The 98,706-nt window shown below is 59.4% G+C and carries 91 protein-coding genes and 4 tRNA genes; 35 read left to right on the top strand and 60 right to left on the bottom strand.

Annotated elements, in window-relative coordinates; genetic code table 11:
• Positions 1-230: 230 nt before the first annotated feature.
• Genes AB5Y83_RS04425 through AB5Y83_RS04400 form a run of 6 tightly spaced genes read right to left on the bottom strand, consistent with a single transcriptional unit; the run spans position 231 to position 5,058 of the window.
• Positions 231-1,409, bottom strand: coding sequence for a hypothetical protein (locus AB5Y83_RS04425; protein WP_368174761.1), 1,179 nt, complete (start codon positions 1,407-1,409; stop codon positions 231-233).
• A gap of 2 nt (positions 1,410-1,411) precedes the next feature.
• Positions 1,412-2,074 carry an energy transducer TonB gene (locus AB5Y83_RS04420; protein WP_204382385.1) on the bottom strand — a complete coding sequence of 221 codons (663 nt, stop codon included), beginning with the start codon at positions 2,072-2,074 and terminating at the stop codon, positions 1,412-1,414.
• Positions 2,071-2,472 carry a biopolymer transporter ExbD gene (locus AB5Y83_RS04415; protein WP_042082290.1) on the bottom strand — a complete coding sequence of 134 codons (402 nt, stop codon included), beginning with the start codon at positions 2,470-2,472 and terminating at the stop codon, positions 2,071-2,073. Before AB5Y83_RS04415 ends, AB5Y83_RS04420 begins: the two co-directional genes overlap by 4 nt.
• Complete coding sequence (locus AB5Y83_RS04410) at positions 2,469-2,999, bottom strand: MotA/TolQ/ExbB proton channel family protein (protein ID WP_005339367.1); 531 nt, start codon at positions 2,997-2,999, stop codon at positions 2,469-2,471. Before AB5Y83_RS04410 ends, AB5Y83_RS04415 begins: the two co-directional genes overlap by 4 nt.
• A complete protein-coding gene (locus AB5Y83_RS04405; protein WP_279488654.1) occupies positions 2,996-4,300 on the bottom strand; it encodes a MotA/TolQ/ExbB proton channel family protein in 1,305 nt (434 codons plus the stop codon). The genes AB5Y83_RS04410 and AB5Y83_RS04405 overlap by 4 nt, the downstream gene beginning before the upstream one ends.
• On the bottom strand, positions 4,297-5,058 hold the full coding sequence (locus AB5Y83_RS04400) for a DUF3450 domain-containing protein (protein ID WP_005357258.1): 762 nt from the start codon (positions 5,056-5,058) through the stop codon (positions 4,297-4,299). The genes AB5Y83_RS04405 and AB5Y83_RS04400 overlap by 4 nt, the downstream gene beginning before the upstream one ends.
• A gap of 210 nt (positions 5,059-5,268) precedes the next feature.
• On the opposite strand from AB5Y83_RS04400, the gene AB5Y83_RS04395 reads away from it, so the two are divergent.
• Positions 5,269-6,045: a LuxR family transcriptional regulator gene (locus AB5Y83_RS04395; protein ID WP_005357256.1), complete on the top strand. Its 777-nt coding sequence runs from the start codon at positions 5,269-5,271 to the stop codon at positions 6,043-6,045.
• Between the two features lie 58 nt (positions 6,046-6,103).
• Here AB5Y83_RS04395 and glmS read toward each other — a convergent pair whose 3' ends face one another.
• Together glmS and AB5Y83_RS04385 are read right to left on the bottom strand one after the other, a co-directional pair.
• Positions 6,104-7,936 (bottom strand): glutamine--fructose-6-phosphate transaminase (isomerizing), encoded by a 1,833-nt coding sequence (gene glmS, locus AB5Y83_RS04390; protein ID WP_279488652.1) that lies wholly within the window; start codon positions 7,934-7,936, stop codon positions 6,104-6,106.
• A gap of 56 nt (positions 7,937-7,992) precedes the next feature.
• Complete coding sequence (locus AB5Y83_RS04385; protein ID WP_005355851.1) at positions 7,993-8,766, bottom strand: DeoR/GlpR family DNA-binding transcription regulator; 774 nt, start codon at positions 8,764-8,766, stop codon at positions 7,993-7,995.
• A 122-nt stretch (positions 8,767-8,888) separates the two neighbouring features.
• Between AB5Y83_RS04385 and blrA the strand changes: the two genes are divergently transcribed.
• From blrA to creD, 5 genes are all read left to right on the top strand, one after another.
• Positions 8,889-9,563 (top strand): beta-lactam response regulator transcription factor BlrA, encoded by a 675-nt coding sequence (gene blrA / locus AB5Y83_RS04380; protein ID WP_069529373.1) that lies wholly within the window; start codon positions 8,889-8,891, stop codon positions 9,561-9,563.
• Entirely contained in the window at positions 9,560-10,981 is a 1,422-nt protein-coding gene (gene blrB, locus AB5Y83_RS04375) for a beta-lactam sensor histidine kinase BlrB (RefSeq protein ID WP_307895856.1), read from the top strand. The genes blrA and blrB overlap by 4 nt, the downstream gene beginning before the upstream one ends.
• Positions 10,982-11,061: 80 nt before the next feature.
• Positions 11,062-11,856, top strand: a complete 795-nt coding sequence (gene blaOXA, locus AB5Y83_RS04370; protein WP_279488650.1) for an OXA-12 family class D beta-lactamase — start codon at positions 11,062-11,064, stop codon at positions 11,854-11,856.
• Positions 11,857-11,939: 83 nt separating this feature from the next.
• On the top strand, positions 11,940-12,419 hold the full coding sequence (locus tag AB5Y83_RS04365) for a DUF1566 domain-containing protein (protein ID WP_279488649.1): 480 nt from the start codon (positions 11,940-11,942) through the stop codon (positions 12,417-12,419).
• A gap of 117 nt (positions 12,420-12,536) precedes the next feature.
• A complete protein-coding gene (gene creD / locus AB5Y83_RS04360; RefSeq protein ID WP_368174760.1) occupies positions 12,537-13,913 on the top strand; it encodes a cell envelope integrity protein CreD in 1,377 nt (458 codons plus the stop codon).
• Between the two features lie 58 nt (positions 13,914-13,971).
• On the opposite strand, the gene glmU is transcribed toward creD, so the two are convergent.
• The 15 genes from glmU to mioC form a co-directional block, all read right to left on the bottom strand.
• Positions 13,972-15,333, bottom strand: coding sequence for a bifunctional UDP-N-acetylglucosamine diphosphorylase/glucosamine-1-phosphate N-acetyltransferase GlmU (gene glmU, locus AB5Y83_RS04355; protein ID WP_368174759.1), 1,362 nt, complete (start codon positions 15,331-15,333; stop codon positions 13,972-13,974).
• Positions 15,334-15,428: 95 nt separating this feature from the next.
• Positions 15,429-15,857, bottom strand: coding sequence for a F0F1 ATP synthase subunit epsilon (locus AB5Y83_RS04350; protein ID WP_005339345.1), 429 nt, complete (start codon positions 15,855-15,857; stop codon positions 15,429-15,431).
• A gap of 18 nt (positions 15,858-15,875) precedes the next feature.
• A complete protein-coding gene (gene atpD / locus AB5Y83_RS04345) occupies positions 15,876-17,264 on the bottom strand; it encodes a F0F1 ATP synthase subunit beta (RefSeq protein WP_005339344.1) in 1,389 nt (462 codons plus the stop codon).
• Positions 17,265-17,297: 33 nt separating this feature from the next.
• Positions 17,298-18,164: a F0F1 ATP synthase subunit gamma gene (gene atpG / locus AB5Y83_RS04340; RefSeq protein ID WP_005339343.1), complete on the bottom strand. Its 867-nt coding sequence runs from the start codon at positions 18,162-18,164 to the stop codon at positions 17,298-17,300.
• A 43-nt stretch (positions 18,165-18,207) separates the two neighbouring features.
• Complete coding sequence (gene atpA / locus AB5Y83_RS04335; RefSeq protein WP_005339342.1) at positions 18,208-19,749, bottom strand: F0F1 ATP synthase subunit alpha; 1,542 nt, start codon at positions 19,747-19,749, stop codon at positions 18,208-18,210.
• A gap of 15 nt (positions 19,750-19,764) precedes the next feature.
• Positions 19,765-20,298 (bottom strand): F0F1 ATP synthase subunit delta, encoded by a 534-nt coding sequence (atpH, locus tag AB5Y83_RS04330; RefSeq protein WP_368174758.1) that lies wholly within the window; start codon positions 20,296-20,298, stop codon positions 19,765-19,767.
• A gap of 13 nt (positions 20,299-20,311) precedes the next feature.
• Entirely contained in the window at positions 20,312-20,782 is a 471-nt protein-coding gene (gene atpF, locus AB5Y83_RS04325) for a F0F1 ATP synthase subunit B (protein WP_005339336.1), read from the bottom strand.
• A gap of 54 nt (positions 20,783-20,836) precedes the next feature.
• Positions 20,837-21,079 (bottom strand): F0F1 ATP synthase subunit C, encoded by a 243-nt coding sequence (gene atpE, locus AB5Y83_RS04320; protein WP_005307205.1) that lies wholly within the window; start codon positions 21,077-21,079, stop codon positions 20,837-20,839.
• Between the two features lie 58 nt (positions 21,080-21,137).
• Complete coding sequence (gene atpB, locus AB5Y83_RS04315; RefSeq protein WP_005339335.1) at positions 21,138-21,920, bottom strand: F0F1 ATP synthase subunit A; 783 nt, start codon at positions 21,918-21,920, stop codon at positions 21,138-21,140.
• A gap of 8 nt (positions 21,921-21,928) precedes the next feature.
• Positions 21,929-22,339 (bottom strand): ATP synthase subunit I, encoded by a 411-nt coding sequence (locus AB5Y83_RS04310; RefSeq protein WP_019445506.1) that lies wholly within the window; start codon positions 22,337-22,339, stop codon positions 21,929-21,931.
• Positions 22,340-22,529: 190 nt separating this feature from the next.
• On the bottom strand, positions 22,530-23,438 hold the full coding sequence (locus tag AB5Y83_RS04305; protein WP_267513758.1) for a ParB/RepB/Spo0J family partition protein: 909 nt from the start codon (positions 23,436-23,438) through the stop codon (positions 22,530-22,532).
• Entirely contained in the window at positions 23,435-24,238 is an 804-nt protein-coding gene (locus AB5Y83_RS04300) for a ParA family protein (RefSeq protein ID WP_005357226.1), read from the bottom strand. Before AB5Y83_RS04300 ends, AB5Y83_RS04305 begins: the two co-directional genes overlap by 4 nt.
• Before the next feature lie 26 nt (positions 24,239-24,264).
• Positions 24,265-24,891, bottom strand: a complete 627-nt coding sequence (gene rsmG / locus AB5Y83_RS04295) for a 16S rRNA (guanine(527)-N(7))-methyltransferase RsmG (protein WP_041202839.1) — start codon at positions 24,889-24,891, stop codon at positions 24,265-24,267.
• A gap of 21 nt (positions 24,892-24,912) precedes the next feature.
• Positions 24,913-26,802 (bottom strand): tRNA uridine-5-carboxymethylaminomethyl(34) synthesis enzyme MnmG, encoded by a 1,890-nt coding sequence (gene mnmG, locus AB5Y83_RS04290; protein ID WP_005357220.1) that lies wholly within the window; start codon positions 26,800-26,802, stop codon positions 24,913-24,915.
• 508 nt (positions 26,803-27,310) lie between these two features.
• Positions 27,311-27,760, bottom strand: coding sequence for an FMN-binding protein MioC (mioC, locus tag AB5Y83_RS04285; protein ID WP_005339325.1), 450 nt, complete (start codon positions 27,758-27,760; stop codon positions 27,311-27,313).
• Between the two features lie 396 nt (positions 27,761-28,156).
• Between mioC and AB5Y83_RS04280 the strand changes: the two genes are divergently transcribed.
• The 5 genes from AB5Y83_RS04280 (at position 28,157) to fhuB (ending at position 35,687) form a co-directional block, all read left to right on the top strand.
• Positions 28,157-30,253: a TonB-dependent siderophore receptor gene (locus AB5Y83_RS04280; protein ID WP_368174757.1), complete on the top strand. Its 2,097-nt coding sequence runs from the start codon at positions 28,157-28,159 to the stop codon at positions 30,251-30,253.
• A gap of 79 nt (positions 30,254-30,332) precedes the next feature.
• The gene (locus tag AB5Y83_RS04275) at positions 30,333-31,979 is read left to right on the top strand and encodes a multidrug ABC transporter permease/ATP-binding protein (RefSeq protein WP_368174756.1); all 1,647 of its coding nucleotides are present in this window, start codon (positions 30,333-30,335) and stop codon (positions 31,977-31,979) included.
• 46 nt (positions 31,980-32,025) lie between these two features.
• Positions 32,026-32,790, top strand: coding sequence for an ATP-binding cassette domain-containing protein (locus AB5Y83_RS04270; protein ID WP_076494161.1), 765 nt, complete (start codon positions 32,026-32,028; stop codon positions 32,788-32,790).
• 33 nt (positions 32,791-32,823) lie between these two features.
• Positions 32,824-33,708, top strand: a complete 885-nt coding sequence (locus AB5Y83_RS04265; protein WP_368174763.1) for an ABC transporter substrate-binding protein — start codon at positions 32,824-32,826, stop codon at positions 33,706-33,708.
• A complete protein-coding gene (fhuB, locus tag AB5Y83_RS04260) occupies positions 33,705-35,687 on the top strand; it encodes a Fe(3+)-hydroxamate ABC transporter permease FhuB (protein ID WP_368174755.1) in 1,983 nt (660 codons plus the stop codon). Before AB5Y83_RS04265 ends, fhuB begins: the two co-directional genes overlap by 4 nt.
• 73 nt (positions 35,688-35,760) lie before the next feature.
• On the opposite strand, the gene mnmE is transcribed toward fhuB, so the two are convergent.
• The 8 genes from mnmE to AB5Y83_RS04220 form a co-directional block, all read right to left on the bottom strand.
• Positions 35,761-37,122, bottom strand: a complete 1,362-nt coding sequence (gene mnmE, locus AB5Y83_RS04255; RefSeq protein ID WP_019445516.1) for a tRNA uridine-5-carboxymethylaminomethyl(34) synthesis GTPase MnmE — start codon at positions 37,120-37,122, stop codon at positions 35,761-35,763.
• A gap of 99 nt (positions 37,123-37,221) precedes the next feature.
• The gene (yidC, locus tag AB5Y83_RS04250; protein WP_088868083.1) at positions 37,222-38,868 is read right to left on the bottom strand and encodes a membrane protein insertase YidC; all 1,647 of its coding nucleotides are present in this window, start codon (positions 38,866-38,868) and stop codon (positions 37,222-37,224) included.
• A gap of 5 nt (positions 38,869-38,873) precedes the next feature.
• Positions 38,874-39,122, bottom strand: a complete 249-nt coding sequence (gene yidD, locus AB5Y83_RS04245) for a membrane protein insertion efficiency factor YidD (RefSeq protein ID WP_075116235.1) — start codon at positions 39,120-39,122, stop codon at positions 38,874-38,876.
• A complete protein-coding gene (gene rnpA / locus AB5Y83_RS04240; RefSeq protein WP_005342318.1) occupies positions 39,089-39,448 on the bottom strand; it encodes a ribonuclease P protein component in 360 nt (119 codons plus the stop codon). Before rnpA ends, yidD begins: the two co-directional genes overlap by 34 nt.
• Positions 39,448-39,582: a 50S ribosomal protein L34 gene (rpmH, locus tag AB5Y83_RS04235; protein WP_005307156.1), complete on the bottom strand. Its 135-nt coding sequence runs from the start codon at positions 39,580-39,582 to the stop codon at positions 39,448-39,450. Before rpmH ends, rnpA begins: the two co-directional genes overlap by 1 nt.
• A gap of 270 nt (positions 39,583-39,852) precedes the next feature.
• The gene (locus AB5Y83_RS04230; RefSeq protein ID WP_005339311.1) at positions 39,853-40,587 is read right to left on the bottom strand and encodes an amino acid ABC transporter ATP-binding protein; all 735 of its coding nucleotides are present in this window, start codon (positions 40,585-40,587) and stop codon (positions 39,853-39,855) included.
• A gap of 12 nt (positions 40,588-40,599) precedes the next feature.
• A complete protein-coding gene (locus AB5Y83_RS04225; protein WP_019445518.1) occupies positions 40,600-41,268 on the bottom strand; it encodes an amino acid ABC transporter permease in 669 nt (222 codons plus the stop codon).
• A complete protein-coding gene (locus AB5Y83_RS04220) occupies positions 41,269-42,027 on the bottom strand; it encodes an amino acid ABC transporter substrate-binding protein (RefSeq protein WP_019445519.1) in 759 nt (252 codons plus the stop codon).
• A gap of 311 nt (positions 42,028-42,338) precedes the next feature.
• On the opposite strand from AB5Y83_RS04220, the gene dnaA reads away from it, so the two are divergent.
• From dnaA to gyrB, 4 genes are all read left to right on the top strand, one after another.
• Entirely contained in the window at positions 42,339-43,709 is a 1,371-nt protein-coding gene (gene dnaA, locus AB5Y83_RS04215) for a chromosomal replication initiator protein DnaA (protein ID WP_005339307.1), read from the top strand.
• Positions 43,710-43,792: 83 nt separating this feature from the next.
• Complete coding sequence (gene dnaN, locus AB5Y83_RS04210) at positions 43,793-44,896, top strand: DNA polymerase III subunit beta (RefSeq protein WP_005339306.1); 1,104 nt, start codon at positions 43,793-43,795, stop codon at positions 44,894-44,896.
• A 2-nt stretch (positions 44,897-44,898) separates the two neighbouring features.
• Positions 44,899-46,002: a DNA replication/repair protein RecF gene (gene recF / locus AB5Y83_RS04205; RefSeq protein ID WP_120415973.1), complete on the top strand. Its 1,104-nt coding sequence runs from the start codon at positions 44,899-44,901 to the stop codon at positions 46,000-46,002.
• Complete coding sequence (gene gyrB / locus AB5Y83_RS04200) at positions 45,999-48,410, top strand: DNA topoisomerase (ATP-hydrolyzing) subunit B (RefSeq protein WP_005357188.1); 2,412 nt, start codon at positions 45,999-46,001, stop codon at positions 48,408-48,410. Before recF ends, gyrB begins: the two co-directional genes overlap by 4 nt.
• Before the next feature lie 100 nt (positions 48,411-48,510).
• Here the strand turns inward: gyrB and AB5Y83_RS04195 are convergent, their stop codons facing one another.
• Positions 48,511-49,473 (bottom strand): helix-turn-helix domain-containing protein, encoded by a 963-nt coding sequence (locus AB5Y83_RS04195; RefSeq protein WP_368174754.1) that lies wholly within the window; start codon positions 49,471-49,473, stop codon positions 48,511-48,513.
• A gap of 95 nt (positions 49,474-49,568) precedes the next feature.
• A complete protein-coding gene (locus AB5Y83_RS04190) occupies positions 49,569-50,339 on the bottom strand; it encodes an MBL fold metallo-hydrolase (protein WP_368174753.1) in 771 nt (256 codons plus the stop codon).
• Between the two features lie 268 nt (positions 50,340-50,607).
• On the opposite strand from AB5Y83_RS04190, the gene AB5Y83_RS04185 reads away from it, so the two are divergent.
• Positions 50,608-51,021, top strand: coding sequence for an Hsp20 family protein (locus tag AB5Y83_RS04185; RefSeq protein WP_368174752.1), 414 nt, complete (start codon positions 50,608-50,610; stop codon positions 51,019-51,021).
• A 92-nt stretch (positions 51,022-51,113) separates the two neighbouring features.
• Complete coding sequence (locus AB5Y83_RS04180; protein WP_368174751.1) at positions 51,114-51,554, top strand: Hsp20 family protein; 441 nt, start codon at positions 51,114-51,116, stop codon at positions 51,552-51,554.
• Positions 51,555-51,626: 72 nt separating this feature from the next.
• Here the strand turns inward: AB5Y83_RS04180 and AB5Y83_RS04175 are convergent, their stop codons facing one another.
• Complete coding sequence (locus tag AB5Y83_RS04175) at positions 51,627-52,877, bottom strand: valine--pyruvate transaminase (RefSeq protein WP_368174750.1); 1,251 nt, start codon at positions 52,875-52,877, stop codon at positions 51,627-51,629.
• 292 nt (positions 52,878-53,169) lie between these two features.
• Between AB5Y83_RS04175 and AB5Y83_RS04170 the strand changes: the two genes are divergently transcribed.
• Positions 53,170-53,403, top strand: a complete 234-nt coding sequence (locus tag AB5Y83_RS04170; RefSeq protein WP_368174749.1) for a hypothetical protein — start codon at positions 53,170-53,172, stop codon at positions 53,401-53,403.
• Here AB5Y83_RS04170 and AB5Y83_RS04165 read toward each other — a convergent pair.
• Positions 53,333-54,157, bottom strand: coding sequence for a helix-turn-helix transcriptional regulator (locus AB5Y83_RS04165; RefSeq protein ID WP_368174748.1), 825 nt, complete (start codon positions 54,155-54,157; stop codon positions 53,333-53,335). The two genes, AB5Y83_RS04170 and AB5Y83_RS04165, sit on opposite strands and share 71 nt — an antisense overlap.
• A 92-nt stretch (positions 54,158-54,249) precedes the next feature.
• Here AB5Y83_RS04165 and AB5Y83_RS04160 point away from each other — a divergent pair, with 92 nt between their 5' ends.
• A complete protein-coding gene (locus AB5Y83_RS04160; protein WP_368174747.1) occupies positions 54,250-55,377 on the top strand; it encodes a multidrug effflux MFS transporter in 1,128 nt (375 codons plus the stop codon).
• A gap of 4 nt (positions 55,378-55,381) precedes the next feature.
• Here the strand turns inward: AB5Y83_RS04160 and AB5Y83_RS04155 are convergent, their stop codons facing one another.
• The 10 genes from AB5Y83_RS04155 to AB5Y83_RS04110 all read right to left on the bottom strand — a co-directional run bounded on the left by AB5Y83_RS04155 (position 55,382) and on the right by AB5Y83_RS04110 (position 72,058).
• Positions 55,382-56,065 (bottom strand): response regulator, encoded by a 684-nt coding sequence (locus tag AB5Y83_RS04155; protein ID WP_042022976.1) that lies wholly within the window; start codon positions 56,063-56,065, stop codon positions 55,382-55,384.
• A 70-nt stretch (positions 56,066-56,135) separates the two neighbouring features.
• On the bottom strand, positions 56,136-58,724 hold the full coding sequence (locus AB5Y83_RS04150) for a DUF4118 domain-containing protein (RefSeq protein ID WP_368174746.1): 2,589 nt from the start codon (positions 58,722-58,724) through the stop codon (positions 56,136-56,138).
• Positions 58,725-58,850: 126 nt separating this feature from the next.
• Positions 58,851-59,378, bottom strand: coding sequence for a potassium-transporting ATPase subunit C (locus AB5Y83_RS04145; protein WP_368174745.1), 528 nt, complete (start codon positions 59,376-59,378; stop codon positions 58,851-58,853).
• A gap of 62 nt (positions 59,379-59,440) precedes the next feature.
• Positions 59,441-61,498 carry a potassium-transporting ATPase subunit KdpB gene (gene kdpB / locus AB5Y83_RS04140; RefSeq protein ID WP_368174744.1) on the bottom strand — a complete coding sequence of 686 codons (2,058 nt, stop codon included), beginning with the start codon at positions 61,496-61,498 and terminating at the stop codon, positions 59,441-59,443.
• A 67-nt stretch (positions 61,499-61,565) separates the two neighbouring features.
• Positions 61,566-63,260, bottom strand: a complete 1,695-nt coding sequence (gene kdpA, locus AB5Y83_RS04135) for a potassium-transporting ATPase subunit KdpA (RefSeq protein ID WP_201938525.1) — start codon at positions 63,258-63,260, stop codon at positions 61,566-61,568.
• Between the two features lie 463 nt (positions 63,261-63,723).
• A complete protein-coding gene (gorA, locus tag AB5Y83_RS04130; protein WP_368174743.1) occupies positions 63,724-65,073 on the bottom strand; it encodes a glutathione-disulfide reductase in 1,350 nt (449 codons plus the stop codon).
• A 76-nt stretch (positions 65,074-65,149) separates the two neighbouring features.
• The gene (locus AB5Y83_RS04125; protein ID WP_139462301.1) at positions 65,150-67,117 is read right to left on the bottom strand and encodes an ATP-binding protein; all 1,968 of its coding nucleotides are present in this window, start codon (positions 67,115-67,117) and stop codon (positions 65,150-65,152) included.
• Positions 67,118-67,235: 118 nt separating this feature from the next.
• Positions 67,236-70,316, bottom strand: a complete 3,081-nt coding sequence (locus tag AB5Y83_RS04120) for a multidrug efflux RND transporter permease subunit (protein ID WP_362785776.1) — start codon at positions 70,314-70,316, stop codon at positions 67,236-67,238.
• A 15-nt stretch (positions 70,317-70,331) separates the two neighbouring features.
• On the bottom strand, positions 70,332-71,465 hold the full coding sequence (locus AB5Y83_RS04115) for an efflux RND transporter periplasmic adaptor subunit (RefSeq protein ID WP_005355753.1): 1,134 nt from the start codon (positions 71,463-71,465) through the stop codon (positions 70,332-70,334).
• A complete protein-coding gene (locus AB5Y83_RS04110; RefSeq protein ID WP_005339267.1) occupies positions 71,462-72,058 on the bottom strand; it encodes a TetR/AcrR family transcriptional regulator in 597 nt (198 codons plus the stop codon). The genes AB5Y83_RS04115 and AB5Y83_RS04110 overlap by 4 nt, the downstream gene beginning before the upstream one ends.
• A 237-nt stretch (positions 72,059-72,295) precedes the next feature.
• Here AB5Y83_RS04110 and AB5Y83_RS04105 point away from each other — a divergent pair.
• From AB5Y83_RS04105 to AB5Y83_RS04085, 5 genes are all read left to right on the top strand, one after another.
• Positions 72,296-72,372, top strand: a tRNA-Arg gene (locus tag AB5Y83_RS04105).
• A gap of 51 nt (positions 72,373-72,423) precedes the next feature.
• A tRNA-His gene (locus tag AB5Y83_RS04100) sits at positions 72,424-72,499 on the top strand.
• 20 nt (positions 72,500-72,519) lie between these two features.
• Positions 72,520-72,605 (top strand) — tRNA-Leu (locus AB5Y83_RS04095).
• A 76-nt stretch (positions 72,606-72,681) separates the two neighbouring features.
• Positions 72,682-72,758, top strand: a tRNA-Pro gene (locus tag AB5Y83_RS04090).
• Between the two features lie 179 nt (positions 72,759-72,937).
• Positions 72,938-73,453, top strand: coding sequence for a ricin-type beta-trefoil lectin domain protein (locus AB5Y83_RS04085; protein WP_139741969.1), 516 nt, complete (start codon positions 72,938-72,940; stop codon positions 73,451-73,453).
• Between the two features lie 35 nt (positions 73,454-73,488).
• Here the strand turns inward: AB5Y83_RS04085 and AB5Y83_RS04080 are convergent, their stop codons facing one another.
• From AB5Y83_RS04080 to AB5Y83_RS04045, 8 genes are all read right to left on the bottom strand, one after another.
• The gene (locus AB5Y83_RS04080; RefSeq protein ID WP_005339262.1) at positions 73,489-74,304 is read right to left on the bottom strand and encodes a Cof-type HAD-IIB family hydrolase; all 816 of its coding nucleotides are present in this window, start codon (positions 74,302-74,304) and stop codon (positions 73,489-73,491) included.
• A gap of 89 nt (positions 74,305-74,393) precedes the next feature.
• Positions 74,394-75,434 (bottom strand): alpha/beta fold hydrolase, encoded by a 1,041-nt coding sequence (locus AB5Y83_RS04075; RefSeq protein WP_021230462.1) that lies wholly within the window; start codon positions 75,432-75,434, stop codon positions 74,394-74,396.
• Positions 75,434-76,093, bottom strand: a complete 660-nt coding sequence (locus tag AB5Y83_RS04070; protein ID WP_127007955.1) for a CatB-related O-acetyltransferase — start codon at positions 76,091-76,093, stop codon at positions 75,434-75,436. The genes AB5Y83_RS04075 and AB5Y83_RS04070 overlap by 1 nt, the downstream gene beginning before the upstream one ends.
• A complete protein-coding gene (trmH, locus tag AB5Y83_RS04065; protein ID WP_021230464.1) occupies positions 76,093-76,824 on the bottom strand; it encodes a tRNA (guanosine(18)-2'-O)-methyltransferase TrmH in 732 nt (243 codons plus the stop codon). The genes AB5Y83_RS04070 and trmH overlap by 1 nt, the downstream gene beginning before the upstream one ends.
• 44 nt (positions 76,825-76,868) lie before the next feature.
• Positions 76,869-78,986 carry a bifunctional GTP diphosphokinase/guanosine-3',5'-bis pyrophosphate 3'-pyrophosphohydrolase gene (spoT, locus tag AB5Y83_RS04060; RefSeq protein ID WP_019446267.1) on the bottom strand — a complete coding sequence of 706 codons (2,118 nt, stop codon included), beginning with the start codon at positions 78,984-78,986 and terminating at the stop codon, positions 76,869-76,871.
• Positions 78,987-79,117: 131 nt separating this feature from the next.
• Entirely contained in the window at positions 79,118-79,393 is a 276-nt protein-coding gene (rpoZ, locus tag AB5Y83_RS04055) for a DNA-directed RNA polymerase subunit omega (protein ID WP_005307060.1), read from the bottom strand.
• 79 nt (positions 79,394-79,472) lie between these two features.
• Positions 79,473-80,099 carry a guanylate kinase gene (gene gmk / locus AB5Y83_RS04050; protein WP_159157896.1) on the bottom strand — a complete coding sequence of 209 codons (627 nt, stop codon included), beginning with the start codon at positions 80,097-80,099 and terminating at the stop codon, positions 79,473-79,475.
• Between the two features lie 303 nt (positions 80,100-80,402).
• A complete protein-coding gene (locus tag AB5Y83_RS04045; protein ID WP_159157895.1) occupies positions 80,403-81,455 on the bottom strand; it encodes a glycosyltransferase family 9 protein in 1,053 nt (350 codons plus the stop codon).
• 222 nt (positions 81,456-81,677) lie between these two features.
• Between AB5Y83_RS04045 and AB5Y83_RS04040 the strand changes: the two genes are divergently transcribed.
• Positions 81,678-82,391 (top strand): 3-deoxy-D-manno-octulosonic acid kinase, encoded by a 714-nt coding sequence (locus tag AB5Y83_RS04040; RefSeq protein ID WP_005339249.1) that lies wholly within the window; start codon positions 81,678-81,680, stop codon positions 82,389-82,391.
• A gap of 70 nt (positions 82,392-82,461) precedes the next feature.
• A complete protein-coding gene (locus AB5Y83_RS04035) occupies positions 82,462-83,325 on the top strand; it encodes a sensor domain-containing diguanylate cyclase (protein ID WP_040069586.1) in 864 nt (287 codons plus the stop codon).
• Between the two features lie 6 nt (positions 83,326-83,331).
• Here the strand turns inward: AB5Y83_RS04035 and AB5Y83_RS04030 are convergent, their stop codons facing one another.
• Complete coding sequence (locus AB5Y83_RS04030; protein ID WP_368174742.1) at positions 83,332-84,186, bottom strand: carboxylate/amino acid/amine transporter; 855 nt, start codon at positions 84,184-84,186, stop codon at positions 83,332-83,334.
• A 39-nt stretch (positions 84,187-84,225) separates the two neighbouring features.
• Between AB5Y83_RS04030 and AB5Y83_RS04025 the strand changes: the two genes are divergently transcribed.
• Positions 84,226-84,687, top strand: coding sequence for a DUF6314 family protein (locus tag AB5Y83_RS04025; protein WP_368174741.1), 462 nt, complete (start codon positions 84,226-84,228; stop codon positions 84,685-84,687).
• Positions 84,688-84,811: 124 nt separating this feature from the next.
• On the opposite strand, the gene AB5Y83_RS04020 is transcribed toward AB5Y83_RS04025, so the two are convergent.
• Positions 84,812-84,973 (bottom strand): hypothetical protein, encoded by a 162-nt coding sequence (locus AB5Y83_RS04020; protein ID WP_005339236.1) that lies wholly within the window; start codon positions 84,971-84,973, stop codon positions 84,812-84,814.
• Positions 84,958-85,857 carry a DMT family transporter gene (locus tag AB5Y83_RS04015; RefSeq protein WP_005357113.1) on the bottom strand — a complete coding sequence of 300 codons (900 nt, stop codon included), beginning with the start codon at positions 85,855-85,857 and terminating at the stop codon, positions 84,958-84,960. Before AB5Y83_RS04015 ends, AB5Y83_RS04020 begins: the two co-directional genes overlap by 16 nt.
• A 91-nt stretch (positions 85,858-85,948) precedes the next feature.
• On the opposite strand from AB5Y83_RS04015, the gene AB5Y83_RS04010 reads away from it, so the two are divergent.
• A complete protein-coding gene (locus AB5Y83_RS04010; RefSeq protein ID WP_005339232.1) occupies positions 85,949-86,908 on the top strand; it encodes a LysR family transcriptional regulator in 960 nt (319 codons plus the stop codon).
• Here the strand turns inward: AB5Y83_RS04010 and trpS are convergent.
• Together trpS and AB5Y83_RS04000 are read right to left on the bottom strand one after the other, a co-directional pair.
• Positions 86,887-87,900 carry a tryptophan--tRNA ligase gene (trpS, locus tag AB5Y83_RS04005; protein ID WP_064334988.1) on the bottom strand — a complete coding sequence of 338 codons (1,014 nt, stop codon included), beginning with the start codon at positions 87,898-87,900 and terminating at the stop codon, positions 86,887-86,889. The two genes, AB5Y83_RS04010 and trpS, sit on opposite strands and share 22 nt — an antisense overlap.
• A gap of 191 nt (positions 87,901-88,091) precedes the next feature.
• The gene (locus AB5Y83_RS04000; RefSeq protein WP_005339229.1) at positions 88,092-88,529 is read right to left on the bottom strand and encodes a universal stress protein; all 438 of its coding nucleotides are present in this window, start codon (positions 88,527-88,529) and stop codon (positions 88,092-88,094) included.
• 401 nt (positions 88,530-88,930) lie between these two features.
• Between AB5Y83_RS04000 and fabV the strand changes: the two genes are divergently transcribed.
• From fabV to AB5Y83_RS03965, 7 genes are all read left to right on the top strand, one after another.
• A complete protein-coding gene (fabV, locus tag AB5Y83_RS03995; RefSeq protein WP_368174740.1) occupies positions 88,931-90,118 on the top strand; it encodes an enoyl-ACP reductase FabV in 1,188 nt (395 codons plus the stop codon).
• Between the two features lie 92 nt (positions 90,119-90,210).
• Positions 90,211-90,735, top strand: coding sequence for a non-heme ferritin (ftnA, locus tag AB5Y83_RS03990; protein WP_005339225.1), 525 nt, complete (start codon positions 90,211-90,213; stop codon positions 90,733-90,735).
• Between the two features lie 149 nt (positions 90,736-90,884).
• Positions 90,885-92,069 (top strand): NAD(P)/FAD-dependent oxidoreductase, encoded by a 1,185-nt coding sequence (locus tag AB5Y83_RS03985; RefSeq protein WP_368174762.1) that lies wholly within the window; start codon positions 90,885-90,887, stop codon positions 92,067-92,069.
• Between the two features lie 81 nt (positions 92,070-92,150).
• On the top strand, positions 92,151-93,824 hold the full coding sequence (locus tag AB5Y83_RS03980) for a sensor histidine kinase (RefSeq protein ID WP_005357096.1): 1,674 nt from the start codon (positions 92,151-92,153) through the stop codon (positions 93,822-93,824).
• Positions 93,825-93,870: 46 nt separating this feature from the next.
• A complete protein-coding gene (locus AB5Y83_RS03975; protein WP_019446256.1) occupies positions 93,871-94,614 on the top strand; it encodes a LytTR family DNA-binding domain-containing protein in 744 nt (247 codons plus the stop codon).
• Between the two features lie 109 nt (positions 94,615-94,723).
• The gene (locus AB5Y83_RS03970; RefSeq protein ID WP_040069602.1) at positions 94,724-95,914 is read left to right on the top strand and encodes an MFS transporter; all 1,191 of its coding nucleotides are present in this window, start codon (positions 94,724-94,726) and stop codon (positions 95,912-95,914) included.
• Positions 95,915-95,972: 58 nt separating this feature from the next.
• Positions 95,973-96,236: an NAD(P)/FAD-dependent oxidoreductase gene (locus tag AB5Y83_RS03965; protein ID WP_193557508.1), complete on the top strand. Its 264-nt coding sequence runs from the start codon at positions 95,973-95,975 to the stop codon at positions 96,234-96,236.
• Between the two features lie 12 nt (positions 96,237-96,248).
• On the opposite strand, the gene AB5Y83_RS03960 is transcribed toward AB5Y83_RS03965, so the two are convergent.
• Together AB5Y83_RS03960 and AB5Y83_RS03955 are read right to left on the bottom strand one after the other, a co-directional pair.
• The gene (locus AB5Y83_RS03960; protein ID WP_021230477.1) at positions 96,249-97,760 is read right to left on the bottom strand and encodes a TolC family protein; all 1,512 of its coding nucleotides are present in this window, start codon (positions 97,758-97,760) and stop codon (positions 96,249-96,251) included.
• 47 nt (positions 97,761-97,807) lie between these two features.
• On the bottom strand, positions 97,808-98,706 hold an 899-nt coding region (locus tag AB5Y83_RS03955; protein ID WP_368174739.1), incomplete at its 5' end, for a putative Ig domain-containing protein.

The following is a 98,706-nucleotide window of genomic DNA, read 5'->3' as shown; positions in this document are numbered from 1 at the left end:
TGAGGAGGCGCATATTACGCTTCTCACTTCGAAAGTCAAGCAATTGTTTTCGCTTTTCTTTCGGCGCCCACTTCGCTAGGAAGCTGGCTCATCAGTTCGGCGTGTTCCGCCGTGCTGGTAGGGGCGCATTATAGGGAGCCACGCCGGGATGACAAGGGCTTTTTGCAAAAATGCGTTCGTTTGCTGAAAAAGCGAACTGAACGCCCCAAAACAACCCCTTGGCATCTCTTTTATGCCGCTTTTTTGCTCAATTCTTCGCGTTGTGCCCAGATATAGTTGACCCAGCTGGTTGCCTTCTGCTGCCAGTTATCCTGTTGCTGCAGCTCACGGGCCAGTTCCAGCGCCTGGGCATACTGCTCCTTATTAAGGTGTGCCTGCACCAGCAACGCTTTGGCGCGATTGCCTTGCTCGCCCTTCACCGACTTGATGGCAGCGAGCTGGGTCATGGCAGCATCAGTCTTGCCCTGTTGCAGCAGCAGTTCGGCGGCGCGCATGGCGGCTTTGGGCTGACCGTGCTGGTTGGCGAGCAGCTGCCAGCTATCGACCGCTTGTGACCACTCCCGGGCACCTTCCCACAATTGGGCAAGCAGTTGGCGGTTTTCAGCACTTTGCTTCATCTGTCCCTTGGCCATGGCCGCTTCCAGCAGACGGGCACCACGATAAGGCAGCCCTTGCCAGGCATAGAGGCGGATCAGCTGATTGCGGGCAGACGCATCACCCATCAGTTTTCTGTCGATAGCTGTTTGCAACAGAGCCAACGCCTGATCGCCGCGTTTGGCGGAGAGGTTGAGCGACACCGCCTGCTGCCACCATTTGCTCTCTTTGGGTTCGTGGCTGATCAACTCGGCCGCCTGATCGGCAGCCACGCCATAACGTTGCTGAGCGGTGAGGGCGGAGAGACGAATAATGGCGGCCTGCTTCTGCCAACCCTTCTTCAACAACTGTTCGCTCTGGCTGGCGGCGTCACCGTACTGCTTGTTGTGGTAATAGAGGCCGGCCAGACGCAGGCGCAGCCCATCGTCTTGCTTGAGTGCCAGTGCCGCCTTGTAGCTGGCGATGGCACCAGACCAGTTAGATTGCTGGGCCTGAATATCGCCGCGCAGTCGCAGCAGCTGGAGCTGTTGCTGCTCGGGCCACTCTTTATAGGCAAGGGCCTGTTCGACATAACGGCTCGCCTGGGCGGTCTGTTGCAGATTGGCCGCCAGCGAGGCTTGCAACTGCGCCAGCCAGGCACGCTCGGCATCGCTATTTGGCTTGAGGCCGGATGCCTTGCTCTGGGCTTGTTGCCACTGACCGGACTGATAGAGCTTCATCACGGGTTCAAGCTGACGGGAGAAGTGAGGGCTGACCTCCATCGCCAGACAGGCTTGGCCGACCAGGGCCAGCAGACAGATCCAGATCCGCAACATAGTTATGACTCCAGTTTGAATTTGAGCGTGATGACTTGCACCAGCTTGTCGGTGGCGCCCGGTCTCGGCTGATAGCGCCACTTGTTGATCGCCTGAATGGCCGCCCGCTCGAACTGACGCTTGGGTTTGGCTTCGACCACTTCCACATCCTGCACGCCACCTTCGGCATTCACGCTAAAGCGCAGGGTGACGAATCCTTCGATCCCTGACTGCTGGGCACGATAGGGGTAGACCGGCTCGATCCGTTGCAGCGGCATCAGCATGTCACCGGCGCCGATACCCGCCCCTTGCTGCTGGCCGTGGTAGTTGCCACTCAATACCGGTGCAGTACTGGTCGCCACACCGGGGGCATAGACCTGCACCGCGCTGAGGCTGGAGACCAGATCCAGACTCGGCTCAACGGCCGCCAAGGGAGCCGCTGCGGGCATCGGCAGCGGTGTCGATGCCAATGCCGCGGGAGGCTCTGGCAGAGGCTCGGGCTCCTGCGGCACCGGACGCTCGCGTACCTGCACCTCGGTCACCTCGTTCTGCATATTGATGACGATGGACTTCTGTTCGCTCGCCACCTTTTCGCCCCGGGGCGGTTCAACCAGCGTGGCCATGAACAGCAGGATACCCAGACTGAGGGCGATCCCCAGCCCCAGGCTCATCAGCTTGTATTTCATTTCGGCGCCACCGCCACGGCGATATTGGCGATACCCGCCGCCTTGGCCTCATCCATCACCCGCACCACCTTGCCGTGGGGCACCCGCTCGTCGGCCTGGATCACCAGACTGGCATCGGGTTGCTCCGCCAGCAGACGGGCAATGGTGGCCTGCACCCGCTCCACATCGACCTGCTTGCGGTCGAGGAAGATCTGACCCTGAGCCCCGATCGCCAGCATGATGCTGGAAGATTTCTGCGCCTTGGCCTGACTAGCCTGAGGTCTGTGTACCTCAAGCCCGGCTTCGCGCACGAAGGAGGTGGTGACAATAAAGAAGATCAGCATGATGAACACGATATCCAGCATGGGGGTCATGTCGATCTGCACTTCGTCACGCTGGCGTTTGGATTGCCGTCTCATTGCATTACCTTCTCTTCTCGCAGGCCGTCCCGGGTCTTGGCAAGCGCACGCTTGGCCTGACTCTCGAGCCGACTGAGTAACAACACGCCGGAGAGCGCCACCACCATGCCTGCCATGGTGGGGATAGTGGCGCGGGAGATCCCGCCCGCCATGCTCTCCGGGTTAAAGCGGTTGGCCGCGGCCAACGCATCGAATACGCCGATCATGCCGGTCACAGTGCCCAGCAACCCCAGCATAGGACAGAGCACCACCAGGGTGCGGATGAAGATCAGATGACGGTTCAGTTCCAGCTCCGCCTGCGCCAGCCAGCGGCTGCGGATCGCCCGGGCGTGCCAGCTGTGGCGCTCGCTGCGGGCCTGCCAGCGGCCGAGCAGCTGTTGCTGCAAGGGGCCAAAACCCAGATTGAGGTAGAGCAGCCGCTCGATCATCAAAATCCACATCAGCACCAGCAGGGCCAGAATGACCCAGAGCACAGGGCCGCCACGGCCCATGAAACTCTGCAGCTGTTGCCAGATGTCGAGCATCATGCTGCTCGCTCCATCCCGCCGTTATTGCTCTCGGCGCGCTCGGCCAGAATGCCGGCTACTTGCTGCTCCAGTACATTGGAAAGCTCGGTGAAGCGTGATTGCAGCAGGCTGTGGGCCAGGATCAGCGGAATGGCCGCAACCAGACCCTGTACCGTGGTGACCAGCGCCATGGAGATGCCGCCCGCCATGATCTTGGGATCGCCGGTGCCAAACTGGGTGATGGCCTGGAAGGTGCCGATCATCCCGGTTACGGTACCGAGCAGACCCAGCATGGGGGCGATGGCCGCGATCACCTTGACCATGCCGATGCCGCGCTCCATGCGAGGAGTCTCCTGCAGGATCGCCTCATCAAGACGCAGCTCGAGGGTCTCCATGCTCAGCTCGGGGTGTTTGTCTGCCACCGTCAGCACCCGGCCGAGGGCGTTGTCGGCGTGATACTCGCCGCTCTTGAGCTGGCAGCGCACCCGACCCAGTTCGCGGGAGAGGCTCCACAGCCGTACCGCAGCGATACCCAAACCGATGGCGGCCAACAGCACGATAATGGCGCCGACCTGACCACCTTGTTGTACCTGCTGCCAGAAGGTGGGCGCCTGTGCCAGCATCGCCAGCAGAGTGCCATGCGAAGGATCCAGCGGCAGCGCTTCCCCTTCCTGACCCTGATAAGCCGCAACGGCAGAGAGCACGCTACCGGGCAGACCCAGTACCGGGCTCAAGCCTTCGGCGGTCGGTTGCAGGAAGCCTTCGCTCCCCAGCAGGGCAAAACTGCCAACCCGGGTCAGCGACTGCTCGCTGGCAGCCCCCTGGGCATTGAGCACCTTGCCGTTGAACTGAGCAATCCGGCCAGATTCACGGATCTCCTGCAGCAGAGTGGCGGGTAGCAGGGCGAGGGCGGCGCGATCCGGCACCTGTTTATCCTGTGCCATGGCTTTCAGCGGGGCGAGACGCTCCGGGTACTGGCCCTCGACGGCGGATTCGCTCAGCAGCTTGACCGCATCGCTGGCGCCCTGACGGGTGACCGCGAATATCTCGTTCATATCGCCGGAGGCTTGCTCCCACTGGGCGTTGAGCTCGACCAGCTGCTTCTCGTTGCTGGCGAACTTGCCGGCCAGCTCCTTGCTCAGGCGCTGGGCCTCGGCCAGTCTGGCGCGAGCAGTGCCGAGCTCCTTGGCAACGGTCGCCAGATCTTGCTGAGCCAGCTGCTCACGAGCCTGTTCCTGCTGCTGCCACTCATCGGCGACCGCGGCGTTGGTACCGCAGGAGAGAGCAATAAGGAGGGGGAACCACTTCATGGTGACTCTCATGATTGGGCCTCCTGACTACGGCTGACAGAGAGGGGGACATTGAGCAACTGGGGAACTTTCTTGTCGGCGGCCACATCCATCGCCTCGGCGATGGGGGAGAGCCACTGGCTATCGAGGGCTTGCCACTGCTTCGCCTCGGCAGACCAGCGCCATGCCTGACTGCGATCGGCCGTCATTGCCAGCAGGGAGACCCGACCCAGCGCCAGCACATCGACCCGACGCGGAGCACCATCCAGCTCCAGCTCGGCGGAATAGCTGTCCATCCGGCTGCCGTACTCGGCTTCAATCTGATAGGCCTGCAGCAGCTGACGGAATTTCTCTGCCTCGCTAACGTCTGCACGGGCTAGGGTCGCTTTCAACTGTTCAACCCGCGCCAGCCGATCTTCCTTGCGCAGCGGGATGTCGTTTTGCACCAGCTGTTCCAGATCTGCCTGCATCTGCAACATCAGCGGGATCAAGCCCTGACGGGTCTCTTGCACCGCTTCCAGCTGCTGGCTCAATTTACCCAGCTCATTTTGCTGATCGGCCACCAGAGATTGCATGTAGCGGTTGTAGGCTTCTAGGTCACGCAGTTGCAGCTGGGCATTTTGCAGCTCCAGTCGTGCGGCAACAGCGGCATCGGCGGCTTTTTCCACCCGCTGCTGGGAGGCTTTCCCGGCAGCTATGCTGTTCTTGAGGGCGGGAGCAACCAGCTCATCCCCGATGGCAGCAAAGTGGACTGACAGTGGCAGCAGGGCCACACCCCATAATTTGTTCATTGAAATACATCTTACTAATGATAACTATTATCATTATCTCAAATACAGGGCGGACTGGCAACGAGAGGATTTTCTTGGCCTTTATGCACAAAAACAGGATAATTTTTAAGCACGCACGGAATAAGTGGCGCCAATAGCCACCGCACAAATATAAATAACGATAAAAAATCTTTTCGATCAGTGTGATAGAGATCGAAAAAGGAGAAAGTAATGCTCAACGATGCGATCTGGGAACATATCGACAAGTTCACCAAGGCAACAAAAACCAGCGATATCCAGCAACTGCTGGAGCGCTTCAGTCATCAAATGGGCTTTGATTACTTTCGGCTGCTGATTATTTTCCCCATCAGCATGCAAAAATCCCACGTGGCACTGTTCAACAACTGTCCGACCACCTGGTTTGACGCCTACAGCGAAAACCAGTATCTGACCCAGGATCCGGTGGTCTATCTGGGGCTGAAACAGACCCAGCCGATCTTCTGGAACAAGCTCGACTGCGATTCGCCCTGGCTGCCCAGCGCCAGCCGCGACGTGATGAACCTGGCCGCTGATTTCGGGGTACGCAATGGCGTCTCCTTTCCGCTGCACACCCCGCAGGGGGAGCACGGCATCCTCTCATTCATCACCAAGGAGAAATCCAACTCCGACCTGATGTTTGAAAATGTCCCGCTGCTGTCGTTCTGCGCCAGCTATATCTTCAACTCCGCGCTGCAACTGATCAAAAGCAGACCGGATATGATGAAATACCTGACCGAACTGTCGGATCGGGAGAAGGAGTGCCTGTTCTGGGCCAGCGAGGGCAAGACCTCCTGGGAGATCGCCACCATCCTCGGCATCAGTGAGCGGACGGTCAACTTCCACCTGACCCAGGTGACCAACAAGACCGACTCGAAGAACCGCAGTCAGGCCATCGCCAAAGGGATCACCAGCGGCATCATAGTGCCCTCCCTCGACGAGGTCACCATCACCAACCTGCGGCTGTCGTAACCCTCAGCCGAAACAAAAAGAGCCGCAATTGCGGCTCTTTTTCATTTCAGAAAGTGACTTACTCAACGGTCACCGATTTTGCCAGGTTGCGCGGCTGGTCCACGTCAGTGCCTTTGATCAGGGCAACGTGGTAGGAGAGCAGCTGCAGCGGCACGGTATAGACGATGGGGGCGATCACCTCTTCCACATGGTTGAGGTTCATGACCCGCATGGTCTCGTCGCTCTTGAAGCCGGTATCGGCATCGGCGAACACGTAGAGGATACCGCCACGGGCGCGCACCTCTTCCACGTTGGACTTGAGCTTCTCCAGCAGATCGTTGTTCGGCGCCACCACAATGATGGGCATTTCGGCATCGATCAGCGCCAGCGGGCCGTGCTTCAGCTCGCCAGCGGCGTAAGCTTCGGCGTGGATATAGGAGATCTCTTTGAGCTTGAGCGCCCCCTCCATGGCGATGGGGTACTGGCTGCCACGGCCGAGGAACAGGCTGTGCTGCTTGTCGGCAAACTCTTCGGCCAGGATTTCGATATCCTTGGCCAGCGCCAGGCTCTCTTTAATACGCAGCGGCAGGGCTTGCAGCGCCTTGACCAGTTCGGCTTCGGCGGCCGCGCTCAGGTGGCCACGGCAGTGACCGACCGAGGCCACCAGCATCAGCAGGCCAGCCAGCTGGGTGGTGAACGCCTTGGTGGAGGCTACGCCGATCTCGGCACCGGCACGGGTCATGAAAGCCAGATCCGATTCACGCACCAGCGAGGAGCCGGGCACGTTGCAGATGGCCAGCGAGCTCATGTAGCCGGATTCCTTGGCCAGACGCAGCGCGGCCAGGGTATCGGCGGTCTCGCCGCTCTGGGAGAGGGTCACCAGCAGGCTGTTGGGGCGCACCACCGATTTGCGATAGCGGAACTCGGAGGCGATCTCCACATCGCAGGAGACGCCAGCGATCTCTTCGAACCAGTAGCGAGCCACCATGCCGGAGTGATAGGAGGTGCCGCAGGCGACGATCTGTACGTGCTCGACCTTGTCAAAGATGACTCGCGCGCCGTTGCCGAACGATTCGACCACCACGTGATCGCTGCCCAGACGCCCTTCCAGGGTGTTGGTGATCGCTTTGGGCTGCTCGTGGATCTCTTTGAGCATGTAATGACGGTATTCGCCCTTGTCACCGGCATCGTGGGAGAGTTCGGACTCCTGCTCTTCACGCACCACGGCGTTACCGTTGATATCGAAGATATGCACATCGCGACGGGTCACTTCGGCCACATCACCCTCTTCCAGGAAGATGAAGCGACGGGTCACCGGCAGCAGCGCCATCTGGTCGGAGGCGATAAAGTTCTCGCCGATACCGCGGCCGATCACCAGCGGTGAACCGGAACGGGCCACCACCACGCGGCTGTCGTCGCGGCTGTCCATCACCACGGTACCGTAGGCACCGCGCAGCTGCTTCACCGCAGTTTGCATGGCGGCCAGCAGGCTGCCGGCGCTCTTCAGCTCGTAATGGACCAGATGGGCAATCACCTCGGTATCGGTGTCGGAGCTGAACACATAACCCAGCGCCTTCAACTCTTCCCGCAGTTCTTCGTGGTTCTCGATGATGCCGTTGTGCACCACCACGATATGCTCGGAGACGTGGGGGTGGGCATTGCGCTCGGAGGGCTCGCCGTGAGTGGCCCAGCGGGTATGGGCGATGCCGGTACCACCATGGACGGACTGCTCGTCGAGCGCCTTGGCCAGCTCGGCCACCTTGCCCAGACGGCGAACCCGCTGCAACGGCTGGTTGGCGCTGAACACGGCCACACCGGCTGAGTCATAACCGCGGTACTCCAGACGGCGCAGGCCCTCTACCAGAATTTCAGCCACATCACGTTGGGCGACAGCCCCGACGATGCCACACATACACTTCTCCTTGAGATGCAAATCGTAAAGTCAGTTGGATGGTTCAGAGCTCGATGTCAGCAAGTGACCGGGGCGCAGATAAGCGTCACCCCCTGGGCTTGAATCTGTTCTCTGGCCTCGCTGGCCAGCCCCTCGTCGGTCACCAGGGTATGGATGCTCGACCAGGGAAGTTCGAGATTGGGGATCTTGCGGCCGATCTTCTCCGATTCGACCATCACAATGACCTCCCGCGACACCTCGGCCATGACCCGCGACAGGCCCACCAGCTCGTTGAAGGTGGTGGTGCCACGCTCCGGGTCGATGCCGTCGGCACCGATAAAGAGCTGGTCGAAGTCGTAGGAGCGCAACACCTGTTCCGCCACCTGCCCCTGGAAGGATTCGGAGTGAGGGTCCCAAGTGCCACCGGTCATTAACAGGGTAGGCTCATTTTCCAGCTCGCGCAGGGCACCGGCCACATTGAGGGAGTTGGTCATCACGATGAGGCCGCGCTTGTTGCCCAGCATGGGGATCATGGCGCTGGTGGTGCTGCCGCTGTCGATGATGACGCGGTTGTGGTCACGCAGCCGCTCGGCCGCCGCACGGGCAATGGCTAACTTTCGGTTCGAAACTTGCTCAGGGTTGACCTCGACCACCATCTCGCTCGGCAAAGGGACAGCACCACCGTAACGGCGCAGCAGCAGACCACCGGTCTCCAGTACCGCCAGATCTTTACGGATGGTCACTTCGGAGGTAGAAAAGTGTTTGGCGAGGGCGTCGACACTCACTTCACCCTGCTCTTGTACCAGGGTCACTATGGTGTGGCGGCGTTGTTGAGTATTACGTTTGGTCATTTTTAAGTTTCGATTCGAAAGAACATCGAAATATTAGCCCCTTTTTCGGAAAAATAAAACAGCAAATAGGATCCGATTTGGTTCGATGCCAAAATGGAGTGCCAATTTGCGACGAGGATGCCATGCAAAAGAGAGTCATCTGGCTGGTGGAGGATGAGGCCAGCATTGCCGACACCCTGATTTACGCCCTGCAGACCGACGGGTTCGAGGTGGAGTGGTTCATGCTGGGCCAACAGTTGCTGACACGACTGGAACAGACGCGACCCGACTTCCTGATCCTCGATGTGGGGCTGCCCGACATCAGCGGCTTCGAACTCTGCAAGCAGGTGAGGGCGCTGACCGATATTCCCCTGATGTTCCTCACCGCCCGCAGCGAGGAGATAGACCGGCTGATCGGGCTGGAGATCGGTGCCGACGACTATGTGGCCAAACCCTTCTCGCCAAGGGAAGTGTGTGCCCGGGTGCGTGTCATCCTGCGCCGCAGCCAGCCCGTCGCCCCTCAGCCCAGCGCCCTGCTGGTATTGGATGAAGAGCGGGCCCGCATCCATTTTCGCGGCCAGTTGCTGGCCCTCACCCGCTACGAATATCTGCTGCTCAAGACCCTGATGCTTGCGCCGGGCCGGGTCTACTCCCGCCAACAGCTGATGGATCTGGTGTGGCAGGATGCGGAGGAGAGTCTGGATCGCACCGTAGATACCCATATCAAGACCATCCGCGCCAAGCTGCGCGAACATGATCCCGAGGCCAACCTGATCCTCACCCATCGCGGGCTGGGCTACAGCCTGGAGCTGGCATGAGACTCGGACTGCAACTGCTGTGCGGCCTGCTGCTGATCTTCGCGCTGGCCGCCTGGTTCGTGCTGGAAATCTTCGTCGAGGAGATAAAACCGGGAGTGCGCAGCGCCACCGAGGATACTCTGGTCGACATGACCCAGCTGCTGGCGCCGCTCGCTCTCGATGATCTGCAAGAGGGGAATATGATGAACGGGCGGTTGGCCAGCGCCTTCGCCCGCCTCAACCAGAATCCCATCAATGCAATGATCGATGGCCACCTCAAGCAGCAGGCGGAGTACCGCATCTATGTCACTGACCGGCAAGGTGTGGTGATTTACGACTCCGACGGCACGGATCTGGGCAAGGACTATTCCCGCTGGAACGATGTCTACCGCACCCTGCGCGGCCAGTATGGCGCCCGCAGCACCCGCACCGATCCCGATGATGCTGCCAGCTCGACCATGTATGTGGCGGCGCCGCTGCGGGAAGGGGCCGAGATCATCGGCTCCCTCACCGTCGCCAAACCCAATCGCACCCTGATGCCAGCCATCGAGCGCGGGGAACAGGAGCTGCTGCGGGCCGGCGGCCAGATGCTGCTCATCTCGCTGCTGATCGGCAGCCTGCTGGTGTGGTGGCTCAACCGCGCCATCGGCAAGCTGGTGCACTATGCCGACTCGGTCAGCAAGGGGGAGGCGGCACCGCTGCCGCAGTTGCACACCGTCGAGCTGGATCGGCTCGGCCGCTCGCTGGAGACCATGCGCCACCAGCTCGATGGCAAAAGCTACATCGAAGCCTATGTGCACAGCCTGACCCACGAGCTGAAGAGCCCGCTGGCCGCCATTCGCGGGGCAGGGGAGATTTTGGCCGAAACGCCGCCCCCCGAAGTTGCCAAACGGTTTATCGGCAACATCAATCTGGAAACCGCCCGCATGCAGCAGCTGATCGAGCGAATGCTGCAACTGGCGCGGCTGGAGTCGGGGCAGGGGCTGGATCGCCAGTCGGTGGAGCCAGCGAAACTGGGCAAGCGCACCCTCGATGCCCGCCAGATCATTGCCCAGCGCCGTCAGGTCGAGTTGGTGGCCGAGCTGGCCAGCGCGCCGAAACAGAAGTGGGATCCGCTGCTGGTGGAGCAGGCCATCGGCAACCTGCTGGATAACGCCATCGACTTCTCTCCCGCCAACGGGCAAGTCACCCTAAGCGGCAGCCAGCAGGAGGAGGGCTACTGTTTTCGGGTCACCGACTGCGGCCCCGGCATTCCCGACTACGCCCTGCCGCGCATCTTCGAGCGCTTCTACTCCCTGCCGCGCCCGGACAAGGGCAAGAGCAGTGGTCTGGGGCTCAGCTTCGCCCATGAAGTAGCCCACCAGCATGGCGGTCGTCTGACCCTGAGCAACCAGCCGGAGGGAGGCGCGCTGGCGGAACTCTGGCTGCCGTTCACCTAGTCCCCCCGCAACTTCACATTCCCCACACAAAGCGGCATTAGACTGCCGCTTTCTCTCATCCATTTGCTCCAGGAAATGCTATGTCCCGCCTGCTTCTCTCCAGCCTGCTGGCTGCCGGTCTGCTCGCAGCCCTGCCTGCCTCCGCCGCCAGCGGCTGCTTTCTCTATGCTGACGGCAACGGCCAGACCCTCTCCAGCGAAGGGGACTGCTCCAGCCAGCTGCCGCCCGCGTCCACCTTCAAGATCCCGCTGGCGCTGATGGGTTACGACAGTGGCTATCTGGTTGATGAAGAGCATCCGGCACTGCCCTACAAGCCGAGCTACGATGGCTGGCTGCCCGCCTGGCGTGAAACCACCACCCCGCGCCGCTGGGAAACCTACTCGGTGGTCTGGTTTTCCCAGCAGATCACCGAATGGCTGGGGATGGAGCGCTTCCAGCAATATGTCGACCGCTTCGACTACGGCAATCGGGATCTCTCCGGCAATCCGGGCAAACATGACGGCCTGACCCAGGCTTGGCTCAGCTCCAGCCTCGCCATAAGTCCGGAGGAGCAGGCTCGCTTCCTCGGCAAGATGCTCAGCGGCAAGCTGCCGGTCTCGGCGCAAACCCTGCAATACACCGCCAATATCCTCAAGGTGAGCGAGATCGACGGCTGGCAGATCCACGGCAAAACCGGCATGGGCTACCCGAAGAAGCTGGATGGCAACCTCAACCGCGATCAGCAGATCGGCTGGTTCGTCGGCTGGGCCAGCAAACCGGGCAAGCAGCTGATCTTCATCCATACCGTGGTGCAAAAGCCCGGCAGGCAATTCGCCTCCCTCAAGGCAAAAGAAGAGGTGCTGGTCGCCCTGCCTGCACAACTTAAAAAGCAGTGATCTCGCTTCCCGCCAGATAACCCCCGATAACCACGGTCAGCCCACCAGCGACGGGCTGACCGCCATTCGTAAACGAGACAAACATGAAATTATATCTATTGCTGCTCTGGCTTCCGGCCAGCATGGCGCTGGCTGCCTGTGATCTCTCCGACCGCCTGACGCGGCAGGGAGAAGTCATCCATGATCGGCTAAACCACCTCGAATGGCAGGCGTGCAGCCTCGGCAGCCAGTGGCAGAAAGGGAAAGGTTGCGTGGGCACACCGGCCCTGCTCACGCTGCTTGAAGCCAAAGATGAAGCAGCCCGCCTTGGCGAGGGGTGGCGACTCCCCACCATCGAGGAGCTCTTCACCCTGCTCGACGAAAATTGCCGGATGCCAATGACAGACCCGCGCTTCTTCTCCGATATCCATGACAACGGGGAAAATTCAGCCCCCTACTGGACCTCCAGCTCCATTGAGGAGATGCCGGAACTGGTCTATTACATCGACTTTATGCACGGACTCATCGACGGCCACACCGATCGTTTCGCACAAGCCGCTCGGTTGGTGCGCTCCCGCACCTAAACAATCCAACGGCGTCTGATGGCGCCGTTTTTCAACAGTTCACCGCCACTTCACACAAGCCCATCACCACTTCACGCCGGACTGACAGACTCACTCCATCAAACAAGGAGACGTGTCATGGTCAAACAGATATTCACCCACAAGATCTTTCTGCTGCTGTTGCTCAGCCTGTTGTTGATGGTGCCGGTGCAATCCATCATGGAGCTCAACCGGGAGCGTCAGGCTTACCACAATCAGGCCATTCACAGCATCATGGCCAGCAGCAGCGGCCCGCAACGACTGATGGGGCCCATTATCGTGCAGCCCTATACCCGTTCGGTGACGGTCGAGCAGGAGGGCAAGCGCTTCGTCCGTCAGGAGCAGATCTACCGCTACCTGCTGCCGGAGCAGTTGGATATCAAGGCCAACATGGAGGTCACCCCGCGCAAGCTGGGCATCTATCAGGCGCAGGTCTACCAGACCCGCATCACCCTATCCGGCCGCCTGCCCACCCGGCAGAGTTTGCTGAATGACGCGACCTCACCGCTCGGTGAAACGGCCGAGCTGGTGGCGGGCAAACCCTACCTGAGCCTGGTGCTCTCCGATGCCCGCGGTATCAACAGCGTCCCCGAACTGCAACTCGGCACACAGAGGATCCCGTTTGCCCCCGGCGCCCGCCTCGGTGATGCGCTGGCGGGTATCCATGCCCCGCTCGACAGCCTGCCGCAACAGGATGGCACCTTTCATCTGGAGCTCAATCTGCAGGGGATGAACACCCTCGACATAGTGCCGCTGGGCAAGGAGAGCACCCTGCAGCTGGCGGGCAACTGGCCCCACCCCAACTTTATCGGTGACTTTCTGCCAAGCAGTCGCACCCTGAGCCCACAAGGGTTTGAGGCCAACTGGCAAACCAGCTGGTTCGCCAGCGACATGGAGACCCGCTTCAACCGGATGATGAACGGGGGCGATAGCAATCTCTCCACCTTCAGCGTCAGTCTGGTGCAGCCGGTGGATCACTATCAACTCAATGAGAGGGCGGCCAAATATGCCCTGCTGTTTATCGGCCTCACCTTTATCAGCTTCTTCATGTTCGAGCTGCTCAAGGGGCTGCGGGTTCACCCGATCCAGTACGCGCTGGTGGGCATGGGGCTGGCCATCTTCTATCTGGTGCTGCTGGCGCTGACCGAACACCTCGGTTTTGGCTGGGCCTATCTGGTGGCCGCACTGGCCAGCGTGCTGCTCAACGGCTTCTACCTCAGTCATGTGCTGGGTGGCCCGAAACAGGGGATCGGCTTCGCAGCGCTGCTCGGGCTGGTCTATGCCATCCTCTACAGCCTGCTGCAAGCCGAAGAGATTGCTCTGCTGCTCGGGGCCCTGCTCTTGTTCGCCACCCTGGCGCTGATCATGCTGCTGACCCGCAAGCTCGACTGGTATCAGGTGATGGACTACAGCGCCCCCGCCACCACATGGGCGGCCCCCCAGTCATCGACCAGTGACACCAGCCATAAGTCATAAGTCATAAGCCAAAAAAACCGGCGCCATCAGGCGCCGGTTCTATTTTATTGATCGGACATCACTTCTTCTTGACCGGGCGAGCCCAGTTCTTGATGTGGCGCTGGGGCACCCGGGTGATCACCAGCTCGTTCTCGGCCACATCCTTGGTGATGGTAGAACCCGCCCCCAGAGTCGCCCCCTTACCGATGCGCACCGGCGCCACCAGCTGGGTATCGGAACCGACGAACACATCATCCTCGATGATGGTCTGGAATTTGTTGACCCCGTCGTAGTTGCAGGTGATGGTACCAGCACCGATATTTACCCCGGCTCCGATCTCGGCATCACCCAGATAGGTCAAATGACCGCACTTGGAACCAACCCCCAAACGAGCCTTCTTCATCTCGACGAAGTTGCCGACGTGGGCATCCTGCTCCAGCACGGCACCCGGGCGCAGACGGGCAAACGGGCCGACCGAGCACTGATCCGCCACCTGAGCCCCTTCAACGATGGAGTAGGGCTTCACTTCGGTGTGATCGCCAATAACACAATCCTTCAGCACGGCACCGGCACCAATACGGACGTGGTTGCCGAGGGTTACCTTGCCTTCGATAATCACGTTGACGTCGATCACCACCTCTTCACCGATCTCGAGGGTTCCGCGCAGATCGAAGCGGGCAGGGTCAATCAGGGTGGCACCGGCGATCATCAGCTTCTCGGCCTGCATCTGCTGGTAGCTGCGTTCAAGGGCAGCCAGCTGGACCCGGTTGTTGGCCCCTTCCACCTCGGCGGCACGCTCCGGATGGACCGCCGCGATCGGACAGCCATCGCCGTGCGCCATGGCGATCACGTCGGTCAGGTAGAATTCGCCCTGGGCATTCTTGTTGTCCAGACGGGATAGCCAGCTGCGCAGCTGACCGCCATTGGCCACCAGCACGCCGGTGTTCACCTCGCCGATCGCCAGCTGTTCGGCATTGGCATCCTTCTGCTCGACGATACCGACCACCTGACCATTTTCACGGACGATACGGCCATAGCCGGTGGGGTTGTCGAGCACCACGGTCAGCAGTGCCATCCCGTTTTCAGCCTTGGCAGCCAGCAGTCGCTGCAGGGTCTCGGGCTGGATCAGCGGGGTATCGCCGTAGAGCACCAGCACGTCGTCTTCATCCTTCCAGAACGGGATCGCCTGGGCGACGGCATGACCGGTCCCCAGCTGCTGCGCCTGCAGCACCCAGTTCACGTCGGCCGCCACGATCCGCTCTTTCAGCAGCTCGGCACCGTGGCCATAGACCAGATGCAGCTGCTCGGCGCCGACCTGACGGGCGGTATCGATCACGTGGGAAACCATGGGTTTGTTGGCTACCGGGTGCAGTACCTTGGGCAGAACGGAACGCATGCGGGTACCTTTACCCGCCGCCAGGATCACGACGTTGAGAGACATGACTTCGACCTTGAACTTGTGTGGAAATACCCGGCGGAGTCTATCCAACGGGTAAAAAAAAAGCGACCCGAAGGTCGCTTTTTACATCACCGTTATTAGCGGTAATTCTTTTTGACGATATCGATAACCCGCAATTGGGCCATCGCCTTGGCCAGCTCGGTGGCGGCCTGGGCGTAATCGATATCACCATGGGAGCTGTGGATCCGCTCTTCGGCTGCGCGCTTGGCTTCCTGGGCTTTCGCCTCATCCAAGTCGTCAGCACGAATCGCGGTGTCCGCCAGCACGGTCACGGATTCAGGCTGTACTTCCAGCATACCGCCGGAGATGTACAGCACCTCTTCAGTTCCGTTCTGCTTCACCAAGCGGACCAGGCCCGGCTTGATGGCAGTCAGCAACGGAGCATGACCGTGGCGGAGACCCAACTCACCTTCGGAGCCTGATACCTGAGCGGATTGCACGCGACCGGAAAACAGTTTTCCTTCGGCGCTCACCACATCCAGGTGAAAGGAGATCATCTCTGCCATGGGCCCTCCTGTCGAGGCTTACAGTTTCTTGGATTTCTCGACGACTTCGTCGATACCGCCAACCATGTAGAACGCCTGCTCGGGCAGATCGTCATACTCGCCTTTCAGGATGCCCTGGAAACCACGGATGGTCTCTTTCAGCGGCACGTATTTACCCGGAGAACCGGTAAACACTTCTGCTACGAAGAACGGCTGGGACAGGAAACGCTCGATCTTACGGGCACGGGCTACGGTCAGTTTGTCTTCTTCTGACAGTTCATCCATACCCAGGATGGCGATGATGTCCTTCAGCTCTTTGTAGCGCTGCAGTACGGTTTGAACGCCACGAGCAGTCTCGTAGTGCTCTTTGCCAACAACCAGCGGATCCAGCTGACGAGAGGTAGAGTCCAGCGGGTCAACGGCCGGGTAGATACCCAGTGCCGCGATTTGACGGGACAGTACGACGGTCGCATCCAGGTGGGCGAAGGTGGTCGCCGGAGACGGGTCAGTCAAGTCATCCGCAGGAACGTAAACGGCCTGTACGGAGGTGATGGAACCGGTCTTGGTGGAGGTGATACGTTCTTGCAGAACACCCATCTCCTCGGCCAGGGTCGGCTGGTAACCTACTGCGGAAGGCATACGGCCCAGCAGTGCGGATACTTCGGTACCGGCCAGGGTGTAACGGTAGATGTTGTCCACGAAGAACAGCACGTCACGACCCTCGTCACGGAACTTCTCGGCCATGGTCAGGCCGGTCAGCGCAACGCGCAGACGGTTTCCGGGCGGCTCGTTCATCTGACCGTAAACCAGAGATACTTTGTCCAGTACGTTGGACTCCATCATCTCGTGGTAGAAGTCGTTACCCTCACGGGTACGCTCACCTACACCGGCGAACACAGAGTAACCACTGTGCTCGATCGCGATGTTACGGATCAGCTCCATCATGTTTACGGTTTTGCCTACACCGGCACCACCGAACAGACCAACCTTACCACCCTTGGCGAACGGGCATACCAGGTCGATAACCTTGATGCCTGTTTCCAGCAGATCGTTGCTGTTGGACTGATCTTCGTAGCTGGGGGCAGCGCGGTGGATAGACCAGCACTCTTCTTCACCGATCGGACCTTTTTCGTCGATTGGCTCGCCCAGTACGTTCATGATCCGACCCAGAGTCGCAGTACCGACCGGAACCTGGATGGATTTACCGCTATTCACTACTTCCAACCCACGACGCAGACCGTCGGAGGAGCCCATGGTGATGCAACGAACGACGCCGCCACCGATCTGTTGCTGAACTTCCAGCACCAGACCCTGGCCTTGACCTTCGCTAACGACCTTCAGTGCATCGTACACCTGGGGCACGGCATTCTGCGGGAACTCGATGTCCACCACAGCGCCGATGATTTGGACGATGAAACCGTTACTCATGTCAAATCCTCTAAACCTTTGATAACCCTTGCCTTACACCGCAGCAGCACCGGATACGATCTCTGTCAGCTCCTGGGTAATACTGGCCTGACGGGCCTTGTTGTATACCAGTTGCAGATCGTTAATCAGGTTACCGGCGTTGTCAGTCGCGGCTTGCATGGCAACCATTCGGGCTGCCTGTTCACTTGCCAAGTTTTCCACTACCCCCTGGTAAACCTGAGATTCGACGTAGCGAACCAGCAGGGTATCCAGCAGTTTCTTGGGATCCGGCTCATAGAGGTAATCCCAGTGGTGTTTCTTGGCGAGCTTGCTGTCTTCAGTTACGGGCAAAGGCAGCAGTTGATCGACCCGTGGTTGCTGCACCATGGTGTTGACGAACTTGTTGTACACCAGATACAGCTTGTCAATCTCACCGTTGTCGTAAGCCTTCAGCATGACCTTGACTGAACCAATCAGGTCATTGACGCTCGGACTATCGCCCAGTCCTGCGACATGAGCTTTAACCTTGGCGCCGTGCCGTTCAAAGAAGTTGGAGGCCTTGTTACCGATCAGTGCTAGGTCAACCTTGGCACCTTTCGCGCTCCATTGCTTCATATCATTGAGGGCAGCCTTGAACAGGTTGATGTTCAGACCACCACACAGGCCACGGTCGGTGGAGACGACGATGTAACCCACTCGCTTGACCTCACGTTCGATGAGGTAGGGGTGCTTGTATTCCAAGTTCCCCTGAGCGATATGGCCGATCACCTTGCGCATGGTTTCAGCGTACGGACGGCTGGCAGACATGCGTTCCTGCGCACGGCGCATTTTGCTTGCTGCCACCATTTCCATAGCGCCGGTGATCTTCTGAGTGTTTTTCACACTCCCGATCTTGTTACGTATCTCTTTTGCGCCGGCCATCTCTTACTCTCCATCAAGTGGCAGCTCACGCTGCCACACACGCTTACCAGGTCTGGGTTGCTTTGAAGCTATCCAGCAACGCAGTCAGCTTGCCAACGATCGCGTCGTTGTAGTCGGCTTTGGCATTGATTTCAGCCATCAGCTCGGCATGCTGGGTATTGGCGTAAGAGAGCAGAGCGGCTTCGAAGTCGACGATTTTGTTCAGCTCGACATCGGAGAGATAGCCTTTCTCGGCGGCGAACAGCACCAGAGACTGGTGAGCCACGCTCAGCGGAGAGTACTGCTTCTGCTTCATCAGCTCGGTCACTTTCACACCGTGATCCAGCTGCTTGCGAGTCGCCTCGTCCAGATCGGAAGAGAACTGGGCGAATGCCGCCAGTTCGCGATACTGGGCCAGCGCGGTACGGATACCACCGGACAGCTTCTTGACGATCTTGGTCTGAGCAGCACCACCTACACGGGATACGGAGATACCCGGGTCAACCGCCGGACGAATACCGGAGTTGAACAGCTGTGAAGTCAGGAAGATCTGACCATCGGTGATGGAGATCACGTTGGTCGGAACGAACGCAGATACGTCACCCGCCTGGGTTTCGATGATCGGCAGCGCGGTCAGAGAGCCGGTCTTGCCTTTCACTTCACCCTTGGTGAACTTCTCTACGTACTCGGCGTTAACGCGAGCAGCACGCTCCAGCAGACGGGAGTGCAGATAGAAAACGTCACCCGGGTAAGCTTCACGTCCTGGCGGACGGCGCAGCAGCAGGGAGATCTGGCGATAAGCTACGGCCTGCTTGGACAGGTCATCATAGATGATCAGCGCGTCTTCACCGCGGTCACGGAAGTACTCACCCATGGAGCAACCGGCATACGGAGCCAGGTACTGCAGGGCAGCCGCTTCGGAGGCAGAGGCAACCACCACGATGGTGTTGGCCAGGGCACCGTGCTCTTCCAGCTTGCGCACCACGTTGGCGATGGTGGAGGCCTTCTGGCCAATCGCAACGTAGACACACTTAATGCCGGAATCTTTCTGGTTGATGATGGTGTCGATCGCGATGGCGGTCTTACCAACCTGACGGTCACCGATGATCAGCTCACGCTGGCCACGACCGATTGGGATCATGGCATCGATGGCTTTCAGACCGGTCTGGACCGGCTGGTCAACAGACTTACGCTCGATAACGCCCGGTGCGATCACTTCGATCGGCGAGAAGCCGTCGTTGTCGATCGGACCTTTACCGTCGATCGGCTGACCCAGGGTGTTCAACACCCGGCCCAACAGACCACGACCTACCGGCACTTCCAGAATACGGCCAGTACCTTTTACTTTCATTCCTTCTGACAGACCGTCATAGGAACCCATAATCACCGCACCGACGGAGTCACGCTCCAGGTTCAATGCCAGAGCGTAGCGGTTGCCCGGCAGCTCGATCATCTCACCCTGCATGGCATCAGCCAGGCCGTGAATACGAATGATACCGTCGCTCACAGAGACGATAGTACCTTCGTTACGCGCTTCGCTCTTTACATCAAACTGCGCAATGCGCTGCTTGATCAGCTCGGCGATTTCAGTGGAATTCAGTTGCATGCTCTAATACCCCAATCAAGATTGCAGCGCGTCAGCCATGCGATCCAGCTTACCGCGGACTGTGCCGTCGATTACCAGATCACCGGCCTTGATGAGCACCCCGGCCATCAAGGACGCATCGATGCTGCAATTCAGCTTCACTTTGCGCGCGAGACGTTGTTCCAGAGAAGCCTGAATATTGGCTTTCTGCTGGTCGGTCAGTTCGATCGCCGAAATCACGTCAGCCTGAACCTCTTTATCCAGTTCAGCTTTGAACGCTACAAATTCAGCAACGACCGCCGGCAGCACACCCAAGCGACCATTCTCGGCCATCACCCGGATCAGGTTCTGGCCATGCACGTCGAGTTGCTCACCGCAGACACCGACAAACAGCGTTGCCAGCTCTTCGGCGGCCACAGAGCCGCTTACCAGGTTGTGCATGGTCTCGTTTTCCACTACTTGCGCAGCAAAACCGAGCATACCCAGCCACTGGTCAACCGCCTTGTGCTCAACGGCAAACTCGAAAGCAGCCTTGGCGTAGGGGCGAGCGATTGTAGTCAGTTCAGACATAGCCCCGTTCCCGTTACAGTTCTGCTACCAGTTTGTCGACGATGTCGCTGTTGGCAGCCTGGTCGATTTGACGCGCCAGGATCTTCTCTGCACCAGCAATGGCAAGAGCAGCAACCTGCTTACGCAGTTCTTCTTTGGCACGATGACGTTCAGCTTCGATCTCGGCACGGCCCTGAGCCAGGATTTTTTCCCGCTCAGACTGGGCACCAGCGGCAGCTTCATCAATGATCTGGGCTTTACGTTTGTTAGCCTGCTCAATGATTTCAGCAGCCTGCAGCTTGGCTTCTTTCAGCTGATCGGTGGCGTTGGCCTTGGCCAAATCCAGATCTTTCTTGGCACGCTCGGCAGAAGAGAGACCGTCAGCAATAGCTTTCTGACGGGCTTCGATGGCAGCAATCAGCGGCGGCCATACATACTTCATGCAAAACACTACGAAGAAGAAAAAAGCAATTGCTTGGCCGAGGAGGGTGGCATTGATATTCACAGCCGATGTCCTCTTAAGTTAGTTAATGGGTTATGCCTGGAGAGTCGTAACGACTTAGCCAGCAACCGCAAACATCACGTACAGACCCAGACCAACGGCGATCATCGGGATCGCATCCACCAGACCCATTACGATGAAGAACTGGGTACGCAGAACAGGGATCAGATCCGGTTGACGAGCAGCACCTTCCAGGAACTTACCACCCAGGATACCGATACCGATGGAAGCGCCGATAGCAGCCAGACCCATCATCATTGCAGCAGCGATGTACAGCAGGTCCATGTTCAAGTTTTCCATGAGGATCTCCAGTTATTTAGATGTAATTGATTGTATAAAAAGGATTATTTGAGTTGCATCAACCATGGTCTTCCTGCGCCATCGACAGATAGACGATGGTCAGAACCATGAAAATGAATGCCTGCAAAGTGATGATCAGGATGTGGAAAATTGCCCAAGGCACGGACAGGATCCACTGTGACCACCAGGGTAACAAACCAGCAATCAGGATAAAGATCAGTTCGCCAGCATACATGTTGCCGAACAGTCGAAGACCCAGAGAAACAGGTTTGGAAATCAGCGTAACAGTTTCCAGGATGAGGTTAACCGGGATGGCCGCCGGGTGGTTGAAAGGCTGAAGCGTCAGCTCCTTCACAAACCCGCCGATACCCTTGACCTTGATGCTGTAATACAGGATCAAGAAGAACACGCCCAAAGCCATGGACATGGTGATGTTAACGTCAGCAGAGGGAACCACACGCAGATAGGGAATACCCATCAATTGTGCAGCGTGAGGGATAAAGTCAACGGGGATCAGATCCATGAAGTTCATCAGGAAGATCCACACAAACACCGTCAGCCCCAAAGGTGCGATGACCTTGTTGCGACCGTGAAAGATGTCTTTGACGTTACCATTCACAAACTCGACCAGCATCTCCACAAAGCACTGCAGCTTACCCGGCACCCCGCTGGTAGCGTTAACGGCTACTTTGCGGAACAGCAGGATAAACAGAGCGCCTAGCACGACGGAAAATACCATTGAGTCGATATTGACCGTCCAGAACCCGGACCCGACTTGAAGGTGGGTCAGGTGGTGGGAGATATATCCCTGAGGAGTCAGGACTTCTCCGGTTGCAGACATGAGTTTTCCTAATAGTGGTTGTTAAGCGTGAATGAAACCATCCACTGTACAACGAGGGCGAGGATATAAGTGGCGAAAAACGAGACGGTAACGACCTCGACTCCCGCACCAAACATCAGGGCGAATAGACCTGTTGTAGAAATGAGCTTAATCCCTGCCCCACCATAAAAGTCCCGCAAAACCAGGCCCACACTCTCGGTTGTCACCTTGCGGCGCAGCACCCAGACAGTAAACAAGGCTTGAGGAACCCAGTACATCCCCCCTCCGTAGAGGGCGGAATAACCGGCGCTAGCACCAGTCAGGTAAAACCAGACGGCACTCATCGCCAGGATCAGGATGAGCTGACAAACGAGCATAACCAAGGCCAGTGTCAAACCTTCCAAGGCTATTTTCTGCTTCACCAACCTACCCCTGAACATTACAGAACTGTAAAAAATCGGGATCCGAAGACCCCATGTTAACAGCTCTTAAAGCCGGTCAAATTATACCCTTGAGGGCAGCTATTGCAATATGACAAAAATCCTTAATTTTTGCGGCTTTCCGCGGCAAATCAGGGTTATGGTCATATCAAAAGGAATGGATGTTTTATTACTACAAAAAGCGTAAAAATCACGATTCCGACACGCCAAAATAGCCCAATATACGGTCCAAATCGGACAAATTCTCGTAACTTATTACTAACTTCCCGCTATCCCGCTTGCCAGGCTGAAGTTGCACCTGATTGCCAATTTTTTCTGCCAGTTGGCGCTCCAGGTAGCCGATCTGCGGATCACGGGCCGGTTCGACCCAGGCTTTTGCCGGTTCGAGCGCTTTTTGCACCAGCTTCTCGGTATCGCGTACGGTCAGCCCTTTCTGGGCAACTAGCTTGGCCAGTTCAGACTGGGCCTGGCCGCTCAGAGCCAGCAGGGCACGGGCATGGCCCATGTCGAGGTCGCCATGCTCGACGAAACGCTTCACGTCGTCGTTGAGCTGGTTGAGACGCAACAGGTTGGTCACCGTGGTGCGGGACTTGCCCACCGCCTCGGCCACCTGCTGGTGGGTGAGTTCGAATTCGGTCAGCAGTCTTTGTAAAGCGACCGCCTCTTCGATGGCATTGAGGTCTTCCCGCTGAATATTCTCAATCAGCGCGATGGCGACGGCAGCCTCGTCGGGTACATCCTTGACGATGCAGGGCACCACCTCGAGCCGCGCCAGCTGGGACGCGCGCCAGCGCCGTTCACCGGCGATGATTTCGAAGGATTGTTCGCCGAGAGGGCGTACCACGATGGGCTGGATCACCCCCTGGGCGCGGATGGAGTTGGCAAGCTCTTCCAGTGCATCCTGGGACATGTCTTTGCGGGGCTGGTACTTGCCGGACTGCAACCACTCCACCGGCAGCTTGCGCAGCTCGCCCTGATTGGTGGGGGCCATGGCTTCTTCAGTACGTTGATCGCTCATCACCTGTTTCTGGCGGGCAGCCGTGCTGGTACTGAGCAGGGCATCCAGCCCCTTGCCCAGTCCACGTTTTTTCGGAGTCATATGCTCTCTCGGTCTGCGATGGTCGCCTGACGTTCCTGCTCCTGGCGGCGCAGGATCTCGCCAGCCAGTGCCAGGTAGGCCTTGGCGCCCACCGATGATTTGTCATAGTGCATGGCCGGGGCACCGAAACTCGGGGCCTCAGCCAGTCTAACGTTGCGGGGAATGATTGTGCGGTAGACTTTGTCGCCAAAGTGCTGTTTTAGCTGATCGGACACATCATTGGCCAGCCGGTTGCGGTGATCGAACATGGTGCGCAGCACCCCTTCGATCTTGAGCTCCGGATTGACCACGGCGGCCAGCTTGCTGATGGTGTCGACCAGGGCGGTGAGCCCCTCCAGCGCGTAATATTCGCACTGCATGGGCACCAGCACGGAGTCGGCGGCGGCCATGGCGTTCACGGTCAGCATGTTGAGAGAGGGCGGGCAGTCGATGAAGACGTAGTCGTATTTGTCCCGCACCGAGGCTAGCGCATTGCGCAGGCGGATTTCGCGGGCGAAAAATTCCATCAGACGGATTTCGGCCGCGGTCACGTCGGCGTTGGCGGCAATCAGGTGATAGCCCCCGGTGGTTTCGGGGATGATCACTTCGCTGATGGGGGCATCCTCGATCAGCAGCTCATAGGCGGTGCGCTCGACATCATACTTGTCGACACCGCTGCCCATGGTGGCATTGCCCTGCGGATCCAGATCGATCACCAGCACCTTGCGCCGGGTGGCAGCCATGGAGGCGGCCAGATTCACACAGGTGGTGGTTTTACCCACTCCACCCTTCTGGTTGGCTATGGCGATGACTTTTCCCACACGATCCCCTAAATGAAACTGCGACCCTATTCGGGCTGGATATGTTTGAATTCCAGCAGATGACGTTCGCCTTCCAGCTCCGGCACCCGCAACTCATGACAGGCTACCAGACGGATATTGGCAGGCAACTGGGCCAGCTCCTGCTCGGGATATTGTCCCTTGAGTGCCAGGAAGCAACCCTGTTCTGACGGCAGGTGGTGACACCAGCTCAGCATGTCCTCCAGCGAGGCAAATGCCCGACTCAGTACACCATCAAATCCCACCTCGGGTTGATACTCTTCAACCCGGGATTTGACCGGCGTCACATTGGTCAGACCCAGCTCCTGGATCACCTGACGGATGAAGTTGATCCGCTTGCCCAGACTGTCGAGCAGGACGAACTGCTTGTCCGGATTGATGATCGCCAGCGGCAATCCCGGCAGGCCGGGACCTGTCCCCACGTCGATGAAGCGCTCACCATGCAAGTGGGGGCTTACCACCAGGCTATCGAGGATATGCTTGACCAGCATGGCGTCCGGATCTCGCACCGAGGTGAGATTGTAAGCCTTGTTCCACTTGTGCAGCAACTCGACCAACTGCACCAGTTGGCTCTTTTGGGTATCGGTGATAACAATTCCGGCCTGCATGAGCAGGCCGTTCAATCTTTCCAGCATATTTTCCAACGGTAAGAATCCTCAGGCGGTTTTACGCAGCAGGCCGTGTTTTTTCAGGTGAACCAGCAGGATGGAGATGGCCGCCGGGGTGATGCCGGAGATGCGGGAAGCCTGACCGATGGTCTGCGGCTTGGCATCGTTCAGCTTGGCTTTCACCTCGTTGGAGAGGCCGTTCACCTCGCGATAGTCCAGATCCAGCGGCAGCAGGGTGTTCTCATTGCGCAGCTGCTTTTCCACTTCATCGTGTTGACGCTCGATGTAACCGGCGTACTTGATCTGGATCTCAACCTGTTCGGCCGCGGCAGGATCGGTCACGGAAGGACCGACACCTTCGATGGCCATCAGCGCATCATAGGTCACCTCGGGACGACGCAACAGCTCTTCCAGACTCTGTTCGCGGGTCAGCGGGGTGTTGACCAGGGCGTTGACCGCTTCCAGTGACGGATGTTGCGGGTGGATCCAGGTTGAACGCATGCGCTGACGCTCCAGCTCGACCTGTTCCATCTTGGCGTTGAATTTGCTCCAGCGCTCGTCATCCACCAGACCCAGCTCGCGACCGATGGCTGTCAGGCGGATATCGGCGTTGTCTTCACGCAGCAGCAGGCGATATTCGGCGCGGCTGGTGAACATGCGGTAAGGCTCGCGGGTCCCCAGGGTGGAGAGATCGTCCATCATCACGCCCATGTAGGCCTGATCCCGACGCGGGTTCCAGGGATCCTTGTCTTGTGCACGCAAGGCCGCGTTCAAACCCGCCATCAAGCCTTGTGCCGCAGCCTCTTCGTAACCGGTCGTGCCGTTGATCTGGCCGGCAAAGAACAGATTTGGAATGCACTTGCTCTCCATGTTGGCCTTGAGATCCCGCGGATCGAAGAAATCATATTCGATGGCATAGCCGGGGCGGGTGATGTGGGCGTTCTCGAAGCCGCGCACAGAACGAACGATCTGCACCTGCACGTCAAACGGCAGGCTGGTGGAGATCCCGTTCGGATAGAGTTCGTGGGTGGTCAGGCCTTCCGGCTCGACGAAGATCTGGTGCGCTGTCTTGTCGGCAAAGCGGGTGATCTTGTCTTCGATCGACGGGCAGTAGCGCGGGCCGATCCCCTCGATCACGCCGGCGTACATGGGGCTGCGATCCAGGTTATTGCGGATCACCTCGTGGGTACGCTCGTTGGTGTGGGTGACGTAGCAGGGCACCTGACGGGGATGCTGGCTGGCATTGCCGATAAACGAGAAGACGGGGCGCGGATCGTCGCCGTGCTGTTCCTGCATTACGGAGAAATCGACGCTGCGGGCATCGATGCGCGGCGGGGTGCCGGTCTTGAGACGATCGATGCGCAGCGGCAGTTCACGCAGGCGCTGGGCCAGGGCGATCGAGGGAGGATCCCCGGCACGGCCGCCCTTGTAGTTTTCCATCCCGATGTGGATCAAACCATTCAGGAAGGTACCGACCGTCAGCACCACAGTCTTGCCACTGATGCGGATCCCGCTCTGGGTGACCACACCGGCAACACGATCCCCGTCCATGATCAGATCGTCACAGGCCTGCTGGAAGATCTTCAGGTTCGGGTAATTCTCCAGCATCTGGCGAACGACAGCCTTGTAGAGCAGGCGATCCGCCTGGGCACGAGTGGCTCGCACTGCCGGGCCCTTGGAGGAGTTGAGGGTGCGGAACTGGATCCCGCCAAGATCGATGGCACGCGCCATGATCCCGCCGAGTGCGTCAACTTCCCTGACCAGGTGTCCCTTGCCGATCCCACCGATCGCCGGATTACAGGACATGTGTCCCAGCGTATCGATATTGTGGGTCAGTAACAGGGTGTTCATGCCCATACGGGCTGCCGCTGTTGCTGCTTCGGTTCCGGCATGACCGCCACCGACGACGATCACATCAAATTGTTCATGGTATTGCATTGGGATCACCTTGATCTGCACGCCTGAAGATCTTTATTTGCCTGGGCTAAAGGGCGGAACATTCTATCTGTTTCGCGTCCAGAGGGGAACGTCTACTTAACGTTCAGTATGAAGGGAGGATCCACTAATTAGATCTTAAGGATCTTTAGATCGATCTTTTACTGGATCTCTTATTAGGATCCGCCCTTTCTGTTGATAAGCACTTTTTGATCATAAAGATCATTAATTTAAGGACGATCCTAGCTTGTGGAAAAGCTTGGATCCTAGCCCGGTGAACGAGGGGATAACCAGGACTTTTATACACAGAGGTCTGTCGGTCTGGATCTAATACATGGATAACTATAGGTTTTGCAGAGCTTTACACCGTAGTTATGCACATTACCCCTGGGCGTTGTGGGTAACCTTGTAGAACAACTCCCCCGGATCAATCTGTTAATAACATGGTGGATAGTCGATCTGGGGATAAGTGGGGAGATCAAGCTTTTTTTCAGGATCTCCCGCACGCTGATCAGGCGATCATCGTCATCCAGTCGCGGATCCACACTTCTGCGGCATCTTCGGGGATCTCGTGTTGGGTCACATCGATGTCGAGTCGCTCGCCAATCCGGCTGGCTCCGCACTCGGCCAGCAGGCGATCCAGCGTCTTGCCGCCCTGGCAAAAGGTGTCATAACTGCTGTCGCCAAGGGCGATCACGCCATATTTCAATGAATTAAGATCCGGATGCTGCTCGGCAAGATCCTTGGCGAAGGGTTGCAAGTTGTCGGGCACATCCCCGGCACCATGGGTGGAAGTGATCACCAGCAGGATGGATCCCGCATCATCCAGCACCTCTGCCAGCTTGGCCGGGTTGTGGATCCGGGTCTGGTGGCCAGCCTGTTCCAGCAGGTTGGCGACGTGGTCTGCGACATATTCGGCGGCGCCCAGCATGGAGCCGACGACGAGATTGAGTTTGGCCATGGAATGGATCCTGATTTCAGACAAAGAAACGGAAAGCCGGATTCTACCGCCAAAGGGTGTGGATAAATATGGATAAAGCTTGGGGATAATGGATCCAGTCAGATAATGCCACCGGATCCATCCTGCCGATCTTTTTTCTGCTTCTTTATATTCCTCTCCATTTTATTCTCCGCTAATAGCTCTCCTGATGGCTCCCATCTCCCGCGAAATCCTGCCAACGATGCAGCCAGATAACAATGTAGATGCAAATGATTAGCAATTATTGAATCGATTCGATCACGGCTCCTGTAGTAGGATTGCGCTGCTTTATTCGCCCATGGAACAGGGTGATGTCGTGACAAACGACCACAAATAACAATTAAAACAACATAACTCATTGATAAACGAGACTTTAATATGATTGCGCAAAAATACACAACAGGACCCGGCAAGAAGGGCGCCTTCGGCGTGCTTTCGCTCTCCGGTTTGCTCGTCTCCCTGCCGCTGATGGCCGAACAAACCACCGCTGAGCTGCCCAAAGCCAGCGAAACCATGGTGGTGACAGGTACGGCCATGAAGGTGGAAGTGCCGATGGCCGAGACGCCTCGCGCCGTCTCCGTGGTTAATCGCGAGGAGCTGGATCAGCACGCCGTGTTGCAACTGGATGAAGCGATTCGCTACCGTTCCGGCGTATTGACCGGCCTCTATGGTTCCGACAACAACACCGACTGGTTCAAGGTGCGTGGCTTCGATGCCGCCTCTTATCTGGATGGCAACCGGCTGTTTGGCACCGGCTACTACGTCTGGACGCCGGAACCGTTCGGTCTGGAGAGTGTGGAAGTGCTGAAGGGGCCAGCCTCGATCCTTTACGGTGAGGCGCCTCCGGGCGGGGTGATCAATGCCATCAGCAAGCGGCCGACCGCCACGCCGCAAGGGCAGGTGGATCTGCAGCTTGGCAGCCGGGATCATCGTCAGGTCGGGGTGGATGTCTCTGACGCGCTCTCCGACAACAGCCGCTACCGCATGGTTGCTCTTTATAAAGAGCGTGATGGGGTGCTTACCGGTACTTACAACGATCGGGTTTATCTGGCGCCCAGCGTTACCTTCGGTCTTTCGGATCGTACCAGCCTGACCCTGCTGGCCAGCTTCCTGCACGACGAAGGGGTCCCGACCAACGGCTTCTTCCCGGTCTATGGCACCCTGAATACGTCAGGTGGCCAGATTGATCCCTCCACCAACCTGAGCCAGCCGGATTACGATCGCAACCGCAATACCCAGATCTCCACCGGTTATGAGCTGGCCCACCAGCTCAACCAGACCTGGGAGTTCAAGCAGAACGTCCGTTTCAACTATAACGATCTGCTGCTGCGCCAGACCTATATCTTCCCGACCTATGAAGGCACAACTGCCAGTCGTGGCCTGGTTTACCGTGATGGCAATACCAAGAGTGCCACCATGGATAACCAGATGGTGGGCTACTGGAACACCGACAGCACCGAGCAGACCTTGTTGCTGGGGGTTGATCTGCAGCGTCATGTCAATGAAGGGGTCGAGGCCGACAACTACGGTATGGGCTCCATCAATACCATGAACCCGGATTACAGCGGCTTCCCCGGTTTTGACGAGTCGACCGCCACTCACCAGAAGAGCAGCAAGGGCCAGAGCGGTCTCTATGCCCAGCACCAGGTCCGCTGGGACGATCGCTGGTTGCTGACTGCCGGTGGCCGTTTCGACTATGTGGAGACCCACAACACCAATACCAGCAAGGACGAGCGCCAGTACGATCACGAGCTATCCCTCTCGGGCAGCCTGATGTATCTGGCTGACAACGGCCTCTCTCCCTACTTTGCCTATGCCGAGTCGTTCGAGGTGCTGCCGGGGATAGATCCCAACACCAAGAGTTCCTACAAGCCGCTCAAGGGCAAGCTCTACGAGACCGGCGTGAAGTATGCGCCTGCCTTCCTCGACGGTTACATCAATCTGGCGCTGTTCGATCTGGCCCAGACCAACTCGCTGGTCTCTACCGGTTCCGGCCAGCAGACCCAGGCGGGTGAAGTGACCTCTCAGGGGGTTGAGCTGGAAGGGAGCGTGCAGGTGACCGATGCGCTGCGTCTGACCGCTGCTTATACCTACACCGATGCCAAAACCAACGACACCGGCAGTGGCGATCGCCGTGCCAGCCTGATCCCGCGCCACCAGGCCTCCTTCTGGGGTAACTACAAGGTGCAGCAAGGGGTGGCTTCAGGTCTGGAGCTGGGTACCGGTGTGCGTTATATCGGTTCCAGCGTGGGTATTGGCGCCGTGAATGCGGACTACACCCCCATCTACGGTTCTGCCGAGGTGCCGGCCCATACCGTCTGGGATGCGATGATCGGGTATGACTTTGCCAAGAACTGGCGTGCCCAGCTCAACGTCAACAACCTGCTGGGTGAAACCTACGTGGCCAGTTGTGACTACTACTGCTACTACGGCGAGCCGCGCAGCGTAGTGGGTAGCATCAACTACCGCTGGTAATCGAAGTCGGGCGGGAACCGGATTCCCGCCCTTCTTTTCACCCGCAGTTGTTCTGATCTCTCTGGAATACCGGTCCGTTATGGAACTCTTGTCTCTGGTTTATCGCCAATATCGTTGGCCCTTTATCGCCATCACCCTGCTCAGTCTGCTCAGTGCCGTCAGCGGGATTGGCGTCATTGCTTTTATCAATCAGTCTCTTATCGAATCTATAGGTGATCCGCTGCCGATCCTCGGTCAGCTGGTCGGCCTGATTGTGTTGCTGCTGGTGATCACTCTCGGATCTCAGCTGGCCCTGACCACTCTCGGTCACCATTTTGTCTACCGGTTGCGTGGCCGTCTGCTCAAGCAACTGCTGGATACCGATGTCGCCCGCATCCGCCAGATTGGTCAGGGGCCTCTGCTGGCCTCCCTCTCCGGCGATATCGGCCAGATCACCATCGCCTTCGTGCGCCTGCCGGAGCTGGTGCAGGGGATGGTACTCACGCTGGGCTCTGCCCTCTATCTTGGCTGGCTCTCTCCTGCATTACTCGGGGTGACCGCACTCTGGGTCACCGTCACCATGGTGGTGGGCTGGTTGCTGGTGAACCGTGTTTATCGCCATCTCTCCCACATGCGTCAGGCCGAAGATCGGCTCTATCAGAACTATCAGGCCATCATCGCTGGCAGCAAGGAGCTGGCGCTCAACCGCGAGCGGGCTCACTTCGTTTACCACCAGCTCTATGAGCAGAATGCCCGTGACTACCGCCAGCAGATCATCCGCGCCGACACTTATCACCTGAGCGCGGTGAACTGGTCGAATATCATGATGCTGGGGGCCATCGGTCTGGTCTTCTTTCTGGCCAACGGCCTTGGCTGGGCCAACACCAATGTGGCCGCCACCTTTGCGCTGACCCTGCTGTTCCTGCGCACCCCGCTGTTGCAGGGGATTGGCGCCCTGCCGACCCTGCTTGCCGCTCAGGTGGCGTTCGACAAGATCGCCGCCCTCAATCTGGCCGAGCCGGATGCGGACTTCCCGCTGCCGCCCGCCATCCGCCCCTGGCAGCGTATCGAGTTGGAGCAGGTGAGCTTTCACTATCAGGGGGAGGGCGGCTTTGCCGTCGGTCCCATCGATCTGGTCATCGAAAAGGGGGAGCAGATTTTCATCATCGGTGGCAATGGCTCCGGCAAGTCGACGCTGGCCATGCTGCTGACCGGCCTTTACCAGCCGGTATCGGGCCGGATCCTGCTGGATGGTGAGCCGATCACCGATCGCAACGGCTATCTGGCGCTCTTCTCCGCCATCTTCACCGACTATCACCTGTTCCAGCATCTGCTGGGGCCGGAACCCAAGGATGAGCTGGTGGCCGAGTGGCTGGAGCGGTTGCTGATGGGCAGCAAGCTCACCATCGAGGATGGCTTTATCGCCGATATCAATCTCTCCCAAGGGCAGCGCAAGCGGGTCGCCCTGCTGCTGGCGCTGGCCGAGCAGCGCGAAGTGATGCTGTTTGACGAATGGGCCGCGGATCAGGATCCCCAGTTCCGTCGCATCTTCTATCAGGCGCTGCTGCCGCGCCTCAAGGAGATGGGCAAGACGGTGATTGCCATCAGTCACGATGATCACTACTTCCCGCTGGCAGATCGCCTGCTGGAGATGCGTCAGGGTCAGCTCACCGAACTGACCGGGGCGCGCCGCGCCGCAGTGAGCCGTGATGCGATCGCTCACCTCGATTGCGAGGTGCCGGCTTGATGCCGGCACCGATGAGACTGGCGGCAAGCCAGCACAGGAATTGCTTATGTTCGAGATGAAATCAGCCAGCTTCACGGTCAATGACCGCACGCTGCTGCACCCCACCGACCTGCGTTTCGAGCAGGGACAGGTCTATGGCCTCATCGGCCACAATGGGTCGGGCAAATCGACCCTGCTCAAGCTACTGGCACGCCAGCAACCCCTCAGTGACGGCGAGATCCTGTTCGATGGCAAGCCGCTGCCCGACTGGGGCAATCGGGAGTTTGCCCGTCAGGTGGCCTATCTGCCCCAGCATTTGCCGAGCGCCGAGAATCTGCTCGGGAGGGAGCTGGTGGAGATGGGCCGCTACCCCTGGCGCGGCCTGCTGGGCCGGATGGGGGCGGAGGATCACCGTCAGGTCGATCGGGCCATCGCCCTTACCCATACCGAACGCTTTGCCGATCGGCTGGTGGATACCCTCTCCGGCGGCGAGCGGGGGCGGGTCTGGCTGGCGATGCTGCTGGCCCAGGAGAGCCGCTTTATCCTGCTGGACGAGCCGCTGGCCGCGCTGGATGTGGCCCATCAGGTGGAGGTGCTGACGCTCGTCAAGCAGTTGAGCCGTCAGCTCAACCTTGGGGTCATCATCGTCATTCACGACATCAATATGGCCTCCCGCTTCTGTGATCGGCTGGTGGCGCTCCACTCCGGCCGCCTGCTCACCCACGGTGAACCGGAGGGGCTCATGACCAGCGAGACCCTGCATGCTATCTATGGCATTCCGATGGAGGTCATTCGCCACCCGGCTCATGCTCATCCCATCGCCATCGTCTGACCGGGGGCATCCTTGAACCTTTTATTGAAGAAGATGGCTCCCTGCCTTATCAGCCTGTTGTTACCACTTGTGGCGCAGGCTGACACATCCTCGATCGCTTCTGCGCCGCTACCCCGTATCGCCACCGTCGACTGGACCATAGCCGAAACCCTGCTGGCGCTCGGGGTGACGCCGCTGGCGGTGGGGGATGCTGGCCCCTATCAGGCATGGGTCGGCGAGCCACGGCTGCCCGCCGGGGTGGTGGATATCGGCCTGCGCACCCAGCCCAACCGTGAGCTGCTGGCGGAGCTCAAACCCGATCGCATCCTCATCTCGCCGCTGGCGGCCCCGCTGGCGCCAACTCTTTCCCGCATTGCACCGGTGAGCACCATCGCCCTCTATGATGGGCAAACCGATCTGTGGCAGCGGCTGCACGAGGTGACCCTGACCCTCGCCCGTATGGTGGGCAAAACCGCCGAGGGCGAACGGCTGCTGGCCGGGCTGGATCGGGATCTCGCCAGTATGCAGGCCGGATTGCCTGCGGAGCTGCCGCCCCTGCTGGTGGTGCAGTTTATCGATGAGCGCCATGTGCGGGTGTTTGGTCGCCACAGCCTGTTCGATGCGGTGATGACGCGGCTCGGGCTGCGTAATGGCTGGCAGGAGCAGACCAATGACTGGGGTTTCTCGGTGGTTAGCATCGAGCAGTTCATGACCTTGCCAACCGCGCGGCTGGTGGTGGTCGATCCCATTCCGGTCGGGGTGAGCGAACGGCTGCAGGAGCCTGGGCTGTGGCAGCATCTGCCGCTGGTACGCCAAGCCCCCGTGCTGCATCTGCCTGCGGTCTGGAGTTTTGGTGGCGTATTGGCCGCCCGCCGTTTCGCCGGTCAGCTCAGCGATGCATTGTTGCAAGATGCCGAGCGTATGGAGGCGAGCCGATGAAGCGACTGCTCACATCGCCGCTGCTGCGGCCGGTCTCGATCCTGCTGGGATTGACCCTCTTGCTCGCGTATTGGGAGCTGGCTCGCCAGCTGCCCGGTGCGCTCTGGTGGCAGAGCCTGTTCGCCCCCAATCTGAATGACGTTAGCCAAGCAGTGGTGCATTTCAGCTGGCTGCCCCGCTTGGCTGTCACCCTGCTGGCCGGGGCGGCGCTCGGGCTGGCGGGCACCCTGATGCAGCAGGTGCTGCGCAACCCGCTCGCGTCACCGACCACCTTGGGGGTGGCCTCCGGTGCCCAACTGGCGTTGATGATGGTGACCCTGTTTGCCCCCTCCTGGTTGCTGCTGGGGCGGGAGTGGATCGCCATGGCCGGTGGCAGCCTCGCGATGGCACTGGTGTTTGCCCTGGCCTGGCGTCGCCAGCTCAATCCGGTGGTCATCGTCTTTGCCGGGCTGGTGATCAACCTCTATCTGGCGGCCATCAGCATGGGGCTCTTGCTGTTCTTTCAGGAGGAGCTGAAAGGCTTGCTGGTGTGGGGCAGTGGCTCGCTAGTGCAGAACAGCTGGAGCGGGGTGAGTTACCTGTTGCCCCGCTTGCTGGCAGCTGCTGCGTTGGCCGCGGTACTGGTACGCCCGCTGGCAGTGCTGGAGCTGGATGATGCCAGCGCCCGCAGTCTGGGGGTCTCCCTGCAGCATCTGCGTTTTGCCGGACTGGGGCTGGCGGTGTTTGTCACCGCTTGCGTGGTGAGCGTGGTGGGGCTGATCGGCTTTATCGGGCTGGCGGCGCCAGCCATGGTGCGGCTGCTCGGGATCCGCCAGCTTGGCCAGCGGCTGTTGTGGGCACCGATCCTCGGCGCCCTGCTGCTGGCGGCGACCGATTTGCTGCTGCAGAGCCTGAGCCGCTTCTGGCCGGTGCTGATCCCCACCGGCGCCATGACTGCCCTGCTGGGCGCACCGTTGCTGCTCTGGCTGATCCCGCGCCTTGGCATCAAGTCGGGTACGCCGAAGGCAAACGCCGGCCTGCTGGTGGCCCGCCACCCGGCGCCGGCTCGCCTTGTCGGCCTGTTGCTGGTCGGGCTGCTGTTGGCCATGGTCGCCTCCCTGCTGGTTGGACAGGGGATGACGGGCTGGAGCTGGCCAAGCTGGCTCCGCTGGCAGGCCCAACTGGAGTGGCGGTTGCCGCGCACTCTGGCGGCGGGGGCGGCTGGTGTGCTGCTGGCGCTGGCGGGCACCCTGTTGCAGCGGGTCAGCAACAATCCTATGGCGAGCCCGGAGCTGCTGGGGGTGAGCGGCGGCACCTTTATGGGGGTGATTACCACAGCGCTGCTGCTGCCCGCGTTGCCCCTGCCGCTGATGCTGGCCGGTGGTTTGCTCGGTGCCTTCGGCTGCCTGTTGCTGCTGGTGGTAGTCAATCGCAAGCACGGCTTCCAGCCGGAGCGGATCCTGCTCTCCGGCATCGCCATCACGGCACTGTTTGAGCCGCTGCAGGCTATCGCGCTGGCCAACGGCGACATGCGGGTGCAGCAACTGCTCTCCTGGATGTCCGGCTCCACCTACTACGTCACCTTGCCGGTGGCCTATGGGCTGGTGGGGCTGGCGCTGTTGATGCTGGTCGCCTGCCTGCTGGTGAGCCGCTGGCTCGATCTGCTGCCGATGGGAGCTGCGATGGCGACCGCGCTGGGCATTCGCCTCAACCGTGCCCAGCTCGCCATCCTGCTGCTGGTGGCCGTGCTCACCGCCAGTGCCACCCTGGTGGTCGGGCCGCTCTCGTTCGTCGGTCTGTTGGCGCCACATATGGCCAAGCTGATGGGGTTGGTGCGGGCACGCTGGCACCTGCTTGGGGCCGCCGCTTCCGGTGCCCTGTTGATGGTGTCGGCTGACTGGGTCGGCCAGCAGGTCCTCTTCCCGCAGGAGGTGCCGGTCGGACTGGTCTCCACCCTGTTAGGGGGCGCTTACTTCATGTGGTGCCTGCGCCGCCTCTAGGTTTTCGGACAAAAAACGCACAACAAAAAGCCCGGGATGAACCCGGGCTTTTTGTTGTCTGCTGTGCGGAGAGTTACTTGCCGATGCAGAAGCTGGAGAAGATGCGGCCCAGCAGATCGTCTGAGCTGAATTCGCCGGTGATCTCGGAGAGGGACTCCTGCGCCAGGCGCAACTCTTCAGCCACCAGCTCGCCGGCCACGAACACTTCCAGCTGCTCCTTGGCCACCAGCAGGCGCTCGGCGGCACGCTCCAGCGCATCCAGATGGCGGCGGCGGGCCATAAAGCCCCCTTCGGTGTTGCCCTGGAAGCCCATGCAGGCTTTCAGGTGCTCGCGCAGGGCAGGCAGCCCCAGCTCGGTCTTGGCTGAGATGCGGTAGACGGCGTGGCCTTGCTCCTGGCTCGGTGCCAGATCCTCGCCGGTCAGGTCGGCCTTGTTGCGAATGACGGTGAGGCCGATGTTTTTTGGCAACCGATCAACAAATTCCGGCCAAATTTCCCGCGGGTCGACCGCGTCTGTGGTGGTGCCATCCACCATAAACAGCACCCGATCGGCCTGTTCAATCTCGGCCCAGGCGCGTTCGATACCGATCTGTTCCACCTTATCCTGGGTGTCGCGCAGACCGGCGGTATCGATGATGTGCAGCGGCATGCCATCGAGATGGATGTGTTCGCGTAGCACGTCGCGGGTGGTACCGGCAATCTCGGTGACGATGGCTGACTCGCGCCCAGCCAAGGCGTTGAGCAGGCTCGATTTGCCGGCGTTGGGACGACCGGCGATCACCACCTTCATCCCTTCCCGCAGCAGGGCGCCCTGTTTGGCTTCCCCGCGCACGTCGTCCAGTTCGGACATGATGGCGTAGAGGTCGCCCGCCACCTTGCCATCGGAGAGGAAGTCGATCTCCTCGTCCGGGAAGTCGATGGCCGCTTCCACATAGATGCGCAGCCGGATCAGGCTCTCCACCAGTTGCTGAATTTTGCTGGAGAACTGCCCCTGCAGGGAGTGCATGGCGCTGCGGGCGGCCTGCTCGCTGGATGCTTCGATCAGATCGGCGATGGCTTCGGCCTGGGCCAGATCCAGCTTGTCGTTGATGAAGGCGCGCTCGCTGAACTCGCCGGGGCGGGCAGGGCGGATGCCATCAATTTTCAGAATGCGGCGGATCAGCATGTCCATGATGACGGGGCCGCCGTGGCCCTGCAGCTCCAGCACATCCTCGCCGGTGAAGCTGTTGGGGGCTTTGAACAGCAGGGCGATGCCCTGATCCAGTACCTGGCCTTGCTCATCCTTGAACGGCAGATATTCGGCGTAGCGCACCCGCGGGAGCTTGCCGAGCACTATCCCGGCGACCTGTTCGGCGGCGGGGCCGGAGACCCGGACTATGCCGACGCCACCACGGCCTGGCGCGGTGGCCTGGGCCACGATCGTATCTGTTGTCATCTTGCTTGGCTCGTTTGTTCGCTGATAGGAAAACGTAGTGGGAGACATTGTAATAAAAAAGGCGGCCCGAAGGCCGCCTCTTTTGTCATCACGGGAAGATTAGCTGCGTGAATGCAGTCCTTTCTTCTCCAGCTGACGATAGATGATGGTCTGCTGGATGATGGAGATGACGTTGCTCACCAGCCAGTAGAGAGTCAGGCCAGCCGGGAACCAGAGGAACATGAAAGTGAAGATGATCGGCATGAACTGCATCACTTTCTGCTGCATCGGGTCGGTTACGGTGGTCGGGCTCATCTTCTGCAGATACCACATGGAGGCACCCATGAGGATTGGCAGCACGAAGAAGGGGTCCTTCACTGACAGGTCAGTGATCCACAGGGCAAACGGCGCGTGACGCAGTTCAACAGACTCCATCAGTGCCCAGTAGAGGGCGATGAAGATCGGCATCTGAACCAGGATCGGCAGGCAGCCACCCAGCGGGTTGACCTTCTCCTTCTTGTACAGCTCCATCATGCCCTGAGACATCTTCTGGCGGTCATCGCCGAAGCGCTCGCGCAGGGCCGCAATCTTGGGTTGCAGCATGCGCATCTTGGCCATGGAGGTGTACTGGGCCTTGGTCAGCGGGAACATGATGCCGCGCACCAGCAGGGTCAGCATGATGATGGCCAGACCCCAGTTCTGGACGAAACCGTGGAACACGGTCAGCAGCCAGTGCAGCGGTTGGGCGATGAACCACAGCCAGCCGTAGTCGACGGTCAGGTCGAGGTGGTTAGCCACCTTGGCCATCTGGTCTTGCAGTTTGGGGCCAACCCACAGTTTGCTGGTCACTTCGGCCTGTTGACCGGCAGCCACGTCAACCATCGGCGCCTTGTAACCGATGATGGCCTGGCCTTTACCCGGGATCACGCGGCTGTAGAAGCTGTTGGTATCGTCGGCATTCGGAGCCCAGGCAGAGACGAAGTAGTGTTGCAGCATGGCGACCCAACCACCCTTGGTGGTCTTGTTCAGGTCGGCATCCTTCATCTCGTCGAAGGTGTACTTCTTGTAGCGGGTATCTTCAGTGGAGAAGGCACCACCACGGTAAGCGCTGGCTACCATGGCATGACCTTCCTGATCCTTCGGCGTTGCTACGGTCTGCTTCAGCTGACCATAGAACTGCACCTGAACCGGCTCGGCAGATTTGTTGTCGATCTTGTAATCAACGCCAACGGCATAGTCGCCACGCTTGAGGATGAACTCCTTGGTGAAGACCACGCCCTTGCTGTCGGTCCAGGTCATCGGAACGACGACTTGATCCTGACCATCGGCCAGCTGATAGCTGGTCTGGGCGGCTTCATAGGTAGGACGACCTTCGGCCTGACTGTCCGGACCGTTGCGACCCACCAGACCGCTCTGGGCGATATAGAGGTGCTCAGGCTTGCTGGTCAGCAGCACGAACGGTTGGTCCTTGCCCTCTTCCAGTTTGTGAGACAGCAGTTCGGCAGAGACGATGTCACCACCCTGGGTGTCCAGGGTCAGCTTGAGCACGTCAGAGGAGACGGTGATCAGCTTGCGTGCGGCAGTCGCGTTGGCTTGCTCGGAAACCTGAGGAATATCACCGGTCTGACCGGCTTCAGGTACGAAATGTTCGGTTTGGGCCACGGTAGTCGGGGCCGGCTTCGGAGCCTTGTCGGACTCCCACTGTTGCCAGAGCAGAAAGCTCACGAACAGCAAACCGATCAGGAGTAGATTGCGTTGTGATTCCATAGTTTTCAGTTTCTTCGCTTTGGTTGCGGAACCGGGTCATAACCACCCTCGGATAAGGGATGGCATTTTAATAGACGTTTGCTGGCTAACCAAACGCCTTTTATGAAACCGTGAAGTCGGATGGCTTCTATCGCAAATTGGGAACAAGTTGGAGTAAAACGGCAGCGCGGCCCGAGCAGAGGGCTAATGATTAGCTGATACAGGCGTATCAGTTTGATAGCTACCCATTGCAACGGCGTGACAGGGTGCGCCATAGCTTTTCCAGTAACTTGAACAGTTCCTCGTTATCCATCTCTTTCACACCGGCCTTGGCGATCACCACGATGTCGATAGCGGGCAGCTGATGTTGTTTGAGGCGGAAACTTTCCCGAACCACCCGTTTGACACGGTTACGCCAGACGGCACGCTTGAGTGCTTTTTTGGGCACAGCGAGACCAAGACGAGGGTGTTCGAGCGAATTGGGAGAAGCGAGAAGGGTAATCTGCGGAGAGGCGGCCCGGACAGGCTCGGCGAAAACGCGTTTGAAGTGTTCGGGAGTTAACAGACGTAACTCCCGAGAGAAGGTGTGCTGGGTAGGCATTAGACTACCAGGCGGGCACGACCCTTGGCACGACGAGCGGCCAGAACTTTACGACCGTTGGCAGTTGCCATGCGGGCGCGGAAACCGTGAGAGCGCTTGCGCTTCAGGTTGGACGGTTGAAAAGTACGTTTCATGATTCGATTCCGTATTTCTGTACAGTTTTGATTGTCACACTTAGCCGACGCGCCAGCTATAGCGTGTGACGACTAGCAAAAGAGGCCGAATTCTAAACAGAGTTCGGCTTTTAGTCAATCCGCCGTTCCCTCTCATCCTGCCGTGGTCTTGAAAAGGCCACTGCCGAGCGTGAGGATCCAGAGGATCAAGGGCTCCGGATTATACTGGCAACCCGGGGTTAAACAAGGGATCCCTCAATAAAAAAGGCGGTCAGGCCGCCAAAGAGAGAGCTATTTAAGGACTTTCCGCAAGAACTCCCGGGTACGGGGATCCTTGGGATCGACCAATATCTGATCCGGCGGGCCTTGCTCGACGATCCGCCCTCCTTCCATAAAGATCACCCGATCGGCAACATCACGAGCAAATTCAATCTCATGAGTCACCACCACCATGGTCTGGTGCTGGCGGGCCAACTCTTTCATTAGTCCCAAAACCTCGTCGACCCACTCGGGATCGAGGGCCGAGGTGGGCTCGTCAAAAAGGATCACCTTGGAGTGGGCCGCCATGGCGCGGCCAATGCCGACCCGTTGCTGCTGGCCGCCGGAGAGAGAGGCCGGATAGGCATCCTGCTTGTCGGCGAGGCCAATGTCCTTGAGGATGCCGAGCGCTGTGGCGCGGGCCTCCGCTTTTGGCTGCTTCCAGACGGTGATCAGCCCTTCGGCGATGTTGTCGAGCGCCGTTTTGTTGGCAAAAAGGGCGTAGTTCTGGAACACGAAGGAGGCCCGCTTGCGCAGCTCGATCGCCTGCTGTTCGCTGGCCTTGGCCAGATTGAGCTCGAGATCGTCGATGGCAAGGGTGCCCGCATCCGGGGTCTCCAGCAGGTTCAGGCAGCGCAACAGGGTTGACTTGCCGGTGCCTGAGGGGCCGATGATGACGACAATTTCCCCCTTTTTGACCTCCAGATCGATGCCGTTGAGCACCTGATTGCCGTGATATGCCTTGGAGAGGCCGGTTAGCTTGATCATGAGAGCCCTCCTTTAATAGGCACGGTTGAGACGGACTTCCAGCAGATGCTGCAAGCGGGTAAAGAAGATCACCACCACCCAGTAGATCAGCGCCACCGCCATAAAGCTCTCGAAGAATTTGAAGGAGGAGGAGGCTTCCATTTGCGCCTTGCCCATTATCTCGGCCACTCCCAGGGTGAAGGCCAGCGAGGTGCTCTTGATCATGTCGATGAAGTAGTTCATCAGCGACGGGGTGGCGATACGGGCCGCCTGCGGCAGGATGATCCGCTGCATCGCCTGATAACGGCTCATGCCGATACTGAGCGCCGCTTCCATCTGGCTTTTGTGAATGCCGAGGATGGCTGCGCGGATCGACTCGGCCATGTAGGCGGCGAAGTGCAGGGTCAGACCGACGATGGCGGCGGTAAAGGCATCCATTCCCACGAAGATCGGGAACAGTTGCGGCAGTCCGTAGTAGAGCAGGAACAGCTGAACGAGTAGCGGTGTACCCCGAAAGAATGAGATATAGAGCATCGCCAGCCAGTGAATCGCGGGGACGCGAAACACCCGTACTATCGCCAGGGCCAGCGAGAGTACGAGTGCCAGCACGAATCCCCATAGGGCCATTTCCATCGTGGTGCCCAGATATTTGAGCAGGATGGGAAACAGCCCCAGCGTGTATTCGAGGTCAAATTCCATCATTTATTTGTCGGTGATGTCGGAAGCGAACCATTTCTCGGAGATCTGACGCAGGGAGCCATCCTTGCGCATGGCGGTCAGGGCCTCATCGACCTTCTTCAGCAGCGCCTGTTTCTCCGGGGTCTTCAGGAAGGGCAGGGCGTTCTCGATAGTCTCGAACGGTGCGCCAGCCTGTTGCAGCGGCAGCTTGGACTCTTTGATCAGCTGGGCGGTGGAGACGCGGTCCATCACGAAGGCATCGATGCGACCCAGGGCGACATCCTGCTCGAAGGCGGAGTCATAGGTGCGGATATCGATCTTCTTGTTCGGGTCATTCTTGCGCAGCAGCTCTTCAAAGTTGGAACCCAGGTTCACGGCAACGCTCTTGCCTTCTAGATCCTTGATACCGTGGATGGTGCTGTTGCCCTTGCGGACCACAATCTGGGCGCCATCATAGACGTAGGGCTGGGAGAAGTCGTACTTCGCCTTGCGCTCGTCGGTGATGGTGATCTGGTTGGAGATGGTATCGATGCGGCCGGTTTCCAGCATGCCGAACAGGCCGGAGAAGCTGGCGGTCACGAATTCGACCTTGTAGCCGGTACGCTCGCCGATCTGGTTCCACATATCCACTTCAAAGCCTTGTAGCTTGTCCTGCTTGACGAAGGTGAACGGGAAATATTTGCCAGACATGCCGACCTTGATGGTCTCCTGGGCGATGGCCTGACCGGACAGGGTGGCGAGCAGGATGGCTGCGCCGGAAATCAGTTTGATGGATGTTTTCATGGTGTTTCTCTCTCTCAATGTCTTGTATTTGTAGTTGTAATAACTGGTTTGGCCCTGATGTTATTGGAATAAAATTTAAAAAATAAATGACATTTGGTTATATGAAATAACAGGAGAGAAGCACGGGATCGACCAATCCGGACGGTGGATCAAGCTGTGGGTAACTTTGGGGATGAAATCCGATCCAAAGGCGCTGGATCCTTGAAAGTCAAGGATCTTATTTGCTGGATCCACCGGGCGATGGCTGGAGATCCGGCGGCTAAAAACGTAGAATAGCCGGTCTTTAGTTAATCAATCGACAGGAGTTTAGAGTGACTGCTTCGCTATGGCAGCAGTGCCTTAACCGGCTGCAAGATGAGTTGCCCTCGGCAGAATTCAGCATGTGGATCCGGCCGCTTCAAGCGGAGTTGAGTGACAATACTCTGACCCTGTATGCACCGAATCGCTTTGTTCTGGACTGGGTACGAGACAAGTATCTCATCCGGGTTAACGGCATCATCAACGAACTCTGCGGGGTCGACGGCCCCGCCCTGCGTTTTGATATAGGCAATCGTCCCCATCCTGTTGCTGTCGCCAGAGCGCCGGTACAGGGTGCCGCGCCTGTGAATAACTTGCAGAAGAGCTGGGAAAGCAAGGCTGAAGCCAAGCCCGAGCCGAACCACAAGAGCAACACCAACGTGAACTATACCTTCGAGAATTTCGTCGAGGGTAAGTCCAACCAGTTGGCGCGTGCGGCTGCCCGTCAGGTAGCGGACAATCCGGGTGGTGCTTACAACCCGCTGTTCCTCTATGGCGGCACCGGCTTGGGTAAAACCCACCTGCTGCACGCCGTTGGCAATGCCATCAAGGAGAGTAAAAAAGATGCGAAAGTCATCTATATGCACTCCGAGCGGTTTGTTCAGGACATGGTGAAAGCGCTGCAAAATAACGCCATTGAAGAGTTCAAGCGTTACTACCGCAGCGTCGATGCCCTGCTCATCGATGACATCCAGTTTTTCGCCAACAAGGAGCGCTCCCAGGAGGAGTTCTTCCATACCTTCAATGCCTTGCTGGAAGGTAACCAGCAGATCATCCTGACCTCGGATCGCTATCCGAAGGAGATCAACGGTGTCGAGGATCGCCTCAAGTCCCGCTTCGGCTGGGGCCTGACCGTGGCGATCGAACCGCCGGAGCTGGAGACCCGCGTCGCGATCCTGATGCGCAAGGCAGACGAGAACCAGATCCATCTGCCGGACGAAGTGGCCTTCTTCATTGCCAAACGTCTGCGATCCAACGTCCGTGAACTGGAAGGCGCCCTCAACCGGGTGATCGCCAACGCCAACTTCACCGGCCGTGCCATCAACATCGATTTCGTGCGCGAAGCGCTGCGCGACCTGTTGGCACTGCAGGAGAAGCTGGTCACCATCGACAATATCCAGAAGACGGTGGCGGAGTACTACAAGATCAAGCTGGCGGATCTGCTCTCCAAGCGTCGTTCCCGCTCCGTTGCCCGTCCGCGCCAACTGGCGATGGCACTGGCCAAGGAGTTGACCAACCACAGTTTGCCGGAGATAGGTGATGCCTTTGGTGGCCGTGACCACACTACCGTTCTTCATGCCTGCCGCAAGATCGAGCAGCTGAAGGAGGAGAGTCACGACATCAAGGAGGACTATTCCAACCTGATCCGTACCCTTTCTTCCTGATAACGGAATCGAGTGGACAGATGCAGCGCGAATATTCCAACCTGATCCGAATCTTTTCCTCCTAATCACAACGGAGAGCACAGATGCAGCTCGAAATTAGCCGTGAGGCCCTGTTACGTCCTCTGCAACTGGTGTCCGGCGCCCTCGGTGGCCGACCGACCCTGCCGATCCTCGGCAACGTGCTGCTTGATGTCAGCAACGGTCTGTTGTCACTGACCGGTACCGATCTCGAAGTAGAGATGATCGGTCAGGTCTATCTGAACGGGGCCAGCGAAGATGGCCGCACCACAGTACCGGCGCGCAAGCTGCTGGATATCTGCCGTGGTCTGCCGGAAGGCGCCGAGATCCGTCTCAATACCGAAGGGGAGCGCCTGATCATCCGGTCCGGTCGCTCCCGCTTCAACCTCTCGACCCTGCCGGCGACCGAGTATCCGAACATCGAAGATTGGGAATCCGTGCTCGAGTTCGATATCAGCCAGCTGGAGCTGAAGAAGCTGATCGATGCGACCCAGTTCTCCATGGCCAGCCAGGATGTGCGTTACTACCTGAACGGCATGCTGTTCGAGAGTGAAGGTCACGGTCTGCGTACCGTGGCGACCGACGGTCACCGTCTTGCTACCTGCCGCCGCGAGGTAGTCGGGGAATCGCTGCCCGATCATCAGGTTATCCTGCCGCGCAAAGGGGTACTGGAGCTGGTGCGTCTGCTGGAAGCAGAAGACAAGCCGGTGCGGCTGCAGATCGGCCGCAGCAACCTGCGTGCTGCCCTCGACGGCTTCATCTTCACCTCCAAGCTGGTGGATGGCCGCTTCCCGGATTGGCGCCGTGTCATTCCGCGCAACAGCGACAAGGCGCTGATCGCCGGCCGTGAGGATCTGCGTCAGGCGTTTGCCCGCGCCGCCATCCTCTCCAACGAGAAATTCCGTGGGGTGCGTCTCAATCTGCAGGAAAACCTGCTGCGCATCACCGCCAACAACCCGGAACAGGAAGAAGCCGAAGAGCTGCTTGACGTACAATATGCCGCTGGCGAGATGGAGATCGGCTTTAACGTCTCTTATGTGCTCGACGTGCTGAATACGTTAAAATGTGACCAAATTCGGATTAGCCTGAGCGATTCCATCAGCAGTGCCATTATTGAGGATTTTGAACATCAGGATGCTCAGTACGTGGTGATGCCGATGCGGATCTAGTCGTGTCCCTGGTCAAACTCCAGCTCAGCGACTTTCGCAATATCCAGCAAGCCAGTCTCAAGCTGTCGCCCGGCCTCAACATTTTGGTCGGGTGCAATGGCAGCGGCAAGACCAGCGTGCTGGAAGCCATTCACTACCTTGGTCTGGGGCGCTCCTTTCGCACTCATTTGACCGGGCGGGTCATCCGCCAGGGGGAGAGGGCCTTTACCCTGTTTGCCCAGTGCGAGCTGGAGGGGCGTCAGGTACCGATCGGTCTTGCCAAAGACAAGGGTGGCGAGACCCAGCTCAAGATTGCCGGGGCGCAGGCCCAGCGGCTTGCTGATTTGGCGGAGCTGTTGCCGGTGCAGTTGATCCATCCCGATGGTTTCAACTTGCTGACGGGCGGGCCTCAGGCTCGCCGCGCCTGGCTCGATTGGGGTGTCTTCCATCAGGAGCCGACCTTCTTTGCCCTGTGGGGACGAGTGCGGCGGCTGCTGAAACAGCGCAATGCGCTGTTGCGCCAGAGCACCCAATATCGCCAGCTGGCGTTCTGGGATCAGGAGTTGGTGCGGCTGGGGGGTGAGCTGGCCGAGTTTCGCGCCAGTTATTGTCAGGCCATTACGCCCCTGATCAAGGAGATGACGGCGGATTTTCTGCCGGAGTTCGATATCAGTCTCGGCTTTTACCGGGGCTGGGAGAAAGATACTCCCCTCGGCGATCTGCTGGAGGCGGGGTTTGAGCGGGATCGGGCGCTGGGCTATACCGGTGTCGGTCCACAAAAAGCCGATGTGCGCCTCAAGGCGAACGGGGTGCCCGCTCAGGATATTTTGTCCCGGGGTCAGCTGAAGTTACTGGTCTGCGCCATGCGACTGGCCCAAGGGCTCTATTTGAATCAACATAGCAGCCGTGGCTGTATTTTTTTAATTGACGATTTTGCCTCTGAACTGGATGTCGACAAGCGCCGCTTGCTGGCCGCAAGGCTGAAGCAGTGTGCGTCCCAGGTGTTTATCACCGCCATCGACACCGGTCAGCTCGCAGACATGATGGATGCGAATGACTGCAAGTTGTTCCACGTGGAACAGGGTAAAATCTCCGAAACGTTAGAGAAGGCAGAGAGTAAGCTATGAGTGAAAATACTTACGACTCCTCGAATATCAAGGTGCTGAAGGGCCTGGATGCGGTCCGCAAGCGCCCGGGGATGTATATCGGCGATACGGATGATGGCTCGGGTCTGCACCACATGGTGTTCGAGGTCGTTGATAACTCCATTGACGAGGCGCTCGCTGGCTACTGCTCCGATATTCTGGTCAAGATCCATTCCGACGGTTCTGTCTCTGTGCGTGACAATGGCCGGGGTATCCCGGTAGACATGCACGAGGAGGAGGGCCGCTCCGCCGCAGAGGTCATCATGACCGTGCTGCACGCTGGCGGTAAGTTTGATGACAACTCCTACAAGGTATCCGGCGGCCTGCATGGCGTGGGTGTCTCGGTAGTTAACGCCCTCTCTGACAAGCTGTTGCTGACTATTCGTCGTAACGGCCACGTCTACGAGCAGACCTATCATCTGGGTGAGCCGCAAGCGCCGCTCAAGCAGATTGGCGACAGCACCGGCACCGGTACCGAAGTTCGCTTCTGGCCGAGTCCGGCCATTTTCAGCGATACCCTGTTCCATTACGAGATCCTGGCCAAGCGCCTGCGCGAGCTCTCCTTCCTCAACTCCGGTGTCTCCATCCGTCTGCAAGACGAGCGTGATGGCCGCGAGGCGCATTTCTGCTACGAGGGTGGCATCAAGGCATTCGTTGAATACCTGAACCAGAACAAGACCCCGATCCACCCGAAGGTGTTCCATTTCACCACCGAGCAGGATGGTATCGGCGTGGAAGTGGCGATGCAGTGGAACGACGCCTATCAGGAAGGGGTCTACTGCTTCACCAACAACATCCCGCAGCGGGATGGTGGTACTCACCTCGTTGGTTTCCGTACCGCGCTGACCCGTACTCTGAACTCCTATATGGACAAAGAGGACTACAGCAAGAAGGCCAAGTCTGCCGCCAGTGGCGACGACGTGCGTGAAGGTCTGATTGCCGTTATCTCCGTGAAGGTGCCGGATCCCAAGTTCTCCTCCCAGACCAAGGACAAGCTGGTCTCTTCCGAAGTGAAGACCGCCGTTGAACAGGCGATGGGTGAGAAGCTGGCCGACTTCCTGCTGGAAAACCCGGGCGATGCCAAGATCGTGGTCAACAAGATCATCGATGCGGCCCGTGCCCGTGAAGCGGCCCGCAAAGCCCGCGAACTGACCCGCCGCAAAGGCGCGCTGGATATCGCCGGTCTGCCCGGCAAGCTGGCTGACTGTCAGGAAAAAGACCCGGCTCTTTCCGAACTCTACATAGTGGAAGGGGACTCTGCTGGCGGTTCCGCCAAGCAGGGTCGCAACCGGAAGAACCAGGCCATCCTGCCGCTCAAGGGCAAGATCTTGAACGTAGAGAAGGCCCGTTTCGACAAGATGATCTCCTCGCAAGAGGTGGGCACCCTGATCACCGCACTGGGTTGCGGTATCGGTCGCGACGAGTACAACCCGGACAAGCTGCGTTATCACAACATCATCATCATGACCGATGCGGACGTCGATGGTGCGCACATCCGAACTCTGCTGCTGACCTTCTTCTATCGTCAGATGCCGGAAATCATCGAACGTGGCTACGTCTACATCGCCCAGCCGCCGCTCTACAAGGTGAAGAAGGGCAAGCAGGAGCAGTATTTGAAAGACGAAGACGCGCTGCTGCAGTACCAGACCGCCATGGCGCTGGATGGTGCTACCCTGCACGTTAACGAGTCTGCCCCGGCCATCGGTGGCGAGGCACTGGAGCGTCTGGTCAACCAGCACCGCTCGGTGACTCACCTGATCACCCGCATGTCCCGCCGTGCGCCGGAAGCGGTACTGACCCAGTTGATCTATCAGCCGGAGTTGAACGAAGCGCTGCTGAACAGCGAGAGCGATCTGCTGGCCTGGTGTCAGGGTATGGAAGCCGTGCTCAACGAGAGCAACCACGGTATCCAGTACCAGATCCAGGTTCGTCGTGACGAAGAGCGCAGCCTGTACGTGCCGCACGCCGTGGTACGTCAGCACGGTGTCGACCGCGAATATCCGCTCAGCTACGACTTCCTGCAATCTGGTGAGTACCGTCAGCTGGTTTCGCTGGGCAAGGAGATCGCCAACCTGATCGAGGAAGGTGGTTTCATCAAGCGTGGCGAGAAGGTCAAGCCGGTTGCCAACTTCGTAGAAGCCGTTGAGTGGCTGATGGGCGAAGGCAAACGCGGCATCTACATCCAGCGCTATAAAGGGCTGGGTGAGATGAACCCGGACCAGTTGTGGGAAACCACCATGGATCCGGAAGCCCGCCGCATGCTGCGCGTCACCATCGACGACGCCGTCGGTGCCGACCAGCTCTTCTCCACCCTGATGGGTGATGCCGTTGAGCCCCGTCGTGACTTTATCGAGACCAACGCCCTGCGCGTAGCCAACCTCGACGTCTAATCGACGCAGTCAGACAGATAGTAAAAAGCCGCTCCTTGTGAGCGGCTTTTTTGTTTTTGGGGGAATTGAAAGCATGTTCCACGTGAAACGTGGAGCCTGATTATGTTGCCCGACTACCGCGAAAAGAGCGTCGCCACTCGCTGGGGGAGATGGCAAAGCGGGCACGGAAGTGATTGCGCAGGGAGGTGGCACTCTTGAAGCCGACCAGCTCGGCGATGCGGTCGATGGAATGACCACTTACCTCCAGCAGCTCCTGACTGCGTCTGAGCCGTTCCGCCAGCAGCCATTCACCTACCGAGAGGCCGGTAGCCTGATGAAAACGGCGGGTAAAGGTGCGCCGACTCATCAGGGTATGGGCTGCCAGAGAATCCAGGGTGTGAGGCTCGGCCAGATGGGCACGCAGGTGATCGAGCAACTGGTTCATCCGGACATCGCGGGTGGAGGTGGGCACCGGCTGCTCGATAAACTGGGCCTGACCCCCTTCGCGGTGGGGCGGGATCACCAGCCGCCGTGCCACCTTGTTGGCGATAGCCGAGCCATGGTAGTGGCGTACCAGATAGAGGCAGCAGTCCAGCCCGGCGGCGGTGCCTGCCGAGGTGACCAGCCCATCATCATCCACATAAAGGGCGTTGGTATCGAGCTGCACGCAGGGAAAGCGGCGGCAGAAATCCTGTTCGTACTCCCAGTGGGTCGACGCCTTGCGACCATTGAGCAGCCCGGCGTAGGCGAGCACATAGGTGCCGAGACAGAGCCCGACCAGCCTGGCACCTCTGGCTCTGGCGGCGATCAGGGCATCGAGCAGCGCCGCCGGTGGCCGTGCTGCCGGGTCGTGCCAGAAGGGGATCACGATGATCTCCACCTCGGCCAGCACCTCCAGCCCATGGGGAGTCTGAATGGTGAAGCCTTGCGCCGAGTGTGAGTGACGGTTGCCATCACCGCAGCAGATCTTGAGCTCGAACAGCGGCTGGCCCGGCAGGATATCGCCAAAGATGAGGCAGGGGACGGCGCAGTGAAAAGGGCTGAAGTGATCGAAGGTCACCACGGCAACAGTCGGGGTGGGCATTATGTTGGCTCCTCTCTGCGCGCAGGACTCTCATCATAAGCGTTCGGCAGTGAAAGCCGAAGGGCCATGCGAGCTGTTCGGCATGGCCCGGTCAGTTACAGCGAGAGAGCCTCGCCATCCGCTGGTATCCGCACCCGATCCGTCATGCCCCGTTCCGCCAGATAGTCGCGCAGCTCCTGGCGTGACAGCAGGGCGTGGTTGACCGCCTCCATGTGGCTGGCGATCAGCGTGGCTTGCGGTGCGGCCTGATATACGGCGGCGACATCCTCCTTGCCCATGATGATGGAACCGAGCACGGGCACCTGCGCATCACCACAGTTGAGGATGATGACCTCGGGCTGATGCTGTTGCAGGGCTTGCGCGACCGAGGGATGCCAGATGGTATCACCGGCCAGATAGAGGTTCTGTTCATCGGGGTGGGAGAAGACCACGCCGCACACCTCTCCCATGCGCTCGCCAAGTACCGCCATCAGCTGATCGTTGCCATGCTGGCCACCGGTCTGCTGCAGGCGAATACCGGCAAACTCGGGCTGTTCGCTCAGCAGGCGCACATCCTCAAAACCACTGGCACGAATGGCATCGGCATCCTTCTGGTGTTGTACCAAGAGCGGCAGATGCTTGGGGATCAGGGCTCTGGCGGCGTCATCCCAGTGGTCAGGATGATCGTGGGTGACGATAACGGCATCCACATCGACCAGCTCATCGATCGATAGCGGCAGCTCGACCAGCGGATTGCGCAGCTGGCTGTTGGCGGTGCCCTCAAAGCCGGGGAAGGCTCCCTTGGCCGAGAGCATGGGATCTATCAGAAAGCGGGTGCCGGCATAGTCGAGCAGCAGGGTGGCGTTGCGAACCTGGGTAATCTTCATGGGATGGCTCCATATTGGCTGGTGGATATGCAACCAATTATGGGGTGTGGAGCGAGTTGCCATCAGTGGCCCACGGGTCGATTATCATCACTATTGGGCCAACAGGGTGATCAGTGTGGCCATTTAAAAATTTGAAAAAATCCCCTTGAAAGGAAAAAGTGAGCCCTTATATAGGTAACAAGGCCGGAACGCTCGACAGAGGTTTCGACCAGGCGCCCGTCCATAAGGAGGGCAAACAATCCGTTATCGCTCACAAGAGGGTAATACTATGCGTTCTATCGACTTTTCTCCGCTCTATCGTTCTGCCATCGGTTTCGAGCGTCTGGCCAATCTTATCGAATCTGCGGCCAGCAATGGCAATGCCGGTTATCCCCCCTACAACATCGAGCAGCTGGGTGACAGCGACTACCGCATCAGCATGGCGGTGGCGGGCTTTACCCAGGAAGAGCTGGAGCTGAGCTTCCAGGAAAATCTGCTGACGGTGAAGGGCAACAAGCAGGCCGACACCGGGCGCAACTATCTGTATCAGGGGATTGCCGAACGTGGTTTCGAGCGCCGCTTCCAGCTGGCCGACTATGTGCGGGTGAAAGGGGCCGACCTGAAAAACGGCTTGCTGCACATCGAGCTGGTGCGTGAAGTGCCCGAGGCGATGAAGCCGCGCAAGATAGAGATCAACGGCTGATAGCCTGAATTTACTGAAATTTTAAAATTTCCCGGGTGCCGATGACGGGCCTGTGGAGAGTTGAACCTGTTGCTTATTAGAAGGATAGGATTATGCGTAACCTCGATTTTTCTCATCTCTATTCCAATGCTGTCGGCTTCGAGCGGATGGCCCGTGAGCTGGAAGGTCTGTTCGAGCAGAAGACCGCCGCTTACCCCCCGTACAATATTGAAAAGCGCGATCAGGATGGCTATCGCATCACGGTCGCCGTGGCTGGCTTCGAGCGCGAAGAGCTGGCGCTGGAGACTGAAAACGGCACTCTCAAGGTGAAGGGGCGCAAAGGGGCTGCGGCCGGTGAGCGTCAGTTCCTCCATCAGGGGATTGCCGAGCGTGACTTCGAGCTCGCCTTCAAGCTGAGCCAGCACGTGGAAGTGCAGGGCGCCAAACTGGAGCATGGTCTGTTGACCATCGATCTGGCTCGCGAACTGCCGGAGGCGCTCAAGCCCCGCGCCATCCCCATTGGTAAACCTGAGCAGCTGGCGCTGCCCGGCTAAGCAAACCGGATCGCGATAAACAACAAAGGCCTGCAGATGCAGGCCTTTCTGTTTTTGTATCGCCGGATTGGATTAACCAGCGTAGAGGGCGTTTATCTCGTCAGCCAGAATGGCGATGCCGCGGCGAACCAGCTCCTCGCTCTGGGAGTAGTTGAGGCGGATGCACTCCTGGCTGTGGCGCCACTCGGGGTCATCAATGCCGGGGAAGAAGTAGTGACCCGGCACGATCAGCAGGTTCTTCGCCTTCAGTCGCTCATAGAGCTCCTGACAGTGGATCGGCAAGCCTTCAAACCAGAGCCAGAGGAAGAGGGCCCCTTCCGGCTTGTGGATATGGAAGCGCGGGTCGGGGATCGCTTCGCGCAGCAGCTGCACCGCCAGCTCGGCTTTTTGCTGATAGAAGGGTTTCACCACCTGTTCGCTGAGAGTGATGATATCGCCGCTCTCGATCATCGGGATGGTGATGGCGGGCCCCAGACTGCCCGGCGCCAGATTGATGATGCCGCTCAGGTTGGTGATGGCCTGAATGATCTTCTCGTCGGCGATGACGATGCCGCAACGGGTGCCCGGCAAACCCAGCTTGGAGAGGCTCATGCAGAGAATGGTGTTGGCGTTCCAGAACGGCTTGGCTTCGCTGAAGATGATGCCCGGGAAGGGGACGCCGTAGGCGTTGTCGATCAGCAATGGGATTCCCTTGTCGCGGGCGATCTGATCGAGGTGTTCGATCTCTTCGTCGGTCAGCACGTTGCCGGTGGGGTTGGTCGGGCGAGAGACACAGATCACCCCGATGTCATCGCCCACCTGCAGGCTATCGAAATCCACGTGGTATTTGAACTGGCCATCGGGCAGTTTCTCGATGGTGGGCTTGTAGGCCACGAAGTAGTCGTCGGCCAGCGCCGAGTCGGCATAGCCGATATATTCGGGAGCGAGCGGGAACAGCACCTTCTTCTTGCGGCCATCGGCAAATTCGCCGGCCAGCAGGTTGAACAGATAGAAAAAGGCATTCTGGCTGCCGTTGGTCAGGGCGATATTTCGGGACGTGATATCCCATCCCAGCTCCTTGCTGAGCAGGGCGGCCAGCGCCTTGGTGAACCTGTCTTTGCCCTGGGGGCCGTCGTAGTTGGCCATCGCTTTGACCAGCTCGCCGTTGTCGAGCAGGCTCTTGGCTTCCGCCTGAAAGCGTTCCAGCATGGCGGGGATGGGGGCAGGATTGCCGCCACCCAGCATGATGGCATCCGGATTGGTCAGCCCCTGATTGAGGTCATCCATGAGTTGGGTAATACCGGCGTGGCGAGTGAACTTCTCGCCGAACAAGGAAAATTCCATTCGGTGACAGATCCAGAGTCAGTTACGAAGATGTAGCACCATAGCTCAGTTTAAAAGCGGGTGTCGATCAAAATAACGGGACGTTCCACGTGGAACATGGTGCAAAAATTAAGCGTGGTTAAAAGTACCAACTGTTGGTTTAAAAATGACCGAGCAGGATGCATTTTGCGACTCAATTTGGTATCGAAAGATGGTGAATTTAAACAAAATCATCATGTTATGTGATTTGTGAAGAGTGGCACAACAATTGGAATAGCTATCTGGTCATCTCAACCATACCGGAGCAAACCAGATGAAAAGCCTGATCGCCACCTTGATTGTGAGTGCCCTGAGCCTGAACGTGATGGCCAACGACAACCCGCGGCCCGAGCAGGAGAGTGCCCAGCTGGAGCAGGATGTACAGAGCGAGTTGCAGCAGGCATCTCATGCCGTGGTGCAGGATGCGCTGTACAACCTCAAGCCGCTGGCGCTGGATACCCTGGTGGTGGAGGCGAGTCAGGCGGTGGCGACTCACCCCGAGAGCTGAGGTAGCGCAGGGGAGTCTGCCCCGTATGTTGTTTGAAGAAGCTGATGAAGGCGCTGTCGCTGGAGAACTCCAGCGCAGCGGCAATCCGGCTGATGGGCTCGCTTTCTGCCAGCAACTCCATGGCGCGCAACAGCCGCCACTGCTGACGCCACGCCTGATAGCTCATGCCGGTCTCCCGCATAAAGATGCGGCCAATGGTCTTGTCACTGGCTCCCACCCGTTCGGCCAGCCGGTTGAGCCGATCGGGCAGGGCATCTCCCCGTTTTAACTGCTGTAGCCAGCCGCCCAGTCTGGGATCGGTCGGTAGCGGCAACTGCCACGACTCCCGCGGTGCCAGCCCCAACTCCTCCATAAACAGTCCTACCGTCCGTTGCTGCTGCTCTTGCGGTTTGTCCCACGGCCAGAGTGCCATCCGTTCGATCAGTTCGTGCAGCAGCGGATTGACCGCCAGCACCTCCACCGTGGCGGGCAACTCTGGGTGCGGCTGGAAGTAGAGGGATCGGTAGGCGACGACACCGCGCATCAAGATCCGGTGGGCAGTGCCCGCTGGCAGCCAGGCGGCACGGGTGGGCGGCAGCAGGCAGACCCGACCATCCAGCTCCATGGTCATGCAGCCGGATTGAGCGAACAGCAGCTGATGGCGCTGATGCTGATGCAGGCCAGAGTCGTGCCAGCCGAGCGCGGAAGCAATGCCGATCACGCTGCCCGTCAGCTGGTCGGGGTCAAAAGGGTGATCGGGAAGAATAAAGGCCATATGTCCTATTTTTGATGTTTATAGTCCTGCTTATTGTAATCGGACAATCGGCATCTCTCTAGAATGGCGACCTCTTATGAAGGAGGTTTGTCATGAACAACAAGTTGCCACCGCTCTGGCTGGTGGTGGGATTGATGATGTTTCCCCAGATCGTGGAGACCATCTACAGCCCAGTGCTGACCCACATCGCCAGCCAGTTTCGGGTGAGCGAGGGGCAGGCATCCCAGACTCTGTCGGTCTATTTTCTGGCGTTTGCGGTGGGTGTGGTCTGCTGGGGACGGCTCTGCGATCTGATCGGGCGGCGCCCCGCCATGTTGGCGGGTCTGCTCACCTATGGCGTCGGCACCTTGCTGGCGCTGCTGGCTAATCAGTTTGAAACCCTGCTGCTGGCTCGGGTCATCTCGGCCTTTGGTGCCGCGGTGGGTTCCGTGGTGACCCAGACCATGCTGCGCGATAGCTATCAGGGCAGCGATCTGGCGCGGGTCTTCTCGGTGATGGGCATTGCGCTCTCCTTGAGCCCGGTACTGGGGCTACTTAGTGGCGGCCAGCTGGCGAGCTGGTTTGGCTATCTCGGGGTGTTCAGTGGTCTGCTGGTGCTGGCGGTTGGCTTGCTGCTGGTGACCTGCTGGCAACTGCCGGAAACCCGCCCGGCCACCACCCGGCAAGTCGCGCTTTGGCCGCTGGCATGCCGGATGATGAAGGATGGCGGACTCTGGCGCAGTGCCGTGTTGGTCGCGCTGTTCAACACCATGCTGTTTGGCTACTACAGTCTGGCGCCCTTCCTGTTTGCCGGGCTGGGATTGAGCACTGGCGAGTTTGGTTACTCGGGGATCTTGCTGGCGCTGGCGACTCTGCTCGGCAGTCTGCTCAACAAGCATCTGCTGGGGAGAGGGTGGCTGCCGTCCTCTCTGATCCGACTGGCTTGCGTTCTGGCGCTGGTTGCCGGGCTGCTGGTCTGGGCGAGTCAGACCAACCTCTGGTTCCTGTTGCCCATGATGGGGATTGTGGTGGCCTATGGGGTGGCGATCCCCAATGTGCTGAGCCAGGCGCTGTTGGCCTATCGCGAAGTGGCAGGCAGTGCTGGCGCCCTGTTCGGGCTTGGCTACTACCTGCTGCTCAGTCTGGGGTTGGCGGTGGCGGCCGGATTGCAGGATCTCGGCCTGTTGCTCAGTGGCTGCGGTCTATTGGCACTGATTTGCTGCGGGCGTCGTTCCACGTGAAACGTCAGTTGCCGACAAAGCGGTAGCCAATACCGGATTCGGTCTCGATAAGCGTCGGTTGCTGGGGGTTATCCCCCAGCTTTTTGCGCAGGCTGGCGATGACGATACGCAGGTAGTGGGTGTCCTCCTTGTGGCTTGGCCCCCAGATGTCGTTGAGCAGCTGGGTCTGCATTACCAGCTTGCCGGGGTGGCACACCAGCGCCTGCAGCAGGGCGAACTCCTTGCGGGAGAGGGGGATCTCCTCCTCCTTCATGGTCACCTTGTGGCTGCTGATATCCAGCGTCAGGCCGCATTGAGGGAAGTGGCGTCGCTCGCCGCTGCTGACGCCGGCCCGTTGGCGCAAGAGCACGCGGATGCGGGCCATCATCTCGCCGATGCCGAACGGCTTGCTCATGTAGTCGTTGGCTCCGGCATCCAGTAGCCGCACCTTCTCCTGCTCCGAATCGCGGGCCGACAGCACCAGCACCGGGTTGGGGTGATGCTCGCGAATGGCCTGCAACACCTGAATGCCATCGCCATCCGGCAGGCCGAGATCGAGGATCACCAGATCGGGGTTGAGGTGGCGATACTGCTCCAGCCCTTCATTGACCCCTACCGCCTCACTCACCTGATGCCCCTCGGCAATCAGGCTGATCCGCAGAAAGCGACGGATCGCCGCTTCATCATCTATGACCAGAATGTGCGCCATCGAACCTCCAGAGGCGAATGGTGGGAGGGGCTGAGTGACAGGAGTGTGCTCCCGATCGGGCGGTCAGCCATCAGACCTCCGGTGAATTGAGGGCGAGTGGCAGGGAGATGCGCATGCAGGTGCCGTTGCCATTGGGGCCTGAGAAGGCCCAAATCTTGCCGCCGTGGGCCTCTATCATAGCGCGGGAAATGGCGAGGCCAAGCCCGGTGCCACGGCTGCCGCAATCACCCACCGGCTGGGTGTAGAAGAGGTTGAAGATCTTCTCCCGATCCGACTCGGCGATACCGACCCCGATATCGATGATGTCGATGATGAGGTCGGGCTCGGCCAGCATCACCTTGAACTCGATGGGGGTGCCTGCCGGTGAGTAGCGGGAGGCGTTGTCGAGGATATTGACCAGCACCTGCTCGATCAGGGCGCCGTGCACATAGAGCTGGGGCACATGCTGATCGAAATGGACCAGCAGCTTGTGCTGGCGCCAGGAGGAGTCGAGCCGCTTGCGGGCGCTCTCCACCAGATCCGCCAGATCGACCCAGTCCCGTTTCAGCTGGAAGTCGGGGGAACCGATGCGGGTCATATCCAGCAGATTCTGCACATAGCTGTGGAGGCGGCGTGCCTCATCCTGTACCGAATGGAGCAGTTCATTGCGATCGTCCGGCGGAATCCGGTCACCATATTCCAGCAGGGTGCTGCCAGCCCCCATGATGGTCGCCAGCGGGGTTTTCAAATCGTGGGAGACCGAGGAGAGCAAGGCGGCCCGCATCCGGTCGGTCTCGGCCTGCAACTGGCTGTCGGCCAGCCGTTCGTTGAGATCGATCCGCGCCAGTGCCGCACGAATGTCGGTGAGCAGCGCCTGTAACTGGTGTTCGGCGGAGGAGGAGAGCGGATTGCTGAGGTTGATGCCGATCACCAGATCGTCGCTGAGGTGGTGATACTGGGCCTCGGCGGCATTGAGGGTTGCGGTATGGGCCCCGGCGCTCTGTTTCTGGGCCAGACACCAGTCGATGGCCGCCTTGTCGGTCTGTCCGGGCCTGTGCTTCTCGTTGCCGAGCCGGTCGTTGAACTCTTTGTCGATCACCACGGTCGGCTGGCCGAGTGCCAGCGAAATGGCTTGGGCACCTTGTCTGAGCACCTCCTCCGGGCTGCTGGCGGTGGCCAGCCTCTGACTGAGGGAGAGCAATGCATTGCCCAGCTGCTGGGTCTCGCGCAGGCCGATCAGCTGTTGCCGCTGGCGGGAGGCGAGCCGTCCCGCCGTCATGCCAACGATAAGCAGCACAAACAGGGTGAGCAGGTCGCTGTGGTTGGCGACGCTCAGGGAGAAGTAGGGGGCGGTAAAGAGCAGATTGTGGGCGATAAAGCCCAGCACCGCCGCCAGCGTCGCGGGCACCAGACTGGTGGTGAGGGCGGTCGCCAGCACCCCCAGTACGAACAGCAGCGGCAGAGCGGCGGGCGGCAGCCAGTAGGAGAGTCCCCAGGCGGCGGCCGAGGTGATCCCCATGATCACCACCGCCAGCAGGCTATGGTGAATATCCTTCGGCGTCGGGGCGTGCATCCCCACTTTGGGTTTGTGTTTCTCGGTATCGACCAGGGTGATTTCGAGCCCCTGCGCCTGCTTGAGCAGGTGTTGCACCAGCGAGCGGCGCCACGGGGCCTTGTGGGGTTTGCCGAGCAGCAGTTGGGAGACTTGCTGCTGTTCGGCGGTCTCCAACAGGGTGTTGGCGACCGCCGGGCTGGAGAGAGTCAGCACCTTGGCGCCGAGGTGGGAGGCAAGCGCCAGCGCCTGCTCCACGTCGGCAGAGCGGCGGCCATTGCTGTCGACATGCACCACCAGCCAGGGAAGCTGGCGGCGCTGGGCAAAGCGGTGGCCGTAGCGCACCAGCGCCGAGCCGTGCAGGTCACCGAGACAAACCATCAGCTTGCCCCGCAGCGGCAAGGTGCTCTTGCCTGCTGCCTGCCACTGCAGTTGCAGATCGCCCTCCACATGGCTGGCGGCGGTCTGCATCGCCAGCTCCCGCAATGCGGTGAGGTTGTTGAGGGAGAAGAAGGATTGCAACGCAGCCTTGGCCTGATGGGGCACATAGACCTTGCCCTCCTTGAGGCGGCCGAGCAGCTCTTTGGGGGGCAGGTCGATCAGCACCAGACTGTCGGCTTCCAGCAGCACCTGATCGGGCAGAGTCTCTTTCACCCTGACCCCGGTCAGCTGCCACACCAGATCGTTGAGACTCTCCAGATGTTGCACGTTGAGGGTGGTGTAGACGTCGATCCCGGCGTTGAGCAGCTCCTCCACATCCTGCCAGCGCTTCTCGTGGCGGCTGCCGGGGGCGTTGCTGTGGGCCAGCTCATCCACCACGGCGATGGCTGGTTTGCGGGCGAGCAGACCGTCGAGATCCATCTCCTCCAGTCGCTGCTGGCGGTGCATGTGGATCTTGCGCGGCATGATGGCGAGCTTGTCGAGCAGGGCCAGGGTCTCCTGCCGGCCGTGGGTCTCCACCACGCCGATCAGGATGTCGACCCCCTCTTTGGCCTGTTCCCGCACCGCCTGCAGCATGGCGTAGGTCTTGCCGACGCCGGGAGCGGCCCCGAGAAACACCTTCAGCTTGCCCTTGTGCTCCTGTTCCAGGCTCGCCAGCAGGGCGTCGGCCCTTACCTCATCACGCATCCCCATGCTCCTGCATCAGATTCGCCAGCAGGGCGTCGGCGCTTGCTACATCAGCCATTGTTATCCCTATCGAGCCAACCGCCCGTTTCGAAAATCGAGGTCATCACCAAACCGGAATGGGCGCCATCAGGCGCCCTTTTTATGATCCAGTTGCAGATTCAGCTGGAGAATGTTGACCACCTGCGGGCCAAGGATACCAGCTTGTGTGGCCGACTTGACCTGCTCCGTCAGTTGGGCGGGATCCAGTCCACGTTCTTTGGCGACGCGGTCGACCTGAGCCAGCACCGCATCCAGCGGCAGGTGGGGATCGAGGCCGGAGGCGGAGCGGGTCAGCATGGCGGGGGAGCTGGTTTCAGGCTGTGTCTTGGCGGCCTGTTCGGCAAACTCGGCCCGAAGTGGTGAACTCATCCCCAGATTGCTGGCGCTGCCGCCAATGGTGTTGAAGTCGCTGGCGGAGGGGCGGGGATGGAAGTAGTCAGCCCGCTCGAATTTCTGCCCCAGCAGGGCGCTACCGATCAGTTGCTGCTTGCTGTCGGTCAGCTGGCTGCCGTTGGCCTGCCAGGGGAACAGCAGTTGGGCCAGCCCGGTGACCGCCAGCGGATAACCCACTCCCAGCAGCAGGGTCAGGGTTAACAGGGTTCTGATTGCTATCATGATTCTCTTGCTCCAAATGGATGGCAGGGGATGCGGGTCTGCCCCGCATCCCGGTTATGTCGTTACACCAGACCCAGGCCGGTAATGACCAGATCGATCAGCTTGATGCCGATAAACGGCACCAGCAGGCCGCCGACACCGTAGATCAGCAGGTTGCGGCGCAGCAGGCTGGCGGCCGAGCCTTTCAGGTCGACACCACGCAGCGCCAGCGGCACCAGCGCCACAATGATCAGGGCGTTGAAGATGATGGCCGACAGGATGGCGCTCTGCGGGCTGCCCAGCTGCATCAGGTTCAGTGCCCCCAGTTGCGGGTAGGCGGCGATGAACAGGGCTGGCAGGATGGCAAAGTACTTGGCCACGTCGTTGGCGATGGAGAAGGTGGTCAGGGCGCCACGGGTCACCAGCAGCTGTTTGCCGACCAGCACCACGTCCAGCAGCTTGGTGGGGTTGGAGTCGAGATCCACCAGGTTGCCCGCCTCCTTGGCGGCCTGGGTACCCTCGTTCATGGCCAGCCCCACGTCAGCCTGCGCCAGTGCGGGCGCATCGTTGGCACCGTCGCCGCACATGGCAACCAGACGGCCATCGGCCTGCTCCTGCCGGATATAGGCGAGCTTCTTCTCCGGCGTTGCTTCGGCGATGAAGTCATCCACCCCGGCTTCGGCGGCGATGGCGGCGGCGGTTTTCGGGTTGTCACCGGTGATCATCACGGTACGGATCCCCATATGGCGCAGGATCTGGAAGCGAGCCTTGATACCGGGCTTGATGATGTCCTTGAGGTAGACCACCCCCAGCAGTTTCTCCTGAGTGCAGACCAGCAGCGGAGTCCCACCCTGACGGGCGATGCTGTCGACTGACTTGAGCACCAGCTCAGGCACCGCCTTGCGGTCGAGGCTGAGGTAGTTCAACACGGCATCTACCGCACCCTTGCGATATTGATGACCGTTGCGATCCAGTCCGCTCAGCCGGGTTTCGGCGCTGAAGGGGATCACCTTGTCGCTCTCCAGCTGGCTCGGCTTGGCCATGCTCTTGCTGGCCAGAGTCAGGATGGATTTGCCCTCTGGGGTGTTGTCACCCAGCGAGGCCAGCATGGCCGCTTGTGCCAGCAGGGCGGGGTCGACGCCCGGTGCCGGGATCAACTCGTCGGCCATCCGGTTGCCGAAGGTGATGGTGCCGGTCTTGTCCAGCAGCAGGGTACGCACGTCACCAGCCGCTTCCACGGCACGGCCAGACTTGGCGATGACGTTCAGCTTCACCAGTCGATCCATACCGGCGATGCCGATGGCGGAGAGCAGGCCGCCGATGGTGGTCGGGATCAGGGTAATGAAGAGGGCGATCAGGTAGAGGCGCGGTACCTGGGTGCCGTTGTAGTCGAGGAACCAGGGCAGGGTAGCCACCACCAGCAGGAAGATCAGGGTCAAGCCCACCAGCAGGGCGTCGAGCGCCATCTCATTGGGGGTCTTCTGGCGCTTGGCCCCTTCCACTAGTGCAATCATGCGATCCAGCGTGCTTTCGCCCGGATTGTTGCTGACGCGTACCCAGATCTCGTCTGAAACGACGGTGGTATTGCCGGTCACGCCGCTGCGGTCGGTACCCGACTCGCGGATGACGGGGGCGGATTCGCCGGTGATGGCCGCCTCGTTGACCGAGGCGATACCGGCGATCACTTCACCGTCGGCCGGGATCATCTCGCCGCTGCGTACCAGCACCAGGTCCCCCTTCATCAGGCTGGTGGCGGGTACCCACTCGCCCTGACCATCTTTGGCATTCGCCACACGACGGGCCTTGAGCTGGCTCATGCCCGCCTTCAGGCTGTCGGCGCGAGCCTTGCCGCGCCCCTCGGCCAGGGTTTCCGCGAAGTTGGCAAACCAGAGGGTCAGCCAGAGCCAGGCGGTCAGCTGCCAGGCCAGCGAGGGGACGACGCCGGAGAAAGGCTGCCCCAGCAGGGACTCCACGGTCGCCATGACTGCGGCCAGCCAGAGGGTGAACAGGATGGGACTGCCAAACAGCGCCTTGGGATTGAAGCGATAGAGGGCCTCAACCATTGCCTGGATGAGCTGTGATTTCTGTTTTTTGCCCTTCACCAACATGGTGTCGGTGCTCATTGCAGTGGACTTGCTCATTGGAAAGCTCCCAGCATCAGATAGTTGGCGATTGGCATCCGGATGGTGATCGACAGGGTCAGGTTCATCAGAGTGCCCCTCCGATCAGACTCAGATGTTCAGCTACCGGGCCCAGTGCCAGCACCGGCAGGAAGGAGAGGCCACCTATCAGCAGGACGGTGATGATCAGCAGGGTAACGAACAGCGGGCCGCTGATGGGGAAGTCCCCTTCGCTCGTCTCCTGACGGGGCGCACGGGCCAGCTGACCGGCGATGGCCAGTACCGGAATGATGTAGCCGAAGCGACCGAGCAGCATGGCCAGACCGATGGCGATGCACTGCCAGTTGTCACCGGCGGCAAAACCGGCGAAGGCGGAGCCGTTGTTGCCGGCAGCCGAGGCGTAGGCATAGATGAGGCGTGACAGACCGTGCGGGCCATCATGGCCGATGATGGTGCTGGCATCCGGCATCAGCAGGGTGACACCACCGATCACCAAAACCCCCACCGGCATGACCAGCATGCTGGCAACCACCCACTTCATCTCGGTGATGCCGAGGCGTTTGCCCAGATAGGTCGGGGTACGTCCCACCATCAGGCCGCACAGGAACACGGTCAGCAACACGAACAGCATCATGCCGTAGATACCGGAGCCGACCCCGCCGAAGATGACCTCACCCAGCAGCATGTTGATCATGCCAACCATGCCGCCGAGCGGAGTAAAGCTGTCGTGCATGGCGTTGACGGCACCGTTGGAGGCGGCAGTCGTCGCCACTTCCCAGATGCTGGAGAGCACAGGGCCGAAGCGGCTCTCCTTGCCTTCCCAGTTGCCAGTCATGTTGCTGGCGTCAGTGGTGAACTGGGCGAGGGCGTGATCCGGTTTCAGCTCCTGGGAGAGGGAGACGAAGAGCCCCAGCACCAGCATGAGGGTCATGGCACCGAGAATGGCGCGGCTGTGGGCCATGTCCTTCACATAGCGGCCCAGAGTAAAGACCATGGCGGCAGCGATGGTGAGCAGGGCGACCATCTCCAGCCAGTTGGAGAGGGCTGTCGGGTTCTCGAACGGATGTGCCGAGTTGATGCCGAAGAAGCCGCCGCCGTTGGAGCCCAGCTGCTTGATGGCGATCTGCGAGGCCGCCGGGCCGAGGGGCAGCAGCTGCTCCTGACCTTCCACACCGTGGAACGGCAGATAGGCTGACAGGCTTTGCGGCACCCCTTGCCATACCAGCACCAGCGCCATGATCAGCGCGATGGGCAGCAGCACATAGAGGCAGAAACGCACCAGATCCTGCCAGAAGTTGCCAAGGTTGATGGTCTGCTGACGAGCGATACCGCGGAACAGGGCAATGGCGACGGCGGCGCCCGTCCCTGCGGAGACGAAGTTCTGGGTGGTCAGGCCTACCATCTGGCTGAAGTAGGAGAGGCTGGCCTCACCGGAATAGGCTTGCCAGTTGGTGTTGGTCATAAAGCTGACCGCGGTGTTGAATGCCAGTTGCCAGCTCAGACCAGGCAGTTGTTGCGGGTTGAGGGGCAGCAACCCCTGCGCCATCAAGATCAGGAACAGCAGACCGAAACCGGCGCCGTTGAAGGCCAGCAAGCTGAGGGCGTAGGACTTCCAGTCCTGCTCCCGCCCATCGGTGCCACAGCAAGCCAGTGTGGCGCGCTCGACCGGTGCCAGCCAGCGGATTTTGCCTTCAAATACCCGATAAATGTAGTTGCCCAGCAGCGGTGCCGGTAGCAGAACCAGCAGCACGAAGGCCACCGGATAGATTATTTCTTGCCACATGTTCTAGTTCCTCACTCGTGGTCACGGTGCGTCAGGGCACGCATTGGATTGCTCACGAGGCTCGGCAGTTTGCTGGCCACCGGGTAGATAATTTCTTGCTGCATATAGGTAGTCCCTCACTCGTGAGTGCGCGTGAGTGCGCGCATCAGATAGGCCATCAAGGCGAGGACGAGCAGCAGATATAGCCAATTCATATCGACTCCATTGAGATAATTAGCTGCGAGAGCCGATGTAAGACCATATCGACTCTGTTGGTGTCATTGACGCTGAAAAGGGTATGTAAAACAGGCGTAAAGGCGCCATAAAGCGCCATGTGGCAGGCGTAAAATCGGCGTAAAGAACGACGGATTTGCGAGATAAATGGCGAGGAGTGATCAAAAAACCCGGCCTGAGCCGGGTTTGGGAGAAGGGGTTAGATGGTTGTCGAAGCTGGCTCCTCGTGAAAGGTCAACTTCAAACGTACCTATCGCATTGTCACGAACTCTTCTGCACTGGTCGGATGGATAGCCACGCAGTTGTCGAAGTCCGCCTTGGTGGCACCCATCTTCATGGCGACGCCGAAGCCTTGCAGGATCTCGTCCATCGCAAAGCCGATACCGTGCAGACCGACCACCTTATCTTCCGGGCCGACACAGACCAGCTTCATCCGAGTGGGCTGGCGATGCTGGGTCAGTGCCGAGTACATGGCGGTGAACTGGCTGCGGTAGACCTTCACCTGGTCCTCGCCGTATTCGGCGATGGCTTCCGGTTCGGTCATGCCTATGGTGCCGATGGGCGGGTGGCTGAACACCACGGTCGGTACCAGATCGTAGTTGAGGTGCTCGTTCGGCTTGTTGTTGAACAGCCGTTCGGAGAGGCGACGGCCCGCAGCGACGGCCACCGGGGTGAGCTGGATGCGACCCGTGTTGTCACCCACTGCATAGATGTTGGCGACGGCGGTGTTCTGGAACTTGTCGGTCGGGATAAAGCCCTTCTCGTCCAGCGTGATGCCAGCGGCAGCTAGATTGAGGTTGTCGGTAGCCGGTACCCGGCCGATGGCCCAGATCAGGCAGTCGACGGTGAGATGGCGGCCATCTTCCAGTTGCAGGGTCAGGCTGTTGTCAGCGTTCTTGAGCACGGCTTTGGGAATGGCGTGGGTGTGCAGCTTGGGCCCTTCCTGCGCCATGATTTCGACCAGTGTCTCGTGGATCATGGGGTCGAAGTTGCGCAGCGGTGCGTGCTTGCGCACCACCAGATGGGTCTCTGAGCCGAGTGCCTGCATCACCCCGGCGATCTCGACTGCGATGTAGCCAGCTCCAACCACGGCAACCCGCTTGGGTTGGCTTTGCAGATCGAAGAAACCGTCGGAGTCGATACCCAGCTCGGCACCCGGGATCGCCGGAATTTCCGGGCGGCCACCGGTAGCGATCAGGATATGATCGGCCGTGTAGTGCTCGCCATTAACCTCGATGGTGTTGCTGCTGACGAAGCGGGCGAAGCCCTTGATGACGGTGATCTGGTTCTTGCCCAGCACGTTCTGATAGGACTGGTGAATGCGGCCGATGTAGGCCTGGCGGGACTCGACCAGCTTGGCCCAGTTGAAGTGGTTTAGGGTGGTGTCAAAGCCGTAGTCGGCGCCATATTTCAGGGCATCGGCGATCTGGCCGGCATACCACATGGCCTTCTTCGGTACGCAGCCTACGTTGACGCAGGTTCCACCCAACTCTTTGGCTTCAATCAGGGCAACTTTCTTACCGTACATGGCAGCCCGGTTGGCAGAGGCGATACCGCCGCTGCCGCCGCCGATGGCGATATAGTCAAAATGCTGTGCCATTGCGAGGTTCTCCGCTCATTAAGAATGCAATCACAGCATGATGGGGATAAAGCGGCTGGCTCACAAGAGCCAGCGCTCAGTTATGTTGGATCGGCAGGCGAATATGGAACTGGGCGCCCTGGCCCGGTTCGCTGGCACAGCTGATACGGCCTTTTAGCAGTTGTACTACCAGGTTGTAGATGATGTGAGTGCCCAGACCGCTGCCCCCCTGACCCCGCTTGGAGGTGACGAAGGGATCGAAGATGCGCGGCAAGATTTCTGGCGGGATGCCGCGGCCGTTGTCCGAATAGTCGATAAACAGCTCCTCTCCCTGCTGTTCCACCTTGATGGTGATCTTCTTCGGTTTGTCCCAGCTGTCGAACCCGTGGTTGATGGAGTTGAGGATCAGGTTCGAGTAGATCTGGGTAAAACTGCCCGGGAAGGAGAAGATAGACAGCTTGGGATCGCACTGGATATCCACTTCGCACTGGCTCTTCTTCAGTTTGTGGCCAAGCGAGACCACCACCTGATGCAGGTTGTCGGCGAGACTGAAGTTGTAGCGCGCTTCCGATGACTGGTCGACAGCCACCTGCTTGAAGCTGGCAATCAGCTCGGAGGCGCGGCGCAGGTTGCTCTGCAGCAGCTGCATCGATTCGTCGAGGTTGACGGTGAACTCGTTGAGATAGGAGCGCGACAGCTGCTTGGAGTCGATATGAGACTTGAAGTCGGCGACCCGCTCTTGCAGGTAGGAGGAGGCGGTCACGCTGATGCCGATCGGAGTGTTGATCTCGTGTGCCACCCCGGCCACCAGCGAGCCGAGGGAGGCCATCTTCTCCGACTCCACCAGGGTCTGCTGGGCCTGTTTCAGGTCGTCGTACGCCTTGCCGAGCTGGTTGTTGGCTTCACTCAGGCTGCGGGTGCGTTCCACCACCTTGCCTTCCAGCTGTTCGTTGAGCTGGATTATCTCCCGCTCGACCTTTTTCAGCTGAGTGATGTCGTAGCCAAACCCGATCTGGTACTTGAGGTTGGGACCATCGTAGAAGGGTACGAAGGTCCATTGCAGTACCAGCTCATGAGCCTGCTGGTCATGCATGATGACCTCTTTGTCTGACAGTGAACCTTCCGCCGCCAGAATATCGTTCAGCTCTTCCCGTTGCGCCGGGCTGACAAAGAGATCCAGCCAGTTGTGTTGCAGCAGCTCCTGCTGGTGGTAGCCGGTCAGCAAGATGGCTGCCGGGTTGATGCTGGCGATGGTCAAATCCGGTTCCATGCAGCAGATGACCATGTTGGCGGAGTTGATCAGGGTGGCGGAGAAGTCCCGTTCCTTTTGCAGTTGTTCGACCGCCTGATGGCGAGCAACCAGCTCGTCACGCAGTCGGGTACGCATCTGGTTGAGGGTGGAGACCAGGGTATCCAGCTCATCGGGTTTCTTGCGTGGCTGCGGGCGGCCTTCCAGCTCCAGCGCCATGTCGAGCCGATCGAGGTTGAACTTCTGGGCGTAGTTGGCGATGCGGTTGATGTGCCTGACCACCAGATAGTAAATGATGATCAGGATGCAAAATGAGACCACCAGGGTCTTGATGGTCTGGCTGACCATGATCAGCACCGATTTTTCGATGAGGCGCTGGTAGATCTGCTCGAGAGAGGCGGCAACGAACAGCTTGCCGACGATTTCACCCTGATAGGTGAGGTTGAATTCGCGGGAGATATCATAGCTTTCCCGCTCGACCCCCTGGGTCAGCAGCGGGACTTCGGAGTTGCCGAGCATCTCCTTGACCATCACGAACTGCATGTTGGGCAGGTTCATGATCCCTTCAATTTGCACTTTGACCTGCTCTTCATCCAGGTTCCACAAGCTGGCGGCGATGGGTTGCAGGAACGAGGCCTCGATCTGGCCGATGCTGTCTTCGATGACGGCGACATCCTTGCGGTAATCCCACGCGAGTTGCAGCGCCGTAATGATCATCGCCAATACGGTACTGCAGACCAGAATGTAGGAGAGCAGGCGATATGAGAGTCCGTTGCGGCCTACGGCCCTGGCGGTCTTGGAGAAGAGTCCTGACATGGCGTCCTTGCGGTCTGGATGTGGTGTTTTTTAGTTTAACTGCTTCATGCACTTATGTCGTCTTTCCTGCGAAGCATAAAAAAGGCCCCGATACGGGGCCTTTGCATCTCATTGATGATTAATGTCCGCCGTTTGCTTTGGGCGGAATGGTTTCATCGAATACCGGCAAGGGTTTGTGCTCGGAAGCCAGATAGGTGTAGATCACTGGCAGCACGAACAGGGTGAACAGGGTACCGATGGCAAGACCGGCCACGATGACGATACCAATGCTGAAACGCTGTGCCGCACCGGCACCAGCGGCGTAGAGCAGCGGGATCAGACCGGCAATCATGGCGGCGGTGGTCATCAGGATCGGACGCAGACGCACCTTGGCGGCTTGCATCACGGCTTCCATCCGGTTCATGCCGCGCAGCAGCTGCTCTTCCTTCGCTACTTCACAGATCAGGATACCGTGCTTGGTAATCAGACCCACCAGGGTGATGAGGCCCACCTGGGAATAGATGTTCATGGTCGCCATACCCCATGCCAGGGCAATCAAGGCCCCGCTGATGGCAAGCGGTACAGAGACCATGATGACCAGCGGGTCACGCACCGACTCGAACTGGATTGCCAGCACCAGGAAGATGATAGCCAGTGCCAGCGCGAAGGTGGCATAGAGCGCATTGCCTTCGGTGACGAACTGACGGGCTTCACCCATGAAGTCGTAACGATAGCCTTGCGGCAGCTTCTCGTCGGCGGTGGTCTGGAACCAGTTGATCGCATCACCCATGGCCACGCCCGGAGCCGGAACGGCGCCGATGGTGGCGGAGTTCAGCTGGTTGAAGTGGGGCAGGGCGCGGGGCTCGCCAACCACTTCAATGCTGATCAGGCTGCCGAGCGGGATCGACTTGCCGTCTGCGGCCCGCACGTAATAGCCCTTGATGGACTCCGGATTGAGACGGTACTTGCGCTCGACCTGCGGGATCACCTCGTAGGAGCGGCCATCCAGGTCGATACGGTTGACGTAACCGTCCGCCATCATGGTACCCATGGTGATTCCGATATCCTGCATGGTGATGCCGTAGGCACCCGCCTTGTCCTTGTCGATGCGGATCTTCATGGTGGCGGAGTCGTAGTTCAGATCGAGATCCGAATAGACGAACTGACCGTTACTCTGCGTCGCTGCCAGAATTTCCCCGGCCACCAGGAACAGGCTTTCGAAGCTGTTCGGAGTGGTGATGACGAACTGGATCGGCAGACCACTCGATGCACCCGGCAGTTCCGGGAACTGGAAGGTGGTGATGGCCATACCCGGGATGTCTTTCACCAGATTGGCTACCCGGTCCAGCACCTCTTTCTGGCTCGCTTCACGTTGGCTCCAGGGCACCATGGAGGCGATACCGAACGCCTGGTTGGCGTTGAACACCCCTGAGAAGACCTGGGAGAAGGCGATCTCGGGCTGGTCGTCCAGGATCTTGTTCACATCCGCCATGGTGTTTTCGATGTAGTCCAGGTTGGCGTTGGACGGTGCGGTACCCAGCACGGCCATTACCCCCTTGTCCTCTGACGGTGCCAGTTCGCTCGGGATGAACTTGAACAGCAGCGGCAGGCTGGCGAACACGATGACGGCGAACACCACGATGACGGGGCGCTTTTTCATCACGGCGTGCAGCATGCTGTCGTAGCGATCGGTCATCCGCTCCAGCAGGTGGTGGACTGTACTCTCGAACTTGCCCGGCTTCTCGTTGGCCTTGAGCATCTTGGAACACATCATCGGTGACAGAGTCAGGGCGATGATGCCCGAGACGAACACGGCACCGGCTAGCGTCAGGGCAAACTCCTTGAACAGGGAGCCTGTGATACCCCCCATCAGGGCGATAGGCGCGTATACCGCCGCCAGAGTAACCGTCATGGCGATAACCGGCACCGCAATTTCACGGGTACCGATAATGGCGGCCCGGAACGGTTCTTCCCCCTCCTTGATATGGCGGTCGACGTTCTCCAGCACCACGATGGCGTCATCCACTACCAGACCGATCGCCAGCACCATCGCCAGCAGGGTCATCAGGTTTATCGAGAAGCCGAACATATCCATCATCATCACTACGCCGATAAGACTGAGCGGAATGGTGATGATCGGGATGATGACCGCGCGGAACGAACCGAGGAACAGGGTGATGACCACCAGAACGATGGCGGCTGCCTCCAGGATGGTCTTGATAACCTCGTGGATGGACTCGTTGATCGCCACTGTTGAGTCATACATCACGTTGAGACGCATGGTGCTCGGCATATTGCGCTCAAGGCTCGGCAGCAACGCCAGCACATCGTGGGCGATGTTGATGGGGTTGGCTGTCGGCGCGGCGTTGACCGCCATGACCACTGCTTCGCGGCCGTTGGCGCTGGCGCGATAGATGTCGTGGCTCTTCTCGAGGGTCACCTTGGCAATGTCGGAAAGGCGGATCACCTTGCCGTCACGGGTAGCAACGACCAGACGCTTCAGCTCGTCGACATCCTTGACCTGGGTCTCGGCGTTGCCGTTGAACAGGGTGAAGTAACCGGTCGCCTGACCTGTCGCGGACTGATAGTTGTTGCTGTTGAGCACCGTCATCACGTCACTGGCAGTCAGGTTGAAGGCCGCCATCTTGGCCGGATCCAGCCATACCCGCAGGGCAAACTCGACACCGCCGTAGAGGTCAACCTTGGAGACCCCGCCCACGGTAAAGAGCTGCGGCTTGATAACCCGCTCCAGATAGTCGGTGATCTGGCTGGAATTGAGCTCCGGGCTGGTAAAGCCGAGGTAGAGCACCGCCGTGGTTGAACCGGTGGAGGAGGTGACCGACGGGTCTTCCGCCTCTTTCGGCAACTGGGAGCGCACCGAGTTCACCTTCGCCAGGATGTCGGACAACGCGGCGTTGGGGTCGGTGTTGAGCTTCATGTACGCAGTGATGGTTGAGCTGCCCAGCTGGCTGGAGGAGGTCATGAAGTCGATGTTGTCGGCTTGCGCGACCGCCTGTTCCAGCGGCTGGGTGATGAACCCCTGGATCAGATCAGAACTGGCGCCATAGTAGCCAGTGCTGACGGTGATCACCGTGTTGGTCACCTCGGGGTATTCCCGTACCTGCATCTTGAAGATGGCTTGAAAGCCCAGCAAGGCGATCAGGAAGCTGAGCGAGATCGCCAGCACAGGCCGTTTTATAAATATGTCAGTAAATCGCATCGCAGATCTCCGCGCTTACAGCATCGGGGTTTGTGCCGGAACGGCCAGGGCATCGTTCTCGACCACATGCACCTTGGTGTCGTTGCTCAGGCGAACCTGACCCGACAGTACGATCTGGTCACCGGCCTGGATGCCGGAGAGCACATGCACATCGTTGCCACGGCGTTCACCAGCCTTGACCACCACCTGCTTGGCTCGCAGTACTTTCACCTTGTTACCCTCTTTGTCGGTCTCTTCGCCCTCTTTGAGCACGTAGACGTTCTGACCGTAAAGGGTGAAGGAGATAGCGGTCTGCGGGATCACAATCTGATCTTTCACCGTCGGCAGAATGATGCTGGCGCGGGCGAACATACCGGAACGCAACTGACCGTCGTTGTTCGGAATGTCTGCTTGTACCTGGATCAGGCCGCTCTGGAAGTTGACCGCAGGCTCGATGGCGGTGATATGACCGTCAAACTGGGTTTGCGGATAGGCATCCACATTGATCTTGATGGTCTGGCCCAGCTTGATTTTGGAGATATCGGTCTGGGGCACGGTGAAGCGCAGGCGCATCACGCTGGTATCCTCCAGGCGCACGATATCTGTGCCTGGCTGCAGATACTGACCGAGGAACACATTGCGCAGGCCGACCACGCCGCTAAAGGGCGCGCGCACTTCACGACGGGCAATGGTCGCCTTCAGACTCTCGATATCTGCTTCCAGTGAGCGATAGGCCGCTTCGGCTTCATCCAGCTGCTCTTTGGAGATGGAGCTGGTCTTGTAGAGGTTCTGGAAACGATCGAACTTGGCTTTTGCCGCCGGCAGCTTGGCCTGGGAGGCGCGCAGATTGGCCCGCTCCACGGTGGAGTCCAGGCTCAGCAGCAGCTGGTCTGCCTTGACCGGTTTGCCTGACTCGAAGGTGATGGCGTCAATGGTGCCGGCCAGTTCGGTGGAGAGGGTCACCCCCTGATTCGGCTCGATGAAGCCGATTGCTTCGATGGTCGGTACCCAATCCTGCGCCTTGGTCACCATGGCGGTGACGGGGAACTCGGGTTCCGGCCGGTTGGCCATGTATTGGGCAATCATCTTCTGTTTGAACAAATTGAAGCCGATGACGCTGCCAAACAAGGCGATCGCTATCAGCAACATAATGGCCATCCACTTTTTCATGAACAGGCTCCTGAGGTGGAAAGATTGGGGGATAAAATGGCATTCCAGCTGGCCCGGATCGCGGTTTCCAACTGCGATTCGGTCAGCGTGATGTTGTGAACCCTGCACTGCAGGGCCAGATGCATGACACTGTCCAGACTCAACACCTGGAGTGCCCGTATCGGTAAATCAATAAACAATCCTTGTTCAACGCCCTGTTCAAAAAATCGGTCCAGAGGCTCCCAGGCGGCCAGAATGACAGGATTGGTCTCCAATTCTGCCCCTAGCGGAGAGCTCTCGTACTGCAATTTGCACCGGATAGCGTTGGGTTCGTTAACAAAAATGGCATGAATATTGAGCCATAATTGGCGAAATTGTTGAAATGAAACTTTATCGATTGCTACATCGGCCATGACCATGGGCACACACTGCAAGATAGTGTGCTGGTGCAGTTGCCGGATCAGATCATCCTTGTCGCCGAAGTAGCGATAGATGGTGCCGGTGGCAACATTGGCCTTCTTGGCGACTTCCGCAATCGACAGACCATGAAAACCCCGTTCACCCAGCACCTCATGGGCCGCGTTGAAGATGCTCTCTTTTTTATCCAGAATCATCAGTGTGACTTTCGATTGAATGAACGTTCATTCATTCTAGATGGGCATCAAATCAAGTCAAGTCAAGGCAGCAAGGCGATTTGCGACTGCGATCTGCCCCTCTTCGGCTGTCAGCAGGGGAATAGTGGAAGAAAAGTGCGCAATGTGCTTGAAAAAACAACGAACAGTGTTTCGGTGACAGAAAAGTGTAGACAAACCAGCAACCATCATTAATAATGCGCCCCGTTCGACAGCGTAGCGCCCGTAGCTCAGCTGGATAGAGCGCTGCCCTCCGGAGGCAGAGGTCACAGGTTCGAATCCTGTCGGGCGCACCATCAAAAGTGCGTCGGTCAAACGGGCGTTGTTGTGGAACGAAAACAGCTGTGGTGGCTGTAGCTCAGTTGGTAGAGTCCCGGATTGTGATTCCGGTTGTCGTGGGTTCGAGCCCCATCAGCCACCCCATTTTACAGCTTGTCAGGTACGCGAAGGTGGCGGAATTGGTAGACGCGCTAGCTTCAGGTGTTAGTGCCCCCCGGGTGTGAGGGTTCGAGTCCCTCTCTTCGCACCATACTTGCTGTATGACGAGGATGACCATAAGGTCGTCTTTGTTTTTTTGAAGTAAACTATTTTGAAAGAAATAGCCTCGGTGATTAGCGCAGTCCGGTAGCGCATCTGGTTTGGGACCAGAGGGTCAAAGGTTCGAATCCTTTATCACCGACCACATTTAGAAAAACCTCGCTTCGGCGGGGTTTTTTGCTTTCCGGCCTCCGCTGTGCCAGTACTCTCTCCCTGTTACGTCTGTTTACACTCTATTTGGGCAGCGCGCCCCGCCTTTCGGTTATGCTTCAGCCTCGAGTCACTGACAACCGGATGTCATCGGCCCATTTCAGGCATTTTTCCATGAATAACAAAATTTCCTTTGCTTGCTCCCCCGCCATGCTGGCTGCCTTGCTGCTAGGGGGCTGTACCATCAAGCCGCCATCCACCGATGTGATGATGGGCTCCATTGCATCACAACCGCAGGAGGAGCGTTCTCTCTCCCCCTTGCTGACCAGCGGTGATTTTTGCGTTGCGGTGTCCCAACAGAAGGTGTTGGCACAACCTTGCAGCGGAAAAGACGATCAACTGTTCGAGTGGGATCTGGGTGAGTTGCGCCTGCAGGATCTCTGTTTGCAAGCCAAAAACGACAGCGAGTTGATGCTGGCACCCTGTGACGGTCAGGCGCAGTGGGAGTGGCAGAAAGACAAGCTGTTCAACAGCAAGGTTTCCCGCTGCCTCGATGTGGCCGGGCGACGCCATACCCCCGGCACGCCGCTGCGGCTGGCTGAATGCTACGGTGGGGCGAACCAGAGCTTCAGCTGGCAGCGGCCCAATCCCTGGCTGGAGACTCTGAAAAAACAAAGCCTCACATGGTGAGGCTTTGTTGATTCTAATGTCGGGATTGAAGAGGATCAGGCGGCGCTGACGCTCTCCAGCTCAAACAGCTTCTCCAGATAGACGGCGACGCCATCTTCATCGGAGGTGAGGGTCTGCTCATACTCCGGCAGCGCCATTTTCAGGCGGTCATGGGCGTTGCCCATCACGATACCGCGTCCCACCATGGTCAACATCTCGAAGTCGTTCATGCCATCGCCGAAGGCGATCGCCTCCGACATATCGAACCCGTTCTGCTCCAGCACGGCCCGCACAGCATTGCCCTTGTGCACCCCGGCGTGCATCACTTCGAGACAGTCCGGCAGGGAGAAGGTGACGTTGAGCTGATCGCCATAGCGCTGGTTGAGGTGCGCCTCGATCTTCAGCAGCTTCTCGTGGTCGCCGATGTAGAACACCTTGTTGATCTGCTCTTTCGGTTCCTGTTTCAGGTCATCGACCAGACGGTAGGTGAACCCTGACTCGTCGTGGAACTGCAGCAGCCAGGGCAGCTCCTCTTCCACCACCCAGTCATCACCCTGATAGACATTGAGGTGGATAGAGGGGTCGCGCTCCAGCGCAATCAGTTCGGCGGCGATCTCGGTCGGCAGCGGCTGGTTGAAAATCAGCTGGTCCTGTTTGTCATGGACCACGGCGCCATTGGAGGTAATGAGGTAGATGTCCATCCCCAGCGCATCGCGGAAGCTGCGAACGTCAACATGATGACGGCCGGTGGCGACCACGAATTTCACACCTTGTTCTACCAGGCGGTGCAGGGTATCCCGGGTACGGGGAGAGATCTGGTGCTGCTTGTTGAGCAGAGTGCCATCGAGATCGGATACAACTACCTTGAACATCATTACCTCGGCATCGATTGAAAACAGGGGCAGTTTACCTTAGCCCGCACTGTCACCCCATTTATTTAGGGTTACAAAAAATAGCCATCTCAGAAGCGGGCGAAAAAGTCGACCATCGCGGTCAGAGCGGGCTGGCGTTTGTCATCGGATTCGATAAACAGTTCGTGCCAGGCTCCCTCGATGCGCAGCGGTTTGCCCCCTTCACACTTGGCAATGGTGCAGAAGCGATCCTGCGCGGCATTGTCCACCACGCTGTCGTTGCCAGCTTGCAGCACCAGCAGCGGGGTTTTGATGGCGCCCGCATCGGCAATGGCGGCATCGGCACCGGTGATCCCCTGATAAATCCAGTGCGCGGTCGCGCCACCCAGCTTGATCTGCGGGTGCTGTTCGTAGATTTGGCGGAACGCCTGATAGCGGGACTGACTGTGAGTCAGCTCGTTGTCGGCAAAGCCGTGATCCTGATAGGCGCCCTGACCGGGGCCGTAGGGAGGCTCGCCAAGCCAGCCGCCGACCGTGCCTATGGTGCTCGCCAATCCCTTGGCCAGCCACTTGGGCAGACCGCCGAGATTGATGCCCAGCATGGGGGAGGAGAGCACGGCCGCCTTGATATCATCCGGCCAGCGCTCCAGATAGCGGGCCGAGATGGCACCGCCCATGGAGTGGGCCAGCAGGAACAGCTTGGCAGGTTGGTCCACCATGATTACCTGGTCGTGAAACTGCTTGAGATCGACCACATAATCATCGAACTGGTCGACATATCCCTTCTGCGGGTCATCCAGCATCCGATCGGACATCCCCTGACCGCGATGGTCGATGAGATAGAGGCTGTAGCCCTGACGCCAGAGATCCCACGCCAGCTCCTGATACTTGAGGTAGCTCTCGACCCTGCCATTGACGATGAGGATGGCGCGATCAACCTTCTCCTGCCGTAGCGCGGCATAGCGGATGGTCACCCCATCCTTGCCCTTGAACTCCCCTTCAACCGCATGCTGGCGCCAGAAATCGGGCAGGGTTTGCTGGTAGAGGCTGGGTACATCGGCTTCGCTGGTGAGCTGATAGGTATTGGTCACGGCAAGGGCTCCGGCAGAAAACAGGGTCAGGGCCAACAGGGAAAGAGAGAGGGGGTTCATCAGGCACACTCCTGTTGCCAATGGTGATAAAGGGCGGCGATATCCCCCGAGCAGAGCAGCGCCATGCAGGCTTGCAAGCGGGGCTGGGGCCAGTCCCACCACTGCATCTCTTGCAGCATGAGGATCTGCTCATCGCTGAAACGGCGGCGGATCGGTTGGGCCGGGTTGCCGCCGACTATGGTGTAAGGGGCCACATCTTTGGTCACCACGGCGCGGGTGGCGATGACGGCGCCATCACCTATGGTGATGCCGGGCATGATCATCGCTTCCGAGCCGATCCAGACATCGTTGCCAATCCGGGTGTCCCCCTTGCGCAGAAAGCCGCTGCAGGCCCCTTCGCCAAAGGTGTCGGGATTGAACGGGAAGGTGGAGACCCAATCCAGCCGGTGGCCCTGATTGCCCGCCAGCATGAAGGTGGCGCCCGAGCCGATGGAGCAGAACTTGCCGATGATCAGCCGATCCACCTCGCCCCAGAGTCCGCTCTCCCAGGTGTCACGGGTCGAGCCATCGCCGAGCAGGTAGCGGACGCAGTGATCCTCGAACGGCTTGCCGTGGTAGTAGCCGGAGTAGTAGCTGTAGTCGCCGGCCTCTATGTTCGGGTTGGTCAGGTGATCCCGGATGATTTGCGATTCCAGCCAGCTGCCAAAAGGGTTCTCCATCACTCCTCCTGCGGATCGTCCTGCTCGCTCTGCTGCGCCCACCCTTTGCGGGTCAGCTGCATCCGCTGCCACCACTCTTCGTCCGCCAGAATTTCACCGGCCGGGCCGAGCTGGGGGTAGGGCATCTCTTTCTCTTTGCAGAGCTGGGCATAGATAGGATAACCCCCCTCGAACAGGATGCTGTTCTGCTCCTCCAGCGTGAGCGGGCAGCCGCGTTGATAGCAACCGGCCAGCTCGCGCTGGCGCTGCGCCTCGTAGAGGATAGCGGCTGCGGCGACCGAGACGTTGAGGGACTGCACCATGCCCACCATGGGAATGACGATATGGTGATCGGCCAGCGCCAGCGCCTCTTCACCGATGCCATGCTTTTCCTGACCCACCAGAATGGCGGTCGGTTTGGTGTAGTCGATGGCGCGAAAATCGACCGAGCTGTCAGAGAGATGGGTCGCCAGGATCTGCATGCCTGAAGCTTTCAGCTCGGCAACGGCTGTGCCGATATCCGGGTGCAGTTTTACATCCACCCAGTTCTGGCTGCCGCGGGCGGTGCCTTTGCGCTTGTGGATCCAGGTTTTGGGCCAGACGGCGTGTACCCGGTGGATGCCGATGGCATCGGCGGTACGCACGATGGCGGCCAGATTGTGAGGTTTGTGGACCTCTTCCATGCAGACGGTCAAATCGAGCTGACGCTGGGCCAGCATGTCGGTGATGCGCTTGAAGCGTTCGGGGGTCATGGCTTGTCTCTATAAAAGCAGCAGGCGGCTTGCGCCGCCTGTGTTCAGTTCTTCTGTCGGCTCACCTTGAGCACGTTGGGCATCACGCGGATCTTGCGCATGATGTTGGCCAGGTGGATGCGGCTCTTGGTGGTGATGAGCAGGCTGACCTGATAGACCCGGCCATCCTTCTCTTCGGTGCTGATGGCGTGAATATTGGCGCCGGTGGCGGCAATCACGTTGGCCAGCTCGGCCAGCGCACCCTGATGGTTGACGATCTCGATGCTGATACCGGTGCGGAACTCCTGTTCCTGCTCCTTGTCCACTTCCCACTGCACCGGCAGGTACTTGTCCGGCTCCTTGCTGTAGCCCTTGATGTTGCGACAGGCTTCCTGGTGGATCACCAGACCCTTGCCCGGGCTGATGTGGGCGATGATGGCATCCCCCGGGATCGGACGGCAGCAGTTGGCGAAGGTGACCAGCATGCCGTCGGCACCCTTGATCGGCATCTTCTTGCTGCTGGACTTGGGTTGCTCTTCCGGCGGCAGTTCATCTCCCAGCATGCGGCGCGCCACCATGACGCTCATGGCGTTGCCAAGGCCCACATCGGCCAGCAGCCCCTGCAGGTTCTCATGCTTGGTATCGGCCAGCACCTGCTTGATGCGCGGCTCGGGGATGTCTTCGATATTCTTGGCGCCCAGCGCATGGTTGAGCAGGCGGCGACCCAGCACCACCGACTCTTCGGTGCGCAGGTTCTTGAGGAACTGGCGGATCTTGGAGCGCGCCTTGGTGGTCACCACGAAGTTGAGCCAGGCCGCGTTGGGGCGAGCCCCCGGTGCCGTGATGATCTCCACCGTCTGACCCGAGTGCAGCGGGCTGCTGAGCGGGTAGGGGTGGCGGTCGACCCGTGAACCAACGCAGGCGTGGCCGATGTCGGTGTGCACCGTATAGGCAAAATCCACCGGCGTGGCGCCAGCGGGCAGCTCCATGATGCGCCCTTCGGGGGTAAAGACGTAGATTTCGTCGGGGAAGAGGTCGGTCTTGACCCCTTCGATAAATTCAAACGAGCTGCCAGCGCTCTGCTGCAATTCCAGCAGGCTCTGCATCCAGCGCTGGGCGCGGATCTGGGCAGTGGTGCCCGAGCTGTCGCCATCCTGCTTGTAGGCCCAGTGGGCGGCAACCCCTTTGTCGGCCATCTGATCCATGAACTCGGTGCGAATTTGCACCTCCACCGGCACCCCGTGCGGCCCCACCAGCGAGGTGTGCAGCGACTGGTAGCCGTTGGTCTTGGGGATGGCGATGTAATCTTTGAAGCGGCCGGGGCGCGGCTTGTAGAGGCTGTGCATCTGCCCCAGCACCCGGTAACAGGTATCTATGTCCTTCACCTTGACCCGAAAGGCGTAGATATCCATTACCTCATGAAATTGCAGCTCTTTTTTCTCCATCTTGTTGTAGATGGAGAAGAGATTCTTCTCGCGGCCACTGACCTGATGCTCAATCCCCGCCTCTTTCAGACGACCGCTGATTTCGCTCTGGATGGAGTCGATGATCTCGCGGCGATTGCCACGGGCGCGGCGCACCGATTCGCGCAACACGCGGGATCGCATCGGATAGAGCGCCTCGAAACCCAGCTCTTCCAGCTCGTTCTTCATGGTGTGAATACCGAGGCGGTTGGCGATGGGGGCGAAAATTTCGAGGGTTTCCCGGGCGATGCGGCGGCGTTTGTCCGGTCGCAGCGAGCCCAAGGTGCGCATATTGTGGGTGCGGTCGGCCAGCTTGATCAGAATGACCCGTATATCCTGGGTCATCGCCATCACCATCTTGCGGAAGTTCTCGGCCTGCGCCTCTTTGCGATCGCGAAACTTCAGCTTGTCGAGCTTGGAGACCCCGGCCACCAGTTCTGCAACCGCATTGCCGAATTGTTCGGCCAGATCGGCCTTGGTGACAGAGGTGTCTTCGATGACGTCGTGCAGTACGGCGGCCATCAGGGTTTCATGATCGAGGCGCATGTCACCCAGGATCCGGGCAACGGCAACAGGGTGGGTGATATAGGGTTCGCCACTGGAACGCATCTGACCCTGGTGGGCATCACGGGCCACCACATAGGCTTGCTTGAGCTTCTCAACCTGCTCTGGCGGCAGGTAGGAACTGGCTATTTCTTTAAGGTTTTCAAATAAATACAAGACAGTCCCCGCAGCGGTAAAACGGCAATTCGTGGAATTGAGGGTATAGCCCTGAGTTTGCGAGGTTTTCGAGCGGTTGTAAATGGGGATGAACAGTCGGCACCCGGGCGGGTGCCAACCGGAGGAATAACTTAACCGCGGCCTTCGGCGATGGCAGCAACGGCAGCCAGCTCGGCGGCTTCCTGCTCTTGCTGCTCGTAGCGGTCTTGGGTGTCCATCACTTGATTGTTCACCAGACCCAGCTCGATCTCACGCAGGGCGATCACAGTCGGCTTGTCGTTCTCTTCGTCGACCAGGGGATCTTTGCCTTGTACCGCGATTTGACGAGCGCGGCGCGCGGCGACCAGCACCAGGTCAAAACGGTTACCTACCTGTTTTACAGCATCTTCTACAGTAACGCGTGCCATGCAGGACTCCAGTGTTTGGGCTTTCTGTATTTAGAAAAGCAGTGTTTAAAAATGACGCAAAAGTTTACTTGTTTTTGGCTTACTCTGCCAGTAGCTGTTGCAGCAAGTTTTTTTGAGCCTGTTGCTGGTGACGCATCTCCAGCCGTTGGCACTCAATAATGGACCTGAGCTGGAACAGTGCCTGCTCGAAGTCTTCATTGATAATGACATAGTCATACTCGTCGTAGTGCACCATTTCGGCAATGGCTTTCGCCATCCGGCCGGCAATCACTTCGGCGCTGTCCTGACCGCGCCCAATCAGGCGGCGTTCCAGCTCTTCGCGGCTGGGGGGCAGGATGAAAATGGATTTGGTCGGCATCTGCTCGCGGATCTGGCGGGCACCTTGCCAGTCGATGTCGAGGAATACGTCGATCCCCTTGGCCAGACAGGCTTCGATGGCGGCGCGGGAGGTGCCGTAGTAGTTGCCGAACACTTCGGCCCACTCCAGAAAATCACCGCGTTCGATCAGTGCCTTGAACTCTTCCACCTGTACGAAGTGGTAGTGCACGCCGTGCTTTTCGCCCGGGCGGGTGGCGCGAGTGGTGTGGGAAACCGACAGCTGCATCTTGCCCGCAGCGTTATGTTGGGTCAGCAAGGCATTGAGCAGACTGGATTTACCCGCGCCGCTCGGAGAGGAGATGATATAGAGAGTGCCTTGTTGCGCCATATTATTACCTTTAATCGAAACCGCTGTTTTGGTTGTAGCAGAGACCGCCGTCTTGTGCCCGAAAGGGAGACAGCCAAACGCAAAACGCGGAAAATTCTTGAGTCAGGAGGATGTAAAGGCGGCGAATTTTACCAGAATGCGGCGAATAAAAAAACGGCCGGAATCATATTCCAGCCGATCAAAGTATTCGTAGCTTGCTGCGGGAGCGTAACCCACATCAGCCTGCATTGTGCCTTTGGCTGAGGGCAGAGGCTATCAGGTTATCCCTGCCTGATGGCTCGGAATTCCCGAGGTGCCCTGTCACTACGGCAGCTGACGATCGGCGCAGAGCCGATCGAACGCGGCGATCACCTGCTCGCTGGTGATTTTTCGCATGGCCTCCGGATCCTTGAGACGGGTGCGCCAGCCCAGTTCGGCCAGCGGCTTGCCGGTCTCCTGCTCGACCAGCTCCTGATAGACGCTGACCACGTAGTCGCGGCACAGATATGGGCCGGTGCGGGCCGGATTGTGGTGGGCATAGAGACCGATCACCGGCGTGCCCACTATGGTGGCCATGTGGGTGGGGCCGGTATCGGGGGCCAGTACCAGACTCGCCTCGCCAATCAGCGCCAGCAGCTGCTTGAGGTTGGTTTGCCCCACCAGATCGACCGGCTTGCTCTGGCTTAAGCGCTGGATGTCGGCAGCCAGATCCCGCTCCAGTTTGGCGGGGCCGCCGCACAAATAGACCTGAAAGCCCTTGTTGGCGGCGTGATCTGCCAGCGCGGCATAGCCTGCGGCCGTCCAGTTCTTGAACGCCTTGCTGGCGGCGGCGCAGATCAGCAGGGTCGGTTTGCCGCCAATCTTCTCCCTTGCCCACGCCTGATGTTCGGCGCTGATGGGCAGTTGCCAATCCGGGGTCAGATCCTTGATGCCGAGCTCTTTGGCAAAGGCGAGGAAACCGTCCAGCACATGGGGGGAGGCAGGCGAAGGTACCTTGTGGTTGGTGAACAGCCACTGGCCGTCGTTGGCCCGCTCCCGATCAAACCCGAGTTTGACCTTGGCCTTGATGCCGAGGGTCGCGATGCTGGCGCGCATGGCCGCCTGCAGATGGAGCAGGGCATCGAATTTGCGTCCCTTGAGGGTCTGCCAGAGATCGCGATAGCCGCGCCACCCCTTGCTCTTGTCGAAGGGGATCACCTCGACCCCGGGCAGATCGGCAAACAGGGTTGCCTCGATTTTGCCGGTGATCCAGGTGATGCGGGTCTGTGGCCACTCCCGTTGGATGACGCGCACCAGCGCCAGTGCGTGGCAGCAATCCCCGATGGCGGAGAGCCGCAGGATGCAGATGGAGGAAGGGGGCGTTTGAAATAGCGGCATGTTGTGGCGCACGGCTGGCAAAAAGGGTGGATGGCATTATGCAAACTCCCCTCTGGATTGTAAAATTGCGCACAATCGTCAGCCGGGATAGGCCGGGCCCTGCGCCATGACCTGTTTCTGCACGTCGTTGATTAAAGGCCACTATTGCGGGCATGCCAGAGCGGCAGCCTCATCGCCAATTGAAAAATTGCGATCCATGACCCACCGAGCGGGATCTCCACGATGCGAGTACAGACCGAACACAACCAGATCTGCTGGTATGCCGAAGGGGCCTTTCGCGACCCTTCTCCCCAGTTATTCGATCCTGCCTGGTGGCAGAACAACCGTCAGGTGGTGGGAACCTCCATCGGACGGGGAGTGACCTGGTTCGTCAAGGATGAGTCCCGCCATCTGGTGCTGCGCCACTACTATCGTGGCGGCATGGTGGGCAAGGTGGTGCGGGATCGTTTCTGGTTCGAAGGGGTCGAGTCGAGCCGCGCCATGGCCGAATACACCCTGCTGGCCAAGCTGTGCGAGCTGGGGCTGCCGGTGCCGCGTCCGTTTGGTGCCCGTATGGTCAAACAGGGACCCTTCTATCGTGCCGATATCCTGATCGAGCGAATTCGCGGTGCCAAGGATATGGTGGCGCTGCTCAAGCAGGGGCCGGTGGCGACCGAGGTATGGCACAAGATAGGCCAGACGGTGCGCCAGCTGCACGATGCCGGGGTCTATCACGCCGATCTCAATAGCCACAACCTGCTGCTCGATAAAGAGGGCAAGGTGTGGGTGATCGATTTTGACAAGGGTGCGATCCGCTCCCCCGGCGAATGGCAGAAGGCCAATCTGGAACGCTTGCTCCGTTCATTCAATAAAGAGTCTCAACTGCATACCAGTTTCCACTTCGTACCAGAGAACTGGCAGACCTTGATGAACGGGTATCAGGGAAAAGCGCTCTGACCCTGTTGCTCGGCGTGAACGCCAATGTTACTTATTGAGCAGGTATTCAGATCCTGTTTCGAGGCGCCCCATGGAAATGCTCAAGACACCTTTGGTCGATGTGACTGCCCGGCTTGATCCGGGTCTGCTGTCTGATGCCATGGCGCTGCTGGAGGCTGGGATCTGGAGCTGGTCAGCCCAACATGGACTGCAGCGTGATCCCTCCTGCCTGCGCCTGTTGGGATTGGGAGAGTGCTGGCCGGATGATCTCGGCTGGCTGGATCGGGTGCATCCCGACGATGTTGCCCGGCTGGAAGATGCCCTGCTCGCCTGCCAGAGCGGCCGCAGCAGCGGTCTGCGCCTCGAATACCGCATTCTGCATCATCACGGTCACTACATCCGGCTGGAAGAGCGGATGCGTCGCGATGAGCGGGGCTATCTGCTGGGGGTCGTCCGTCACCTCGATCCCGCTGCCGTGCTGGTGGAGGAGCGGCATGGCACCGATCCGCTGACCGGTTTGGAGAGTCGTGGCCGCTTCGAGCAACTGCTTGAAGAGCGGCTGGCGACCGAGAGTGGCACTTTCAGTCTGCTGCAGTTTTCGGTCGATCACATGGCCAAAATCCAGCAATTGTTTGGCGAAGCGGCTTGCGACGCCATGCTGGCCAAGCTGGCGCGTATCGTGCGCCATGAACTGCGGCGGGAAGATCCCTTCGCCCGCTGGGATGAGGACGGTTTTATTTTGATGCTCTCCCAGACCGAGCGGATGAGTGCGCTGGAGATCGCCGAGCGGCTGCGCCTCGAGATTGCCGATGCCAGCCTGCTGTCACAGCGGCCGGTCACCGTCAGCATCGGGCTGGTGCAGAGTCAGGCTGGCGAGCAGCTCGATCATCTGCTGGCCCGGCTGGCCAGCTGTCACAGTCAGGCCAGACGGGAGCACAACACCGTCGTCGGCTGAGTGAGGTCAGGGTTGGCCGCTTTTGTCACGCTGGCAGACCCAGAGCGAGGCCAGCATCAGCAGGCCGCCGATGGTCAGTCGGGTCAGATCGGTATCCTTGCCCCAGAGCAGCAGATTGACCAGCAAGCCGGCCGGAATGAGCGCATTGTTCATGATGGCCAGCACCCCGCTGGTGACCAGCGTCGCCCCCTTGTTCCAGAGGAAGTAGCCGAGGCCGGAGGCACCCACCCCCAGCCAGAGCAGAATGCCCCACTGCAACCCTGACGTTGGGTATTGCGGCTTGCCCAGCAGCCACCAGGCGGGCAGTGCGATCACCAGCGCTCCCAGATAGAAGCAGCCGAACACCGCCAGTTGCGGCGGTTGCTCCGCCTCCCGTGCCAGCAGTACCTTGTAGCCCACCTGACCGAGCGCGAAACAGAGGTTGGCCCCCTGCACCACCATAAATCCCAGCACATAGCTTTCGGTCAGGCCGTCGAAGCGGATGACGGCAGCCCCGAGCACCGCCAGCAGGGCACCCCACAGATAAACAGGCTTGAAGCGGCGATCCAGCAGATCGTGGAGCAGGGTGACGTAGATGGGGGTGAAGATGGTAAAGACCAGCACTTCCGGCACTGTCAGCAGCAGGAAGGAGTGGTAGTAGAAGAGATACATGATGCCGAGCTGGATGGCGCCCAGCGCCATCAGCTTGGCCGCCAGATCGGGGCGCAGCCAGCGGCGGCGCAGGAAGGGCAGAAACACCAGACTGGCGAGGGCGATGCGGGTCAGCACCGAGAAGTAAGCATCCACCTGGCCAGCGAGGTAGACCCCGATCAGGCTGAAGGAGAATGACCAGAGCAGGGTGACCCCTATCAAGTAGTTCATGTGTTTGATTTATCGTCAGTTGTCAATTTTAAGGGGGCTATGATGGCCAAGATGGAAGCGGCAATCCAGCGTTTATGGGGGCGATTGCCACAGGTCGGAGCATTTTCCTTTACCGCCAGCAATAGCGAGGGGTCGGCGACCGACTGGAATGGTCGGGGCGAGGGGCGTGTGCAGGTGACCGATCATCAGAGAGGCTGGCTGTTTAACGAGCAGGGCCGTTACATCACGCCTCATGGAAGGGAACTCGCCATGCACAACCGCTTCTGGTGGCAGCGCAGTGCGCGAGGGATCCGTCTCTCCCATCTGCGTTATCAAGCGCCGGTCGAGCTGTTCGAGTTGCTGCCGCAGGGGGATGGCCGCTGGCTGACCGCCGAGCCCCATCTGTGCGGGGCGGATCACTACAGTGCCGAGTTGACCGAGATAGACGGCGGTTTCTTGCTGAGCTGGCAGATCACCGGGCCGCGCAAGAACGAGCGACTCAGCTATCGCTATCTGATCTGACGCCGGCTGGCAGGTATAAAAAAACCGGCGCAGAGCGCCGGTAGCGGGGGACAAATCGGAGGTTTTTTAAAACAGTCCCAAAAACAGGAGAGATAGACTCTCGTCACACATTCAGAGATGGACTTCAGGCATTCAGGGCATAGCTCAGCATGGCTTGCAGCTTGCTATCGAAGAACCAGGGCAGCAGTACCATCAGCAGGCCCAGGATCCCGGCCAGCCGCTGGCGATATTGCCAGCCGGCAATCAGTACCAGACCACCGCACAGTGTGGTCAGGATGCCTGACATAGGGAGACCTCGCGCTGCATGCGACGCTGTTGCGCCCACTGGTTCATGGCGACCGAGCCGAGGATCAGGGCCAGAGCAACACCTGTGGTGGGATGGATCTGCTCGCCGAGGAACAGGGCACCCAGCATCACGCCGAACAGCGGCACCAGATAGTTGCTGAAGGAGGCGAACGTCGGGCCGGCCTTCTGGATCAGCGCCATGTAGAGGAAGTAGACCAGACCGGTACAGAGGGTACCCAGCACGGTGATCGCGCTCAGGGCCTGGGTGCTCGGCAGGGTCAGGCTGCCGAGATCAACCATGAAGGGGGCGACCAGCAGCAACTGGATTGCCGAGGAGATCAGGATATTGCGGGCGACCACGACCGGATGGTCCTTGGCGAAGCGCTTGATCATCAGCAGACCGATGGCGAAACAGCTGGCACCCAGCAGGATGGCCATGGCACCGAGCAGACCGGCGTTCATGCCCTGGGAGAGTTTCGGCCAGAACAGGGTGAGCACACCGGCAAAGCCGATGATCACGGAAAGCAGGCCGGTTTTGGTGATTCTTTCACCAGAAATAAACAGCGGTGCAGCCAGAATGGTGACAAACGGGATACAACCCATGACCACGGCGGCGATGGCGCTATCCACATACTGTTGACCCCAGGCGACCATGATGAAGGGGATGGTGGCATCCAGCAGGGCGATCAGCATATAGGTGCGCCACGGGGTGTGCTCACTCTTGAGCCGCATGAACAGGCAGAGCAGACCCAGGGTCAGGCTGCCGCACAGGGCACGACCGGCAGCCACCAGAATGGGGGGCAACTCGGCAACGGCCTGGTGCATGAAAATGAACTGGGAACCCCACAGCAGGCCAATGGCCAGCAATAACAGATAGCTACGCATTTGAATCTCCGATGTATTAAGCCAGCGCATTCTAGGCAATCTGTTACTATGGTAAAAATGAATTGTTGGCATTTAACTATGGCTAATATCGATGGATAGCTCGCTCGCCCGTCTCGACCTCAACCTGCTCGCCGTATTCGACATGCTGATGCAGGAGCGCAACGTCACCCGTGCCGCTGAACGACTGCATCTCTCCCAATCCACCGTCAGTCACGCCTTGGGGCGGCTGCGGGTGGCGCTGGATGACCCGCTGTTCGTGATGAGTCGGCGCGAGATGATGCCGACCGAGCGGGCCAAGGCGCTGGCAGGGCCGGTTCGCCAGGCGCTGGCGATGCTGGAGCAGGGATTGCGGCAGGCCAAAGGGTTTGATCCCGCCACTGCGCGGCGGATTTTCCGTATCGCCACCCCGGGTTCGGTAGAGCACGGGCTGGTGCCGGTGCTGGTGGAGCGGCTCCATCGGCAGGCCCCTCACTGTCGGCTTGAGGTGTGCGAGCTGGCCGACAGCAACTACGAGCGGGAGCTGGAGAAGGGGGAGCTGGATCTGGTGATCGGTTTCGCCGGGGCGAATCATCTCTCACCCCGCTTATGGCGGGAAGAGTGGTTCAACAACCCGCTGGTCTGCCTGTCGCCGCTTGGCAGCGAATTGCCCGATGTGCTGACTCCGGTCGAGCTGGTGAGCCGTCCCCACATCCATACCTCCAGTTGGGGTCACAGTCAGGCGATGGTGGAGCTCTGGCTGGCCCGCTTCGGGGTGGAGCGGGAGCTGGGCGTGCGGTTGCCGAGCTTTATGGCGGTGCCGCCACTGATGGCGACCGGCCGCTATCTGGTGGTGGTGCCCGAGATGATCGGGCGCCACTTTTGCCGTTACTACCCGCTGCGGATGCACCAGCTCGACCCCGCCATCCCTATCGTCTACCTGATGGCGGGGCACCCGCTGACCGCCCATGACGAGGCGATCGGCTGGTTCAAGAGCCTGCTGCACCAGCTGGTGTTCGACCTCTACGGCGACGATGCGCTCGGGACTCCCGCTCAGCGGATGCTGGCGAAGTAGTCGAGCCCCATGGCGCTTTTCACCTCTACCAAGACCTCATCGGTGATGATGCGAGCCTGCTCGGTGCCCTGATAGAGCAGCTCCAGCAGCATCTTTTTGTCGGCAATGGCCGCGGCCCGGCGCTCCCGCATCGGGGCGAGCAGGGTCTGCAGGCAGTCATTGAGCACCTGTTTGCAGCGCATGTCCCCCAGTCCACCGCGCCGGTAGTGGGCCTTCATCTCGGCGACCAGCGCTTTGTCAGGGTGGAAGGCATCGAGATAGGCAAACACCGTATTTCCCTCCACCTGACCCGGATCGCTCACTTTGAGGTGGTTGGGGTCGGTATACATGGCGAACACCGCCTGTTTGACCTCTTCCGCCGACATGCCGAGCTCTATGGTATTGCCGAGAGATTTTGACATCTTGGCCTTGCCGTCGATGCCGGGCAGGCGGCCGGTGTCGCTCAGGATCGGCTGGCACTCGGTCAGCACCTCTTTGCCTACCAGAGAATTGAAGCGGCGGACGATCTCGTTGGTCTGCTCCAGCATCGGCAGCTGATCTTCCCCGACCGGCACGTGGCTGGCGCGAAAGGCGGTGATGTCGGCGGCCTGACTCACCGGATAGACCAGAAAACCGGCTGGCAGCGTGCGTTCGAACCCTTTTTGCTGGATCTCCGCCTTGACGGTGGGATTACGCTCCAGCCGGGCGACGCTGACCAGATTGAGGTAGTAGCAGGTGAGTTCGGCGAGGGCGGGCAGGGCGCTCTGCAGGCAGAAGGTGGTCTTGGCCGGGTCGAGACCGACCGCCAGATAGTCAGCCATCACCTCCAGCACGTTGTCTGTTACCTTGGCCGGGTTGTGGCCGTTGTCGGTCAGCGCCTGCAGATCGGCGATCATCACGAATTGACGGTAGTGGTGCTGGGCTTCGACGCGCTGGCGCAGGGAGCCGACATAGTGGCCGATGTGCAGTTTGCCGGTGGGACGATCGCCAGTCAGGATTACGGGGTTGTGCATGTCACTCTCTCCAGTTGGGTGAGCCGGGAGGCGACAAAGGGATAAAAACAATGACCGCCTCTCGGCGGTCACGGTGTTTTCTTTTGGAAATCTTGAATAGAAACGCGGTGCCGCCTGTTTAGGAGCAGCACCACCAGTAGTTGTGATTGAATGCGGTCATATTCATAGCAAATCAAACTACGCCGGTTTCATTACTTCTGCAAGGGGACGACCAGCAGATCGCAGGGCACCGTATTCATCAGCTGACGGGCGCTGGAGGTGAGCAGACTCCAGAAACTCTGGCGATGGCCGCACACCAGCAGGTCGATCTCATACTCCTTGACCGCCTGATTGACCCGCTCGCTCAGATCGCCGCAGATCACCAGCTTCTTCTCGATGGGATAGTCCACCGAGGCCAGAAATGCCTCCAGCTTCTCTTTCGCTTCGGCGATCACCTGATCCTGCACGTTGTCGATGTCGATATCGATCATTTCGGTGTAGAGATCCTTGAGGTCCACATCGACATGGATAACCGACAGCTTGGCGCCGTTGGAGCGGGCTCTGTCCACCGCCTTGTCGATCACCTTGCGGTTGTCTTCAGAGAGGTCGATCGCGGCCAGAATATGCTTGTAATAGGTTGTTCCACTCATGGGGGTTCTCCTTACCGATCCTTCAGCCCACTATACCAATCTCTGCTGAAACTAAAATGGTGCCTCAGGCACAGTTTTGGGATTTAAATGAGTTTAATGACGTGTGACACAGGGTCAGCCACTCAGTTATTAACCACTATTTGCCTATAAATTAAACAAGAGTTTGACGCCGGTCACACCCCTCGGCTTGCCGATCAGGGGGGAGAGGCATAGGATGGGCCCGTGCTTCGCAATGAACACAAAACAACAAAAAGCATCTGAATACCGCTTTGGGGAGCCACGTGCTCCCTTTTGTTTTTCTGCCTCAATTCCCGCGACTTTTCTGACTGATAGCGATTCGGCATCAAGTTAATCTCCTTCGATTTGGTTATGCTGTAGCCAGTTTCTTTGGAGGCCTTCCCATGATCATTCATCCCCAGATTCAAGGTTGTGTTGCCCGCAACTGTCATCCCATCGGCTGTCGCGCCGCAGTGCAGCAGCAGATCGAACGGATCAAGGCTGCGGGCCCGTTCAATGGGCCCAAGCGGGTGCTGGTGCTGGGGGCTTCCTCCGGGTTTGGACTGGCGTCGCGCATTGCGCTCGCCTTTGGTGCCGGTGCCGACACCATCGGCATCTCGTTTGAGAGGGGCCCTTCCGACAAAGGATTGGGCAGCGCCGGCTGGTACAACAACATCTGGTTTCGCAAGGAGGCGGAGCAGGAGGGGCGTATCGCCATCAACCTGATCGGTGATGCCTTCTCCGACGGCATGCGCCAGCAGGCCATCGACACCATCCGCCAGCAGCTGGGGCAGGTGGATCTGGTGATCTATTCGCTCGCAAGCGGCATCCGGGTGCTGCCCGATGGCACGCAAGTGCGCTCGGTGCTCAAGACCACCGGCCAGCCATTTAGCGGCTGGGGGCTGGATCTGGAGCGCGATACCCTGGTGCAGCAGTCGCTGGCGCCTGCCACGCCGGAGGAGATCCGCGATACCGTCACCGTGATGGGGGGCGAGGATTGGCAGCTCTGGATGCAGGCGTTGCAGCAGACCGATTGTCTTGCCCCCGGTGCGCAAACCGTCGCTTACTCCTATATCGGCCCGGAATCCACCTATCCCCTCTATCGGGATGGCACCATCGGTTATGCCAAGGAGCATCTGCACGCCACCGCCGAGACCATCAACCTGCAGCTGGCCGAGATTGGTGGTCACGCCTGGGTGTCGGTCTGCAAGGCGCTGGTGACCAAGGCGAGCGCCTATATTCCGGTGTTGCCGGTTTATCTGGGCCTGCTGATGGGGGTAATGAAGGAGCGCGGTGTGCACGAAGGCTGCATCGAGCAGATGCAGCGACTGTTCGCCGCCAAGATGTACGGGCCCAATGGGGTGGTGGCCGATGGTAACCGGCTGATCCGGATGGATGACCACGAGCTCGACCCGGCCATTCAGGCCGCCGTTTCGGCGCTCTGGCCCAAGGTGACGCCGGACAATTTCCACGGGCTGGGGGACTTTGCCGGGCTGCGGCAGGACTTCATGCAGCTCAACGGCTTCGAGCTGCCGGGTGTCGATTATGCTGCGCCGGTGGATGTCGCCTCCCTTAGGGAGCTGACCCCCTGAGCTGAAAGAAACGGGATCTCCCTCTCGTTGGCGGGTTGATTCGCGGCGGGAGTGTGGCGACAATCGATACCAAATCACTGAGGAGAAACAAGATGCTGGCCCAAGCCATGATCGAGAAGTTGAACGAGCAGATTAACCTGGAGTTCTACTCCTCCAATCTCTATCTGCAGATGAGCGCCTGGTGCGAAGACAAGGGCTTTGAAGGGGCGGCGACCTTCCTGCGTCAGCACGCGGTCGAGGAGCGCCAGCACATGGAGCGTCTGTTCACCTATGTGAGCGAGACCGGCGCCATGCCAAAACTGGGTGCCATCGATGCCCCTCCCCACGAGTTCAAGTCGCTGGGTGACGTGTTCCGTACCACCCTGGAGCACGAGTACCACATCACCAAGTGCATCAATGGTCTGGCCCACGTAGCTTTCACCACTCAGGACTACTCCACCTTCAATTTCCTGCAGTGGTATGTGGCCGAGCAGCATGAAGAGGAGAAGCTGTTCAAGAGCATCGTCGACCGTCTGGGTCTGGTGGGTGAAGATGGCAAGGGCCTCTACTTCATCGACAAGGAGCTGGCCGAGCTGGCCAAGGGCGCCCCTGCCAGCATCATGGACAGCAACGCCTGATAGTCGTGGACACTTAGTGTTCAGCCAGTACAATAACGGCCCTTTTAAGGGCCGTTGTTTATTCTGGTGGGCAGTCACCGTTGTGATGTCAGCCAGAGGCAATCTCGGTTCTGGCCAGGTGCCGTTTCTATTTTGATAAGTGAGTGATGATGAAGCAGGTCGATGTGGTGGTGATCGGGGCCGGTGCGGCCGGATTGATGTGTGCGGCGCAGGCGGGCTACCGTGGCCGCTCCGTGCTGGTGCTCGACAACGCCAAGAAGCCGGGCCGCAAGATCCTCATCAGTGGCGGCGGTCGCTGCAACTTCACCAACCATCAGGCTGGCGCTCACGCCTACCTGTCGGAGAATCCCCACTTCAGCAAGTCGGCGCTGGCCCGCTACACCCAGCAGGACTTTATCGATCTGGTGGACCGCCACGGGATCAACTATCACGAGCGCACCTTGGGGCAGCTGTTCTGTCTCGAGAGCGCCAAGGATATCGTCGATGTGCTGCTCACTGAGTGTGACTGGGCTGGGGTGACCCTGCAGTTCCAGACCGAGATCCTCACCGTCAGCAAGCAGGACGAAGGCTTTGTGTTGACCACCAGCAAGGGTGAGATCGGCTGCCACTCGCTGGTGGTGGCGACCGGCGGTCTCTCCATGCCCAAGCTGGGGGCGACCCCTTATGGCTTCAAGCTGGCGGAGCAGTTCGGCCTCAACGTGCTGCCGACCCGCGCCGGGCTGGTGCCTTTTACCCTCCATCAGGCGGAGAAAGAGGCGTTCGCCGATCTGGCGGGCATCAGCCTGCCGGTGGTGGTGACCGCCGAGGATGGCACCCGCTTCAAGGAGGCGATGCTGTTCACCCATCGCGGCCTCTCTGGCCCCGTCATTCTGCAGATCTCCTCATACTGGCATGCCGGCGAGAAGATCCACATCAACCTGCTGCCGGAGCTGGATATTCCAGCTGCCCTGCGCGAGTGGGCGCAGGCTCACCCGGCGCAGGAGCTGAAAACCGTGCTGGGGCGCGAGCTGCCCAAGCGCTTCGTCGACAAGCTGGTGGAGCTGGGTCAGCTGGTCAGCAAGCCGATGCGCCAGTACAACGAGCGGGAACTTGAGGCGATCGCCAACCTGCTGGGTGACTGGCAGATCCTGCCCAACGGCACCGAGGGGTATCGCACCGCCGAAGTGACCCTGGGCGGCGTCGATACCAACGAGCTCTCCTCCAAGACCATGGAAGCGCGCAAGGTGTCGGGCCTCTACTTCATCGGCGAAGTGGTGGATGTGACCGGCTGGCTCGGTGGTTACAACTTCCAGTGGGCCTGGTCCTCCGGCTGGGTGGCCGGTCAGTACTGTTGATGTCACAGGGGCTGGTTTATCCGGCCCCGATTTATTGGTCAGGATTAGGGTGATCGGTCGGGTTGTCGCAAGGGGGCGCAGATGCTTGAGAATCAGATGATGTTATTGGCGGTGTTCGAACGGGCGGCGCTGATGCTGATGACCCTCTTCTTCCTGACCCGCACACGGCCGTTCCAGCGGCTGTTCCAGAAGCGGGATCACACCCCGGCCGAGCTGGTGCTGGTGGCCTCCATCTTCGGCCTGTTTGCGGTGTTCAGTACCTACACCGGCATTCCGGTGGAGGGGGCGCTGATCAACGTGCGGATCATCGCCATCATCTCCGGCGGTATCCTGTTCGGCCCCTGGGTTGGCATTCCGGCCGGGGTCATCTCCGGTCTGCACCGCTATCTCATCGATATGGATGGTCACACCTCCATCCCTTGCCTTATCGCCAGCATCATCGCCGGCCTGCTGGCGACCTGGCTGCACCTGCGCTGCCGCAAGTCGCGGCTCTGGCTCTACGGCATTCTGGCGGGGATGCTCTGCGAAGGGCTGACCATGCTGCTCATCTGGCTGCTGACCGAGCCCCACGAAGTCGGGGTGGAGATCGTTAACCATATCGCCTATCCGATGATCGCCGGGGCACTCTGCATCGGCCTCATCATCAAGCTGGTGCAGGATCTGGATGACGAGAAGGAGCTGATTGCCGCCAAGCAGGCCAAGCTGGCGCTCGATATCGCCAACAAGACGCTGCCCTTCTTCCAGAACATCGATCGCCACTCTCTCAGTCAGGTGTGTGATGTGATCCGGCGCGACATCAGCGCCGATGCGGTGGCCATCACAGATACCCATGACGTGCTGGCTTATGTCGGGGTGGGCAAGGACTATTACGAGCTGGATGAGCACCACGCCATCAGCGGCATGACCCAGCAGGCGGTGCTGCTCGACCAGATCATCATCAACAACGATCTGCGCCAGTATCACCTCTCCGATTTCCACTCGGTCATCATTATTCCGCTGCGAGAAAACGGCTCGGTGAGCGGCACCCTCAAGATCTACTACCGCCGCACCCACAGCATCACCAGCTCCCTGCGGGAGATGGCGGTCGGCCTCTCCCAGCTCATCTCCACCCAGATGGAGGTGTCGCGCATCGAGCAACTCAAGGAGATGACCCGCAAGGCGGAGTTCACCGCGCTGCAGAGCAAGATCAATCCGCACTTCCTGTTCAACGCCCTCAACGCCATCTCATCCTTGATCCGCATTCGGCCCCAGCAGGCGCGCCAGCTGATCGCCAATCTGGCGGACTACCTGCGCTACAACCTCAACAAGGGGGATGAGCTTATCGACATTCAGGAGGAGCTGCAGCAGGTGCGCGACTACGTGGCCATCGAGCAGGCCCGCTTCGGCGACAAGCTGGAGGTGGTGTTCGAGGTGGACGATGTGCACATTCAGGTGCCGAGCCTGCTGTTGCAGCCGCTGGTGGAAAACGCCATCCTGCACGGCATCCAGCCCCGCAGCGCGCCGGGTCGGGTCACCATCGAGGTGAAACAGTTGGCGGGCGGCATCCGGGTAGCGGTGCGGGACACCGGTTACGGCATCAGTCAGGCGGTGATCGACGGGGTCGCCGCCGGTCGGGTGGAGAGCCGCAGCATCGGCCTGATGAACGTGCATCAGCGGGTCAAGCTGCTCTATGGCGACGGCCTGCACCTCAAGCGGCTGGAGCCGGGTACCGAAGTGAGTTTCTATCTGCCGGATCAGGAGTCGATGCCATGCTGAGTGCCATCATGGTTGAGGATAAGTGTGTGCCGCAAGAGGTGTTGTCATGCTGAAAGCGATCATAGTGGAAGACGAGTATCTGGCTCGCGAAGAGCTGATCTATCTGGTGAACCAGCACAGCCAGATCGAGATAGTGGCGAGTTTTGAGGATGGGCTGGAGGCGTTCAAATACCTGCAGGATCACGAGGTGGATGTGGTGTTTCTGGATATCCAGATCCCTTCCATCGACGGCCTGCTGTTGGCCAAGAACCTGCACAAGTCGAGCCATCCGCCCCACATTGTCTTCGTCACCGCCTACAAGGAGTTTGCGGTGGAGGCGTTCGAGCTGGAGGCGTTCGACTACATCCTCAAGCCCTACAACGAGCCGCGCATCATCAATCTGCTGCAAAAGCTCGAGCATGCGGGCAAGTCGCAGCCAGCCTCCACGGGGGAGGCGAGCGGCGAGGGGAGCAGCCCCCACAATCGCACCGTCAATCTGGTGAAGGGGGAGCGCATCATCGTCACCCCCTGCGAGCAGATCTACTATGCGGAAGCCGACGAGAAGCTCACCTATGTCTACACCCGCGATGATCGCTACGTGATGACCATGACCATCAGCGAGTTTGTCAGCCGGTTGCCTGCCGAGGGGTTCTTCCGTTGCCACCGCTCCTACTGCGTCAACATCAACAAAATCCGCGAAATAGTCCCCTGGTTCAACAGCACCTATCTCATCCGGCTCCATGATCTGCCGTTCGAAGTGCCGGTCAGTCGCAGCAACATCAAGGCGTTCCGTCAGCTGATGCGGCTCTGATTGTCATTCATTCCCGCCGATCTGCATTTCATGCCTTAATCGATCGGCGCGAGCTGCGTCTTGCCTATAGTGGCCTCAATTTCCTTAAGGCCATCGACCGAGACGCATCATGACCAAAGAGATGAACCGCACCCGGTACCTGACACTGATCGGTACCATCATCACCCAGTTTGCACTGGGTTCTGTCTATACCTGGAGCCTGTTCAACGCCCAGCTCTCCGACAAGCTGGACGAGCCGGTGAGTCAGGTCGCTTTCGCCTTCGGCCTGCTCAGCCTCTCGCTGGCGGTCGCCTCCTCTATGGCGGGCAAGCTGCAGGAGCGATTCGGGGTGCGCAACGTGACCCTGGGCGCTGGCGTGCTGCTCGGCATCGGCTTCTTCCTCACCGCTCACGCCAGCAATCTGGCGATGCTCTACCTCTGCGCCGGCATTCTGGTTGGTTTTGCCGACGGTACCGGCTACCTGATGACCCTCTCCAACTGCGTGAAATGGTTCCCGGAGCGCAAGGGGCTCATCTCCGCCTGCTCCATCGGTGCCTACGGCCTCGGCAGTCTCGGTTTCAAATACATCAACCTGCTGCTGCTCTCCAGCTCCGGCCTTGAGACCACCTTCCAGCTGTGGGGGCTGATCGCTATGTCCATGGTGCTGGTGGGCGGCATGCTGATGAAGGATGCGCCCAAGCAGGCCGCCTCCGTACAGCAGAGCGAGAGCCGTGACTTCACTCTGGCCGAGGCGATGCGCAAGCCGCAGTACTGGATGCTGGCGCTGATGTTCCTCACCGCCTGCATGAGCGGCCTCTACGTCATCGGTGTGGCCAAGGATATCGGCGAGAAGATGGTGGGTCTGCCAGCCGTGGTGGCCGCCAACGCCGTCGCCATCATCGCCATGGCCAACCTGGGTGGCCGTCTGGTGCTGGGTATCCTCTCCGACAAGATGTCCCGCATCCGGGTTATCACAATCGCCCAGCTGATTACCCTGGCGGGCATGGCGCTGCTGCTGTTCGTGCCGCTCAATGCCAACCTGTTCTTCGTGGCGGTTGCCTGTGTGGCCTTCAGCTTCGGTGGCACCATCACCGTCTACCCCTCGCTGGTGAGCGACTTCTTCGGTCTCAACAACCTGACCAAGAACTATGGTGTCATCTATCTGGGCTTTGGTCTGGGCAGCATCATCGGCTCCATCGTGGCCTCCCTGTTTGGCGGCTTTATGGCGACCTTCCACCTGATCCTGGTGTTACTGGTGGTGGCGTTGGTGCTCTCCCTCACCATCCGCCTGCCGGCACCGGTAGCGGTGGAGCGGGCCTGATAAGCCTCCTTGCCACAGCAAGCAAAAACAGAGACCCGGGCCACGCCCGGGTCTTTGCATTTCCGATGGTCGATCAGCGCGGCGCCAGTCCCAGCAGCTGGCGGGCCTGACGGCAGGTCTCCTCCCCAACCGCACCGAGGGTTATAGCACCGCCGAAGTGACCCTGACGGTGTCAGCGCCAACGAGATCTCCTCCAAAACCATGGGAGCACGAAAGGCCCTTATTGAGTCTTTGCTTCGTCGGTGAAGTAGTGGATGTGGCAGGCTGGCTCGGCGGTTACGACTTCCAGTGGGCTTGGTCCTCGGGTTGGGTCGCCGGCTAGTTCTGCTGAGGTTTACGACGCGGGTTGCATGACCTCAAACTTGCCATGATCCCAGGCCTGCTCGGTTTGGCTGAGCGTCTGTTCGATCGCGGACAGCGAGGCCGACGGCAGGGTCTTGGGCAGAGGGTCGAGGCCCACTGTCACGAAGATCTGTCCGTATGCGTTACGCAGTTCGGCATAGGCGAGGTCCCGGCGTAGTGAGGCACTCAGGGCATTCAGCTCGCCCTGGATCAATTCCAGCTCCCCTATGCCGCCACTCTTGAAGCGGTTGCGAAGCTGATCTGCTATCTGACCGTCGAGAGACTGCAGCTCTTTACTGGTGAGGAACTGGCGGTTTGCCTCATTGAAGTTGGCACGGGCGACATAGAGCTGGGCCAGTATGGCCATCGACATGGCCTGGCGTTTGGTCTCTGCGACCCGTTCACCCGCTTCGGCCGAGGCCTTGGCTGCCGGACCCGAGAAGAGATTGAACAGATTCCAGGTTACTTTGGCGCCAGCATCTGCCCAGCTCTGGTTGACGAGGAAGGAGTTACTGTCGTAGTGACCTCCCAAGGCGAACTCCAGTCCAGGCAACATACGAAGCATGGCCTTACGGGTTTCTGCTGCGCTGATGCGGGTCTGGTAGTCCTGCTCTCTCAACTCGGGGCGGTTGATCAGGGCTGCCTGCTCCAATTGGGCAAAATCCAGATTCAGTGCCGGGATTGGCATTTCTTCCTCAGTGGGGAGTGCCAGGGAATAGTCGGTGCCGAGCGGCAGGTTCATCAGGGTGGCCAGTTCAGTCTTGGCCAGTGACAGGGCCCGGCGCTGCTCTTCTAACTGGCGGGTGGCCTCAATCAGGGCACGTTGATAGCTCAGCACTGTGATAGGGTCACCGACTCTTTCCTTGCTCATCTTCTGGCTTGTCTCACGCGCCATCTTGACCCGATCCAGCAGGGCGTCGATACGCCCCAGTAGACGCTCGGCTGCCACGGCACGCCAATAGGCGGAGCGCACATCCTGAATGACGGTTTGTACCACCTTGCGACGCCGCTCTTCCGCTATCCAGCGGCGATCAGCCTGCTGCTTGGCTGTGACATAGCTGACCCCGAAGTCCAATACGTTCCACACCATGTTCAGGTCGGCCACGCGGCGGTGACGGTCCTGCGAGGTAGAGGGTTCGAGTGACTGCAGCCCGCTATCGACGCTCTGGCTGCTAGAAGCGCTGGTGTTATTGCGGCTCACGTAGCCGGCGTCCATGGCTAGTCTGGGCAACATATCGAAGCTGGCGAGATCTATCTGCTGCTGCGCCAACGCCTCCTCCCGGATCTTGAGGCGACTCTCCAGGTTATATGTCAGGGCTCTGGCCATTGCTTCGTGTAGAGTAATGGGTTTGCTGACAGGAGCCTGCTCCTTGAACATGGCCGAAAGATCGGCAGACACCCTTTGTTTACTCTGCTGTTGGCTAAAAGGATCGCTGCTGACGGCGCAGCCACCAAGCAGCAGGGTAGCTACGCTCAGGGCGAGCAGTGTGGGCACATGTGGCACTCTTAATGTCCTTATTGTCTTGCTGATGCGCATTGGTATTTCCCTCATTAACGCCCTTGCAGGGCCTGAGCCAGGGAAGTGGCCTGACTTAGTTCAGTTTCTTGTAGTGTCGTGAGTTGTTGGGTCAGAGTCGGCGAGGCCGCGCCAGTACCGAGAACCTGGCTCCAGCTACCGCCACTGAAGAGTTCCAGTTGGCGGTGCTCTGACAAAGAGGAGGGCCAGTAAGTGCTCATCGAATTGCTCTCTCCGCCGGTCCAGTTAAGCGCTGTTTGTCCACTGCCGTGGCTGCCGTCCCGGTTGGTGCCGAAGACATTGGCCAGCGCGCTCGCATGGGACAGGGTGCCGGCAGCGAAGTTTACGCTGGTACTGTCCGCACTGGTTGTCAGCAAGGATTCGCTCGGCAGCAAAGCGTCTGGCTGCAATGAGAGTTGAGTCGTCAGGGGCTGTGTACTAAGGGGTGAGGAGTTTATCTTGTGGTTACCATCCGTCACCCTGAACTCTGGATCACCTTGGGCTTGACCCGACTGAACGACAGTCAGGGTGAAGGTGCTGCTGACTGAGGCGTTGTTGAGGTCAGTCACGTTAACCCGAATGCTGATACTGCCTATGTCTCCATTGACCGGGGTGCCGGAGAAGGTACCGGTGGCTGGGTTGAAGCTGAGCCAGCCGGGCAGGGCAGAGCCGTCGGCCAGGGTGGCGCTGAGGGTCAGCCTGTCGCCAGTATCGACATCGCTGAAGCTGCCTGACGGTAATGAAAAACTGAACGGAGTGCCGCTGGTGACGCTCTGGTTGGCGATGCTGCCAGCTGTGGGGGCGTCATTGGTGTTAACCACGGTGAGCACGAAGGTGCTGCTGACCGAGGCGTTGCTACTGTCGGTGGCGGTGACCCGGATATTGATGTTGCCGACGTCCCCGTTGGTCGGGGTGCCGGAGAAGGTGCCGGTGG

Source organism: Aeromonas sp. R5-4, assembly GCF_040908215.1.
GTDB classification, from domain to species: domain Bacteria; phylum Pseudomonadota; class Gammaproteobacteria; order Enterobacterales; family Aeromonadaceae; genus Aeromonas; species Aeromonas veronii.
This window is presented reverse-complemented; position numbering and strand designations above follow the sequence as displayed.

Bases quoted from the DNA above. Each gene is read 5' to 3' on its own strand.
- AB5Y83_RS04425 (WP_368174761.1), bottom strand. From the start codon at position 1,409: ATGTTGCGGATCTGGATCTGTCTGCTGGCCCTGGTCGGCCAAGCCTGT.
- AB5Y83_RS04420 (WP_204382385.1), bottom strand. From the start codon at position 2,074: ATGAAATACAAGCTGATGAGCCTGGGGCTGGGGATCGCCCTCAGTCTG.
- AB5Y83_RS04415 (WP_042082290.1), bottom strand. From the start codon at position 2,472: ATGAGACGGCAATCCAAACGCCAGCGTGACGAAGTGCAGATCGACATG.
- AB5Y83_RS04410 (WP_005339367.1), bottom strand. From the start codon at position 2,999: ATGATGCTCGACATCTGGCAACAGCTGCAGAGTTTCATGGGCCGTGGC.
- AB5Y83_RS04405 (WP_279488654.1), bottom strand. From the start codon at position 4,300: ATGAGAGTCACCATGAAGTGGTTCCCCCTCCTTATTGCTCTCTCCTGC.
- AB5Y83_RS04400 (WP_005357258.1), bottom strand. From the start codon at position 5,058: ATGAACAAATTATGGGGTGTGGCCCTGCTGCCACTGTCAGTCCACTTT.
- AB5Y83_RS04395 (WP_005357256.1), top strand. From the start codon at position 5,269: ATGCTCAACGATGCGATCTGGGAACATATCGACAAGTTCACCAAGGCA.
- glmS (WP_279488652.1), bottom strand. From the start codon at position 7,936: ATGTGTGGCATCGTCGGGGCTGTCGCCCAACGTGATGTGGCTGAAATT.
- AB5Y83_RS04385 (WP_005355851.1), bottom strand. From the start codon at position 8,766: ATGACCAAACGTAATACTCAACAACGCCGCCACACCATAGTGACCCTG.
- blrA (WP_069529373.1), top strand. From the start codon at position 8,889: ATGCAAAAGAGAGTCATCTGGCTGGTGGAGGATGAGGCCAGCATTGCC.
- blrB (WP_307895856.1), top strand. From the start codon at position 9,560: ATGAGACTCGGACTGCAACTGCTGTGCGGCCTGCTGCTGATCTTCGCG.
- blaOXA (WP_279488650.1), top strand. From the start codon at position 11,062: ATGTCCCGCCTGCTTCTCTCCAGCCTGCTGGCTGCCGGTCTGCTCGCA.
- AB5Y83_RS04365 (WP_279488649.1), top strand. From the start codon at position 11,940: ATGAAATTATATCTATTGCTGCTCTGGCTTCCGGCCAGCATGGCGCTG.
- creD (WP_368174760.1), top strand. From the start codon at position 12,537: ATGGTCAAACAGATATTCACCCACAAGATCTTTCTGCTGCTGTTGCTC.
- glmU (WP_368174759.1), bottom strand. From the start codon at position 15,333: ATGTCTCTCAACGTCGTGATCCTGGCGGCGGGTAAAGGTACCCGCATG.
- AB5Y83_RS04350 (WP_005339345.1), bottom strand. From the start codon at position 15,857: ATGGCAGAGATGATCTCCTTTCACCTGGATGTGGTGAGCGCCGAAGGA.
- atpD (WP_005339344.1), bottom strand. From the start codon at position 17,264: ATGAGTAACGGTTTCATCGTCCAAATCATCGGCGCTGTGGTGGACATC.
- atpG (WP_005339343.1), bottom strand. From the start codon at position 18,164: ATGGCCGGCGCAAAAGAGATACGTAACAAGATCGGGAGTGTGAAAAAC.
- atpA (WP_005339342.1), bottom strand. From the start codon at position 19,749: ATGCAACTGAATTCCACTGAAATCGCCGAGCTGATCAAGCAGCGCATT.
- atpH (WP_368174758.1), bottom strand. From the start codon at position 20,298: ATGTCTGAACTGACTACAATCGCTCGCCCCTACGCCAAGGCTGCTTTC.
- atpE (WP_005307205.1), bottom strand. From the start codon at position 21,079: ATGGAAAACTTGAACATGGACCTGCTGTACATCGCTGCTGCAATGATG.
- atpB (WP_005339335.1), bottom strand. From the start codon at position 21,920: ATGTCTGCAACCGGAGAAGTCCTGACTCCTCAGGGATATATCTCCCAC.
- AB5Y83_RS04310 (WP_019445506.1), bottom strand. From the start codon at position 22,339: ATGTTCAGGGGTAGGTTGGTGAAGCAGAAAATAGCCTTGGAAGGTTTG.
- AB5Y83_RS04305 (WP_267513758.1), bottom strand. From the start codon at position 23,438: ATGACTCCGAAAAAACGTGGACTGGGCAAGGGGCTGGATGCCCTGCTC.
- rsmG (WP_041202839.1), bottom strand. From the start codon at position 24,891: ATGCTGGAAAGATTGAACGGCCTGCTCATGCAGGCCGGAATTGTTATC.
- mnmG (WP_005357220.1), bottom strand. From the start codon at position 26,802: ATGCAATACCATGAACAATTTGATGTGATCGTCGTCGGTGGCGGTCAT.
- mioC (WP_005339325.1), bottom strand. From the start codon at position 27,760: ATGGCCAAACTCAATCTCGTCGTCGGCTCCATGCTGGGCGCCGCCGAA.
- AB5Y83_RS04280 (WP_368174757.1), top strand. From the start codon at position 28,157: ATGATTGCGCAAAAATACACAACAGGACCCGGCAAGAAGGGCGCCTTC.
- AB5Y83_RS04275 (WP_368174756.1), top strand. From the start codon at position 30,333: ATGGAACTCTTGTCTCTGGTTTATCGCCAATATCGTTGGCCCTTTATC.
- AB5Y83_RS04270 (WP_076494161.1), top strand. From the start codon at position 32,026: ATGTTCGAGATGAAATCAGCCAGCTTCACGGTCAATGACCGCACGCTG.
- AB5Y83_RS04265 (WP_368174763.1), top strand. From the start codon at position 32,824: ATGGCTCCCTGCCTTATCAGCCTGTTGTTACCACTTGTGGCGCAGGCT.
- fhuB (WP_368174755.1), top strand. From the start codon at position 33,705: ATGAAGCGACTGCTCACATCGCCGCTGCTGCGGCCGGTCTCGATCCTG.
- mnmE (WP_019445516.1), bottom strand. From the start codon at position 37,122: ATGACAACAGATACGATCGTGGCCCAGGCCACCGCGCCAGGCCGTGGT.
- yidC (WP_088868083.1), bottom strand. From the start codon at position 38,868: ATGGAATCACAACGCAATCTACTCCTGATCGGTTTGCTGTTCGTGAGC.
- yidD (WP_075116235.1), bottom strand. From the start codon at position 39,122: ATGGCGCACCCTGTCACGCCGTTGCAATGGGTAGCTATCAAACTGATA.
- rnpA (WP_005342318.1), bottom strand. From the start codon at position 39,448: ATGCCTACCCAGCACACCTTCTCTCGGGAGTTACGTCTGTTAACTCCC.
- rpmH (WP_005307156.1), bottom strand. From the start codon at position 39,582: ATGAAACGTACTTTTCAACCGTCCAACCTGAAGCGCAAGCGCTCTCAC.
- AB5Y83_RS04230 (WP_005339311.1), bottom strand. From the start codon at position 40,587: ATGATCAAGCTAACCGGCCTCTCCAAGGCATATCACGGCAATCAGGTG.
- AB5Y83_RS04225 (WP_019445518.1), bottom strand. From the start codon at position 41,268: ATGATGGAATTTGACCTCGAATACACGCTGGGGCTGTTTCCCATCCTG.
- AB5Y83_RS04220 (WP_019445519.1), bottom strand. From the start codon at position 42,027: ATGAAAACATCCATCAAACTGATTTCCGGCGCAGCCATCCTGCTCGCC.
- dnaN (WP_005339306.1), top strand. From the start codon at position 43,793: ATGCAGCTCGAAATTAGCCGTGAGGCCCTGTTACGTCCTCTGCAACTG.
- gyrB (WP_005357188.1), top strand. From the start codon at position 45,999: ATGAGTGAAAATACTTACGACTCCTCGAATATCAAGGTGCTGAAGGGC.
- AB5Y83_RS04195 (WP_368174754.1), bottom strand. From the start codon at position 49,473: ATGCCCACCCCGACTGTTGCCGTGGTGACCTTCGATCACTTCAGCCCT.
- AB5Y83_RS04190 (WP_368174753.1), bottom strand. From the start codon at position 50,339: ATGAAGATTACCCAGGTTCGCAACGCCACCCTGCTGCTCGACTATGCC.
- AB5Y83_RS04185 (WP_368174752.1), top strand. From the start codon at position 50,608: ATGCGTTCTATCGACTTTTCTCCGCTCTATCGTTCTGCCATCGGTTTC.
- AB5Y83_RS04180 (WP_368174751.1), top strand. From the start codon at position 51,114: ATGCGTAACCTCGATTTTTCTCATCTCTATTCCAATGCTGTCGGCTTC.
- AB5Y83_RS04175 (WP_368174750.1), bottom strand. From the start codon at position 52,877: ATGGAATTTTCCTTGTTCGGCGAGAAGTTCACTCGCCACGCCGGTATT.
- AB5Y83_RS04170 (WP_368174749.1), top strand. From the start codon at position 53,170: ATGAAAAGCCTGATCGCCACCTTGATTGTGAGTGCCCTGAGCCTGAAC.
- AB5Y83_RS04165 (WP_368174748.1), bottom strand. From the start codon at position 54,157: ATGGCCTTTATTCTTCCCGATCACCCTTTTGACCCCGACCAGCTGACG.
- AB5Y83_RS04160 (WP_368174747.1), top strand. From the start codon at position 54,250: ATGAACAACAAGTTGCCACCGCTCTGGCTGGTGGTGGGATTGATGATG.
- AB5Y83_RS04155 (WP_042022976.1), bottom strand. From the start codon at position 56,065: ATGGCGCACATTCTGGTCATAGATGATGAAGCGGCGATCCGTCGCTTT.
- AB5Y83_RS04150 (WP_368174746.1), bottom strand. From the start codon at position 58,724: ATGCGTGATGAGGTAAGGGCCGACGCCCTGCTGGCGAGCCTGGAACAG.
- AB5Y83_RS04145 (WP_368174745.1), bottom strand. From the start codon at position 59,378: ATGATAGCAATCAGAACCCTGTTAACCCTGACCCTGCTGCTGGGAGTG.
- kdpB (WP_368174744.1), bottom strand. From the start codon at position 61,498: ATGAGCAAGTCCACTGCAATGAGCACCGACACCATGTTGGTGAAGGGC.
- kdpA (WP_201938525.1), bottom strand. From the start codon at position 63,260: ATGTGGCAAGAAATAATCTATCCGGTGGCCTTCGTGCTGCTGGTTCTG.
- gorA (WP_368174743.1), bottom strand. From the start codon at position 65,073: ATGGCACAGCATTTTGACTATATCGCCATCGGCGGCGGCAGCGGCGGT.
- AB5Y83_RS04125 (WP_139462301.1), bottom strand. From the start codon at position 67,117: ATGTCAGGACTCTTCTCCAAGACCGCCAGGGCCGTAGGCCGCAACGGA.
- AB5Y83_RS04120 (WP_362785776.1), bottom strand. From the start codon at position 70,316: ATGCGATTTACTGACATATTTATAAAACGGCCTGTGCTGGCGATCTCG.
- AB5Y83_RS04115 (WP_005355753.1), bottom strand. From the start codon at position 71,465: ATGAAAAAGTGGATGGCCATTATGTTGCTGATAGCGATCGCCTTGTTT.
- AB5Y83_RS04110 (WP_005339267.1), bottom strand. From the start codon at position 72,058: ATGATTCTGGATAAAAAAGAGAGCATCTTCAACGCGGCCCATGAGGTG.
- AB5Y83_RS04085 (WP_139741969.1), top strand. From the start codon at position 72,938: ATGAATAACAAAATTTCCTTTGCTTGCTCCCCCGCCATGCTGGCTGCC.
- AB5Y83_RS04080 (WP_005339262.1), bottom strand. From the start codon at position 74,304: ATGTTCAAGGTAGTTGTATCCGATCTCGATGGCACTCTGCTCAACAAG.
- AB5Y83_RS04075 (WP_021230462.1), bottom strand. From the start codon at position 75,434: ATGAACCCCCTCTCTCTTTCCCTGTTGGCCCTGACCCTGTTTTCTGCC.
- AB5Y83_RS04070 (WP_127007955.1), bottom strand. From the start codon at position 76,093: ATGGAGAACCCTTTTGGCAGCTGGCTGGAATCGCAAATCATCCGGGAT.
- trmH (WP_021230464.1), bottom strand. From the start codon at position 76,824: ATGACCCCCGAACGCTTCAAGCGCATCACCGACATGCTGGCCCAGCGT.
- rpoZ (WP_005307060.1), bottom strand. From the start codon at position 79,393: ATGGCACGCGTTACTGTAGAAGATGCTGTAAAACAGGTAGGTAACCGT.
- gmk (WP_159157896.1), bottom strand. From the start codon at position 80,099: ATGGCGCAACAAGGCACTCTCTATATCATCTCCTCTCCGAGCGGCGCG.
- AB5Y83_RS04045 (WP_159157895.1), bottom strand. From the start codon at position 81,455: ATGCCGCTATTTCAAACGCCCCCTTCCTCCATCTGCATCCTGCGGCTC.
- AB5Y83_RS04040 (WP_005339249.1), top strand. From the start codon at position 81,678: ATGCGAGTACAGACCGAACACAACCAGATCTGCTGGTATGCCGAAGGG.
- AB5Y83_RS04035 (WP_040069586.1), top strand. From the start codon at position 82,462: ATGGAAATGCTCAAGACACCTTTGGTCGATGTGACTGCCCGGCTTGAT.
- AB5Y83_RS04030 (WP_368174742.1), bottom strand. From the start codon at position 84,186: ATGAACTACTTGATAGGGGTCACCCTGCTCTGGTCATTCTCCTTCAGC.
- AB5Y83_RS04025 (WP_368174741.1), top strand. From the start codon at position 84,226: ATGATGGCCAAGATGGAAGCGGCAATCCAGCGTTTATGGGGGCGATTG.
- AB5Y83_RS04020 (WP_005339236.1), bottom strand. From the start codon at position 84,973: ATGTCAGGCATCCTGACCACACTGTGCGGTGGTCTGGTACTGATTGCC.
- AB5Y83_RS04015 (WP_005357113.1), bottom strand. From the start codon at position 85,857: ATGCGTAGCTATCTGTTATTGCTGGCCATTGGCCTGCTGTGGGGTTCC.
- AB5Y83_RS04010 (WP_005339232.1), top strand. From the start codon at position 85,949: ATGGATAGCTCGCTCGCCCGTCTCGACCTCAACCTGCTCGCCGTATTC.
- trpS (WP_064334988.1), bottom strand. From the start codon at position 87,900: ATGCACAACCCCGTAATCCTGACTGGCGATCGTCCCACCGGCAAACTG.
- AB5Y83_RS04000 (WP_005339229.1), bottom strand. From the start codon at position 88,529: ATGAGTGGAACAACCTATTACAAGCATATTCTGGCCGCGATCGACCTC.
- fabV (WP_368174740.1), top strand. From the start codon at position 88,931: ATGATCATTCATCCCCAGATTCAAGGTTGTGTTGCCCGCAACTGTCAT.
- ftnA (WP_005339225.1), top strand. From the start codon at position 90,211: ATGCTGGCCCAAGCCATGATCGAGAAGTTGAACGAGCAGATTAACCTG.
- AB5Y83_RS03985 (WP_368174762.1), top strand. From the start codon at position 90,885: ATGAAGCAGGTCGATGTGGTGGTGATCGGGGCCGGTGCGGCCGGATTG.
- AB5Y83_RS03980 (WP_005357096.1), top strand. From the start codon at position 92,151: ATGCTTGAGAATCAGATGATGTTATTGGCGGTGTTCGAACGGGCGGCG.
- AB5Y83_RS03975 (WP_019446256.1), top strand. From the start codon at position 93,871: ATGCTGAAAGCGATCATAGTGGAAGACGAGTATCTGGCTCGCGAAGAG.
- AB5Y83_RS03970 (WP_040069602.1), top strand. From the start codon at position 94,724: ATGACCAAAGAGATGAACCGCACCCGGTACCTGACACTGATCGGTACC.